Consider the following 104,032-nt stretch of genomic DNA (forward strand, 5'->3'; position numbering starts at 1 on the left):
CGGCAGCGCCGCCTCCACCAGCTCCGTCGCCGCGTCACCGTCCCGACGGCCCCGCACCACACCGCCCTCGACCGACACCTCGGACAGCAGCGTCATCTGCGGCACACCCAGCCGCTCCGCCAGCAGCGCCGGCAGCACACCCATCGTGCCGTCCGTCGACGCCATCCCACCGATCACCAGGTCGAACCCGGTCTTCTCCAGCGCCTTCGCCAGCACCGCCGACGTCCCGATCACATCCGAACCGTGGATGTCGTCGTCGTTCACGTGCACGGCCTTGTCCGCACCCATCGACAGCGCCTTGCGCAACGCGTCCTTGGCATCGTCCGGACCCACCGTCAGCACCGTCACCTCGGCACCCTCGTTCGCCTCCGCGATCCGCAGCGCCTGCTCCACGCCGTACTCGTCCAGCTCCGACAGGAGGCCGTCCACACCCTCCCGGTCCGTGGTGTGGTCGTCCGCGAAACGACGGTCACCCGTCGCGTCCGGCACGTGCTTCACACAGACGACGATCCTCAAGCTCATGAGCGGTTTCTCCTGTCACGGGTGCACGGATGCACTGGATCCATGGCCTCAGGTCAGGCCGAGGGTACTGAGTGCCAAGCCAGGCCCGGCCGTGGCCCTCGTGCCGCACGCACCACCTGGACCGGTCGGTCGGGTCGGCCGGGTTCGACCGGCGGCAGAGGCTCCACTCAGAGAATACGGCACTCAGTACCCCTCGTAAAGGCACTCAGTACCCTACCCGGTGCCGAGGCGCCCGTCGCCCTAGAACCGTAGGGCGACGGCGGCCTCTCCCGTGTAGACACTGAAGGTGAGCGACTCCTGCAGGTACAGCCGGACCGCGTCCGCGTCGTGGGAGAGGTAGCCGACCGAGACGTCCTGCCCGAGGAAGAGCTCGAAGTCCCCTCCTCGGGTGGAGAGCAGGAAGGCCCCCTCGATGGCCGGGGCCCAGACGATGTCCCCGTCCAGCAGCCGCGCCAGGTGGCTGTGGACGGGATATCCGTGGTCACTCGTCTCACTCACCGAGGTGTACGCATCGGCGCCGAGCAGCAGGGAGTACGGCCCGCCGACTCCCGCCAGGCGCAGGGCGGTGAGGGCGCGGCTGACGGCTTCGGGGTACTCCCGTACGTCGTCGGGGAGTTGGATCGGCGGGTTGCTGGAGGCGGCGCGGATGCCCTCGATGGCGGCGGCCCGGTAGCCCTCGAAGACGGCGCGGTCCTCGGCGCGGGCGAGGGTGCGGGCGGCGTCCTTGACCGGCTGCCAGTCGGAGTCGCGGGAGCCGCGTTCGACGTCGTCGACGGCCGCGCGGGTGACGGTGAAGGGGACCCGCAGTTCGACCACCGGGCGGCTCGCGCGGGCGTGGGCCTGGACGCCGTCCAGGGGTGGTTCGACGTCGGTGAGGTGGCCGGTGCCGACCGCGGCGAGGGTGGGGCCGTCGGGGCCGCTCAGGTCGACCACCCGGCGGCCGGCGATGTGGAGCTTGAAGGTCTGCCGGGCCTCCTCCTCGATCTCCTCCCAGGCGGCGGCGGAGACGGGGGCGAGTTCGCGGTGCAGGTTGTTCATGGCGCTGGTCCTGTTCAGGTGGTCGGCTTGAGGCTGCCGATTCCGAGGGAGCCGTCGGAGCGGGCGGGGGTGAGCGCGGGGGCGGCCGGCGGCGGGGAGTCCAGGAGGTCGGCGGTCGGGACGAAGAACAGGCCCCCGGTGACGGCCGTGGAGAAGTCGAGCAGCCGGTCGGTGGTGCCGGGCGGGTTGCCGAGGAACATGTTGCGCAGCATCTCCTCGGTGGTTCCGGGGTCGTGCGCGTAGCCGATGAAGTAGGTGCCGTGCTCACCTCCGCGCTCGAAGGTGCCGAACGGCATGTTGAAGCGGACGATCTTCCGCTCCGTGCCGTCCGGGCCGGTGATCACGGTGAGGGCCAGGTGCGAGTCGGCGGGTTTGGCGTCGTCGTCCATCTCGATGTCGTCGAGCTTGGTGCGGCCGACCGCGCCCTCCTGCTGCTCGACGCTCAGCGCGTTCCACTTGTCCAGGTCGTGCAGGTACTTCTGGACGATCACGTAGCTGCCGCCGGCGAAGGCCCGGTCCTCCTCCCCCACCACGGCGGCGGCCTCGGCGGCCCGGCCCTCGGGGTTCTCGGTGCCGTCGACGAAACCGAGGAGGTCCCGGTCGTCGAAGAACTTGAAGCCCTGGACGGAGTCGACCACGGTGGCCGCCCCGGCGAGGCGGGTGGTGAGCTGACCGGCGAGTTCGAAGCAGAGGTCCATCCGTTCGGCCCGCAGGTGCAGCAGCAGGTCGCCGGGCGTGGCCGGGGCGCGGTGGCGGGGGCCGGCCAGTTCCCGGAAGGGGTGCAGCCGGGCGGGCCGGGGGCCCGCGAAGAGCCGGTCCCAGAGGTCGGAGCCGATGCCGGTGACGCAGGTGAGGCCGCCCTCGGGGGCGCGGAAGCCGACCGCCCGGCGCAGTCCGGCGAGGTCGGGCAGCAGGTCGCGGACGGTGGGTTCGCCACCGGGTTCGACGGTGAGGACCAGGAAGATCGCCGCGCTGGTCAGCGGGGAGAGGACGGCCTGCGGTTCGGGCAGTGGTTCGGGCTGCATGGCGGTGCTCCTCCTCAGGAGGCCCGGGAGGCTTCCCACTCGGTGCGGTAGTCGTCGAAGATCCGCCGCAGGTGGTGGCCGATCTTCAGGTAGTCGAGGTCGTCGAGGTTGGCCAGCGAGACCCGGACCGACCACTCGGGGCCGTCGAAGCCGCCCCCGTTGAGCAGCACCACCCCGGTCTGCTCGGCGAGCCGGAACAGCGGCTCGGTGGGCTCGTAGTTCTTCTCCAGGAAGGTCGCGAAGTCCTTGCCGGCCACCCGCTCGGCCTCGGCCAGCAGGTCGAGTTCGATGTAGTAGCCGGCCCGCCCGGGGTCGTCCGCGATCCTCATCCCGGAGCCCTCCATCAGCAGGTCGAGCCGCTGGCGGACGATGCCCTGGACCTTCGCCTTGTACGCCTTGCCCTCGGGCAGCAGGGCGAACAGCGAGAACAGCGCCATCTGCACCTGCTGCGGCAGGCTGAGCCCGGCCGTGTGGTTGAGCGCGACCTGCCGGGAGTCGGCGACCAGGCGGTCGATGAAGCGGATCCGCTCCGGTTCGAGGCTGAGCGTGCCGTAGCGCTTCGCCAGCCGTTCCTTCTCCTCGGCCGGGAGCGCGGCGATCAGTTCGTCGATCACGTTGTCCCGGTCGAGGCCGATGACGCCGAGGCGGTGGCCGGTGGCGCCGTAGTGCTTGGAGTACGAGTAGACCAGCAGGGTGTTGCGCGGCAGTTCGGCGGCGAGCGAGCGGAAGCCGTCCACGAAGGTGCCGTAGACGTCGTCGGTGACGATGATCAGGTCGGGGTTGGTGGTGGCCGTGACCTCCTTGATCCGGTCGGTGGCCTCCCGGGAGAGCGCGAGCGAGGGCGGGTTGCTGGGGTTGACCAGGCAGAGCAGCTTGATCTGCGGGTCGGCCAGCTTGGCCACCTCCTCGGGCGGGTAGCGCCACTCCCGCACGCCGGTCTCGACCACCTTGCTGGCCTGGATCTCGACCACCTCGAAGGCGTAGTCCTCCAGTTCGGGGATCTCGATGTACGGGGTGAACACCGGCACCATCAGGGCGATCCGGTCGCCCTTGTGCAGCAGGCCGTTCTTCATCAGCGAGTCGAAGACGTAGCACATCGCCGCGGTGCCGCCCTCGGTGGCGAACAGCTCGGGCTGGCGCTCCGAGGGCGGGCGGCGGTCCATCAGCTCCTCCTGGAGGTAGCCGCGGACGATCTGCTCGGCGTGCACCAGCATCCGGTCGGGGACGGGGTAGTTGTCGCCGATGGTGGCGTCGGCGAGCTCGTGCAGGAAGGCGTCGCGGTCGAACCCGAAGCGGTCGACGGCGAGTTCGACGCTGCGCCGGAGCAGTTCGGTGCCGGGCAGGCCGGGGTGGCTGCGGACGAAGGAGTCGAACCGGGCCGCGATGCCGGCCTGTTCGGGCATGCCGCCGAGGTTGTCGGCGGTCCAGACCCGGCGGCTCTCGGTGAGCGCGAAGTGGCCGAGCGCGAGGTTCGCCTCCCGCGGACCGGTGCAGACCCAGTTCGGGTTGCCGCGACCGGCGTTGAGCATGTGGGCGGTGGACTTGCCCTTCTGTCCGGGCTCGCCGCGCTGGTACGCCTCGGCGAGCCGGATGAACTCGGCCTTGAGTTCGAAGGGGCTCAGCCGGGCCAGCCTGCGGATCTCCGCACGGCCGGTGGTGGGCTTCGTCATGACGGTCAACTCTCCTCGTGAAAAGGCGTTTTCAGCCGAGCAGGGCGACGATGACGGCGCCCCAGACGGTCAGCAGGACATTGCCCGCCGCGTACGGGATGGTGTAGCCGAGGGTCGGGATCTGGCTGCGGGCCGACTCGTTGATCGCGCCGATGGCGGCCGTCGTGGTCTGGGCTCCGGCCAGCACGCCCATCAGGATCGGGGTGCGCATCCGGAACACCAGCCGTCCGACCAGCAGTCCGGCGACCAGCGGCAGCACGGTCGCCACCGCCCCCCACGCCAGCAGCCCCCAACCCGCCTGCGACAGACCGCTGGTGAAGCCCGGACCGGCGTTGATGCCGACGATCGCGACGAAGGCGCAGAGTCCGAAGGTGTCCATGAACCACTGGGCTCCGGGCGGCACGTTCCCGAAGGTCGGGTACTTGCCGCGGATCCAGCCGAAGACCAGGCCCATGATCAGTGCGCCGCCGGAGGTGGAGAGGCTGATCGGCACCCCGCCCGCGGTGAGCGCGGGGATGCCGAGGCAGCCGCCGAGGAAGATGCCCAGGCCCACCCAGGTCATGTCGGTGGCGAAGCTGGTCGGCACCGGCTTGCCGAGCGAGCGCCCGGCGGGGTCGACCAACCGCTTGGGGCCGTTGAGCACCAGGGTGTCACCGCGCTCCAGCCGGGTGGAGAGCCGGTACGGGAACTCGGCGCCGGAGCGGTACAGCTTGTCGACGTACACCCCGACCATCACCGGATCCCGGCGCAACTCACCGATGGTCCGGCCCAGTTGATCCTTCTCCGAGACCACCACGTGCAGTTGTTCGGTCTGGTAGCCGAGCAGCCCGGCGTCGTCCGTCTCGGGGCCGATCCGGGCGACCGGGTCGAACTCCACCAGGTCGTGCCGCAGGGCGCTGACCGCGAGCACGTCGCCGCGCTCCACGACGGTCTGCTGGGAGTGCTCCAGGATCTCCCCGCGACGACGGACCCTGGTGACGTAGATCCGCCGGCCCTGCTGCCGCTGCTGGTCCTCGATCTCGTCGATGGTGCGGCCGACCAGGCCGTTGACGGCGGTGAAGGCGCGCAGCACCACCTCGTAGTAGCCCTCCCCGAGGTCGGGGTCGGCCTCCGGCGCGTCCAGTTCGACGGCCAGCCGGTGGCTCTCCGCGGCGAGGTCGCTGCGCAGCAGCCGGGGGGCGATGTTGGCCAGCAGGACGGCGCACAGCACGGTGCCCAGCGGGTAGGTGACGGCGTAGGCGATCGGGACGAGGTTCTGCTGCTCCTTGATCCGGTCGGCGCCCAGCCCGTGGATCTGGCCGATGGCATCCTGGGCGACGCCGATGACGGCGGACTGGGTGAGCGCGCCGCCGAGCAGCCCGGCCCCGAGGCCCGGCCCGTACCCGAGCATCCGCGCGAAGCCGTAGCAGACCCCGAGGCCGGTCAGGCAGACCACCACGGCGACGCCGACCTGGGGCAGCCCGTCGCGTCTGAGGCCGCGGAAGAACTGGGGGCCGACCTTGTAGCCGAGGGCGAAGAGGAACATGATGAAGAACACCGACTTGACCGTCCCGTTGACCGGTACGTCGGTGAGCCAGCCGGCGAACAGGCCGATGACCAGGCAGCCGGTGACGGCACCCAGACCGATCGCCCGGTAGTGGATCCGCCCGGCCAGGAAGCCGATCGCGATGGTCAGGAAGATCAGCAGTTCCGGGTACGGCGTGAAGACGTGGTCGGTGATCCAGCCCACGGGCCCTTTCCCTCCTCGCCGTTCGGCGTCGGCCGCCGCAACGGCGACGACGCGGTCAATGCCTGACGCTCCGTCATGTCAGCTCCCCAGCAGGCCGACCAGGATCGGTCCGGTGAGCGGGAGCAGGAAGTTGGAGATGGTGTAGGTGATCGTGTAGCCCAGCATCGGGATGCTGCTCTGCGCGACGTTGGTGACGGTGGTGATCGCCGGGGTGCTGCACTGCTGGCCGGCGATGGCGCCGACCAGGATCGGCGGCTCGATCTTCAGCAGTTTGCGGCCGACGACCAGCGAGAGCACCGCGGGGACGGTGACCATGAGAATGCCGGAGAGCGGCAGCAGGACCGGGTGGTCCCTGAGCAGCGCGGCCGCGTCCGGGCCGGCGGCCAGGCCGGTGACCGCGATGAACACCGAGAGCCCGAGGTCCTTGGCGGTCTGCGCGGCGACCGGCGGGTAGGCGCCGAAGGTGGGCCGCTGGGCGCGGAGCCAGCCGAAGGCCAGACCGGAGATCAGGCAGCCGCCACCGGTGCCCAGCGACAGCGCGGCGTCCCCGGCGTGCACGGTGACCAGGCCGATCAGCACGCCGACGCAGATGCCGAGGCTGAGGTAGATGTAGTCGATGGCGTCCTTGCGGATGCCGATCCCGGCCTTGGCGGCGAAGCGCTCGACGGCCGAGCGGGCGCCGGTGACGGTGACGGTGTCGCCGCGGTGCAGTTCGGTGTCGGCGACGGCGGGCAGGTGCTGGTCGACCCGCTGGACGTCGGTCAGGTAGACCCCGGAGGTCGCCGAGGACTGTTCGACGGCCAGCTCGCCCGCGGTGCGGCCGACGAAGTCCTTGCTGGTCAGGACCACGTCGCGGACCACCATCGGGCTGTCCAGCCCGGGCACCCCGGAGGTCTCCGGGCCCAGCTCGTGCCCGGTGTCGATGACGGCCTCGCGCCGGCCGACCAACAGCACCAGGTCGCCGCGGCGCAGCCGGAGGTCCTGCTCGGGGTGGAGGGTGCGACCGTCCCGGCGCACGCCCTCGACGGTGACCAGCCCGGGCCGGACCTCCTCGACCCGCGCGACGGTCGCGCCCTCGCCCTGGGAGACCAGGTAGCTGCGGCCGACCAGCGGGGGCAGCGCGGGCTGCTCGTCGGCGCCCAGCGTGCCCTTGCCGCCGCGCATCCGCTGCCACAGCTCCCGGGAGGCCTCCGGCAGCTTGATCCGCATGACCAGCGGGAAGACCTGGCTGGTCAGCAGCACGATGGAGACCAGCCCGAAGAGGTAGCAGACCGAGTAGGCGGCGGCCACGTGGTTCTGCAACTGGGCGGACTGGTCGGGGCTGACCCCGGAGAGGTTGGAGATCGCCTCCTGGGCGGTGCCGACCACGGCCGACTCGGTGGCGGCCCCGGCGAGGATGCCCGCCGCGGTGCCGACGTCGAGGTCGAAACCCTTGCCGATGCCGTACGCCATCCCGACGACCAGCACAGCCTCCAGCACGCACAGCACCGCGAAGCGCAGGCCCTTGGCGTTGAGGTTGGCGAAGAACTGCGGGCCGGCGATGTAGCCGAGCGAGAAGATGAACAGCGCGAAGGCGACGTTCTTGACGTCCGCGTGCACACTGACGTGCCGGCTGCCGATCAGCATGGCGACGATCAACGTGCCGCAGATGCCGCCGAGTTGGATCGGTCCGACGCGCAGTTTGCCGAGCAGGTAGCCGAGTGCGAGGCAGGCGAAGAGTGCCAGGACGGGGTTGTCCCGCAGCAGGCTCACGGCCGCCGCTCCCGCCGGGGGTCGGGCGGGTACGGGCGCGTCGACGGCGTGCGCGAAGCGTGACGGACCAGCACGAATCTGATCATGCCAACGATTACACCGCACAGCGGACAATCCGGCACGGCCGACGCGCAGCCGAACGGCCCTGCCGGGAGGGCCGAAGGCCCCGCCGGAGGCACGCTCCGGCGGGGCCGTTCGGGTGAGGGGCGACGGTCCGGGTCAGACCCGCAGCGCCGCCAGCTGCTCGGCGAACGGGACCACCTGTTCGGGCAGCGCGGGCCCCGCCACCGGGCCGCGGCCGCCCAGCAGGGCCGCCAACTCGCCCGCCGCCCGGTCGATCCGACCCGGCAGGCCGTCGGTGAGCGCGTCCCCGGCCGTGCCCCAGTCGTCGGTGGCCGCGTACACCGCGGTCGGCAGCACCACCGCGCGCAGGTAGCTGAACAGCGGCCGCACGGCGTGCTCCAGGGCGAGCGAGTGCCGGGGCGTGCCGCCGGTGGCGGCGATCAGCACCGGCTTGCCGGTGAGCGCGTCGTGGTCGATCACGTCGAAGAAGGACTTGAACAGGCCGCTGTAGGAGGCGGTGAAGATCGGCGTCACCGCGATCACCGCGTCCGCGTCCGTCACCGCGCCGATCGCCCCGCGCAGGGCGGCGGCCGGGAAGCCGGTGACGAAGTTGTTGGCGATGTCCACCGCGAGGTCGCGCAGCTCGATCACCGTGACCTCCGCCCCCCGCCCCTCCCCGGCGAGCCGGCGCACGGTCGCCTCGGCGAGCCGGTCGGCCAGCAGCCGCGTCGAGGACGGCTTGCTCAGCCCGGCGCTCACCACCGCCAGCTTGAACACGGTCACCGGGAGACCTCCTCCTTCTCGTCGGCCGCACGGCCGTCGCCGTCCTTCTCGTCGGCCGCGTCGCGGGCCGCGACCAGCGCGGCGTGGGTCGGCCCGTCCGGCACCCCGGCCGGACGGCCCTTGGCGAACTCGGCGCGCAGCACCGGCACGACCTCCTCGCCCAGCAGGTCCAGCTGCTCCAGCACCGTCTTCAGCGGCAGGCCGGCGTGGTCCATCAGGAACAGCTGGCGCTGGTAGTCGCCGAAGGTCTCGCGGAAGGCCAGGGTCTTCTCGACGACCTCCTGCGGGCTGCCGACGGTCAGCGGGGTCTGCTCGGTGAACTCCTCCAGCGAGGGCCCGTGCCCGTACACCGGCGCGTTGTCGAAGTACGGACGGAACTCGCGCACCGCGTCCTGGGAGTTCCTGCGCATGAACACCTGCCCGCCGAGGCCGACGACCGCCTGCTCGGGCGTGCCGTGGCCGTAGTGGGCGAAGCGCTCGCGGTAGAGCTCGATCAGCTTCTGGAAGTGCTCCTTGGGCCAGAAGATGTTGTTCGCGAAGAAGCCGTCCCCGTAGTAGGCGGCCTGCTCGGCGATCTCCGGGCTGCGGATCGAACCGTGCCAGACGAACGGCGGGACGTCGTCCAGCGGGCGCGGGGTGGAGGTGAAGGACTGCAACGGGGTACGGAAGCGGCCCTGCCAGTCGACGACCTCCTCGCGCCACAGCTGGTGCAGCAGCGCGTAGTTCTCGATCGCGAGCGGGATGCCCTGGCGGATGTCCTTGCCGAACCACGGGTAGACCGGGCCGGTGTTGCCGCGGCCCATCATGAGGTCCACCCGGCCGTCGGCCAGGTGCTGGAGCATCGCGAAGTCCTCGGCGATCTTCACCGGGTCGTTGGTGGTGATCAGCGTGGTCGAGGTGGAGAGGATGATCCGGTCCGTCTGCGCCGCGATGTAGCCGAGCATGGTCGTCGGCGAGGACGGCACGAACGGCGGGTTGTGGTGCTCGCCGGTCGCGAAGACGTCCAGGCCGACCTCCTCCGCCTTGCGCGCGATGGCCACCATCGCCTTGATCCGCTCGTGCTCGCTCGGGGTGCGGCCGGTGGTCGGGTCGGGGGTGACGTCGCCGACGGTGAAGATTCCGAACTGCATGCTGCTCACCACACTCCAGGGGGTTCCGGACTCCCCGGGGCTCCAGGTAGTCCAACTTTCAACCACCTTAGCATCCGGGCCCGGCCGGGTATTCCCGCCCGCACACCCGCATGCCCGCCCGCACAGCTGCCCGCCCGCCCGACGACCCCGCCGGCCCGGCACGCGGGCGGGTTCCCGCCGACAATGGAGAGCGGGGCCCGACAACGGGAGCGGACCCTCCGGAAAGGCGGCCGGCCGATGGCGCCGTACATCGCGGTGAGCGCGCTCAGCCACGAGGGCCTGGTGCGGGAGCACAACGAGGACAGCCTCGCGGTCGGCCCGTGGACGCTCTGCGCCACCGTCACCACCAACCCGCAGACCCTGCTGTTCCCGCTCGGCCCGCCCTGCGTGGTCGCGGTCGCCGACGGCCTGGGCGGCCACCCCGGCGGCGAGGTGGCCAGCGCCCTGGTCGCCCGCCGACTCGCGGCCGGCGGGGGCGGGCTGGACGGCGAGGAGGCGGTCCGGGCGGAGCTCCAGGAGTGCAACCGGGCGGTGTACGCGGCCGCCGCCGGGGAACCCGAGCTGGCCGCGATGGGCACGACGGTCGCCGGGCTGGTGCTGCTGCCCGGGCAGGCGGTGGCCTTCAACGTCGGCGACAGCCGGGTCTACCGGGTCACCGGGGACGGACTGCAACGGGTCAGCGTGGACGACAGCCCGCCGCTGCCGCCCGGGCAGCGCACCACGCCGGTGGTCACCCAGACCCTGGGCGGCTCGCTCGGCCTGACCTTCGTCGAACCGCACGTCCGGGTCTCCCCGCTCGCCGCGGGCGACCGCTACCTGGTGTGCAGTGACGGCCTGACCGACCCGGTGCCCGAGGAGGAGCTCGCGGCGCTGCTCGCCCGGCCGTCCGGGAGCCCCGAACGGGCCGACGGGAAGGCCGCGTTCGAGCTGTGGCGGGCGGCGGTCGAGGCGGGCGGGCCCGACAACATCACCCTGGCGCTGGTGCGGATCGGCGAGTAGCGCCGCCCGGTGGAGGGCAGTTGGCGCCCGGATGCGCCGGAGGCCGTGCTGACGGTCGGTCAGCACGGCCTCCGGGCAGATCAGTTGACCACTCCTCGGCGCTACTTGCGCAGCAGCAGGATCACCCCGGCCGTCGCCAGGCCGACCACCACCGCGACCGCGCCGTACGCCAGGCGGTGCGCCTTCAGCACCGGCAGGAAGCGGTCCACCGCGTAGCGGCCCGGGCCGGTCAGCGCGAGCGCGGCGGCGCCCGCCGTCAGCAGCAGCTCGTACTCGCTGCCCTTCGGGGCGAAGAAGCCGCCGCCCCAGGTGACGGCGATCGCGTTGACCATCGTGCCGACGATCGCGGCACCGGCGAGCGGGGTCAACAGGCCGACGGCGAGGCCGAGTCCGCCGAGGACCTCGGTGAGGCCGGCGACCACGGCCATGGCATTGCCCGCCGGGTAGCCGCTCATGGTGAAGAACTGACCGGTGCCGTCGATTCCGCCACCCCCGAACCAGCCGAACAGCTTCTGGCCGCCGTGCGCGGCCATGGTCAGGCCGAGGACGAGGCGCAGGAGCAGGAGTCCGGCGTCGTAGGCGTGCGGGGAGGTGGCCGCGGACCCGGCGTCCTCCCGGGCGGAACGGGCGGTGGAACTGGTGGCGGCGGTCGTGCTCGGGCTGCTGCTCGGCATGCGCGTCTCCATCGATCGGGGTCGGTCGTAGGGGTGTGAAGGGTGGTCCGGTCGGGCGGGTGTGGTGTCCACGCCTTTTGTTCAAATTTGAACCGGCCACTCCTCGACCGTACCGTGGAGTTCGAATTTGAACAACTGACGACCCGTGAGCGACTCGCGTGCCCCGACGACCCCGGGGCAGGGTGGAGACATGGCTCACCGCAGGCAACACCAGCGGGCCACCCGGCCCGGCACCCCGTACCCCGAGGCGCTCGCCGCCTTCACCGAGCGGGTCCGGCTGGTCACACCCGGCCAGTGGGACTCCCCCACGCCGTGCGCCGACTGGTCGGTCCGCGACCTGGTCAACCACCTCACCGGCGAGCAGCTCTGGGTCCCCGAGCTGCTGATGGGCGCCACCATCGCCGAGGTCGGCGGCCGCTTCGACGGCGACGTGCTCGGCGACGACCCGGTCACCGCCTGGACGACCGCCGCCGACGCCGCCCGGCAGGCCTGGGAGGTGCCCGGCGCCACCGAGCTCACCGTCCACCTCTCCTTCGCGGACGTCTCCGGGCAGTACTACCTGGACCAGCTCACCACCGACCTGGTCGTCCACACCTGGGACCTCGCCCAGGGCCTCGGGGCCCGCACCCGGCTCCCGGACGAACTGGTCGACTTCGCCCTCGGCGAGTTCACCGGCTACGGCGACCTCTCCGGCAGCGGGCTGTTCGACCCGCCGCTGCCCGTCCCGGCCGACGCGGCACCGCAGACCAGGATGCTGGCCCTCACCGGGCGACGGGACGGCGGCTGAGCCCGGGCTCCGGGGCTCCGGACGGAAGGACACGGAGTTCCGGGCCGCGGAGCCGGATACTGGACAGTACGGGGGGCGAGTCCCGATCCCGGACGAGAGGCGGCCGCACCATGAGCCGCAGGCCCGACATCCTCGGCGAGTTCACCGCCGACCACAAGGCGGCCGGCGAGCTGCTCGACCGCGCCGAGGCGGCACCGGCCGGCTCGGCCGAACGCACCGAGCTGGTGACCCGGCTGACCGACCTGCTCTTCACCCACTGCGCCGCCGAGGAGGAGCACCTCTTCCCGCTCGTCCAGCACGACGTGCCCGGGGGCGGGGCGCTGGTCTTCGGCAGCATCCACGACCACCTGGCGATCGGGCAGTACCTCGCCGACCTGCAGGGGCTCGACCCGGCCGACCCCGCCTTCGACACCCTGCTGCGCGGCCTCGGCGACACCCTCCGGCGGCACCTGACCGGCGAGGAGAAGGTGCTCTTCCCGGCCGCCCGCAAGGCCCTGCCGGCCGCCGCCCGCGCCGCGCTCGGCGAGCGGCTGCGGGCCGAGCGGGCGGAGCAGGAGGCGTCCGCCCGGGCGGAGTGACCGGGCCGGGGCAGAGCGCCGGAGGGGCCGACCGGGGCGCCCGGAGCCAGCCGGCTCAGACCTTCGGGCTGATCACCGCGAAGCGGGCGCCCTCACGGTCCCGCAGCCGGGCCACCCGGCCGTACGGCGAGTCGAAGGCCGGGCCGACCCCCGCGCCGCCCAGCTCCACCGCCCGGGCCAGCGCCCGGTCGGCGTCCGGGACGGCGAAGGAGACCTCCCAGTGCGGCGGCAGGCCCGCCGGGCCGCCGGTCTGCTCCTTGGCCAGCGCCGCGACGCTGTGCCCCTCCGCGCGCAGCACCACCCGGTCGTGCTCCCAGCGGACCTCGAAGCGCTCCGGATCCCGGCCGTCCCAGCGGAACACCTCGCCGTAGAACAGCGCCGCCGCGAACGGGTCCGGGGTGCGCAGCTCGATCCAGACCGGGGCGCCCGGCAGGTCCAGCTTCCGGGCGCGGCCCGGCGGGCCCTCCCAGATGCCGAACACCGCCCCGGCCGGGTCCGCCGCGAAGGCCACCCGCCCGGCGTCGAAGGCCAGCGGGCCGACCGCCAGGGTCGCGCCGCGCTCGCGCACCGCGTCGGCGGCCGCGTCGGCGCTCTCCGTCCCGAAGTAGCTCGTCCAGGCCAGCGGCACCGCCCCGAGGCCCGCCACCCCCAGCCCGGCCACCGCCTCCCCGCCGGTCACCGCGTGCACGTACGGCCCGAAGCGCTCCGGCCCCGGCTCGAACTCCCAGCCCAGCAGCGGGCCGTAGAAGCCCTTGGCACCCTCCAGGTCCCGGGCCATCAGGCTCACCCAGCACGGAACGGCCGCCACGCAGCGCACCCGGGCGGTCGTCTCCTCGCTGCCCATCGCGGACCTCCTCGCCCACCCGGCCGCCGGGCCCCTCCCGACTCCCACGGCCCACCGGCCGCCCGGGACGCCCACAGCCTAGGCCGACAGGGGGAGCCGCCCGGGGAAGACATGGCCGGGCTCAGCGCACCCAGTTCTTCAGCGGCTCGGCGTCGAGCACGATGCCGACCGGCTCGGGGAGCTCGACGGTCCTGCCGAACGGGAGGATCCGGACGCTCTCGTACCGGACTCCGTCGGGCCCGCTGTGGACGACGACCTCGGCGGAGTCCCGGTCGATCAACAGGTGGACCGGGATCCCGGCTTCGGCGTAGGCGCGGGGCTTCTCGACCCGGTCACGCCGGTCAGTGTCCGAGTCGAACGAAGTCACCTCCGCGACCATCAGCACCTGGTCGGTCGTAGCCCGGTCGCCGTGGCCGACGAAGGCGTCCGCGTCGGCCGGCGTGCCGTCCGGGCGACCGAACCCGCCCCGGCAGCCCTGCCATCCGAGCCCCTGGTCGTGCAGGTGGAGATCAGGTCGGGCCTGGATGCAGATCCGGTTGAGCCGCTGGATGATGCGGCCGTGATCGTTCGATGCTCATGTCGCGACGGTGGGGAACCGGTCCGACACTCAGGGTCGATCGCGGAACCTCTCATGTGACGCAGGTCACAGTAGGGGCGGAAATTCCGGGGACGGATTCCCCGTTTCCGAGTACGTTGGAAGAAGCGGGGAGGATTTCCCCGGTATCCTGGAGGAGCAGTCGTCATGACCACCGTCGCCGCCGAGTCGGCCCGTTCCGCGGGGAGTGTGCGTACGCCGAAGTTGCGTGCGGACGCCAGCCGGAACCGGGAGCGGATCGTGCTGGCGGCCCGGGACGCGTTCGTCGAACACGGCGCCGAGGTGCCGCTGGACGAGATCGCGAAGCGGGCGGGGGTCGGCAACGCCACGCTGTACCGGAACTTCCCGGACCGGGTGGCACTGATCCAGGAAGTGGCGCTGCTCGTCAAGAACCGGGTCCTGGCCCTCGCCGAGACGGCGACGGCCGAGGCGGACGCGGGTCTGGGCGGCGGTCCGTTCGAGGCTCTGCAGCGGTTCGTGCACGCGACCGTGGCGGAGAAGGTCGGCGGGCTCTGCGCCGTCTTCACCAGCGCCGTCGACCCGGACGACCCGGACCTGACCGAGTCGCGGGAGCGTCTGCGGTCCGCCGTGAGCGGACTGATGGAGCGCGCCCGGGCCACGGGTGAACTCCGGCCCGATGTCGACCACGGCGACCTGTTCGTCGCGATCAGCCAGCTGAGCCGCCCGCTGCCGGGCACCTCCTGCGGGCTGCTCGACGAGTTCGTCCACCGCCACCTGCAACTGTTCCTGGACGGCCTGCGCACACCGACCCGTTCGGTGCTGCCCGGCCGGGCCGCGACCTTCGAGGACTTCCGCCCCCGGGCCTGACCGACCACCTGGACCCGACACCACTGATCCCACCCCACCGCACCCCGCCCGAGCGCCGCTGACCGGCGCCGAGTCCGGACGCGTTCGCGCGCCCTTGCATCCGTACGGCAACCTGCCGTTCCCGTACGGCAGTTGACCGTTCTTGCACACCTCGCACCGTGAAATGGGTATCCCCATGTCTCAAACCGACTCCCGACCGGCGACGCAGCCCGATCCGCGGCGCTGGAAGGCGCTGATCTTCATCGGCCTCGCCCAGCTGATGGTCGTCCTCGACGCCACCATCGTGAACATCGCCCTGCCGTCCGCCCAGACGGACCTGGGCATATCCGACGGCAACCGCCAGTGGGTGATCACCGCCTACGCGCTGGCCTTCGGCGGCCTGCTGCTGTTCGGCGGCCGGATCGCGGACCTGTGGGGACGCAAGCGGACCTTCATCGTCGGCCTGACCGGCTTCGCCCTCGCCTCCGCGCTCGGCGGCGCCGCGGCCAACACCGCGATGCTGCTCGGTGCCCGCGCCCTCCAGGGCGTGTTCGGCGCCCTGCTCGCGCCGGCCGCGCTGTCGCTGCTCGCGGTGACCTTCACCGAGGCCAAGGAGCGCGCCAAGGCCTTCGGCATCTACGGTGCGATCGCCGGTGGCGGTGGCGCCATCGGTCTGATCCTCGGCGGGTTCCTGACCGAGTACATGAACTGGCGCTGGACCTTCTTCGTCAACATCCCGTTCGCCATCGTGGCGATCGTCGGCGCCGTGCTGGTGATCAGCGAGCCGGCCGGGAGCCGCAACCGCAACAAGCTGGACATCCCCGGCGTGATCCTGGTGACCACCGGCCTGGTCTCGCTGGTGTACGGCTTCACCCGCGCCGAGTCCAGCGGCTGGACCGCCACCAGCACCCTGGCGCTGTTCGCCGCGGCCGTCGTGCTGCTGGCCGCCTTCGTGGTCGTGGAGCGCGTGGTCGCCGCCCCGCTGCTGCCGCTGCGCGTGATCCTGAACCGCAACCGCGGCGGGGTCTACATGTCGCTGGGCATGGCCGTGATCGGCATGTTCGGTCTGTTCCTCTTCCTGACCTACTACCTCCAGGTCGTGCGCGGCTACAGCCCGGTGCTGACCGGTGTGGCCTTCCTGCCGATGGTGGCGGGCATGATCACCGGCTCCACCCAGATCGGCGCCCGGCTGATGACCCGGGTCCCGGCGCGCTACCTGATGGCGCCCGGCTTCCTGACCGCCTCGGTGGGCATGTTCCTGCTGACCCACATCGGCCTGGACACCTCCTACCCGGCGCTGATCCTGCCGGGCCTGGTCCTGATGGGCCTCGGCATGGGCACCGCCTTCATGCCGGCCATGAGCCTGGCCACCCACGGCGTCGAGCCGCGGGACGCGGGCGTGGCCTCGGCCATGGTCAACACCTCGCAGCAGGTCGGCGGCGCCATCGGCACCGCGCTGCTGAACACCATCGCGGCCAGCGCCACCACCAGCTGGCTGACCTCGCACGGCAAGGCCCTGGCCACCGCCGCGACCCCGGAGGCCGCCAAGGCCGTGCAGTTCCAGGGCATGGTGCACGGCTTCACCACCGCGATCTGGGTCTCCTTCGGGATCCTGGTGGCAGCGGCGGCCGTGGCCTTCACCTTCATCAACGCCGGCCGCCCCGGCACGACGGGTGCGGGTGCCGACTCCGGCGCGGCGAAGAGCGACGACGTGCCGGTGCTGGTGCACTGACCCCCGCCCGCTCCGGGTTCGCGAGGGTGCGTACGCGGCCCGTCCGGTGTCCTGAGGACACCGGACGGGCCGTCCGTCGTTTCCGGGCCCCGGCCCGCCCACCGTCTCCGGGCCCGAGCGGGCCCGACCGGTGCACGCACCCCTCGAACTGCCGGTCGCGGTGGACGAGAATGGAGTCGCCCGACCCGCGGGCGTGCGCGGCCGCACCCGCACACGGCCGTCCCGCGGCCGCCACGGCGAGCCCGTCACGATCGCCGCGCCCACCCGCCCAGGAGTACCGCGGGAGCACCGCCGGCCACCGGTCGCCGGTGATCCGCCCCGCCCGAGGGAGGAGATCATGCACGACCGAACCGACCAGCTCGCCGACAGCAGGTACCTCCTGCTGACCACCTTCGCCGACGACGGCACCCGGCTGGACTCCCAGCTCTGGGTGGTGCCGGACGGTCCGGCGCTCGGCGTCTGGACCCCGGCCCACTCCGGTGAGGCCGAACGGATCCGCCGCCATCCCCGGGTGCTGATCGGCCCCTGCGACGCCCACGGTCGCCCGACCGGCCGCCGGCTCCCGGCCCGCGCCCGGCTCTGCGACCCCGACGCGACCGCGCGCTACCGCACCTCGCTGATCAACAAGTACGGCCTCACCGCGCTGCTCGCGCTCGCCCGCAGCCGCTTCCGGGTCGGGCTGGCCGGGACGGTCGGGATCCGGATCACGCCCAACGAGCTGGAACAGCGGCTGGTCGGGCCGGAGTGGCGGCCGCCGGGCACGTACTGCGTCAACTGACGCCCCCCGGGCTCCCGAGGCCGGACGGCGGGGGGATCACCGGGCGCCGTCAGTCCCCGTCGTCCGGCGCCCGGGCCAGGTCCCCGGGCTCGCAGGCCTCCCGGCCGGTCCCCACGTGCACCACCCTGACCGCCCGTTCGGGACCGCCGGGGACGACCTGCTGCTCGTGCCCGCAGCGGGGGCAGATCAGCGGGATGCGCGGGCGGTCCGGGTCCCGGCCGGCCCGGTCGCCGTGCGGGTGCGCGGCGCTCACGACAGCGGGTGGGTCGGGACCGGGCTGACGTCCTGGATCTCGCCGTGGGCCTTGGTGAGCAGTTGCGAGGCGAGCTCGTTGAGCGCGCGGGCCCCGGCGATCTCCTCGCCGACCCGCAGCTGTTCCGGGTCGGAGGGGTGGCGGCTGCTGTAGCCGTGGGCCCGCAGCTCGCTCCCGTCGCCGAGCCGCAGCAGGGCGGCGGCGGTCGTCCGCGCACCGTCCTCGCGGAACTCCATCTCGATGTGCCAACCGACCAGCGTCTGCATGGCGGATCACCTCCATCGGTTACTCCTCCAGAGTGCGCCGCACCCAGCGTGAACACCAGGCCAGCCGGTCCGGGCCGAGTTGAACGCGTTCAACTCGGCCGCGTAGAGTCGGCGGCGAGCGTTCATTTGAACGCGTTCAACATCGTCTGCGACGGTGCGTGGAAGGGGGTGCCCGGATGGATCGGGGCACGACGGAACTGGTGAACCTGCTGGTCCTGCTCGGCATGGGCGCCGTCCTGCCGCTCGGCCTGGCCCTGCTCGACGAACCCGGGCTCGCCCGGCTCCGCCGGGTCTGGCCGCTCGCCGCCGTCCCCGGCGCGCTCTCGCTCTGGCTGCCGCGCGGCGGCCTCGCCACCGGCGCCGCCGTCTGCTACGCCCTCGGCACCCTCGCCCTGGCCCTGCACGCGCCCCGGCGACTGGCCCGGACCCGCTCGCTCGCCCCCGCCGAGACCGCCGTGCTCACCGCCCTCGCCGCCCCCTCGGTCGCCGGTGTCGCGCTGGTCGCCGAACGCTCCGGCTACCCGCTGTTCGGCTTCGAGCCGCACATCCTGGCGCTGACCGTCCCGCACTTCCACTACGCCGGATTCACCGCCGCCCTGGTCGCCGGACTGCTCTGCCGCGCCGCCCCCGACTCCCGGGCCGCCCGCTGCGCCGCACTCAGCGTCCCGGCCGGCACCCTGCTGGTGCTCGCCGGGTACTTCCTCGGCAACTGGTGGCAGTTCGCCGGAGCCGTCGTGCTCAGCACCGGGATGTGGCTGGTCGGCCTGATCAGCCGGCGCGACCTGCACCCCCGCGCGGCCGACCGGACCACCGCCCGACTGCTCACCGTCTCCTCGGCCGTCCTCGTGCTCACCATGCTGCTCGCCCTGTGGTGGGCGCTCGGCCGGGCCGCCGGACTCCCCCACCCCACCCTGGCCTGGATGGCCGCCACCCACGGCCTCGGCAACGCCCTCGGCTTCGCCCTCTGCGCGCTGCTCGCCTGGCGCCGGATCACCACCCCGGAGGTCTCCCGATGAACGACTACAGCTACCCCGAGCTGGGCGCCAGCCGCACCGGCGACCTGCCCGCCGGCTACCGCCACCTGCGCCACCGCACGCCGATCGGCCACGGCCGCGCCGCCCTCGACGTCGCCGGAGCCGCCCTGCTCGGCTGGCGGATGCACCGGCTGGCCGGCGTCCGGGTCGAGGCGGCGGCCGAGCGGGCCGCCCCGGGGCTCGCCGTGCACTGCGCCCTCGGCCTCGGCCCGCTGCGGGCGGGCGCCCCCAACCGGGTGCTCGCCGTCGTCGACGGTCCGGACCGGTACGGCTTCACCTACGGGACCAGGCACGGCCACCTCGGCCGCGGCGAGGAGACCTTCCTGGTCGAACTGGCCCCGGACGGAACGGTCTGGTTCGGCGTCACCGCGTTCAGCCGACCGGTCGCCTGGTGGGCCCGGGCCGCCGGGCCGCTGTTCCCGCTCCTCCAGCGCGCCTTCGCCCGGCGCTGCGGGCGGGTGCTGGCCTCGGTCGCGGCGGACGCGGCGTGATCCCCGGTCGGGTGCCGGCCTCGGTCGCGGCGGACGCGGCGTGACCCCCGGACGGGCGTGATCCGCCGGACCGGCGAAATCCGCTGGTCCGGCGGACCGGCCGTCCGGCATCCTCAGCGGATGAGGCCGAGACACCCCGCCCCGGAGCCGGGCGCCCCCGCCGAGCCCCTCGCGCACCGGCCCACGGGCCGGTGCGGACCGTACGGACTCCCGCTGCCGGACGGGCAGTTGTCGGACGGGCGGCTGCCGCTCGCTCCGACGCCCGCGCCGTGACCAGCTTCCTCACCCACCGGGCCCGGGTGCACGACGCCGACCTCCCGCCGCACCGCCGCCTCGGCGCGCTGCGCACCTGCCTGACCGAGTTCGCCCCGTACGGCCTGCGGGCGACCTACCACCACCTCACCGTCAGCGCCCGGATGCCCCGACACCTGGCGGCCGACCCGGACTCGCTGGTGCGGGCGGTGGAGGAACTGCACGAGGCGCGGCAGTTGTGGCTATCCCGGCTCGAGCGGTACCGGGCGCAGCGGCGGGCCGAGAAGCGGGCCGGGCGCCGGGAGGTGACCGGGCCCGCGTGGTGGGACCGGCCCCGCGCAGCGGACCAGGTCTGGTTCAACGACCCGTTCCTGCACCCGCGGTCGAGCCTGCCCGACTACGTCCGGCGGCAGAACGCGCTGCTGGACGGGGCCGCGCCGACGGGCTGCCCGGCCTGCGGGGAGGAGGGCCCGGTGGTGTGGGTGCCGACCGGCACCGGCCGGGCCGGGCTGTGCCGTGGCTGCGCGCGGGTGCTGGTGCCCTGCCCCTGCGTACGGCGGCACCACTACGGGCCGGAGCGGGGGCCGAACTGGCGCGGGATCTGGCGGCGGGCGCACCTGACCGACGCCGGGGAGCCCAGCCCCCACTGGCCAGTCCTGCTGGGGACGGCCCGGGTCGAGCGACTGGTCGGCTACGACTCACCGCTCGCGCTGCCCCGCTGAGTCGGGCCCCACTGGGTCGGGCGCGCTGGGTCGGGCCCGCTGGGTCAGGCCCGCTGGGTCAGGCCCGGTGGGCGGGCACGGCGACCAGCAGGGCGCCGGTGTTCTGCACCCGTACCTCGAAGTGGTCGATGTCGCCGGGCTGGAGGGCCGCGCCACCGGCCGTGTGAAGCGTCCCGCCGTCGTCCGGCTCGCCGTAGCCCTGGACCGGGACGCTCCAGGTGGTGACCGTCTGGCGCTGGCCGGTGTGCGAGACGGCGACCAGTCGGCAGGTCAGCGGGCCCTGGACGCCGGAGAGGTTCAGGCTGATCCGGCTGCCCCAGGTCCTGGGGTCTATGCCGACGGTGGCCTTGGCACCGGTGGTCGGGTCGGTGGCGCTGTACTGCTCGGCGACGGCGACCACCGCGGGGGTGGAGTCGGCCGCGATCACGGCGGCCGTGACGGCCGGTCCCGCCGCGACCATCGCGGTCGCGGCCAGGGCGAGCGCCAGCCGGCGCAACCGGCCCCGCCGGCGGCCGGCCGTGACCTCGGCGACCAGCCGGCCCAGCAGCCGTCGGTCCGGTTCCGGCGCGGGCGCGGCCGGGTCCAGGCCGGCGGCCCTGGCGGCGGCCGCGTGGTCCGCCAACAGCGTTTTGATGAAACCGAGTTGACCCACCTGCTCGGTGCACTGCGGGCAGTCCGCCAGATGCCGCTCGAAGGCGGTGTGCTCGGCGGGCTCCAGGACCCCGAGGACGTACGCACCGGCGTCCGTGTGCTCCGGGCCGCAGGGCGGACCGGAGACGGGGGCGGGCCGGTCGGTCACGATGTCACTCCCCGTTCCTCCAGTGCGATCCTGAGCGAGCGCAGTGCGTAGAACACCCGCGACCGGACGGTTCCGGCCGGGATGCCGAGTTCGGCGGCCGCCTCCTTCGCGGTGCGGCCCCTGAGGAAGGTCTCGACGAGGACCTCGCGATGGGCGGGCGAGAGGTCGGCGAACGCGTCGGCGACGGTCATCGACCGCAGCGCCCGCTCGATCTCGTCCTCGGCGGGCAGTTGCTCCAGCACCGCCGCGTCCACCTCCTGCGGCCGGGCGCGGGCGCTGCGGTGGTCGTCGATCACGATCCGGCGGGCGACGGTGACCAGCCAGGGCCGCAAGGAGCCGGCCCGGGAGTCCAGCCGGTGGATGTTGCGCCAGGCCCGGACCAGGGTCTCCTGGACGACGTCCTCGGCGCGCTGACGGTCCCCGGCCACCAGATGGAGCACGAAGCCGAACAGCGGACCGGCGTGCTCGCGGTACAGGGCCCGCATCAGTTCCTCGTCCGCGGCCCCCGTGCCGTGTGCGGCCGTGCCGCCGACGGGGTGCTCCTCGGTCACCATCTCATCGTTGCGCACCCCGGCCTCCCCGGCCTCTCCGGCGGGGGCGGCGGCCGGCAGCGGTGCGCGGCCGCCGCCCTGCCCGGGCGGCCGGGGGGCGGCGCGGCTACGGTGGCAGTAGGACTCCGGGGACCGTACCCGTCGCCGGTCCGTCGCACGGCGCCGACCGGGGCGCCCGGCCCGCCGGAGGTGGCGGGCGCGGCGGCCTGGCACGTGCGGGGTGTGCTGCGCATGTGCGCCTCCCGTGTCGGCGAGCGGACGGGACATCCTTCTGTACGGACGGTGGCGGCCCTGTGCTCAACCGGGGGAGGGCCCGGAATACCCCGCCGGGCATCACCGTTGTCGGGGGCGCAGGCCCCGTACCGCCACCTTCGGAAGGGAAGGATCCGCGAGATGAGCAACACGGTCGAGCTGACCAAGGAGAACTTCGACGACATCGTCCCGGGCCCGGAGGGCAAGGACTTCGTCTTCATCGACTTCTGGGCCGGGTGGTGCGGGCCGTGCCGCCAGTTCGCCCCGGTGTACGAGAAGGCCGCGGAGCGCCACCCGGACCTGGTCTTCGCCAAGGTCGACACCGAGGCCCAGCAGGAGCTGGCCTCCGCGTTCGGCATCCAGTCGATCCCGACGCTGGCCATCATCCGCGAGGGCGTGCTCGTCTTCTCCCAGGCCGGCGCACTGCCGGAGCCTGTGTTCGAGGACCTCATCGGCCAGGCCCGCAACCTGGACATGGCCGAGGTCAAGCGCAAGGTGGCGGAGGAGCAGGCGGCCGAGGGCCGCGCCTGAGCGGTGCGGCCGTGGGGCCCGGGGAACGCTCCCCGGGCCCCGTGGCGTGTCCGGGCCGCGACCGTCCGGCCCGGACCGTGCCCGTCAGGCCGGGTCCGCGCCCCAGTCGGCGAGCCGGGCCGCCAGCGCCCGGACCTCCGCCCGGAGTTCGGCGGGCTCGCGGACGGTGAACGGCCACCCCAGGCCGGCCAGCAGCACCGCGACGCCGTCCAGGTTCTGCGCCCGGGCCCGCAACAGCACCCGGTCCGCGGCGAGTTCGGTGAGCGTGCCGACGGCGGGCGACAGCCGGCGCCGGGCCTCCGCGAGGCCGACCCCCAGCTCCACCACCACCCGGTGCCGCCAGGGCGCCTCGGCCAGCGACTCCACCACCCGCTGCACCGGGTCGAAGTCCTCGGGCGGCTCGAAGCCGGTCTCCCCCGCGACGACCTGCTCGATCCGGTCCAGCCGGAAGGTGCGCGGCTCGCCGCTGCGGTGGTCGAGGCCGGTGGTGTACCAGCGGCCGGAGTGGAAGACCAGGCCGTACGGGTCGAAGTCGCGCTCGCTCGGCCTGTTCTCGCGGTCCCGGTAGGCGAGCCGCACCCGGCGCCGCCGGCGGGCCGCCCCGGCCAGGGTGAACAGCGCGCCGGCCGCCGGACCGGGGCCGACCACCGGGGTGGCGGAGAGGCCGAGGGTCTGTTCGACGGCCGTGATCCGCTCCCGCAGCGGCGGCGGGAGCACCCGCTGGATCTTGGCGAGCGCCGTCCCGGCGGCCTGCTCCCCCACCGACAGGCCCGAACTGCGCCCGGCCAGCAGGCCGAGCACCACCGAGGCGGCCTCCTCGGGGTTGAGCATCAGCGGCGGCAGCCGGTAACCGGGCAGCAGGCGGTAGCCGCCGTAACGGCCCCGCTCGGCCCGCACCGGGATGCCGAGTTCGACCAGGCGGGCGGTGTAGCGGCGGACGGTGCGCTCGTCCACGTCCAGCCGGGCGGCCAGTTCGGCGCCGGTCAGACCGGGGCGGTCCTGGAGCAGCTCCAGCAGGGCGAGCACACGGCTGACCGGGTGATCCATCGATGCGCTCCTTCCGGGCCGACCCGCCGGGACATCCGCCGGGACATCCGGGCGGGTTCCGTCCGGATTCGATCCTAGAGTCGCCGGTGACGGGGCCCGGCAGGAGGCGCCCGTACGGAAGGAGCGTTCCCTCATGAGCACGTTCGTACTGGTCCCCGGGTTCTGGCTGGGTGCCTGGGCCTGGGACGAGGTGGCCGCGCCGCTGCGCGCGGCCGGGCACGGGGTCCATCCGGTGAGCCTGCCGGGGCTCGCCGAACGGGCCGGCGAGCAGGGCGACTTCGGGCTGGAGGAGCAGATCGCCGACCTGGCCGGCCGGCTGGTCCGGGAGGACCTGTGGGACGTGGTGCTGGTCGCGCACAGCGGCGCCTGCGCCCCGGTGGGCGGGGTCGCCGACCGGCTGCCGGAACGGATCCGGCGGGTCGTCCATCTGGACAGCGGCCCGATGGCCGACGGCACCTCGGTGTCCGACCTCTGGCCGCCCGACTTCCGGGCCGAGGCCGACGCCACCGCGGTCGACGGCCGCCTCCCGGCCCCCTCCTGGGAGTACCTGGCCGCCCACGGCTCCAGCACCGAGGGCCTGGACGGGGCGGCGCTGGAGCGGATCGGCGCCCGGCTCACCCCGCAGCCGGTCGGGTCCTACCGCGACCGGCTGCGGCTGACCGGCGCCGGGGCCGCGCTGCCGCAGGCCCTGGTCTCCTGCTCCCTCCCGCTCGAGCAGGTCCGGGCGATGATCGCCGCCGGACACCCGTGGTTCGCCGGAATGGCCGGGCCGGGCTGGGAGTTGCGCGAACTCCCCACCGGGCACTGGCCGATGTTCTCCCGCCCGGCCGACACCGCCGCGGTCCTGGCGGAGCTCGCGGCAATCTGACCCGGTCCGCGTGTTCGCCCGCGCGCGGGCCCGTCCACCCCGCAGGATGTCGCAGGACGGAGCCCGCGCCGCACGCCGTCCGAGCGTCGCCGGCGCGGGCGCAGCACGCGGGAGCACGGAGGACGGGACATGACCAGCAGCACCCCCGAGGAGTACGACGTCATCGTCCTGGGCGCCGGCCCGACCGGTGAGAACGTCGCCGACCGGACCGTCGCCGCCGGGCTGCGCACGGTGATCGTGGAGGCCGAACTGGTCGGCGGCGAGTGCTCGTACTGGGCCTGCATGCCGAGCAAGGCGCTGCTGCGCCCGGCCGCCGCGCTCACCGACGCCCGCACGGTGGCCGGCGCCCGCGAGGCGGTCGGCGGGGCGCGGCTGGACGCGGCGGCCGTGCTGGCCCGGCGCGACTCCTTCGCCTCGGACTGGAAGGACGACGGCCAGGTGCAGTGGCTGCGGGACTCCGGCATCGAGCTGGTCCGCGGCCACGGCCGGCTGGCCGGCGTGCGGACCGTCACGGTGGAGGCGGAGGACGGCAGCGAGCGGGTGCTCACCGCCCGGCACGCCGTCGCGGTGTGCACCGGCAGCCGGCCGGTGCTGCCCGCCGACGTGCCCGGGCTGGCGGAGGCGCACCCGTGGACCAACCGGGAGGCGACCTCCGCGAAGACCGTCCCGGGGCGCCTCGCGGTGGTCGGCGGCGGGGTGGTCGGGGTGGAGATGGCCACCGCCTGGCGGGCGCTCGGCTCCGAGGTGGTGCTGCTGGTGCGCGGCGACGCGCTGCTGCCGCGGCTGGAGCCCTTCGCGGGCGAGCTGGTCGCGGAGGCGCTGCGGGAGGCCGGCGTCGACCTGCGCTTCGGGACCGAGGTGACGGCGGTGGAACGGACCGGGGGCGCCGGACCGGTGGCGCTCACGCTCGGCGACGGCGGGCGGCTGACCGTCGACGAGGTGCTCTACGCGACCGGCCGCGCCCCGCGCACCGCCGACATCGGGCTGGAGCAGGTCGGGCTGCGGCCGGGCGGCTGGTTGGACGTGGACGACAGCTGCACGGTGCGGGGCGTGGACGGCGAGTGGCTGTACGCCGCCGGGGACGTCAACCACCGGGCGCTGCTCACCCACCAGGGCAAGTACCAGGCCCGGATCACCGGTGCGGTGATCGCCGCCCGCGCCCAGGGACGCGCGCTGGACACCTCGCGCTGGGGCGCGCACTCCGCGTCCGCCGACCTGGCCGGCGCGCCGCAGGTGGTGTTCACGCAGCCGGAGGTCGCGGCGGTCGGCGTGACCCTGGCCGAGGCCGAGCGGCTCGGGCTGCGGGTCGCTCACGTCGACCACGAGATCGGCAACGTCGCCGGGGCCTCGCTCTACGCCGACGGCTACCGGGGCCGGGCCCGGGTGGTGTTCGACCTGGACCGGGAGGTGATCGTCGGCGCCTGCCTGGTCGGCCCGGCCGTCGCCGAGCTGCTGCACTCGGCGACCGTCGCCGTGGTCGGCGAGGTGCCGATCGACCGGCTCTGGCACGCCGTCCCCGCCTACCCGACGATCAGCGAGGTGTGGCTGCGGCTGCTGGAGGGCTGCCGGGGGTAGCGCCCGCCCGACCCGCCGCGCGGCGTGGCGTGGCGTGGAGCGGCGCCGCGCGGCCCCGGCGCCGCGCGGCCCCGGCGCGGCACGGTCCCGGCGCGGCGGGATGTGGCCGTCGGCGGACGGCGGGACACTGGCGGTGGGGCCCGCCCGGCGCGCCCCGAGGGGGCCGTCCCGGGGGGCCGTACCCGTAGGTGGTGTGAGGCATGACCGAGGTGCTGTTGGCCGTCGGAACCGAGAAGGGCCTCTTTCTCGGCCGCAGCCGCGACCGGCTGGACTGGGAGTTCAGCGGGCCGCACTTCCCGATGAACGCGATCTACTCCGTGTCGATCGACCGCCGCGCGGACCGGACCAGACTCCTGGTCGGCGCCGACAGCAGCCACTGGGGCCCCTCGGTGTGGCGCTCCGACGACCTCGGCGCCACCTGGTCCGAGCCGGCCCGGCCGGCGATCCGCTTCCCCGAGTCCACCGGTGCCTCGCTCACCCGGGTCTGGCAGCTCCAGCCCGCCGGGCCGGAGGCCCCCGGCGTGGTGTACGCGGGCACCGAACCCGCCGCGCTGTTCCGCTCCACCGACGGCGGCGAGACCTTCGCCCTGGTCGAGTCGCTCTGGAACCACCCCCAGCGGACCGAGTGGGGCGCCGGCTACGGCGGCCAGGGACTGCACACCATCCTCACCGACCCGCGCGACCCGCAGCGGCTGCTGGTCGCCGTCTCCAGCGGCGGCGTCTACCGCAGCAAGGACGGCGGGGACACCTGGGCGCCCGCCAACACCGGCCTGCGCGCCGAGTTCTTCCCGGAGGAGCGGCAGTACCCCGAGTTCGGCCAGTGCGTCCACAAGATCGCCCCGGACCCGGTCCACCCCGACCGGCTCTACCTGCAGAACCACGGCGGCGTCTACCGCAGCGACGACTGGGGCGGAACCTGGCGCTCCATCGTGGACGGGCTGCCCGCCGAGTTCGGCTTCGCGGTCGCCGCCCACCCGCGCCGGGGCGACACCGCCTACCTCTTCCCGCTCGGCGGCTCCGACGACCGGATCCCGCCCGGCCGCCGCTGCCGGGTCTTCCGCACCACGGACGCCGGCACCAGCTGGCAGCAACTGGCGGACGGCCTGCCGGGCGAGGACCACTACGGCATCGTGCTGCGCGACGCCCTGCGCACCGACGACGCCGAGCCCGCCGGGATCTACTTCGGCAACCGGACCGGCGACGTCTACGGCAGCCACGACGAGGGCGAGACCTGGTCGCTGCTGGTCTCCCACCTGCCGGACGTGCTCTGCGTCCGTGCGGCGGTGGTGGGTTGACCGTCCGCCACCGGGTGCTCGCCGTCGGCCCGACCTCAGGAACGCGCTGGTCGAAAACCCGTTGCGCGGACCCCTCGCGATGGTGAGCATGGGCCGCCGACGAACGATCTCGTGAATCTCGTGAATGAGGTGGGGCCATGACGGACGCGGACCGGGTGATCAGGCGGAACGGCGACGGCATACCGGTGCTGGGCTACCTGGAGGGCGAGCGGGAGGGGCGGCCCTGGGCCGACCTGCTGGAGGTCCTGGACGACTCGCTGGACGCAGCGCGCGCGGCGGAGCTCGTCCGCGCCGAACTGCCCGGCTGGGTGGTCTCCGGCACCCCCGAGCTCGGGCAGCAGTTGCTGGAGCGGGGCGCACGGAAACTGCGGCACGCCCACACCTTCCGGCGCGACCTGCGCGCCGACCCCCCGCCCGCCGACTGGGCCGGGGCACCGCTGCGCGAGGGCCTGCGGGCGGTGCCCTGCGACCGCGCGCCGGAGGACCTGCTGGAGCCCTGGCGGGCCGCCTTCGACCCGGCCCACGTGGACCACTTCGCCGGTGACGACGCCCAGGCCCTGGCCGAGCGGATCGGCCCGCTGCTGGCCGGGCAGGCCATCGGCCCGGTGCTGCCCTCCAGCCTGCTCGCCGTGGACGCCGAGGACCGGGTGGTCGGCGCCGCCGTGCTGACCGACCGCGACGGCCTGCCGTGGGTCGCCGAGGTCTTCCGCCACCCGCAGCGCGGCTACCGCGGCCTCGGCGCCGACCTGCTGCGCCGGGCGGTCGCGGACGCCGCCGACCGCGGGCTGGCCGACGTGCACCTGGTGGTCTCCGAGGGCAACCCGGCCCGCCGGGTCTACGAGGCCCTGGGCTTCCTGCTGACGGAGACCTCGCTGACCGTGGTCGTGCCGGACGCGGCCTGAGGCTCCCGGGGCCGCCAGGCGCTGAGTCCCGAGCCCTGAGTCCCGAGCCCTGAGCCCTGAGTCCTGAACCCCGAGCCGTGGGTGGCAGGGGTCAGGGCGCCCGGGCTCAGGGCCTGGCCAGCTCCAGCACCGCGATGCCGCCGAGGACGGTGGCTGCGGCAGTCAGCCGCAGCCGGCCGAGGCGTTCCCGGAACACCACGGTGGCGATCAGGGCGGCGATCACGATGCTGGTCTCGCGCAGCGCCGCGATCGTCGCGAGGTCGCCCCGGGACTGCGCCCAGACCACCAGGCCGTACGCCGTCAGCGACAGCACTCCGCCGAGGACGCCGACCGGCAGCACCGCTCGCACCCCGGTGAGCAGGGTGCGGCCGCGCCGGGCCCAGGCCACCGCCACCAGGGCCGGCCCCTGGAGCAGGAACAGCCAGGCCACGTAGCCGCCGACGGTGCCGGCGTGCCGGACGCCGCTGCCGTCCAGCACGGTGTACCCGGCGATCATCACGCCCGTCCCGGCGGCGGCGGCGAGAGCGGGCAGCTGCGCCCGCCCGGGTATGCCCTGGGCGAAGGCCAACCCGATCAGGCCGCAGGAGATCACCACCACGCCCACCAGTTCGCCAGCACCCGGGTGCTGGCCGAGCAGCACGACCGACAGCAGCGCCACCAGCAGCGGCGCCGAGCCGCGGGCGATCGGGTACATCTGCCCGAAGTCGCCCAGCTGGTAGGCCCGCAGCAGCAGGACCGTGGAGAGCGTCTGGACCACCGTGGAGGCCAGCAGGTAGGGCCAGGCCGCGGCGGCCGGCAGCGGGTTGACCACGACCAGCACCAGGGCGCAGGCGGTGTACGTCAGGTTGATCAGCGCGAAGCCGACCATCTTGTCCGGGATCCGGTGTGCCAGCCCGTTCCACACCGCGTGCAGCACGGCGGCCGCGAGCACGACCAGCGGCACGGCCGACCCGACTTCTGACATGGCGAAGCTCCCCTCCTGTCGGCCCGCCGGATTTCCGGCGGACTCGGAACCGGATTCCACGCTACCCTGGATCCATGGAAGAACGTTCCGAATTTTTCACGCCCCTGGAATCCCGGCTGGCCGCGCAGATCCGGTCCCGGCTCGGCGAGCTGCGCGGCACCGAGGCGAGGGTCGCCCAGGTGGTGCTGGACCGCGGCACGGACCTGGTGCACCTGAGCGTCAGCGACGTCGCGGCGCTGGCCGGAACGGCCCCCTCCTCGGTCGTCCGGGCCTGCCAGCGGCTCGGCTTCCGCGGCTTCCAGGAGCTGAAGATCGCCGCCGCCCGGCACGCCCCCGCCGCCCCGGTCCCGGCCGGGTCCACCGACGACCCGGCCGCCCGGGCGCTCGCCGACACCGTGCGCGCCGCCCGGGTGGCCCTGGACGGGATCACCGCCACGCTCGGGCCGGACGACCTGCGCGCGGCCGCCGAACTGCTGGACGGCGCCCCCCGGGTGCTCCTGGTCGGCACCGGGCTGTCCGGCGCGGTGGCGCTCGACCTCGCCTACCGGCTGCGCGCCCTCGGCCTCCCGGTGGACTCCCCGGCCGACGCGATGACCGCCCAGCTGGCGGCCGCCGGCCTCCCGCGGGGCGCGGTCTGCGTGGCCGTCAGCCACACCGGCGCCACCCGCAGCGTGGTGGACACCGCCCGGGCCGCCCGGACGGCCGGCGCCGAGGTGCTGGCGCTCACCAGCTACGCCCGCTCGCCGCTCACCGAGACGGCGACCTGCGTCCTGGTCGCCGGCGGTCAGGACCTGGTCTTCGGCCTGGAGACCACGGCCAGCCGGCTCGCCCACCTGACCGCCGTGGACGCGCTCGCCCAGACCCTGCTGACGCTGCGCGGGCCGCGCGCGGAGCAGTCCCTCCGGCTCGCGGCGGACATCTGCGCGGACTACGCGTACTGACCGGGCCCGCTCATTCGGGCCTAGGTGCCCGGTCGGTGGGCGCCCTCGACCCGGGCGCCGCGCACCACGACCATGGTCAGGCCGACCGCGACCAGCAGCTCCGCCCAGAAGAACGCCGCGTAGTCCAGCAGCGAGCCGATCGGCGGGGTGCCGGGTGCGGCGTTGCGCATCCCGACGAGGGCGAACAGGGTGGCCGCCATCCAGCTCAGGGCGGGCCAGACGATCCCGCGCCGCTGCCGGACGATCAGCCAGGCCGCCACCAGGACGGACAGGGCCAGCGCCCACATCGCCGCCATCATGAACCAGGCCAGGATGAAGGTGCTGCGGGAGCGGCTGATCCCCTCGTCGACGGCGATGCCGAGGCCGTCGGTCTCCTGTGCGCCCGGGGTGAAGGCGAAGAACGGGTCGGCCTCCTGGATGTCGATCACCACCGGGGTCGGCCTGCCGTCGGCCGTGGCCCGGAACCCGATCCGGGCGCGGTAGGCGTCGAAGGGGTAGTCGGTGACCCGGCCCTCGAACAGGCTGAACGACATCGGGCTGGAGGGGATCGGCTGGCCGGCCGGGTACTTGAGGACGGTCTGTTCCAGCGAGGTGGTCTCCAGCACCACGTCCTGCGCCGGGATCTGCTGGATGCCGGACGCCCCCAGGGCGCCGTGGGGCTGGACCAGGATCTTGGCGGCGACCGTCTCGGCGGCCGCGTCGACCCGCTGGAGCACGACCTGGACCTCCAGGAAGTCCGCCCCGGAGGCCGTACCCACCTTCTGGTCGTGACTGCGGCTGGAGCGCTCGTCGGAGTAGAGCACCAGCCCGGCCGCCACGAACAGCACGATCGCCACCAGCACGGCGTACGCCCGCCAGGGCCGGACCTTCGGCCGGGTGGCGCTCGCGGCGCGCACCCGGGCGTGGATGCGGACCCGCGGCCGGGTGGTCGGGCGCAGGGGCCGGGTGGCCCGGCGGTGCGGCGGCGTGCTCATCGACCTGCTCCCAGCGGTCGGCGGCGGCGGCACCCGCTGCCGCCCGTCCCGCCAGCGTCGGCACGCTACCACCCCCGCCGTCGCCGGGGCGGGCCGGTCGGGCGTACCGCAGGACGCGGGAAACGAGCTGGTCGGAGCCGCTGTGTAGGCTCATCCGTCATGGCGAGGGTGACACGGGACGATGTGGCGCGGGTGGCGGGGACGTCCACGGCGGTCGTGAGCTATGTGATCAACAACGGGCCGCGGCCGGTGGCGCCGGCCACCCGGGCCCGGGTGCTCGCGGCGGTGGAGGAGCTCGGCTACCGGCCCAACCGGGTCGCCCAGGCGATGGCCCGGCGGCGGACCGACCTGCTCGGGATGGTCGTGCCGGACGCCCGGCAGCCCTTCTTCGCCGGGCTGGCGCACGCCGTCGAACAGGCCGCCGCGGAGCACGGCCGGCTGCTGCTGATCGGCAACTCCGACTACGCCGACGAGCGCGAGGCGCACTACATCCGGGCCTTCCTCGGGATGCAGGTGGACGGCCTGATCCTGGTCACCCAGGACCCGGCCGCCCCCGGGCTGACCGGCTTCGACTCGGCCGACGGCACCCCGGTCGTGCTGCTGCACCACCGTTCGGAGAGCGTCGGCGGGGTGGCCGTGGTGGCGGACGACGAGGGCGGCGCCCGCGAGGTGGTGCGCCACCTGCTCGGGCACGGCCACGCCGAGGTGCACTGCTTCGGCGGCACCCTGGCGCTCAGCCCGCTCGACCCGGTCAGCGGGCGCACGGCCGGCTGGGCCGCGGCGCTGGCCGAGGCCGGGCTGGCCACCGCGGGGCGGCTCGTCCCGGCCCCCTTCGACCGGGTCCGGGCGCACGCCGAGGCGCTCGCCCTGCTGGGCCGGCCGGACCGGCCGTCCGCCGTGTTCTGCGCGACGGACGACCAGGCGATCGGCCTGCTGCGGGCCGCCGACGACCTGGGCATCCGGGTGCCGGAGGACCTCGCGGTGGCCGGTTTCGACGACATCGCCGAGGCGGTGATCGCCGGACCGGCGCTGACCACCGTCACCACCGCGCAGGACGAGATGGCCCGGGCCGCGCTGGAGCTGGTGCTCGGCGGACCGGAGCACCGCTCCGCCGGGGCCCGGACCTTCCCGGCCCGGCTGGTGGTGCGGCGCTCCTGCGGCTGCCCGGCCGACCGTCCGGGCCGACCGCCCGGGGCCGACGGTCAGTTCAGCTGGAAGCCGGCCTCGACCGGGTAGTGGTCGCTGGGCGCCTTGGTGTCCGACTGCCCCGGCGTCCAGCCCGCCTGCGGGTCGAAGTCGATCTTCACGGTGGACATCGAGGTCGGCACCGGGCGGCCGGGGGCGTTGAGGTAGCCGATGTAGTCGAGGTCGTCCCGGTAGTCGGCCGGGAAGGTCTCGACGCCGGACATGTACTGGCACCAGGCGGAGACCGGGCAGTCCATGGTGGTGCGGGCCTGGTTCGGGTCGGTGGCCGGGGTGCCGAGGACGCCGTTCACCGCGTTCCGGGCGTTGGTGTAGTCGCCGCGGCCCTGGCCGTGGACGTACTCGACGTTGAGGTCCCCGCCGATCAGCACCGGCGCGCTGCTGCCGACGATGCCGTCGACCCAGGCGCGGATCTCGGCGAGCTGGCCGAGCCGGGTGGACTGGGTGGTGTCGGTGGAGGTGCCCGACTCGTCGGCCTGGAGGTGGGTGCCGACGACCCAGGCGGGGGTGCCGTTCTTGGTGACCTCGACCAGCGCCGCGCCCTTGTTGGCGTGGTAGTCCCAGGTGCCGTAGGTGGAGTTGCTGAAGACGTGGGCGTACTGGGCGCTGATCGGGTACTTGGAGAGGATCATCGTGCCGCCGTTGATGACGAACCACGAGTTGGAGCAGTTGCCGCTGACGCCCGTCCAGCCGCCGCCGGAGCAGACGCCGCCGACCACCGGCGTGCGGTACGGGTAGAGGTCGGCGAGCTTGCTGTTGATGTCGGCGGTCGAGCTGTTGTTGAACTGCTCGTCCAGGACGACCACATCGGCGTTGTGCTGACGGACGATCTGCTCGATCACCGGGGTGCGGGTGGAGGCCCGCTCGTTCTGGGTGCTGTCGACGATGGCGGTGCCGAGGTCGACGTTGAACGCGAACACGGACAGCGTGGTGGTGCTCGCCGTGACCCCGGCGGAGGCGCTCGGGGCGGTGCCGCCGAGCAGGAGTGCGGCGGCGGCCGCCGAGGTGAGGGCGGTGGCCGTGCGACGCGAGAGCATGGGCGTTCTCCTGGGTCCGTCGATCCGGTGGGGCCCGGGCCGGTCGGGGTGACCGACCGCCGGGGATTGGCGGAGGAACGCTAGCTACCGCTCGGTACGTCGGGACGAACGCCAGGCGATCAGTTCCGATCGCTCCTGTGGCGGTGAGGTGTCTGTACAGGTCAGGACGTCTGGCTGACAAGATGTCTGTACACCCTTGCACCCCGGGCGAAGGGGCGGGTGACCTCGCGTCAGCCCTCCGACAGTTCGTCCGCGAGCAGGTCCATCAGCAGGTTGTCGTGCCAACTGCCGTCCGGGCCGCGCTCGTACCGGCGCATCGTGCCGACCGGACGGAAACCGACCTTGGTGTAGCAGCGGATCGCGGCGGCGTTGTCCGCGGCCGGGTCGATCACCAGGCGGTGGTAGTGGTGGTCGTGCACCAGGTGCCGGGCCATGGTGCGCACGGCGTCCGTCCCCAGGCCCAGGCCGTGCACCGAGGGATCCAGGTAGACGTCCATCCCGGCGTGCCGGTACTCGTCGTCGTTCTCGGCGTACCACTGCACGGCGCCGATCACCCGGCCGCCCAGTTCGATCGCGAAGGTCTCGGTGTCGGGCTCCTCCAAGTCCCGCGCGACCTCGTCGACCAGGTCGTCCCCGCCCCGCCAGCGCGCGAACACCTCGGGCGTGCTGCGGATCGCCACCAGCGCCGGGATGTCGTCCGCGGTCGCCGGGCGGAGGGTGACCAGGGTGCCGTGCAGAATCGTCCCCATATGGGGCATGTTGGCACGGAAAACCGGCCCGGGCGAGCGGTTTTCCCCGGCCCGTGGCCCGCCCCGGCGGTCCTGGGCGACTTCCCGGCGGTACCGGGCGACCCCTGACCCCCGGCCCCCGACCCCCCGGGGGGTCCTAGGCGGGCTGCTCGGCCTGGTCGCCGAGCGGGCCCAGCCAGACGGCGGTGACGGCGCTGACGTAGCGGGCGCCGCAGTGGTCGTCGGGGACGACCAGCTGCGGGCCGGCGGCGTCCAGCGGGGTGCCGTCCATGCTGGTGGCCAGCAGGATCCGGCGGCCGCCGAAGTCCGGGTCGATCTCGGCCCAGGAGACCACCGCCCGGTGGCCGTCGGCGCCGACCACGTTGAGCAGGAAGCGCAGGCGCTGCTTGCGGCCGGAGAAGTCGATCCGGGGGCGGGCGGCGAGCAGGACGTCCAGCAGGGCCGGGCCCTCGTAGCCGTGGTGCTGCTCGCCCTCGGTGAGGCAGTCGAAGCTGACCTCGACCCGGTGCGCGGGGAGGGCACGCAGCTGTTCGACGGTCAGCTCGGCCGGCTCGTCGAGGTGGCCGAGCAGCCGGACGGTGGGTGTCGCCGGGGTCGCACCGGATCTCGCCGGGGTCATGGCGCGCTCCTTCCTCCCGGGCCGCGCCACTGCGACCCGGGAGGAGGACTACCCGAAGGGGAGCCCGGGCATTCGCAGCTGCGACTCCGAATGCCCGTATTCACCCGCACCTGCCAAGGCATGGACGCTCCTCACCTGGCATCTGCGGGCAGGTCACGGGGAGCGCCGGAGGAGAAGGCTCGGCACGCCCCGCACAGCGAGTGAAGCAGCCGGGCAATCGGGCGGACCACTGGTTCCGGGCACCGTCCACGGGGCCCTCCGCTGGATGATCCGACAAGAAGATTCACGGTCGCCTCCTTGGCATTTACGATGCCCCTACGCCGATAGCCCTCTCACCTGCGAGAGGAATACAGGCGACGCACCAAGGCGACACCCGGGCGAGAGCGAGCAAGAGATGATCGTCGGCGACCTGCTGCACCTCGACGACCTGTCCATCCGGCTGGCCTGGGGCACCCCGGAACTGCTCGACCGCCCGGTCACCGGCGTCAGCTCCACCGACCTCCAGGACCCGGCCCGCTACCTCCAGCCCGGCGAGCTCGTGCTCACCGGCCTGGTCTGGTGGCGACCCGCCGACGCCTCCGGTGCGCTGCGCTTCGCCACCGCGCTGCGCAGCGCGGGCGTCGCCGCCCTACTGGCCGGCGAGGGCACCCACGGCAGCATCCCGGACGGTCTGGCCGAGGCCTGCCGCACCCACGGCATCCCGCTGCTGGCGGTGCCCGCCGGGGTGAGCTTCCGGGCCGTCACCGACCGGGTCTACCTGCGGCTCTGGGGCGGCCTGCGGGCCGGGGCGCAGGACACCGCGGCGCTCCCGGAGACCGTCCGGAGCGAGCTGCTCGACCTGGTCCGCACCGAGGCCGGGCCGGGCGAGGTCCTGGCCCGCGCGGTCGGCCGGCTCGGGCTGCCGGACTGTTCGATCAGCACCGCCGGCGGTCGCCCGGTCGCCCTCTCCCGGGCCGGGACGGCGGCCGGACCCGGCGGCGGCGCACCGGCGGCGGGAGCCGGCGGAGGCGGGTCGGCGGCGGGAGCCGGTGGGTCGGCGGCCGGACGCGGCGGGTCCGCGCCACCGGCCGGACGCGGCGGGCCCGGGCTGCCGGTCGGCCCCCAGGACGGCTCCCCGTTCGACGGCTGGCGGCTGCGCGCCCATCCGCACACCCCGGCGGCCGAGCCGGCCCTCCAGGGCCTGGCCGAGCTGCTCGCCCCGCTCGCCGCCCGGGCCCGGGCCGCGGCCGCGGCCCGGCGGCGGGCCGCCGGACGGCTGCTGGACGCGCTGGCCGACGACGGCGGGCTCGCCGAGCCGCTCACCGGCTGCGGGCTGGGCGGCGCGGCGGCGCTGGTGGCGGTCACCGCCCGGATCGAACCCGGCCGGACCGGCGACGAGGTGCCCGCCGACTGGGCCGCCCACGCGCTGGCCGAGGCACTGCACCCGCTGGACGTGCCGTACGCGGCCGGCACCGACCGCTCCGGGCGCAGCGCCGCCCTGGTCGCCGCGCCCGTCGAGCGGATCACCGAGCGGCTGCGCCGGGCCCGGCCCGCCCTCCAGGCCCGGCTGACCGGGCGGCGCACCCTGCGGATCGGCGTCGGCCCGGCCGCCCCGGCGGCCGGCGGGGCGCTGCGGGCCGCGCTGGTGCAGGCCCGGTACGTGCTGGCGGGAGCCGCCGGACCGGTCGGCAGCGCGGCCGAACTGGACTCCTTGGAAGGGCTGTTGAGCGGTATCCCGGCCGAGGTGACGGCCGCGTTCCACACCCGGCTGCTGGCCCCGCTGACCGCCCACGACGAGGAGAACAGCGTCTCGCTGCTGGGCACCCTGGCGGTGTTCCTGGACCACGACGGCTCCTGGGCGCGGACGGCGGAGTCGCTGCACATCCACGTCAACACGGTGCACTACCGGATCCGCCGGATCGAGGAGCTGACCGGCCGCAACCTGGCCCGGCTGCGGGACCGGCTCGACCTGCGGGCGGCGCTGCTGTGCGCGCCGGGGTCGGCCGCTCAGGCCCCGTCGGACTGAAGCACCCGGCGGATGTACGCCGTGTAGAACGGCTCGCAGCCGATCAGGACCGGCTCCCCGCCGTCCCGGCACTCGATCACGTCCCAGTGCCTCCGGACCGCCGCCGGGTCACCCGGGCGCCGCTTCCGCACCGCGACCGGCTCCAGGCCGCCGACCGGCAGGGGCCGGGCCCGTACGTCGGCCTCCCGGTCCGGCGAGACCGCGAGCGCCGTGAGCGAGAGGTGCAGGAACGCCGCCCCCGGGCGGCAGTAGGGGCGGTCGCCGAGGACGCAGCCCTCGGAGACCAGGACCCGCCCCGCTCTGAAGAGCCGTGCGGGCGACCGCGTCGACTCCGTCGGCGTCGGCCCCATCGCCGCCGTCAGCACGCCGAGAATCTCCCCCAGCATCGCCGCCTCCCCCTCCACCGCTTCCGTGTTCGAGCCATTCGATCACGGGCCGGCGGACCCGTGGGACCCCTCCGGAGAGGCGGTGGAAAAAATTTCCGCGGTGGATGTCGCGGTGGATGTCGATCCGGGGCCGCCCCGATCGACGCAGGGGTGAGCGGCCGGGGAGAGGCCCCGCCCGCACGACCGAGGAGTCACCATGCCGCGTTTCATGACGCTGATCCGGATCGACGAGAACGCCCGGGAGGGCTGGGAGCCCGACCCCGGGTTCGAGCAGCGGATGGGGGCGCTGTTCGAGGAGATCACCAAGGCGGGGGTGATGCTGGAGACCGCCGGGCTGACCCCGACCGCCCAGGGCACCCGGGTGAGCTGGGCCGACGGGAAGATCGGCTACACCGACGGGCCGTTCACCGAGACCAAGGAGGTCGTCGGCGGCTACGCCGTCCTGCAGTGCAAGGACAAGGGCGAGGCCCTGGAGTGGACCCGGCGCTTCCTGCAGACCCACCCCGCGCAGTGGTCGGTCGAGGCGGAGGTCCGGCAGATCGACGAGATGCCGCAGCCCACGCCGTAACGGCGGCAGCGCTCCTCGACGGCCGTGGCGCTCGTTGCCTCCCGCTCCGCCGCCTGCTCTGATGGGTGGCCGTGACGGAGAGGGATGCCACGGCCGCCGTGGAAGCGGTGTTCCGGATCGAGTCCGCGCGGATCATCGCCGCGACCGCGCGGATCGTCCGGGACCTCGGACTGGCCGAGGAACTGGCGCAGGACGCACTGGTGGCCGCGCTGGAGCAGTGGCCGCGCGAGGGCGTTCCGGACAACCCGGGCGCCTGGTTGACGGCCACCGCCAAACGGCGGGCGATCGACCTGGTGCGCCGCCGGGAGGTGTACGCCCGCAAGCTCGCCGAGGTGGGGCGGTCGCTGACGGACGCGCCGGAGGCGACGGCGGCGGTGGAGCCGACCGGGCCGGACGACATCGACGACGACCTGCTGCGGCTGGTCTTCACCGCCTGCCACCCGGTGCTGTCGGCACAGGCCCGGATCGCGCTCACGCTGCGCCTGCTCGGCGGGCTGACCACCGCCGAGATCGCCCGGGCCTTCCTCGCGCCGGAGCCGACCGTGGCGCAGCGGATCGTCCGGGCGAAGCGGACGCTGGCCCGGGCCGGGGTGGCGTTCGAGGTGCCGTACGGCGAGGACCGGGCGCAGCGGCTGTCCTCGGTGCTGGAGGTCGTCTACCTGATCTTCAACGAGGGGTACTCGGCCACCGCCGGGGACGACCTGCTGCGCCCGCAGCTGTGCGAGGACGCGCTGCGGCTGGCCCGGGTGCTGGCCGCGCTGGTGCCCGCCGAGCCGGAGGTGCACGGGCTGGCCGCGCTGCTGGAGTTCCAGGCCTCCCGGACGGCCGCCCGGACCGGGCCGGACGGGCGGCCGGTCCTGCTGGCCGACCAGAACCGGGCCCGCTGGGACGGGCTGCTGATCCGGCGCGGCTTCGAGGCGTTCCGGCGGGCGGGCGGCGGGCCGTACTCGGTGCAGGCCGCGATCGCCGCCTGCCACGCCCGGGCGCGGCGCTACGAGGACACCGACTGGGCGACGATCGCCGCGCTGTACGGGCGGCTGCTGGTCCTGACGCCCTCGCCGGTGGTGGCGCTGAACCGGGCGGTGGCCGTCTCGATGGACCGGGGCCCGGCCGCCGCGCTGGAGTTGGTGGACGCGCTGGCGGCGGAGCCGGCCCTGCGGGACTACCACCTGCTGCCGAGCGTGCGGGGCGACCTGTTGGCCCGGCTGGGGCGGACGGCGCAGGCACGGGCGGAGTTCGAGCGGGCGGCGGAGCTGACCCGCAACGAGCGGGAGCGGGAGCTGCTGCGGGAGCGGGCGGCCGGGCTGGACGGGTAGCCGGGTGGCCGGGTGGGTGGGTTTCCGCGGGTGGGTGGGCAGCCGTGGGTGGGCGGCCGCGGCGGGCGGGCCGGCGGGTGGCTACGGGGTCTCGTCCTGGCGCAGCCGGGCGCTGACCGTGCCGAGGCTCTCGGCGAGCACGGCCAGCTGTTCGCGGGTGAGCACGTCGATCAGCAGTTCGCGCACCAGGGCGACGTGCCCGGGGGCGGCCTGGCGGATCATCTCCCGCCCCTGGTCGGTGAGTTCGGCGATGACGCCGCGGACGTCGCTGGGGCAGGAGCGGCGGCCGACCAGGCCCATCCGCTCCAGCTGGGTGACCTGGTAGGTGAGTCCGCTCTTGGAGGTGACCAGCTTGTCGGCGAGTTCGGTCATCCGCAGCGAGTCGCCCGGGGCCGCGGAGAGGTGCACCAGGATCTCGTACTGCTGGTGGGAGAGGCCGGAGTCGTCCTTGAGCTGGCGCTCCAGCCGCCGGTTGAGCAGGTTGCTCGCGACGACGAAACCCCGCCAGGCGGCCATCTCGTCCTGGTCGAGCCAGCGGGGTTCGTTCAGTGAGGACATGGGGTGAAGCCTACTCCTGTTGTTCAAATTCGAACGAAGGTGTACCGTCCGGAGCATAGAGGTTCAAATTTGAACTACCTGTACGGCCCCGCAACCCGACCCCCCGAGGAGGACGCCATGAGCACCGCGGCCCCCGAGCGTATGCCCGCCCTGTACCTCTCGCACGGCGCGCCGCCGCTCGCCGACGACCCGGTCTGGCCGGGCGAGCTGGCCGCGTGGTCCGCCGACCTGCCGCGCCCCAGGGCCGTCCTGATGGTCTCCGCCCACTGGGAGGAGGCCCCGCTGGCCGTCGGCGCCGTGACCACCGTCCCGCTGGTCTACGACTTCTGGGGCTTCCCCGAGCACTACTACACCGTCCGGTACGACGCCCCCGGCGCGCCGGAACTGGCCGAGCGCGTGCGCAAGCTGCTGCGCGCCCCCGGCACGCCCGTCCAGGACATCCCCGACCGCGGGCTCGACCACGGCGCCTACGTGCCGCTGGTGGAGATGTTCCCGGAGGCCGACATCCCGGTGCTGCAGATCTCCATGCCCACCCTGGACCCACAGCGGCTGATGGAGATCGGCCGCCGGCTCGCCCCGCTGCGCGACGAGGGCGTGCTGATCATCGGCAGCGGCTTCTTCACCCACAACCTGCGGGCGCTCAGCGGCGAGGGCCGGATCAGCTCGGTGATGGCCGAGTTCGACGACTGGGGCAAGCGCGCCCTGGACGCCCACGACCTGGACGCGCTGCTCGACTTCGAGCGCAAGGCCCCGGCCGGTCGCCTCGCCCACCCGCGCACCGAGCACTTCGCCCCGCTGTTCGTCGCCCTCGGCGCCGGCGAGGCCGACCTCGGCAGCCAGCGCAGCGTGATCGACGGGTTCTGGATGGGGCTGGCGAAGCGCTCGATCCAGCTGGGCTGAACGGGTGAGCGCCCGCGCGACGGTCACAGGGCGCAGCAGGTGAAGCGCTCGCCGATGTGCTCGGGCTGCTCGACCTCGTCCAGCAGGGCGACCGCGCAGTCCGGCACCGAGATCCAGCTGCGCCCCGCGGCGTCGACGAGCAGCTGCTCCAGGCCGGTCCGGTAGCGGCCGGTCCGCTCCCCCGGGACGATCTCGGCGGCCGGGCTGAGCACCGTCCAGCTCAGGTCGGAGACGGTCCGGTAGTAGTCCAGCGCGGCGCCGTGGGCGTGCATGATCTGCAGGATCGGCTCCGGCAGGCCCGGGGCGTCCCAGACCCGTACGCCCGGCGCGGTCTCCAGGCTGCCCGCGCCGCCGACCGCGACCAGCCGGGGCGCGGCGTCGGCGAGCGTGCGCAGGCCCGCCACCAGGGCGCGGGCGGCGGGCTCGATCAGGGCCAGGTGGCCCGGGCCGTCGCCGCCGCCCACGGCACTCACCAGGACGGCCCGGCCGGCCGCCACGCGGGCCACGTCGGCCGGGTCCAGCACGTCGCCGCGGACCACCGCGGCGGCCGCGCCCCGGTAGCGGTCCGGGTCGCGGACCACGGCGGTGACCTCGTGCCCGCGGGCCACCGCCTCGGTGACGACGGCGCTGCCGATGGTGCCATTGGCGCCGATCACGGCGATTCCGGCCATGGGGTACCTACCTGTCCGTTCGGTGGTGGTGTGCGCTGGTCCGACGCCTCGTCAGACATCGCCGGCCATCGGCGATTATCGGCCAACCGATCACCCCGGGGGCGCTACGACAGCCCGGCGGAGGCCACGATTCCGCCACGCGGCCGGACTCGACCGAGCGGTCGGTAAAGACTTCGGATGGCACCAGGCCAATACGTCGACCATTGTCGAACTTCGCCGACCGACCGGCCGGTCGACCCCTGCCCGCCCGATCCGGCGCGGCGCCTCCCGGAAGCACCGCGCGGCCCTTCGGGCTTTCGGCCAACCCCGCCGGAAGGCCTGGTCCGCACCCCCGGGACGGCGCACGATCGTCGGCGACGGGTGCGACACCACAACACTCCCGTCACCCCTGTGAATTGTGCGACTGAGGAGACTTGACATGCAGAAGAAGTGGGCACTTCGCGCGGCCACCCTCACCCTCGGCGCCGGCGCCGCGCTCGGCCTGGCGGTCGGTACGGCCAACGCCGCCTCGCAGATCAACCCCAACGACACCGGTTCGGCCGTCAGCTGCCTCCAGCAGGGCCTGGACTACGTGGACGGCGCCGGCCTCAACGTCGACGGCGTGTACGGCCAGGCCACCCTCGGGGCGGTGCAGCACTTCCAGTCCGAGCACAGCCTGGAGGCCGACGGCCAGGTCGGCCCGCTCACCGGTGGCGCCCTGAAGAACGCCGTCCAGCAGGACTACAGCGCCAACGTGCACGCCGGCCAGAGCGACGTCGCGCACACCCTGGCCGCCTGGATGAACAACTGCAACTCGCAGATCGAGGGCTGAGCACCACCCCTCCGGCGGTGAGCGGTCGGTGAACGGGCGGTGAGCAGCTGACGAAGGGTGGTTCCGCATCGTGCGCACGGTGCGGAACCACCCTTTCGGCGTCAGTCCCTGCCGCCGTCAAGCCCTGTCGGCCCTCAGGAGGCGCCGGTGGCGATCCGCTCGGCCTGGCTGCGCTCGACGCACAGTTCGTTGCCCTCCGGATCGGCCAGGGTGACCCAACCGGTGCCGTCCGGGCGGCGGCGGTCCGCCAGCACCGTGGCGCCCAGGGCGAGCAGGCGCTCCACCTCCTCGTCACGGCTGCGGTCCTGCGGCTGGATGTCGAGGTGGACCCGGTTCTTCACCGACTTGGCGTCCGGCACCTTGATGAAGAGCAGGTCGGCACCGGCGGACCTCACCGCGGCCTCCGGGTCGCCCGGGTTGTCGTCCTCGCCCACCGTGCCGTCCAGCACCTTCGCCCAGAACGCGGCGAGGGCGAACGGGTCGTCGCAGTCGATCGTCACGTGTCGCACCAGAGAAGCCATGCGCTCACTCTGACCGGTGCCGTTCGATCGTGTCCAGTCTTTTCCGGGAGTGCAGGTGACCGTCCAGGGGGTACGGCGGGAAGGCCGGGAGGATCCTCGCGAACGGGTAGCCGCTCTTCTCCGCGACCCGGCAGGAGTGGTCTCCCCCGCTGGTTCGTCGCGATCTCCACGGACGACGGGCGGGTTCCCGCGGTTGCGGCTTGACCCTGACGCTGGCGGCAGGGTCGGAAGGTGGACCCATGAACGAGCAGAACGCAGTGACGGAGCGGGTCGTGGTGGTCACCGGGGCCGGGACGGGGATCGGGCGGGAGACGGCGTGGGCCTTCGCCGCCGAGGGCGCGCGGGTGGTGGCGATCGGGCGGCGACCCGGGCCGCTGGCGGAGACGGCGGCCGCGCACCCGGGGCTGATCGAGCCGCTGGTCGCCGACATCACCGGGCCGGACGCCCCGGAACGGATCGTCGGAACGGTCCTGGAGCGGTACGGGCGGCTCGACGTCCTGGTCAACAACGCCGGCGTCGTGCACAGCGACCAGCACCTCGGCAGTTTCCACCGGGCCGGCATCGAGGCACTGCTGTCCACCAACCTGGTCGCCCCGGTGCTGCTCGGACAGGCCGCGGTGCCGGCCCTGACCGAGAGCCGGGGCGTGGTGGTCAACGTCAGTACGGCCGTCGGGCAGCGCGGCTGGCCCACCAACTCGGTGTACGCGGCGGGCAAGGCCGCGCTGGAGACGATCACCCGCAGTTGGGCGGTGGAACTCGCCCCGCACGGCATCCGGGTGGTGGCGGTGGCGCCCGGCGCGATCGACACCCCGATCGGCGAGCACTCCGGCTTCAGCCCCGAACAGTCCGCGGCGCTGCTTGCCTGGCAACTGGCGCAGACCCCGCTGGGCCGGATCGGCCGGCCTGCCGAGGTGGCCTGGGCGATCACCCAACTCGCGGCACCGCAGGCCTCGTTCGTGACCGGCGTAGTCTTGTCGGTGGACGGGGGCGCGCTGGTCGCCTGAGCGACGGACGGGACGGGCAGCGGTGCGGATCGGGGAACTGGCACGGCGGACGGGCAGCACCGCCCGGGCGCTGCGGCACTACGAACAGGGCGGGCTGATCACGTCCGAGCGGGCGGCCAACGGCTACCGGGAGTACGCGGATCCGGCGGTCGTACGGGTGCGCAACATCCGCGCCCTGGTGGCCGCCGGGCTCACCCTGGAGGACATCCGGCCGCTGCTCGGCTGCCTGGACGGGGACGTGCTCTCCCGGCGGCCGTCGGAAGGGGTGCTGGAGATCCTCCGGGAGCGGCTGGCGGTGCTGGAACGCCGGATCGCCGCCCAGACCGAGACCCGGGACCGACTGGCGGCCACCCTGGCGGCGTCCGAGCGGATCCGCGCGTCCGAGCGGGTTCCGGTGCCGGAGCGGGTTCGTGGGCCGCGACGGGTTCCGGTGCCGGAGCGGGTTCCCGCGGACGGGTGACACCCCCGATCGGGGGTGTGCAGGGAGTCGGGCGGAGAGGACAGTGGGCGCATGCAGATTCCACTCTCCGTGCTGGACTTCCTCGACCGGGCCGAGTTGGTCTACGGCGACCGGGTCGGCATCGTCGACGAACCGGATCAGCCGGCCGAATCCTGGGGCGAGCCGCGCTACCGGCGGATCGCCGAACTCGCCCGGGCGCAGGCCGCCGGGCTGGACCGGCTCGGCGTCGGCCCGGGCGAGCGGGTCGCGATCGTCTCGCACAACTCGGCCCGGCTGCTCACCTCCTTCTTCGGGGTGAGCGGGTACGGCCGGGTGCTGGTGCCGGTGAACTTCCGGCTGCGGGCCGAGGAGGTCGCGTACATCGTCGAGCAGAGCGGTGCGTCCGTCCTGCTGGTCGACCCGGAGCTCGCCGACGCGCTGCACGGGGTGGTGGCCAAGCACAAGTTCGTGCTCGGCGCGGACAGCGACGCCCTGCTGTACGACTTCGCCACCCCGCCCCGCCGGTACGCGGTCTCCGAGAACGACACCGCCACCATCAACTACACCAGCGGAACCACCGCCCGCCCCAAGGGCGTTCAGCTCACCCACCGCAACCTGTGGCTGAACGCGACGCTGATGGGCCTGCACTACGGCGCGAGCGACCGGGACGTCTACCTGCACACCCTGCCGATGTTCCACGCCAACGGCTGGGGCCTGCCGTTCGCGCTCACCGGCCTCGGCGCCCGGCACATCGTGCTGCGCAAGGTGGACGGTGCGGAGATCCTGCGCCGGGTCGAGCGGCACGGGGTGACCTTCCTGTCCGGCGCGCCCGCCGTGGTGCAGATGGTCCTGGACGCGGCCGCCGACTGGGACGGCCCGGTGCCCGGCCGGGACCGGGTGCGGATGATCGTGGCCGGCGCGCCGCCGCCCACCTCGGTCGTGCAGCAGGTCGAGGAGCTGCTGGGCTGGGAGTTCATGCAGCTCTACGGCCTGACCGAGACCGCCCCGATCGTCACGGTCAACCGCTCGCGCGCCGAGTGGGACGCCCTGCCGGCCGCCGAGCGGGCCGAGAAGCTGGTGCAGGCCGGTGCCCCGGCACTCGGCACCCAGCTGCGGGTCGACGCGTCCGGTGAGGTGCTGGTGCGCTCCAACACCGTGCTGGACGGCTACTGGCAGCAGCCGCGGGAGACCGCCGAGGCGCTACGGGACGAGTGGTTCCACACCGGCGACGGCGGCACCCTCACCGACGGCCAACTGTCCATCTCCGACCGGAAGAAGGACGTCATCATCAGCGGCGGGGAGAACGTCTCCTCGATCGAGGTGGAGGACTGCCTGTACGGCCACCCGGCGGTGGCCGAGGTGGCCGTGATCGGGGTGCCGCACGAGAAGTGGGGCGAGACGGTCAAGGCGCTGGTGGTCCTCCGGGAGGGCCAGGCGCCGCCCACCGAGGCGGAGTTGATCGCGCACTGCAAGCAGCGGCTGGCCGGCTACAAGTCGCCCACCTCGGTGGAGTTCCGGGACGAGCTGCCGCGCACGGCCACCGGGAAGCTGCAGAAGTTCCGGCTGCGCGAGCCGTACTGGAGCGGCCGGGACCGGCAGGTCAACTGACCAGTCCCGCCTCGCGTGCGGTGAGGGCGAGTTCGGTGCGGTTGCGGACGCCGAGCTTGTGCATCGCGGACTTGAGGTAGCCCGTCACGGTGTTGCAGGTCAGGCCCAGGTGGGCGGCGATCTCCGGGTTGGTCCGGCCGGTCGCCGCCCAGCGCAGCACCTCGTGCTCGCGCGGGGTCAGCGGGGCCGACGGGGTCGCCCGGGTCAGCGGTCGGGCCGGTCCCGGCGCCTCCCGGTCCGGCCGCTCCTCCCGGCTCCAGGCGGCGGCCCCGGCGAGCGCCCGGGCGGCGGCCGCGGCCAGCCGGCCGACGGCGGAGATCCGGACGTCGCCGAACGGCACCACGGCGCGCAGCGAGGCGTAGACCACGCCGTGCACGGTGTCGCCGTCCACCAGGGGGACGGTGAGCATCGCGTACAGGTCGTCGGCGGCCACGGCCGCGTCGTAGTGGTGCGAAATGGTCGTCGCCGCACGGTAGTCGGGCACCCAGCTGGGCGCGCGCTCGGCCAGTGCCCGGCCGCCGAGGCCCAGTCCGGCCGGGACGGCGAGGTCGTGCAGCAGGTCGGCCCGGGTGCCCGCCCAGTGGCGCAGCACCATGCCGTCGTCCCCGGCGCGGGCGCCCGGCAGCGGCTCGGGCACGCCGACCAGGCCGACGTCCGCGCCGCACTCGGCCACCACCCGGCGGGCGAGGTCGCCGAGCACCGCGTCCCGCACCAGTTCGGCGGCGCGGGCGGCGAGTTCGGGGCCGTCCGCGGATGGCACGGCTGCGTCGACGCCGGCGTGGTCGGTGGCACGGTCGGCGGTGGCGGTGGCAGTGTGGACGGATCGCGCGGCGGCATCGGCCGGGTGCGCAGCGGTGAGGGTGTCCGCGGCCCTGGTCATCGCGGAATTGTCACACGCGGTGGGGCCGCTGGCGAGACCTGACATGCGGGTTTCGCGGAGTCCGGGACGGCGGCGGCGTGCGGGGCGTAGGGTGCGGCCGCGGGCTACCGGCGGGTAGCACCTGTCGTGATCCGAGGGGAAGCCGATGACCGAGCCGAACACCCCCAGCTCTTCGGGTTCTCCGGGCTCCCCGGCTTCCCCCGGCTCCCCGGCCTCTTCGGCCTCTTCGGCCTCTTCGGCCTCTTCGGCTTCTTCGGGCGATGTCCTGTACGGCCTGCTGGCCGACCTGCGGGCCGAGAGCGCCGTCCTGGACGCGCTGGTGGCCGGGCTGCCGCCCGGGGGCTGGGCCACGCCCACCCCGGCCGAGGGCTGGACGGTCGCGCACCAGATCGCCCACCTGGCCTGGACCGACGACTGGACGACGCTGGCCGCCCGCGACCCCGGGGGCTTCACCGCCTCGCTCGGCGGCACCTTCACCGAGTTGCTGTCCACCGGGGCCGACCCGGTCGAGGAGGGCGCCCGGGAGGGCGCCGCCGCCGCACCCGCCGACCTGCTCGCCCGCTGGCGGTCCGGCCGGGAGGCGACGCTGGCCGCCCTCACCGCCGCCCCCGCCGACGTGCGGCTGCCCTGGTTCGGCCCGCCGATGAAGCCCGCCTCGATGGCGACCGCCCGGCTGATGGAGACCTGGGCGCACGGCCAGGACGTCGCGGACGCGCTCGGCGCGACCCGGGAGCCCACCGCCCGGCTGCGGCACATCGCCCACCTGGGCCTGCGCACCCTCGGCTTCGCCTTCGCCGCACACGGCCGGCCCGCCGCTGACTCCCCGGTCCGGCTCGAACTGACCGCCCCCGACGGCGAGTCCTGGCTCTTCGGCCCGGCCGACGCGACGGACGTGGTGACCGGCCCGGCGCTGGACTTCTGCCTGCTGGTGACCCAGCGCCGCCACCGCGACGACCTGGCCCTCACCGCCACCGGCCCGGTCGCCACCGCCTGGCTGCCGATCGCCCAGGTCTTCGCCGGTCCCCCCGGCAAGGGCCGCGCCCCGGCCACCGGCGCCTGAGCAGCCCGGCCCGGGTGTCTGCATAGACTGCCAGTCGGCCGAAATGCACAGACCCGGAGGAGTCACCATGAGCTTCTACGAGCGGCACCGCGAGTTCGTCGAAGAGGTGGTGCGCACGGCCCCCGACGGTGTCCGGGTCGAATGGTCCGGCGACACACTGGTGATGCAGGCGGCTCCGTCCAGCATTCACCAGCTGAACCTCGGGCTCGTCCAGCGGCAGTTCGAGCGCCATGCCCCGGACGGCTACATGCTCAGCGGCAACAGCGCGCTGACCACTCCCGACGTGACCAAGGAGCGCACCCCGGATCTCACGTATCTTCCGATCCCCTCCCTGGCCCGGGGCGGCAACACCGTTCCCGCCGAGGAGGCGCTCGTCGCGGTCGAGGTGGTCCCGCCGTCCGATGCGGGGAACGACTGGGTGGACAAGCTCCGCGACTACGCGGTGATGCACGTACCGCTCTACCTGATCGTCGATCCTCGGGAGGGTACGGTCACGCTGTTCTCCGAGCCGAACCACGACCGCTACCACGTGCGGCACGACCGGAAGTTCGGGGACGGCATGCGCGTTCCCGAACCGTTCGGGTTCGAGCTGGACCTGAGCGGGCTGGTGCGCTACCCCGGCTGAACGGCCCCGGGGGCGGGGGGCCGGAATCCTCGGGGAGAATGGTGGGCATGAACGACCTGCTCAGCCGACTGCCCGCCGTTTCCGTCCTGCGCGACCGCTGCCGCGCCCTGGCCATGCTGGACGCGATCCTCAGTCCCGACGACTGGGAGTCGCGCTACCACTCCTTCGACGCCCACTGGGACGAGGGCGAGGAGCTGGCCTCGATGCGCAACGGCCAGGGCGACGACTGGTGCGTGGTCTTCTCCCCCGTCGGCGCCTACGGGCGCGCCTTCGACCACGAGGCGCCCAACGCACCGGAGTTGCTCACGGCCGTGCCCGAGGAGTTCCGCCGCTTCGCCGAGGAGCCCGCGCTCGGGGACGAGGACGGGCCGACCGTCACCCGTTGCTTCTGGCGCGGGCGGGACGACGAGGCCTGGCGGGGCGTGGCCGCCGAGCGCGGGGCGGAGGACCTGTTCGAGCTGCTCGCCGACGGTTCGGCCGAGGCCTACCTCGCCTGGGCCGAGGACTACTTCGAGCCGGAGCAGGAACTGGACCCCGCGGCGATCCGGCACGTCCTGGCGCTGCGCCCGCTCACCCCGGACGTGGTGGCGGCGCTCAACGCGGAGACGGACCTGGACGAACTGGCCGAGGACCTCGCGGAGATCGACTACCCGGTCGGCTGAGCACCCCGGGGGCTCCCGGGCTCAGAGGCCGATCCGGAGCGGGGTGAGCCGGGTGGCGATCAGGTTGGTGGCGCCCCGGTCGCGTTCGATGCGGCCGTGCACCAGCAGGCCGGCCCGGTCCAGGGCGGTCCGGCGCTGGGACTCCCAGACCGGGCGGTTGCAGATCACGTTGATCAGGCCGGTCTCGTCCTCCAGGCTGAGGAAGAGCACCCCGCCGGCCGTCGGCGGCCGCTGCCGGTGGGTGACCAGGCCGCCGACCACCACCGCCGTTCCCGGTGGCACGTCCGGGAGTTGGGCGGCGCTGAGCGCGCCGCCGCGCTCCAGGTGGGCGCGCAGGTGCTGGAGCGGGTGGCTGGTGGCGGAGGTGCCGGTGGCCCACAGGTCGGCGATGGTCTCCTCCACCGGGCTCAGGCCGGGCAGCTCCGGCGCCTCGGTGCCCGGGGTGGTTCCGGGCAGCAGTTCGGCCGAGATTCCGGCGAACGCCCCCGCCGACCACAGCGCCTGACGTCGCGTCAGTCCGAAGCAGTCGAAGGCTCCGGCCGTCGCCAGCGCCTCCAGCGCGGGCGCGGCCAGGCCGGTGCGGCGGGCGAAGTCCTCCAGGTCGGCGTACGGCTGCCCGGCCGCGATCGCCTCGGCCTGTGGGCCGCCGATGCCGCGTACCGTCTCCAGGCCGAGCCGGATGGCGGGTTGCGGACGGCCCGCGGTCAGCGGCGGCACCGGCGTCGGCCCCCGGTAGGGCTCCAGGGTGGGGCGCGGCCCGCTGGCGTTGACGTCCACCCCGCGCACCCGGACGCCGTGCCGCCGCACGTCGGCGACCAGGCTGAGCGGCGAGTAGAAGCCCATCGGCTGGTTGGCCAGCAGGGCGCAGGTGAAGGCCGCCGGGAAGTGGTGCTTGAGCCAGGCGCTGGCGTACACCAGGTAGGCGAAGCTGATCGCGTGGCTCTCCGGGAAGCCGTAGTTGGAGAAGGCCTCGATCTTGCCGTAGACGTCCTCGGCGACCTCGGACGGGATGCCGCGTTCGGCCATCCCGGTGAGCAGCCGCTCGCGCAGCCGGGCGACCCGCTCGTGCGAGCGCTTGGCGCCCATCGCCTGGCGCAGCCGGTCGGCCTCGGACGGGGTGAACCCGGCACAGTCGATGGCGAGTTGCATCATCTGCTCCTGGAACAGCGGCACCCCGAGGGTCTTGCCGAGGGCGTTCTCCATCAGCGGGTGCGGGCAGCCGGGCGGCTCCGCCCCGGCACGGCGGCGCAGGTACGGGTGGACGGAGCCGCCCTGGATCGGGCCGGGGCGGATCAGCGCGACCTCGACCACCAGGTCGTAGAAGTGGTCCGGCTTGAGCCGGGGCAGGGTGGCCATCTGCGCCCGGGACTCGACCTGGAACACCCCGACGGTGTCGGCGCGACGCAGCATCGCGTACACGCCCTGGTCGTCGTCCGGAATGCTCGCCAGGTCGTAGTGCAGGCCGTGGTGCCGGGCGATCAGGTCGCAGGCGTCGTGCAGCGCGGCGAGCATGCCGAGGCCGAGCAGGTCGATCTTCACCAGCCCGGCACCGGCGGTGGACTCCTTGTCCCACTGCAGCACGGAGCGTCCGGGCATCCGGGCCCACTCGGTCGGGCAGATCTCCCCGATCGGCTCCCGGGTGAGCACCATGCCGCCCGAGTGGATGCCCAAGTGGCGTGGCAGGCCGTGCAGTTGACCGGCGAGCGAGAGCACGTCGGCGGGGATGACGGCGTCCGCGCCGGGGGCGGAGCGGAAGTCGGTCTGCCGGCTGAAGGCGTCCACCTGTCCCTGCGGGTAGCCGAGCACCCGGGCGGCGTCGCGGATCGCCAGCCGGGGCCGGTAGGTGATCACATTGGCGACCTGGGCGGCGTGCTCGCGCCCGTAGCGGCGGTAGACGTACTGGATGACCTCCTCGCGGCGGCGGTTCTCGATGTCCAGGTCGATGTCGGGCGGGCCGTCCCGGGCCGTGGAGAGGAAGCGCTCGAACAGCAGCCGGTAGTGGATCGGGTCGACGGCGGTGATCCCGAGGGCGTAGCAGACCGCCGAGTTGGCTGCCGAGCCGCGGCCCTGGCACCAGATGTCCTGGGTGCGGCAGAAGTCCACGATGTCGTGCACGATCAGGAAGTAGCCGGCCAGGTCGAGGTCCTCGATCACGTCCAGCTCCTTGGCGAGCTGGCGGCGGGCGGCGGCGTTGCCCGCACCGAAGCGGGCCGGGCCGCCGGCCGCGACCAGGGCGCGCAGGTGGCTGGTCTCGGTCTCACCCTCGGGCACGGGGAAGCCCGGCAGTTCCGGATCCAGCCGGGCGAAGTCGAAGGCGCAGTCCCGGCCGAGTTCGGCGGTGGCCCGCTGCACGCCGGGGAAGCGGGCCAGCCGGCCGGCCATCTCGCGGCCCGAGCGCAGGTGCGCGGTGCCGGCCGCCCTGGTCCAACCGGCCGCCTCCTGGAGGGTGCGGCGCTCGTGCAGGGCGGCCAGGCTCTGCGCGAGCCGGCCCTGGGCGGGGCCGGCGTGGTGGGCGTTGGTGGAGGCGACGGTCGGCGCCCCGAGTCCGGCGGCGAGCGCGGCGAGGGCGTCGTTGCGGCGGTCGTCACCGGGCAGCCACTGGTCGATCAGCTCGACGTACACGTTCTCCCGGCCGAACGCCTCGATGAGGGTGCGGAGTTGGCGCCCGGCGGCGTCGGCTGCGCCGGTTCCGGCCGTGCCGGCCGTGCCGCCCGCGAGGGCGGCCGGGACCCGGCCCAGGCGGCAGCCGGTGAGCACCGCCCAGTGGCCGTCGTGCGCGTCGGCCAGCGTCGCGAGGTCGTACGCCGGGCGGCCCTTGGCGCCGCCGGCCAGTTGGGCGGCGGCGATCGCGGCGGAGAGCCGGCGGTAGCCGGCCGGGTCGCGGGCGAGGACCAGCAGGTGTTCCTCCGTCGTGCCGTCGCGGATGGTCAGTTCGGCGCCGAACGCGGTGGCCACGCCCGTCCCGCGGGCCGCCTCGGCGAGCCGGACCGCGCCGTAGAGGCCGTCGTGGTCGGTGACCGCCAGGGTCTCCACGCCCAGCCGGGCCGCCTCGGCGACCAGGTCCTCGGGGTCGCTGGCGCCGTCCAGGAAGCTGAAGGCGGAGTGGACGTGCAGTTCGGCCCAGGGTTCGGCGGCTTCGTCCCTCGCCGCTGGGGGCTCTCCGGCGGGGGACCGCTGGGTGGGGGACTTCTCGGTCGAGGACTTCTCGGTGGGGGACTTCTCGGTGGGGCGGCGCAGCGGGACGACCGTGCGGTCCGGCGCGGCGCCGGTCAGCCGGCGGTGCAGCTCGCTCCAGGGGAGGGTGGGGTGGCTGGTGAAGCCCATCGGGGGTGCCTTCGTCGTTCTCGTGCTGCTGTTCCTGCCCCCCTGGGCCCGGACTGGGCCCGGACCGCCGGTCGCGGACCGCCGGTCAGTCGTAGCTGGGCCCGGACTGCCGGTCGCGGATCGCCGGTCGCGGATCGCCGGTCGCGGATCGCCGGTCGCGGATCGCCGGTCGCGGATCGTCGGTCGCGGACCGCCGGTCAGTCGTAGCCGGCCTCCAGGTACCACGCACCCCCCTCCACGGTGAGCAGCAGCGCCCGGCCGCCGTCCACCACCACCTGGAACCGCGCCCGGCGGCGGGCCTGCGCCTGGTCCCACCAGTACTCGACGGCCGGCCAGGGGCCGGTCCAGCCCGCCACCCGCTCCTCCCGGCCCCCGACCACGACCAGGGCCGGCCGGGCCGACACCCCCGCCCGGCCGTCCACCGTGACCGGCCGCCCGGCGCCGTCCAGCACCCGCACCGGTGCCGGCTCGCGCAGCACCACGGCCGGCCAGAGGTCCGCCGACTGCTCCGCCAGCCGTCCCGGCCAGGGCGCGTCCGCCGGGGCCGCCGCCTCGTACGGCTCGCCCCACGGCACCCGCACCTGCTGCTCCCCCGGGCCGCGCCCGCCGGCCGGCTCGATCCGGCGCAGCCCGGCGTGCCCGAGCACCGACTGCACCCGGGCCACCGCGCGCTCCACCCGGTCGTCCGCGACCGCCTGGCCCCACAGGGCGAGCTGGTGGCCCTGGTCCGGGGCGAGGCCGTCGGGGGCCAGCCGGAGCAGGGCGAAGCCCTCGCGGCTGTCCGCGAAGGTGCCCGCGCCCTGCCAGGCCTGGAGCTGCCAGCGGACCCGCTCGGCCAGCGCCGTCGCGGACAGCCGGCCCTCGTGCCGCCACAGCCGCGAAGCCGTCCGACCGTCCGCGCAGGCCACCTCGACGGCCACCCGGCGGCAGGTCAGCCCGGCCCCGGCCAGCCGCCGGTGCAGCTGTTCGGCCAGCGTGCGGGCGACGAACACCAGCGGTTCGGCCAGCGGCTCCGGCGGGTCGAAGCGCTGCTCGACGGCGAGGTCCGGCTCCTCGTCGCGCGGCACCAGCGGGCGCGGCTGGAGTCCGCGGGCCAGCCGGTGCGCGACCGTCCCGGCCGGGCCGAAGCGGTCCGCGACCGCCTCCGGCGGCAGTGCGGCGAAGGCCCCGACGGTGGGCAGGCCGAGCCGCCCGAGCAGTTCGGCCAGCGCCTCGTCGCCCAACGTGCCGACCGGGTACGGGGCGAGGAACTCCGCCGTGCGCCCGGCGGGCACCAGCACTCCGGCGCGGGCGGCGAGCACGGCGGCGAACAGGCCGTCGGCGACGCCGATCAGGGCGTGGGGTGCCGTGGGGTTGTCGGGTGCGGTGGGTGTGGTGGGTGCGGTTGGTTCGGTGGGCCGTGGTTCGGTGGGGACCGCCACCGCGCCGGGGACGGCGTCCGGGACGGGCGGCCGCCCCAGGGCGTCCGCCACCGCCGCAGCGACCAGGGCCGCCAACGCCTCCTCGCCGCCGAAGTAGCGGCCCGGGCCCTTCACCGGGATCGCGCACAGGCCCGGGCGGATCACCTCCACCCGGGGCGTGAACGCCTCCACCGCCGCGACCACCGGCTCGAAGCGGCGGGTCTCCGCCTCCGGGTCGCGGTCGCGCAGCTCCAGCTCCGGGCAGAGCCGCTGGGCCAGCTTGAGCCGCTGCCCCTGCCGCACCCCGGCTGCCCGGGCGCCCGCCGAGCAGGCGAGGATCCGCCCGCCCTCGGTGACCGCCACCGGGTCGTCGCCGGTGACGGCCACCACCGGCCAGTCCGGGCACCAGACCACCAGCACCCGGGGGGTCCTGTCGTCGCCGGGCATCTCAGACCACCGCCGCCACGAGTGGTTCCGTCGATGCCGGTCCTTCCAACGGTCCCAGCTCTTCCAGCAGTACCGGCTCTTCCAGCAGTCCCAGTCCTTCCAGCGGTCCCGTTGCCACCGCGGTCGCCACCGGTTCGACCGGCCCCGCCGCGGGCTGCGGCCGCTCCCGGACCGCGCGTACCGCACCGTGCTCGTCCGGCAGCCAGAGCCGGGCCGCCCGGCCGCGCGCCGCCGCACCACGCCCCTCGGCCACCACCTCCACCTGCCGCCCGGCGAGCTGCCCGTGACCGTCCCCCAGCCCGAACCAGCGCCCGGAGCGCACTCCCAGGCGCAGCACCGCCCCCGGCCACGGCCCGGCCACCAGCAGGACGCAGCCGCTGCGCCGCAGCACGGCGGCCAGCCGGGTGGCCAGCTTCGGCGGCACCGGTCCGTCCGGGCGCAGCATGATCAGTTCGACCGCGCCGGCCAGTACGGACACCACCTCGGGCCAGTGCTGCCCCGGGTCGTCCGCGACCAGCAGGCGGCGCAGGTCCAGCCCGTACCCCTCGGCGGCGGCCAGCCCCAGGTCCGGCAGCCCGACCGCCGCGGCCCAGCCGCCGCCGCTCTCCCGGACCCCGGCGGCCAGTGCCAGCAGCAGGCCGGCGTCGCCGCCCGCCACCGAGACCGCCGTGCCCCGGCGCAGTCCGCCGTCCGGCAGCACCTCCCGCAGCGCGGGCACCACCGGCACCAGTCCGCGCCCGCTCGCCGGCTGCCCGTCCTCGGTCGCGGCAGCCGGGAGCACCACCGGTCGCAGCGCGGGGCGTCCGGGCTGCTCGGCGGTGGATTCGAAAACAGATTCGAAAACGGGCACAGCCCCAGGATCGAACATCCGTTCGTAAAGATTCAAGTCCGCCCCATCGCCCCCACCCGTCACTCTCCGTGGCGAATGCCCCGAACGCGCGACGCGGCTCGGCCGACCGGACTACCGACAAGCGTTTTTTCCTTGACAAATTTTTTTGTCGGTCGGAAGCTGGAAGGGTGCTGGACGTCGCCGTGATCGAAGAACCCGCCGCGGCCGAGGCCTCCCTGGACCCGATCCGGTCCCGGATCCTCGCCGCCCTCGCCGAGCCCGGCTCGGCCGCCATGCTGGCCGCCCGCCTCGGGCTGCCCCGACAGAAGGTCAACTACCACCTGAAGGAACTCGAACGGCACGGACTCGTCGAACTCGCCGAGGAACGGCGCAAGGGCAACGTGACCGAACGGGTCTACCGCGCCACCGCCGCCTCCTACGTGATCTCGCCCAGCGTCCTGGCCGCCGTGAGCCCCGACCCCTCCCGCTCCCCCGACCAGCTCTCCGCCCGCTGGCTGCTGGCCCTCGGATCCCGGCTGGTCCAGGAGGTCGGCGCCCTGCTGACCGGCGCCGCCCGGGCCGAGCGCCGGGTCGCGACCTTCGGCATCGACGCCCAGGTGCGGTTCGCCTCCGCGGCCGACCGGACGGCCTTCGCCGAGGAACTGGCCCGCAGCGTGGCCACCCTGGTCAGCCGCTACCACGACGAGTCCACCCCCGGGGGGCGCAGCCACCGGGTGGTCGTCGGGCTGCACCAGATCCCCTCGGGGGCGCGGCCCGACACCGGAGCCGTGCCCGGAGCGGCGCCCAGGACCGAACCCCTGCCTGATCAGGAGAACCGGACATGACCCACCCGTTCGAGATCGAACTGGCGACGACCCTCCCCGCGAGCCCGGAACAGGTCTGGGAGGCGATCGCCACCGGACCGGGCATCGACTCCTGGTTCATGGGACGCAACGAGCTCGACCCGCGCGAGGGCGGAACCCTCGTCATGGAGACCGGGGGCCACCGCGAGCAGGCCCTCGTCACCGCCTACGAGCCCGGCAAGCGCCTGGCCACCCGCACGACCACCGCCGAGGACGGCCGGTTCATGGCCTTCGAGTACCTGGTCGAGGGCCGGGACGGCGGCAGCACCGTGCTCCGCGTCGTCCACAGCGGACTCCTCGGTGACGACTGGCAGGACGAGTACGACGCGCTGCGCCGCGGCTGGCCGTTCCACCTGCACACCCTCCGCGAGTACCTCACCCACTTCCCGGGACGCACCGGCACCCCGGTCTTCGCCGTCGCCCCGGTGCCCGGGCGGCCCGGTCCGGAACTGCGGGCCGCCCTCGCCCGCGCCCTGTCGCTGCCGCTCCCGGTCACCGTGGGTGCCCGGGCCCACGCCGAGCCGGCCGGGCTCCCGGCACTGGACGGCGAGGTGGTCTGGGCGGACGACGAGCGCTTCGAGGTCCGCACCGCCGACGGCCTCCACACCTTCCACCAGGGCGGCGCAGTGGTGCTGATGTTCCATCACCTCTTCGGCGCGGCACCGGCCGACGCCGAAGCGGCCTGGCAGCGTTGGCTGACCGCGCTCCTCGCCTGACGCCCCGCCCCTTCCCCCTCACCGCGCCTCCCCGTACCTCCCCGCCCCGCCTCCACTTCACCGACAGCACGGACCCACGAAAGAGGAACCACCCATGCGCACCCTGATCAGCACCGCCTTCATCTCGCTCGACGGCGTCGTCGAGGCCCCCGGCGGCGAACCCGGCTACCGGAACTCCGGCTGGACCTTCAAGGACGTCGAGTTCCTCCCCGAGGCCTACGAGATCAAGGGACGGGAACAGGAGGAGGCCACCGCCATGCTGCTGGGCCGGGTCAGCTACCAGGCCTTCAGCCCGGTGTGGCCGGACATGCCCGAGTTCGCCCACTACAAGACGCTGCCGAAGTACGTCGTCTCCACCACCCTCACCGAGGACGACCTGGTCCCGGACTGGGGCGAGACCACCATCCTGCGCTCGATCGACCAGGTCGCCGCCCTGAAGGGGACCGAGGGCGGCCCGATCATCCTCCACGGCAGCGCCGCCCTGAACCACGGCCTCTCGGACGCCGGCCTGATCGACCGCTACCACCTGCTCGTCTACCCCCTGCTGCTCGGCGCCGGCAAGCGGCTGTTCAGCGCCACCGACAAGGACGCCCAGAAGCTGGCGCTGGTCGAGCACGAGGTCTACCGCAACGGCCTGCAGAAGCAGGTCTTCGACGTCGTCCGCTGACGGGCCCGACCGCCGCTCCGCTCCCCGGAGTTGGGTATGTCCGGGCAGTCGTTCCGCTCCCCGGCGCACGGGCCTGTCGCGACCCGCCGGGGGTACGGATACTGGGCGCATGGGACTCATCGTCTTCGTCACCCTGCCCGGACTGGTCGTGCTGCTCACCGCGCTCGCACTGGTCGACCAGTTGCTGCTGCGCGCAGGGCGGGCCGGGCTGCTGCCCTGGCGGACCCCGGCACGCCAGGGCCAGATCTCCGCCACCGGGTTCGAGCAACTGCACGCCACCTTCTCGGCCGGCAAGCAGCACGAACTCAAGGAGCGGCAGTCCTCGCTCATGCAGCGGGACGACGACGAGAACGGCGCACCGCGCAACCCCACCGGGGTGGACCTCGACCGGGGAACGGCGGTGATCCGGCGCTCCTGAGAGCGGCGCCCGGGGCGTCGGCGGCCGGCAAAACCGGTGGACAGGTCCGTGCGGGTCAACACACTGTTCCCATGACGGCGAACGACGACAAGAACGACCTGCGGATCTACGTCCAGGACGCCCGCGACGCCCTGCTGTGGAAGCTGGACGGCCTCTCCGAGTACGACCTCTGCCGGCCGCTCACCCCCACCGGCACCAACCTGTTGGGCCTGGTCAAGCACGTCACCGGGGCCGAGGCGCTGTACCTGGGCGAGACCTTCGGACGGCCCTTCCCCGAACCGACCCCGCTGTGGTTCATCGGCACCGACGAACCGAACGGCGACCTGTGGGCCCGTGCGGACGAGAGCACCGAGGAGATCCTCGGGCGCTACCGCCGGGTCTGGGCCCACTCGGACGCCACCGTCGAGGCCCTGCCGCTGGACGCGATCGGCGAACTCCCCTTCGGCGACCGCCCGAAGCAGACCCTGCACCGGGTGCTCGTCCACGTGATCGCCGAGACCCACCGGCACGCCGGCCACGCCGACCTGGTCCGCGAACTCATCGACGGCGCCACCGGACAGCGCTCCGACGGGGCCAACACGGCCCCCGGCGACGCGCGTTGGTGGCGGACCCACCACGACCGGGTGGAACAGGCCGCCCGACGGGCCGGCGGGCTCGTCTGACGTGGGTGCGACGGGCGCGGAGCAGGGGGTCCGGATCGCCGCCCGGTGCGGGCGGTGCGGCGGCACCGCCACCCGGAGCATCGGCCAGTTCCTGGATGAGGGAGGGGCGTTGTGCTGGGACGCCGAGTTCCACTGCCCCTCCTGCCACCTGAACCAGTGCGAGCACGAAGGCCGGGAGGCGATGCCGGAGGACGAACGCGCGGCACTCCTGGCCGCCCACGGCCCGGCCCGGCTTCGGCTCCCGGGGCCGCTCGGCGATCCGGTGGCCGCGCTACGGGTGTTGCGGGTACGGCCGGACGGGACCGGGGTTCCCCTCCGGCTGGCGCGCGAAAGGCTGGACGAGCTGCGGGAGTTCGGGCTGAGCGGAACCGCCGTCGAGATGGCGTGGTGGCGGGTCCGGCTGGCCGAGCGGGGCATCACGGCGGTGGTCGAGCAGGGTTTCGGGCGGGCGTACCGGTACGCGGGGCCGCCGGAGCTGCGGGAGCGGGCGGTGGAGCTCGGGGCTCCCGGCGGACAACTGGTCTGGAACCGGGCGGAGTTCGCCCACTGGGTGGACGGGCGGACGGCGGCGGAGCTCGCGGAGCCGTTCACCTTCACGGTCGGCCTGGGCGGGTCACTGCGGCTCGCTCCGCGCCGCAGCGAGCACGTCGTGTGTGCGGGTGCGGAGCCGGTACTGAGCGCCGGGGAGATCGGGTTCCGGCGGTCGTGCGGGGGCGGGGGCAGGGGCAGGGGCGAGGGCGGAGGAACAGGCGGGGGCTGGGAGGTCGGGACGGTCAGCAACCTCTCCACCGGATACTGCCCGGACGTCGAGTCCTGGCCCGCCGTGGCCGCCGCCCTCGACCGGCTCGCGCTCCCGTACCCCGGCGGCTTCACCCACCCGGTGGTGTTCCGCCGCTGCCCGGACTGCGGGCGCTGCGGCATCGTCCGGGAGGGGCACTACGTCTGTGTGTTCTGCGACGCGGACCTGCCGGAACGGTGGAACGTGGACCAAGTCCTGGAGGTACTGCCGTCGTAGGGCCGGGTGTGGGGGCGCGAGCGGCGACCGGGGAAAGCGGTGGCGCTGTCGGGTCGGCCCGCTAGGGTCTGGTGGGTCGAGGGGGCGGAACCGTGAGAGGCGGGGCACGTGGGGTGTGTGCGGGTGGCCGGGGTGCCGAGCGGGTTGGCGCATGAGGGGAGCCGGGAGTTCCTGCTGCGGGAGGGGCTGCCGACGGTAGGGGCCTTCCTCGACTTCGGGGCGCTCGACGGCGGGACCCTGAGGGCCTTCCCGGCCGCCGACGCCGAACGGCTCTACGTCCTCGGGGAGACCGACTACTGCACCCCCTTCGCCGCCGTCGGCAACCTGGTGCTGCTGGACGGCACCACCGGCGAGGTGTTCCTGGGCAACGGCGGCCCCCGACGGGACCCGCTGGCCACCGACCTCGGCTCGCTGGCCGCGCTGGTGCGGGAGGTCGACGCGGTGGGCGAGGCGGCCCGGCGCCCGGAGGCGCTGGACGGGCGGCGCGGGCCCGCGGTGGTGGCCGAGGTGCTGGCCGGGGCCGACCGTCGGCTGCGGGAGATCGACCCCGGCCTGTTCCGGCCCGGCGCCACGCCCGCGCACTGGGGGACGGCGCTGCTGGTGCGGGCCCTGGGCTGGGGCGCGCTGCCCGGCGGCCCGGGCGGGCCCGCGTACGAGGTCGGCGCGGAGCTGGTCGCCGAGCTCGCGGCACTGACGGACGAGGACGGCGGCGGGGGCCTGGTGCACCGGTTCCGGCCGGAGGGACTGCCCGCCGCCCTGGTGCACGAACCGACCCGGCGGCTGCTCACCGAGGTCGGACTGCCGCTCGGCGGGGCGATGTTCGGGGTGTGCGAGGAGCCGCTGGTCACCATGGCGGAGGCGTACCCGGAGTACTTCGACGGCGAGGAGGAGCGCCCGTACCAGGGCGACTTCCTCGCCCTCGGGGACTGGCCCACCGACCTCACCATCGCCCTGGACGGCGCCACCGGGCGGCTCGAACTGCCGGACTGGTACGACGACGGCCAGCCCGAGGCCTACCTGAACCGCGACCTGACAGCCCTCCTCTACGCGCTGTGGACGTACGAGCGGCTGCGCGCCGAGTGGGAGCGCTGGGAGCACGGCCGGGGCCGGGACACCTGGGCGGTGTTCGATCCGCAGTCGCTGCTGAGCACCGTGGTGGACCGGCTGGTCGAGGGCGTCGACCCGGAGGCCTTCGCCTCGCCGGGGCGCTCCTGGCGGCTGCTCGCGGAGGACGGACACCTCGGCGGTCTGCTCGGGTGAGCCGCGTCCGGCCGGGGCCCTGATCGACGCCCGACCCGAGCCCTGATCAACGCCCGACCCGAGCCCTGATCAACGCCCGACCCGAGCCCTGATCAACGCCCGACCCGAGCCCTGATCAACGCCCGACCCGAGCCTTGAACGACGCCCGACCGGGGCCGCCGCGCCGGTACGCTGCCCCGGTGACGAACATCCGTACGGCGGCCGGGCGAAGACGGGCGATGCTCCTCGGCATCAGCGCCGCCCTCTCGCTCGCCTCGGCGGGCGCGCTGTACGCCCTGCTGTACGTACGGTCGCTGGACTACGGGGAGCGTTGCGAGCGCGGCGTGGTGTCGGGCGGCGGGCGACTGCTGGAGACCGGGGCGTCCTGGCTGCCGCCGGACGCCTGGTGCCGGTTCGAGGACCGGAGCCTGTCCACCACCCCGTTCTGGGCGCTGCTGCTGTTCTACGCGCTGCTGACGGTGGTGGTCTGGTCGGTCAGCACGCTGGCGCACACCCTCCGTCCGCGTCCGAACCCGGGGCTGGACTGGCAGCCGGGCCACGGCGCCGGACCGGGGCGGTAGCCGGGGCAGCGGCCAGGGCGGTGGCCTGGGCAGCACCCGAGGTGGCACCCGGGGTGACCGGTGCGCCCGTCGGCACCGCTGCGCGGCGGCTCCGCAGCGGGGAGAGGTGGACCGGCAGGAACGCCGTGGCGAGGACCGCCCCGCCGAGCCAGAGCGCGGCCCGCACGCCGAGGAGTTCGCCGAGCAGTCCGGAGAGCGCGGAGCCGACCGCGAGTGCGCCGGTCAGCAGGAAGCGGAAGGTCGCGTTCATCCGGCCGAGCAGCGGGTCCGGGGTCATCCGCTGGCGCAGGCTCACTCCGAGCACGTTGTCCATGCCGGTCTTGAAGGAGAGCAGCAGCCAGCCCGCCCCGGCCGGCAGCAGCCACGGTCCGCCGGCGATCAGCGGCACCAGCAGTCCGGCGGGCGCCGTGCACAGGCCCGCCAGGGCGAGGGTGCGACCGTCGCCGAGCCGGGCGGAGAGCGGGCGGGCGCAGCGCGAACCGAGCAGGATACCGACGCCGCCGACCGCCCAGAACAGGCCCAACGCCGCAGCGGGGAGGTGCAGTTCCCGCACGAACAGCACCGGGAGCAGGGTGTTGACCAGTTGCGAACCGAGGTTGTTGAGAGCGGCGGTGGCCGCCAGTGCGCGTAGCCGCGGGTTGCCGAGGACGTGCCGCAGGCCCTCGGCGATCCGGGGGCCGAGGCCGGGCCCGGCGATCGGGGCGGAGACCGGGGCGGAGACCGGGGCGGAGACCGGGGCGGAGACCGGGGCGGAGACCGGGACGGGTACGGGAACAGGGACGGGCGTGGGGAGCGGCTTCGCCGTGGGGGTGGCGGGGGCGGGGCGCAGCGCGGTCAGTCGCAGGGCCGAGCCGAGGTGGCTGAGCGCGGTCGCGACGATCGCTGACGGTGCGCCGAGCAGTTGGACCAGCATTCCGCCGGCACCGCGTCCGGCGACGTTGCCGACCGCCATCAGGCCGACCACCGCGGCGTTCGCGTCCACCAGGTGCTCACGACCGACCAGCCCCGGCAGCACGCTCTGCGAACCGACGTCGAAGAAGACCGTGGCGGCACCGGTGAGCAGCGCGACCGCGTACAGCTGCCCGAGGGTGAGCCCGCCGAGCCACCAGGCGAGCGGGACGGAGGCGTAGAGCAGCGCCTTCGCCAGGTCGGCGACGATCAGGACGCGGCGGTGGCGCATCCGGTCGACCCAGGCGCCGGCGGGCAGGCCGATGAGCAGGAAGGCGAGGGTACTCAGGGTGGCGAGCAGACCCGCCTGCCCCGGACCCGCGTCGAGCGCGGAGACGGCGACCAACGGGACGGCGACGTAGCCGACGTTGGTGCCGAGTTGGGTGAGCGCGGTGGCGGCGAAGAGGGTGCGGAAGTCGGGGATCCGCCAGAGGGAGTCGGGGCGCATGGTCCGTTTCGGTGGGTCATCGAACGGTGGGCGGTGGAGCGCTGAGCGGTGGGGCGGTGGATGGTGGGGCGCGGTGGGTGCCTGATGACGGTCGCGCGACCTGATCAGGTAGCACAAGCGAAAAGTTCTTCATGACCTTTAAGCTGCGCTGCATGAATGCCACGCTCGACGTCCGCCGGATGCAGGTGCTGCGTGCCGTGGTCGACCACGGTTCGGTGAGCGCTGCCGCCGGTGCCCTCGGCTACACCCCGTCCGCCGTCAGCCAGCAGGTCGCGACACTGGAGCGGGAGACCGGGACCGCCCTGCTGGAACGGATCGGGCGCGGGGTGCGGCCGACCGCCGCCGGGCTGCTGCTGGCCGGCCACGCGGCCGCCATCGACCGGCAGGTGGCGGAGGCCGGTGCGGCACTGGCCGACCTGCGGGCCGGGCGCAGCGGCAGCCTCACCGTCCGCTACTTCGCCACGGCCGGCGCCGCCCTGGTCGCCCCGGCCGTGGCGCTCTTCCGCCGGGAGTACCCCGGCGTGCGGCTCGACCTCGGCCTGACCGACCCGGTGGACCCGCTCGGCGAGGTGCAGGACGGCCGGGCCGACCTCGCGGTGGTGTTCCGGTCCGAGCAGGCGGCCCCGACCGGCCTGCGCCTGGCACACCTGTACGACGATCCCTACCGTGCCGTGCTGCCCCGGGGACACCGACTGGCCGCACGGCGCGCCCTGGACCTGGCCGAGCTGGCGGACGAGCCCTGGGTCGGCGCCGAACCGCCCGGCCCCTGCCGGAGCATCGTCCACGACGCCTGCGACGCGGCCGGGTTCCGTCCGGCGATCGCGGTGGACGGCGCCGACTACCTGACCGCGCAGGGTTTCGTCGCGGCGGGACTGGGGGTGTCGCTGCTGCCGGAGCTCGGCCTGGCCCAGCGGCACCCGGGCGTCACGGTGCGCCGGGTGCGCGCGCCGGAGCCGGTCCGGACCCTGTACGCCGCGGTGCGGGAGGGCGCGTGGGGGCAGCCGGTGCTCGCGGCGCTGGTGGGAGCGCTCCGGTCGGCGACGGGGGCGGTGGGGGATCGACGTCCTGACGATGCGTGACCCGGATGCGGCGGGCGGGGAACGCCCACCTGGCTTTCGGGGTGGTCGAGCCCGTAGCGCTGGTCGGGCCGGTATCAGTGGTCGGGCTGGTAGCAGTGGTCGGGCCGGTCGGGCCGGTCGGGCCGGTCGGGCTTGAAGCTGCCGCAACGGCAGCTTCTACCGTCGTGTTCGGGGCCGGAGGAACCGGCCCCGGTCGAGCGAAGGTGCCCGTCGACGGACACCCCGAAGAGAGGGAGACCGCCATGGCCTGGCCGATCGCCGAGGTCGCCCGGATGTCGGGCGTGACCGCCCGGACCCTGCGGCACTACGACGAGATCGGCCTGCTGCCTCCGGCGTGGATCGGCTCCAACGGCCACCGCTACTACGAGGAGCGGCAGTTGCTGCAACTGCAGCAGGTCCTCGTGCTACGGGCGCTGGGGGTGGGGCTGGCCGAGATCTCCCGGATCGTCGGGGACCAGGTGGACGAACTGGAGTCCCTACGGGGCCACCACCGCCGGCTGGTCGCCGAACGCGACCGGCTCGACGGCCTGGCCGCCACCGTCTCGCGCACGATCGCCGACCTGGAACGCTCCCGGAAGGACGGCACACCCATGACCAGCATCAACCGGCCCGAGAACCTCTTCGAGGGCATCCAGCCCGCCGATGTCGACCTCAGCCTGCGCGACTTCCCCGGGCAGGCCGAGGCCGCCCGGCGGGTCACCGCCGCGATGACCCCGGCCGAGGTCGAGGCCGGCCAGCGCGAGCGGACGGCCCGGATGGTCCGCCTGGCAGAGCTGATGGCGGCCGGCCACCCGGCCGACGCCGAGCCCGTGCAGCACATGATCGACGAGGAGCACCGGCTGCTCGACGGACTCCGGGCCGTCCCGACGGAGGAGTACCTCGCCATCGCGCGCTCGTGCACGGAGAACGCGCAGTGGAGCGCCGCGTACGAGGCCATCACCCCCGGACTGGCCGCCTACCAGCGTGCCGCCATGGAGGCGTACGCGGCGACCCGGCTCTCCTGAAGTCCCGGCCTGCATCTGAGGCAGGGCCTGTTCCCGGCTCGTCCCGGCCGGTTGGGCCGGGAGCAGCACGTCGCCCTGCGCGGTCAGGTCGTCCAGCAGGTTGAAGCACTGGAACACCATGCCGATCCGGGCCCGCCGGCACTCGGCCGGCGCCTCACCGGCCCGCGCCTCCGGGCCGAGCCCGGCCAGGGCGGGAGACGCTGTGCCGGATCGGTCGTACCTCTTGCCGACGCCACGGATCCTGATGATCGGCGCGTTCACGGGCCCTCCACGGTTCGCGGTCCGGGACCGGGAGAGGCCCGGTCCGACTGACGGAATATCACGCTACGAAGCCGCCGCCGGGGCCGGACAGCCGTCTGGACGGCATCCCTGAGGTGTATCCAGATACACCCCGAACTGGGTGTTCAGGCCTAGAGCATCGAGCTTTCGCCCGGGGCAGACTGACTCAGCGAAAGATCGGAACCGGGGCCCGTCGGGCGTCGGGGCCAGGCTTCGGGCCCCGGGCGGGGTTCAGGACGTGAGGGGGCACGACATGAGGGCGGGAGCGATCGACAGGGCTGCCCGGCGGGTGGGCCGGGCCTGCGTGGACGGCGTACGCGCCTGGTACGTGGTGACGTTGGCCGTGACGGGGCTGATCTCGTTGCTGGCCGGGCCGGTGCTGGTGGGCGCCGCGTTGTTCGGCCCCGACGAGTCCCGGCCGGGCGGGCTGGGCGGGCCACTGGTCCTGCTGGTCCCGTTGGGCCCGGTCGCCCTCTGGGCGTTGTGCTGGGGCACCGGCGGCGGTGGCCGGGCGGTCGGGGCCGTGCTGTTCGCCCCGGGCGCGCTCGCGGTGACGGCGACGCACCTGTACGGCGGCGCCGCGCCCGGGAACCGGTCCGTCTCGCTCTGGTTGACCCCCTCGCTGCTGGTCCTCGGCCTGTTCGGCGCCCGGTGGATCGCGACCGAGACCCGGCGGGTCGTCGGCCGGTGGAGCGGGCGGCCGGTCCCGGTGCCGTACCGCCGGCCGGCCGCGACGACCGGTACGGCCGGGGCAATCGGTACGGCCGGGCCCTGGCAGCGGTTGCGGTCCGGCGGCTGGCTGACCGACCCGGCGACCTGGCGGGACCTCGCCTGGGCTCTCCTCACCGGCCTCGCCGTCCTGTTCACGGCCGCGATCGTGCTGCTGGCCCCGATCGCCATGGAGGTCTTCGGCCGGAACGGACTGCTCTTCCCGCCGGTCATCGTCTACGGCATGGGCGTCTGGGTGGCCCCGTTCGCGATCCTGTGGGCCGCCCCGCCCGTCCTGCGGATGCACGAGAAGGCCGCCCGGTCCCTGCTCGGCCCCTCCCGGCGGGCCGAACTCGCCCGCCAGGTCAGCCACTTGGCCCGCACCCGGGCGGACACCATCGACTCCGGGGCAGCCGAGCTGCGCCGGATCGAGCGGGACCTCCACGACGGGGCGCAGGCCCGGCTGGTGGCCCTGGGCATGCTGCTGACCGTGGCCGAGCAGGTGAAGAACGACCCGGACGCGCTCGGGCCGCTGCTGGCCGAGGCCAGGACCTCCTCGGTGAAGGCCCTGAGCGAGCTGCGGGACTTGGTCCGGGGCATCCACCCTCCGGTGCTGGCCGACCGCGGCCTCGCCGACGCCGTACAGGCCACGGCGCTGGACCTACCGCTGCCGGTCACCTTCACCGGCGGCCTGCCCGGCCGGGCGCCGGCACCGGTGGAGTCGGCCGCCTACTTCGCGGTGAGCGAGCTCCTGGCCAACGCGGTGAAGCACGCCGAGGCCTCGCGCCTTTGGATCGAGATAGGGCACAGTGACGGGCTGCTGCGGATATCGGTCACCGATGACGGGCGCGGAGGCGCCGACTCGTCCCGGGGCACCGGCCTCAGCGGAACCGAACGCCGATTGGCCGCCTTCGACGGGGTGCTCGCGATCAGCAGTCCGTCCGGTGGTCCGACCATCGTGAACCTGGAGATCCCGTGCGCGTTGTCATCGCCGAAGACCTCTTCCTCCTCCGGGACGGGCTGACCCGGCTGCTGGAGGCCAACGGCATGAAGGTCACCGCGGCGGTCGAGAACGGTGAACAGCTGCTCGCCGCGGTGGCCGCCGACCGACCCGACATCGCGGTGGTCGACGTCCGGCTGCCACCGAGCTTCACCGACGAGGGGCTGCGCGCGGCACTGGCGGCCCGGCAGGCCCACCCGGGCCTGCCGGTGCTGGTGCTGTCGCAGTTCGTGGAACAGCTCTACGCCCGCGAGCTGCTGGCCGGCAGCTCCGGCGGGATCGGCTACCTGCTCAAGGACCGCGTACTGGACGGCGCCCAGTTCCTCGACGCCGTCCGGCGGGTCGCCCAGGGCGGTACGGCGATGGACCCGGAGGTGATCACCCGGCTGCTCACCCACAACTCCTCGGCCGGCCCGGTCTCCACCCTCTCCCCGCGCGAGCGGCAGGTGCTGGGGCTGATGGCCGAGGGCCGCTCGAACGCGGCGATCGCCCAGCAGATGGTGATCACCGAACGGGCGGTCGCCAAGCACACCGCCTCGATCTTCGTCCGGCTCGACCTCCAGCCCTCGGACGACGACAACCGCCGCGTCCTGGCCGTCCTGGCCTACCTCAACAACTCCTGACCACCCTCGACCGACCAGAGGGGGAGCCGCCCGCCACAGCACCGTCCGAAGCAGCCCTTCGTCCGCACGGGCGCGGCCGCGAGGCCTCCCCGCTTGACAGGCCTCGAACAAGTGAGGGATGTCACTCCACCGCAAGAGGCTCGCCTACCGCCGAACGGGTCATTTAGGCTGATGAGGTGCTCATCCTTGTTCGCCGCCGCCACGTGGACCTGCTCCGCGTGACGACCATGTCCTGTCGACGCTCCGGCTGAACCTCGCGCCACCCACCCTCACGGCGGCCCCGAGCGGCCGCCATCACCTCCCGGCTACCGGAGCACCCGCCGCACCAGGCGAGGCTCCCGCCGTCCCCGGTCGACCACCGGGACCAGCCGGGACGAGACCAGCGGATGTCACCCATGTCGCAGCAGCACACCCCCGTACCCGGAACCGGCTCCGTCCCGGAGGCGTTCCCCGAGGCCCTCCCGGTGATCGACCTCTCGCTCGCCGACGGCAGCCCCGAGGACCGCCGCCGCCTGCACGACGAGCTGCGCGCCGCGGCCACCGGCGTCGGCTTCTTCCAGCTCGTCGGCCACGGCATCACCCCGGAGGAGACGGCTGCGCTCACCGCAGCCATGCGCGCCTTCTTCGCCCTCCCCGAGGCCGACCGGCTCTCCGTGAGCAACCTCAACTCCCCGCACTACCGCGGCTACACCCGCACCGGCGACGAGCGCACCGGCGGCAGCCAGGACTGGCGCGACCAGCTGGACATCGGCGCCGAGTTGCCCCCGCACACCCCCGGCAGCGGCGAGCCGCCGTACTGGTGGCTGGAGGGCCCCAACCAGTGGCCGGCCGCGCTCCCCGAGCTGCGCACCGCCGCACTCGGCTGGATCGACCACCTCGGCACGATCGCCCGCCGCCTGCTGCACGAGCTCCTCGCCGCGATCGGCGCCCGCCCGGACTTCTACGACGAGGCCTTCGCCGGCCACCCCCACCTGCGGCTCAAGCTGGTCCGCTACCCCGGGACGGCTCCGGACGGGGCCGGTCAGGGCGTCGGCGCCCACAAGGACTACGGCTTCATCACCCTGCTCCTCCAGGACACCGTCGGCGGTCTCCAGGTCGAGCGCCCGGACGGCACCTTCCTGGACGTCCCGCCGCTCGACGGCGCCTTCGTGGTCAACCTCGGCGAGCTGCTGGAGGTGGCCACCGACGGCTACCTCAAGGCCACCAGCCACCGCGTGGTCAGCCCGGCCGGGGCCCGCGAGCGCTACTCCGTCCCGTTCTTCTACAACCCGCGCCTGGACGCCCACGTCGAGCCGCTCGACTTCCCGCTCGCCCACCACGCCCCCGGCGCCACCGAGGACCCGGCCAACCCGCTCTTCGCCGACTTCGGCTTCAACGAGTGGAAGGGCTACACCCGAGCCCATCCCGAGGTCACCCGCCGCCACCACGCCGCCCTCGCCTAGACCACCGCCCGGCGACGGGCGGCAGCAGGCAGCGGACGGTCATGGGTCGGCGGCCGGACCGGCACGCTCCCGCACACCGTCGGGGCGCGTGCCGGTCCGGCCGTTCCGACCCGCCCTGCCCCACCCCGCCCCGCCGTCATCGTGCGGCGGCCACGGTGCCGTAGGAGCAGGCGTCGTAGGCACCGGCATCGCACGAGGCCGCGAAGGCTGCGGCGTCGGTCTCGCCGCCGAAGTGGTGGATCACGTGTTCGCGGACGTGCTGCTGCTGGGCGCGGGTGAAGGCCGCGCAGGCGTCGTGGATGACGTGCGCGGTGTAGCCGCGGTCGTGGGCCTCGCGCAGGGTGGACTCCACGCACACATGGGTGGCGAAGCCCGCCAGGTACAGGTCGGTGACGCCGAGTCGGCGCAGGATCAGGTCGAGGTCGGAGGAGCCGGCGAAGGCGCTGGCGCCCGCGCGGCCGCGCACGACCGCCTCACCCGGAGCGGGCCGGAACGGCTCGGCGAACTCGGCACCGGCACTGCCGAGGAGCCAGGTGCCGGCCCCGGGGATCACCGCACGCAGGCCGAGCCGCGCCGGGGTCCAGCTCGCCAGCTCCGGTGCGCCCGGGGTGAGGACGAGCGGCACGTGCACGACCGGAACGCCGTGCGCACGGGCGGCGGTGAGGGCGGTGGCCGCGCCGTGCACGGCGGTGTCGAGCAGGCCGCGGTCCTCGACGAGGTGGTTGAGGCGGCCGTGGTCGGGGTCGAGCCACTCGCGCTGGAACTCGATGAGGACGAGGGCGGCGTTCGAGCGTGCGGACATGACCGTCATGGTCGGGGCTCCTTGCCGGGAAAATCTCCAACTGATGAGTTGGAGATTAGCGCGAGCGGCCCCCATTTCCAACCCGTCAGTTGGAAATGGAGGCGAAAGCGGACTTGACGACGGTCGGGCCCGACGACGCTAGGGCCCGACGACGCTCGGGCCGGACGACGCTCGGGCCGGACGACAGTCGGCCGGCTCAGCCCACGAGCCTGCGCACCATGTCCACGACGGCGGCACGCCGGGCGGCCGGATCCCCGCCGGCCCCACCACCGGCCCCACCACCGGCCGCGCCACCGGCCGCGCCACCGACCGGACCGCCGACCGGACCGCCGAGGATCATCCGGGCGAGCTGCGGAGCGGCGAACTGCCAGCCCGCCAGCGCCACCACCGCGTACAACAGCTCCCCGGGCGCGAGCGGCGCCCCGCCCCGCACGGAGTCCGCCGAGTCCGTCGCTCCCCCGCGCGCGAGGGAGACCGCGGTGAGCTTCTCGGCGTAGTGGGCGGCCCTCCGCTCCTCACCCGCGACCGGAGCGGCGGGATCGCCGTAGAGCGCCTCCCACTGGAGCAGGCGCAGCAGGTGCGGATGGTCGAGGTGGTAGTCGAACACCCGGCCCGCGTACTCCGGGAGGTCCACCGGGCGCCCGTCCGTCTCCTCCAGCGGCACGGCGGCGGCGAGTTGTTCCAGCTCGCGCTGGACCACGGCGTCGAACAACTGCCGCTTGCCGCCGAAGTAGGGGTAGATCCGCTCCTTGTTGACCCCGGCCGCGGCCGCGACGCGGTCGATCCGGGCCCCCTCGGGCCCGTGCGCGGCGAACTCGTCCACGGCGGCGTCGAGCAGCAGCCTCTTGGTCTTCGCGGTATCCCATGCCATGCGTCCAGCATACGAAGCGCCCAACCCACCAGTTGGAATCGGACCGTCCGGCCGTCCGGGCGCACCGCCGCCCCGCCCCACCCGATGGACCTGATCGCGGAGCACTGTCACACTGCTGCTGTCACAGCAGGAGTGTGCCAGCGCAGGAGGCAGTGGATGGGGGAGCACGGCGCCGGAGTGGGCGAGGTGCGGCTGACGGTGGACGAGTTGGCGGCCCGGGCCGGGGTGACGGTGCGGACGGTGCGGTTCTACGGGACCAAGGGACTGCTGCCGCCACCGGAGTTGGGGCCGCGCCGGGTGGGCCTGTACGGGGCCGCGCACCTGGACCGGCTGGGGCTGATCGAGGAGTTGCAGCGGCAGGGGCTGACGCTGGCCGCGATCGAGCGCTACCTGGCCCGACTGCCGGAGGACAGCACGCCGCTGGGCCTGGCGATCCACCGGGCGCTGGTGGCGTCCTGGACGCCGGAGGCGGCCGAGGAGGTGGGCCGGGCGCAACTGGAGCGGCGGGCCGGTCGGGGGCTGTCCGAGGAGCAGCTGCAACGCCTCGTCGCCATGGGGGCGTTGGAGCGGACGGCCGATCCGGAGGTGTTCCGGGCGGACCCGGGCCTGCTGCCGTTGGGCGTGCGGATCCTGGACGTGCCGATCCCGCTGGAGACGCTGCTGGCCGCCCGCGCCGTGGTGCTGGAGCACAGCCGGGCGACGGCACGGGAGTTGCAGCGGCTGTTCCGCGAGACGGTGTGGAAGCCGTACCGGGAGAGCGAGCCGGACCCTACGGAGCTGGCCCGGATGAAGGAACTGACCGACCACATCCAGCCGATGGTGGCGCAGGCCCTGGTCACCGCCTTCCAGCGCTCCCTGCGCGAGGAGTTGGGCGAGGAGCTGGGAGCCCGGGAGGAACCGGGCCCCGACGAGGGGACCGCCCGAGGAACCGCCTGAGGGACCGCCGAGGGCCCCGGTGAGGCTCGGGGCGGGGCCGCGAGGAGCACGGCCCCGCCCCGGTCCCCCGGCCGGGGTCAGTCGGTGAAGGTCCGCCCCTCCGCCGCGATCCGCTCCAGCAGCGCCGGCGGCGCGAACCGCTCGCCGTACACGGCGGCGAGTTCGCGGGCGCGGGCCGCGAAGCCGGCCGGGCCGCCCCGGTACCCGTTGATGTACTGGAACACCCCGCCCGTCCAGGCCGGGAAGCCGATGCCGAGGATCGAGCCCACGTTGGCGTCCGCGACCGAGGTCAGCACCCCCTCCTCCAGGCAGCGCACCGAGTCGAGCGCCTCGCTGAACAGCATCCGCTCCTTGAGGTCCTCGAACGGGACCTCCGAGGGGGCGAGCGAGGGGTCGCCCGCAGAGGAGGCGGAGCCGGAGGAGGCGGGGTCGGAGGAGGAGGCGGAGCCGGAGAAGTGCTCCAGCAGACCCGGCCAGAGCCGCCCGCGCCTGCCGTCCTCCCCGTACTCGTAGAAGCCCGCGCCACCGCTGCGGCCGGGGCGGCCGAACTCGTCGACCATCCGGTCCACCACCGCGTCCGCGGGGTGCGGCGTCCAGGTGCCGCCGGCGGCCTCGACCGCGCGCCGGTACTCGTCGCGGATCTTGCGGGGCAGGGTGAGGGTGAGCTCGTCCATCAGGGAGAGCACCTTGGCGGGGTAGCCGGCCTGGGCGGCGGCCTGCTCGACCGAGGCCGGGTGGACGCCCTCGCCGACCATGGCGACGCCCTCGTTGAGGAACTGGCCGATCACCCGTGAGGTGAAGAAGCCGCGCGAGTCGTTGACCACGATCGGCGTCCGGTCGATCTGCCGGACCAGGTCGAAGGCGCGGGCGAGCGCCTCGTCGCCGGTCTGCGGGCCGCGGATGATCTCGACCAGGCGCATCTTGTCGACCGGCGAGAAGAAGTGCAGCCCGATGAAGTCGCCGGTCCGCTGGACCCCTTCGGCGAGCACGCCGATCGGCAGGGTGGAGGTGTTGGAGCAGAGCAGCGCGTCGGGGGCGACCACGCCCTCGATCTCCTGGAACACCTTGTGCTTGAGCTCGGTGTTCTCGAAGACCGCCTCGATCACCGCGTCGCAGCCGGCCAGGTCGGCCGTCTCGCCGGTGGGGGTGATCCGGGCGAGCAGGGCGTCGCGCTGGGCCTCGGTGGAGCGGCCGCGGGCGATGGCCTTGTTCAACAGCCCGGCGGAGTAGGCCTTCCCGCGTTCGGCGGCCTCGGTGCTGACGTCCTTGAGGACGACCTCGATCCCGGCCTTGGCGCAGGTGTAGGCGATGCCGGCGCCCATCATCCCGGCGCCGAGCACCGCGACCCGGCGGACCGTCCGCCTCTCGACGTCCTTGGGGCGTCCGGCACCGGAGTTGACGGCCTGCATGTCGAAGAACAGCGCCTGGATCATGTTCTTGCTGGTCTGCCCGCAGGCCAGCTCGGTGAAGTAGCGGGCCTCGATCACCATCGCGGTGTCGACGTCGACCTGGCTGCTCTCCACCGCCGCGGCCAGCACGTTGCGCGGGGCCGGGTACGGCGCGCCGTTCAGCTGCTTGCGCAGGTTGGCCGGGAAGGCGGGCAGGTTGGCGGCGAAGGCCGGGGTGGCGGGGGTGCCGCCGGGGATCTTGTACCCCTGGACGTCCCAGGGCTGGGCGGCGGTCGGGTTGGCCTCGATCCAGGCCCGCGCCCGGGCGGTCAACTCCTCCGGGGTTTCGACCAGTTCGTGCACCAGTCCGTGTTCCAGGGCCTGCGCCGGGCGGTACTGCCGGCCCTGGAACAGGAACTTCAGCAGGGCGTCGGTGATGCCGAACAGCCGCACGGTGCGGACCACGCCGCCACCGCCCGGCAGCAGGCCGAGGGTCACCTCGGGGAAGCCGATCCGGCTGGCCGGGGTGGAGAGCGCGATCCGGTGGTGGCAGGCGAGGGCGAGCTCCAGCCCGCCGCCGAGCGCGCTGCCGTTGACGGCGGCGACGACCGGCTTGCCGAGGGTCTCCAGGGTGCGCAGCGCGCGCTTGATCCGCAGGGACTTCTCGAAGACGGCCTCGGCGTCCTCGGGGCGGGCGGCGGAGAGCATCCGCAGGTCGCCGCCGGCGAAGAAGGTCTTCTTGCCGGAGGTGATCACCACGCCGCGCAGCGCGTCGGCGGCGGCCAGGCCGGCCAGCCGCTCGACCACGGCCTCGAAGTCGGCCGTGAAGGCCTCGTTCATGGTGTTGACGGACTGGGTGGGGTCGTCGAGGAGGAGGGTGACCACGCCGTCCTGGTCCTGCTCCCAGCGGATGGTGGTGGTGTCGCTCATGAGTTCAAGGTCTCCAGGTCTACCGGTCTGCGGGGGGCGGGGTGGTCAGACGCGCTCGACGATGGTGGCGACGCCCATGCCGCCGCCGACGCACAGGGTGATCAGGCCGTAGCGCAGGTCGCGCCGCTCCAGCTCGTCGACGACGGTGCCGAGCAGCATCGCGCCGGTGGCGCCGAGCGGGTGGCCGAGGGCGATCGCGCCGCCGTTGACGTTCACCTGGTCGTGCCGGAAGCCGAGTTCGCCGATGAAGCGCAGGGCGACCGCCGCGAAGGCCTCGTTGATCTCGACCAGGTCGATGTCGGCGGCGGTGAGTCCGGCCTTGGCGAGCGCCTTGCGGGTGGCCGGGGCCGGGCCGGTGAGCATGATGGTCGGCTCGGAGCCGGAGACGGCGGCGGAGACGATCCGGGCCCGCGGGCGCAGCCCGTACCGCTCGCCGACCTCGCGGTTGCCGATCGCGACCAGCGCGGCGCCGTCCACGATGCCGGAGGAGTTGCCCGCGTGGTGGACGTGGTCGATGGCCTCCACCCAGTGGTACTTCTGCAGGGCGACGGCGTCGAAGCCGCCGGCCTCGCCGATCGCGGCGAAGGAGGGCTTGAGGCCGGCCAGGGTCTCGACCGTGGTGCCGGGGCGGATGAACTCGTCGCGCTCCAGCACGACCAGGCCGTTGCGGTCGCGCACCGGGACCACCGAGCGGTCGAACAGGCCGTCGGCCTGGGCCTTGGCGGCCCGGGCCTGGGACTCGGCGGCGAAGGCGTCCACGTCGGTGCGGGAGAAGCCGCCGAGGGTGGCGATCAGGTCGGCACCGATGCCCTGCGGGGCGAAGTTCGTCTCGTAGGAGGTCATCGGGTCGGCGAACCAGGCGCCGCCGTCGGAGGCCATCTTGACCCGGGACATCGACTCGACGCCGCCGGCCAGGACGAGGTCCTCCCAGCCCGAACGGACCTTGGCGGCGGCCAGGTTGACGGCCTCCAGGCCGGAGGCGCAGAAGCGGTTCTCCTGGACGCCGGCCACGGTGTCGGGCAGGCCGGCCGCGATGGCGGCGATCCGGGCGATGTCGGAGCCCTGGTCGCCGACCGGGCTGACCACGCCGAGCACGATGTCGTCGATCGCGGCCGGGTCCAACTCGGGGTAGCGGCGGCGCACTTCGTGGATCAGGCCGACGACCAGGTCGATCGGCTTGGTGCCGTGCAGCGAGCCGGTGGCCTTGCCGCGGCCGCGCGGGGTGCGGATCGCGTCGTAGACGTACGCTTCGGTGGTCACGATGGGACTGCCTTTCGGGGCGGGGGGCTTGGCGACTCTGCCGCTTCGACGGCCGTGCCGTTCCGGCGGCACCGTTGCTGCTGCGGCTCTGCGGCTCGGTGATTCTGCTGTTCGGCGGCCCTGCTGCTCGGCGGCTCTGCGGCTCGGTGATTCTGCTGTTCGGCGATTCTGCTGTTCGGCGGCCCGGCTGGGCGACCGCGCTGCTGCCCGGCGGAGGGCTCAGCCCAGGATGGAGCGGCCGACGATCTCCTTCATGATCTCGGTGGTGCCGCCGTAGATCGTCTGGATGCGGCCGTCGGTGAACGCCCGGGCGACCGGGAATTCGCTCATGTACCCGTAGCCGCCGTGCAGTTGGAGGCACCGGTCGGCGGTGCGCTTCTGCAGTTCGGTGGCCCACCACTTGGCCATCGAGGCATCGGCCGGGGTGAGCGCGTAGCGGTTGTGCTCGGTGATGCAGCGGTCCACGAAGGTCCGGGTGATCGCGCACTCGGTGGCGAGCTCGGCGATCTCGAAGCGGACGTGCTGGAGCTTGGCCAGCGGGCGGCCGAAGGCCTCGCGCTGCTTGACGTAGTCGGTGGTGATCTCGACCAGGTACTCGGCACCGGCGATCGCCGCGGCGGCGATGGTCAGCCGCTCCTGGGCGAGGTTCTGCATCAGGTGGACGAAACCGCCGTTGAGCTCGCCGAGCAGGTTCTCCTTCGGGACCTTCACGTCTTCGAAGAACAACTCGGCGGTGTCCTGGGCCTTCTGGCCGATCTTGTCCAGGTTGCGGCCGCGCTCGAAGCCGGGCGTGCCGCGCTCGACCACCAGCAGGCTCAGCCCGTGGGCGCCGCCCTCCGGGGTGGTCCGGGCGACCACGACGACCAGGTCCGCCAGGATGCCGTTGGAGATGAAGGTCTTGGCGCCGTTGAGCAGGAAGTGGTCGCCCCGGTCGACCGCCTGGGTGCGGATGCCCTGGAGGTCCGAGCCGGTGCCGGGCTCGGTCATCGCGATCGCCGTGATCAGCTCGCCGCTGCAGAAGCCGGGCAGCCAGCGGCGCTTCTGCTCCTCGGTGGCGAGCAAGGTGAGGTAGGGGCCGATGATGTCGTTGTGCAGCCCGATCGCCAGCCCGGAGGCACCGGCCCGGGCGAACTCCTCCGCCAGTACGGCGGCGTAGCGGAAGTCCGGGACGCCACCGCCGCCGTACTCCTCGGGCACGGCGGGGCCGAGCAGGCCCTGCCGGCCGGCCGCCAGCCAGGCCGAGCGGTCGACGACGCCGGCCTTCTCCCAGCGGTCGTAGTGCGGCAGCACCTCCTTGGCCAGGAAGGCCTTCACGGTGGCCCGGAAGTCCTCGTGCTGCTCGGTGAAGATCTCGCGCTGCAACGCTACTCTCCTTGATCTGCTGCGGAGTCGGGGGATTCGGCGGCACCGCCCGCGGGGCGGAGCGAGGGCACGCCCCAGTCCCGGGCCACCTCGGCGGTGTCCGCGCCCGGGCGGGCCGGCGGACGGCGCAGGGCGCCGGGGGTGGCGGAGAACCGCGGGGCGGGGGCGGGCTGGGTCACCCCGTCCGCCTCGACGTACGTCCCGCGCGCCGACAGGTGGGCGTCGCCCGCGGCCTGACGCATCGTCAACACCGGTTCCACGCAGGCGTCCGAACCGGCGAAGACGGCCTCCCACGCCTCCCTCGTCCGGGTGGCGAAGCGGGCCGCGATCAGGGCGCGCAGTTCGGGCCAGCGGGCCAGGTCGTACTGACCGGGCGCGTCCGTGCCGAGTTCCAGCAGGCGGGCGAACTCGTCGTAGAACCGGGGCTCCAGGGCGCCCACCGCGAGGTGCCCGCCGTCGGCGGCACGGTAGACCGCGTAGAACGGCGCCCCGCCGTCCAGCAGGTTGACGCCCCGGCGGTCCTGCCAGTGGCCGGCCGCGAGCAGCCCCCACAGCATGCTGCCGAGGTGCGCCGCACCGTCCACGATCGCGGCGTCGACCACCTGACCGGCGCCGGTGGTACGGGCGTGGTGCAGCCCGGCGAGCAGACCGACGACCAGGTAGAGCGAACCGCCCGCGTAGTCGCCGAGCAGGTTCGCCGGGATCCCCGGCGGGGCGTCGGCCCCGCCCGGCGAGGCGACCAGCCCGAGCACCCCGGCCACCGCCGCGTACCCGAGGTCGTGCCCGGCGGTGGCGGCCCGCGGCCCCTGCTGCCCCCAGCCGGTCATCCGCCCGTAGACCAGCGCCGGGTTGCGCGCCAGGCAGGCCGCGGGCCCGACGCCGAGCCGCTCCGCGACACCCGGGCGGTAGCCCTCGATCAGCAGGTCGGCCCGCTCGACCAGGTCGAGCACCCGGCCGGGCCCCCCGGGGGACTTGAGGTCGATCAGCACCGACCGCTTGTTCCGGTTGGTGAGGTCGTACGCCGGGTCCGTCCCGAGCGGCGAGGGCTCCGGGCGGTCCACCCGCACCACGTCCGCCCCGAGATCACCGAGCAGCATCGCGGCGAACGGCCCCGGCCCGATCCCAGCGAGCTCCACCACCCGCACACCCGTCAACGGCCCCGAGCCGGCCGCACCGGCCGCCGGACCGCTCGTGTCACGCACTGGCCTGTCACGCACTGGCCGCAGAACCCTTCGGGCTTTGACAGTAAAGCTGTAACACTCGCGATGATAGGGAAGCGACCCGCCGGTAACAAGACCTCGCGCCCGGGCCGGTACCGCCGGGTCGCCGCCCGGGTCACCACCCGCGTCGCCCTGCGGACGTCGATCACTCCCCGCGAGAACACCCGCACCGAGGGTGCGTCGGTGTACTGACGGTGGGTGCCTGTACGGTCGTCATGTCGCGAAGGGCGGACGAACCCTTCGCCCGGACGGGGAGGATCGATCACCCATGGGCAGCCCGTACTTCACCACCGGACCGGTCGCCCCGGCGACGGACCCGACGCCGGGCGCGAGCGCCGACACGGGCACCGGCGCGGGCGCGAACGCGAACCGGAAGCCGCCCTACGCCGCCCCGGCAGCGGCCGGCGACGGCGGCCCGGTGCCACCGTTCCCGCTGCTCCCCCCGGGCCGGCCCACCACCCGGCTGGACACGCCGTACGAGCTCACCGCCTCCGCCGGGGCGGCCCGGCAGATCGCCGCCGACCTCGACAGCGCCAACACCAAGGCGGGGCCCGGCGCGCACAGCCTCACCGAGTACGCGAGCACCGCGGCCACCAAGGTCCGCGGCTTCTCCTTCGGCGACGCCCTCACCGGCAGCACCGAGCGGTGGCTGCAGCAGTGCAAGGCGCTGCACGGCAAGGTCGACGCCGCCGCCACCGGCCTCGACCGGACCCGCGCGTACTACCACGGCAACGAGATCACCACCGTCGCCGATCTCCGCGCGGCCCGCTAGTCGGTCCGTCAGCACAGAGGGGGAACGGGCACATGGTGTCCTTCAAGGAACTGCACGAAGCCGACTTCTCCGGCGTCTCCGACGCCGCCGAGGCCTGGGCCGGAGTCGCCAAGGCCCTCACCGCCCTGGACGGCCGGGTCACCAAGGACCTCACCAGCACCGCCCAGCGGGCCGGTTGGAAGGGCGACGCCGCCGACGAGGCCACCAAGGCGATGCAGGGCATCGACGGCGACTTCCGACAGGCCTCGGCCGTCGCCACCGCCCTCGCCGGGATCATGAGGACCGCCGCCGAGGACTTCGCCGCCGCCCGCCGCGACCTCGACGCGGCGCTGCACGACGCCCAGGCGCAGGACCTCACCGTGTCCGCGGACGGCACCGTGAGCTGGAGCCTGCCGAAGGGCGCGAGGAACGACCCCGACCACGACCTCCTGGCCCGGGACCTGGACGCCAGGGCCAAGGCCGTCTCGGCCCGGCTGACCAAGGCCGTCGAGAAGGCCTCCCTGGCCGACCAGCGCGCCACCCTCGACCTCCGGGCCGACATCGGCACCAGCACCACCGCCTTCAACCCCGCCCCGGGCGGCGGCGGCCCGGTCGCCGACGCCAAGCGGGCCACCGACCTGCTGTCCAAGGGCGGCAGCCTCACCGACGACCAGCTCCAGCAGCTCCGGACCCTGCTGGCCGCCGACGCGGAGAACAAGGACTTCGCCACCGCCCTGCTCAACGGCCTGAACCACGGCGGCAGGACCGGCCCGGAGGCCCTCCTGGCGTACGGCAAGGCCTACGCCGACCTCGCCCACGGCCATCACAACGCCAAGGGCTACCAGGACGTCTACGGCAACCTGTCGGTCGTTCTCGCCACCGCCACCCGCGACGGCGGCATGGACCAGGCCTGGGAGGACGGCCTCCTCACGGCCGCCCGCCACCCGGGCGGCTCGGCGGCGGGGTGGAACGACAACTACCCGGCGCTGACGGCGCTGATGGGAGCGGGCGGCAGGTACGACAGGGCCTTCCTGGTGAAGGTCGGCGACGACCTGGTCGACTACGAGCGCACCAGCAAGGCCAAGGGCGGCGACCTGTGGGGTCCGAACTGGTCGCTCGAGGAGGGGGATCCCCTGGGCCCCCTGATGAAGCAGATGAGGACCGACCCGGTGGCGGCCGGGGAGTTCCTCGACCCGGGTCGCACCAAGAACCTCGGCTACCTGCTCAAGGACCGTACGTGGCCGGACCGGGACCTGGAGGGCAGCCTGTCCCCGGACGAACTGCGCAACAGCTCCCACGGACTGTTCGCCCAGACGCTGGAGGCCGCGGCCACCGGCCGCGAACCCGGCAGCCCGCAACCGCCGGTGCGACCGCACGACGCGTCGATGACACGGATCATGGACTCCGCCCTCTCGACGCTCGGCGGCGACAAGGCGGGCCATCAGAACGACCTGTCCCCCGCCCTTCGTCGGCCGATGGCCGACATGATCAGCGACTACGTGGCGGACACCCACGACATCCTCGGCAAGGACCTCCCCGGCCCCTCCGAGCCCGGCGGGCTGAACACCACCCGGGAGCAGCTCCTCCGGGTGATCCGCGGCACCGCCGAGGACCCGGAGTCGTACTCCCTGATCCACCTGGCCGAGACCCAGGAGGTGGCCCGACGGATGGCCGAGTACGGGCCCGAGGCGTTCAGGGACGTCAACGGCCGTCCGGACCCCCGGTTCGAGAGCTTCGTGAACGAGGCCGGCAAGGCCCTCGGCGCACTCGACGCCGTCCAGGCGGACACCATCACGGACCACAAGTCCGATGAGCAGTTCAAGGTCAACTGGAAGGCCAAGATGGACTACCACTACGTCGGCACCCTCGCGAACATGCTGCCGGGCAAGGACTGGCTGCCGGTCGGGGACATCGCCCAGCGCTACGTCGACGTCGCCACGTCCGAATGGGCCAACAAGGTCAACGCGGCGCTCGACACCAAGGCGCAGGGCGACCTCAGCAGCCTCTACACCACCGGGCAGTCGCAGGTGCAGGTCATGCTCAAGAGGCAGGCCGACGACTTCGGCCTGCCGGCTCGTGACCCCCTGCTCGCCCAGCTGACCGACTCGGTCAACGTCCACTACTACACATCGATCACCCAGGCCCACAACGCCGCCTTCGGGAAGGGGTGACCCCGTGACGACGGACCGGCACGGGAGGGTCGACGGGACGGACGGCGGGACCGACCCGGCACTCGACCGGCGTGGGTTCACCACCTGGCCACTGAGGTTGCGGGCGGCGGTCGCGGTGACGGTGGCGGCCGCCGTCGCGGCCGGGGCGGGGGCGTTCCTCGCGGACAACCTGAGCAACACGTTCGGGCCGGACAGCGTGTGCGAGGGGGCGGTGAGTGCCGACGCGCTGACCGGTGCGCTCGGATCGGGCAAGGCCGCCGGGCGGGAGTACGGCGACGGGCACCTGCCCGCCGGCACCGCCTTCTGCCGGGCGACGGTGAGTCGTGGGATCTTCGGGAACGACCGGTCGGTCACGGTGGAACTCCGCAGGACGACCGATCTCTCCCTCCTCGCGGACGACCCCACCGCCCGGTTGTTCGCCGCCTCGGCCAATAGCGGTGCGGCCGGCGCGGCCTCCGACCACCGGGCGTGGGCATTGCTCCCCGAGGGTTGCGACAACAGCACTCAGGTCGTGGTCAGTTCGGATGGCGACGAGGGGCCCGGCGCCCGGGAGCTCGCGGGGCTCTCGGTGGCGGTGGCCAACCGGATCGCGACACAGCGGTCCTGTGGAACGGCACCGCTGCCGGCACCGCACGACCTGTCGGCGCCCGGGGCGGAACACGCCCTCGACCGCAACGCGGTGTGCGGCCTACCGGGCTTCACCCTCCCCGATGCGCCGGGCTCCCCCGCTCTCCGGGAGGCCGCGACCACGGCCACCGACCCGCTGTGGACCTGTCGCGTCGACACGGCCGCGAGCCCCCGGTCCTCGGTCGCCTTCACCATCGGCACCGAGCCCCGGCTCCTGGCCGCCGACGCCCCGACGAACGATCCGGGGCTCGGCCGGGCCCGCTGGGTGCAGCGGGACGAGATGATGACGACCTGCCAGGGCAGGCCCGTCCACTTCCGACTGAGCTGGAAGGGCCCGCAGAAGCTGATACCCGACAGCGACGAGATCTGGAAGCAGTTCCTCACCGCCGGGGGCAGGGCGATCGGGTGCGAGCCCATCCTCTAGGAATAAAGGTGCGGACGGATGTCGGTGCCATGGCCTATCGTGCGCGCTGGCCATGATGGACGACAGCCCGGGGGAACCGCCGTGACCAGCACCGACCGTACGATCGTCGCCGTCTCCGAGCGGCTGGTGCTGACCCGGCCGCAGGAGGGGGACGCCGAGGCGGTGTTCGCGATCCACGGGGATCCGGAGACCAACCGGTACAACCCGTACGGGCCGCAGCGGGACCTCGGGCAGGCGCGGGAGCAGTTGGCCGGGTTCGTGGCGGACTGGCCGCGGGACGGGGTGGGGTACTGCATGGTGGCGACCCGGGCGGAGCCGGAGGTGCTCATCGGGGTCGCCGGGCTGTTCCTGCACGCGCTGGACGGCGAGCCGGTGTTCAACCTCTACTACCGGTTCCGGCCGGTGGCCTGGGGCAAGGGGTACGCGGCGGAGGCGTGCCGGGCGGCGATGGCGGAGGCGCTGCCGCGCTTCCCCGGGATCCCGGTGACGGCGCTGATCCGGGCGGACAACCTGCCCTCGCGCCGGCTGGCCGAGCGGCTCGGGCTGGTGGCCGATCCGGACGGGCGGGTGGACCACGAGGACCGGCTGATCCACCGGATGGCCTGCGGCCCGGAATCCCCCGCCGGGGGGAGCCGGATCGCCCCCCGGGTGGAGGCCGCGGAGCCGGGCGCGGCGGCACCGTAGGGGTATGAGGCACAGGAGCGACCCGGCGGGGTCCGTCACCGCTGACGTAGAGTCCCCCGGGTGAGCACGGGGGACGGCCGGGTTCGGCGGGCGGGCGAGGCGTTGGTCGGGCGGCGGGCCCGGCTGCGCTGGGTGCACCTGGTGCTGGGCGGCGCGCTGCTGATGCCCTACTACCTGTTGTCGCTGGTGGGGCTCGGAGCGCTCAACCCGGACCAGGGGCACCTGCGCCAACTGCTGCTGCAGATCCTGGCGTTGTTCACCTCGCTGCCGATGGCCGCGATCACCGCACTGGTGCCGACCGTCCGGGGGCTGGCGGGTGCCGCCGCCCGGGCGCTGTGCGCGGTGGAGCGGCCCGGGGAACTGGCCGCCGGGCCGGCCCGGTCCTGGGCGGCCCGGCGGCGGACCGCGCTCTGGTTCGTGCTGCACCTGTCCTCCGGCGGGGTGGTCGCCGGGATGACGCTGGCCGGGGTGCCGTTCGCGCTGGTGCTGCTGTTGTCCTTCATCGGCACCGAGGACCTCGCGCGGCTCTGGACGGACCGCTTCCCCGCCTGGATGCCGGTCGGACCGGTGCTGGGCCTGGCCCTGCTGCTGCTGATCGTCGGGACCAATGCCGGCTGCGGCGCGCTGTTGGCCCGCTGGGCGCCCGTCCTGCTCGGGCCGACCCCGGAGGAGCGGCTGGCCGCCGCCGAGCGGCGGGCCACCGTGCTGGCCCAACGCAACCGGCTGGCCCGGGAGTTGCACGACTCGGTGGGGCACGCGCTCAGCGCGGTCGGCATCCAGGCCTCGGCGGCCGCCCGGGTGCTGCACACCGACCCGGACTTCGCCGCCGAGGCGCTGCGCGCGATCGAGGAGACCGCGCGCGGGGCCGTCGCCGAACTGGACACCGTGCTCGGGCTGTTGCGCGAGGAGCACGAGGAGCACGAGGAGCGGGAGGAGCGGGAGGAGCGGGAGGCACACGAAGCGCGCGAGGGTTCCGGCGGCCGACCGGCCGCCGGGCCCACGCTGGCCGGGCTGGACGACCTGCTGCGCCAACTCGCCCGCACCGGTGTGACGGTGCACGCCGAGCTGGCGCCCGGCCTGGGCGCGCTGCCCGCCGCAGTCTCCCGCGAGGCGTACCGGATCGTGCAGGAGGGCCTGACCAATGTGCTGCGGCACGCCGGGCCCGCACCGGCCGGGCTGCGGGTCGGGCTGGCCGCGGGCCGGCTGGAGATCGAACTGACCAACCCGCTGGGCCCGGTGGCCCGCCCGAGCCGCCCCGGCGGCGGGCGCGGGCTGCACGGGATCGGCGAGCGGGCGGCGGCGCTGCGCGGTGGGAGCGCCGTGGGGCCGAGCGAGGACGGGACGACGTGGCGGCTGGCGGTCTGGCTGCCGGTCGGTGCGGGACAGCGGGGCACGGGATGACGGCGTACGGGATGACGGAGTTCGGAGTGACGGAGCGCGGAGTGACGGCGGACGGCGGGATGAGGGGGAGCAGCGGATGAGCACGGCGGCCGGGGGCATCCGGGTGGTGATCGCGGACGACGAACGGCTGGTCCGGATGGGCCTGCGGGTGGTGATCGACGCCGAACCGGACCTCACCGTGGTCGGCGAGGCCGCCGACGGCGCCGAGGTCGTCCCGCTGGTGCGTCAACTGCGCCCGGACGTGGTGCTGATGGACGTCCGGATGCCCGGCATCGACGGGATCCGGGCCACCGAGCAGTTGGTCGGCGGGATGGCCGAGCCGCCGCGGATCCTGGTGGTCACCACCTTCGAGCACGACGACCACGTGTACGACGCGCTGCGCGCGGGCGCGGCCGGGTTCCTGCTGAAGCGGGCCCGGGCGGAGGAGATGGTCCAGGCGGTGCGGCTGGTCGCGCGCGGGGACTCACTGCTGTTCCCGGCCGCCGTGCGGGACCTGGCGCTGCGGCACGGCGCGGACGGCCGGCGGGCGGCCGGCGCGGAGCGCGGTCCGATCGGGCGGCTGACCGAGCGGGAGGGGCAGGTGCTGCGGCTGATGGCCACCGGGCTCAACAACGGCGAGATCGCCCGGCAGCTGGTGGTGAGCCAGGAGACGGTGAAGACGCACGTCGGCAGCGTGCTGGCCAAGCTGGGCGCCCGGGACCGCACCCAGGCGGTGATCGCGGCGTACGAGTCGGGGTTCGTGCTGCCGGGCTGACGACGGCGGGGCCGCCGGGAACGGAGTCGAAGACCGGGTGCTTCGTACACAAGTTCCCTGTCGGCGGGGTCAGGAAGTAGAGTGCGACCTTCCCCCCGACCGACCGATACCTCCCCGTATCGCCCGAACCGAACTGGTGGCCGCATGACCGTCCGGACCCGTCCCGCGCTCTGGTGGCGCATGGGCATCGTGCTCTCGGCGGGCCTCGGCCTGTCCCTCGGGACCGCCTCGCTGGTGTACTTCACCGTGCAGAGCAACGTCATCGTGCTCGGCTACTTCATCGGCGCGGTCTACTGGATGCTCAAGCGCGACACCGTGGACGCGCCCGCGCCCCGGCTGCGCGGCGCCGCCACGCTGTACATCCTGATCACCGGGCTGGTCTCGCACATCCTGCTGCAGCACGGCGCCAGCCCGCTGCCCGGGCTGGTCAGCGGGCCGGACCGGCTGGCGAACTGGTCGTCGTTCTTCCTGCACTACGTCACGCCGGTGATGGTGCTGGTGGACTGGCTGGTGCTGAAGCCGCGCAACGCGGCGGCCTGGAAGGACATACCGCTCTGGCTGGCCTTCCCGCTCGGCTACGCGGCGATCGTGCTGGCCCGCAACGCCCTCTTCGACGACTTCCCGACTCCCTACCCGTACTTCTTCTTCGACCCGACCGAGCAGGGCTACGGCTACGTCTGGGGTCAGATCGCCCAGCTGACCGTCGAGTTCGTGGTCCTCGGCGTCCTCGTGGTCGGGCTGGACCGGCTGGGGACGAAGGTCGCGGCGAAGCTCTCCCGCGCCTGGGCCCGCGCCTAGACCCTCACCCGGGCCCGGCGCGGCCGGCCTCAGATCCGCCAGGAGCGGATCCGGTCGGCCGCCGCGTAGACGTCCGCCCGGGCCCCGGCGATGTCCCGGGCCAGTTCGACCAACGCCCCGTACGGCGGGTCGACCCCCTCACCGGCCGCGTGCATGTACGCGGCCGTCGTCATGCAGGCGTACAGGTTGTTGCGCACCGGGAGCGGGCGCAGCAGCACGATGGTGTGCATCAGGGTGGCCGCGCACCAGGCCGGGTCGGCGTCGTGGCCGAGCTGGGCGGTGTTCACCCGGTGCCGGGCCACGGCGGCCTGCAACGCCGAGTAGTCGCGCACGCTGAGGTCCTCCGGCGAGGCCTGCTCCTGCACGTCGAGCAGCCAGCGCAGGTCGACGCGCAGCAGGGTCACGTCCACGCCGCCGGCCGGGCCGCTCCCCCGCGTCGCACGCACCACACGCGCCGCACGCACCTCACGCGGCGGGTGCGTCCTCGGGGAAGGCGGCGTCGAACTCCGCCCGGTGGTCCTTCCAGAACGCCACCGCGTGGTCCACGAAGACCCGCCGTTGCTGTTCCCGCACGCTGAGGTCGTGGACGTACGCCTTCACGCTCTTGCCGTCCGCGGCGGCGGCCTCGCGGATCGCGGCGAGTTCGTGCTCCGTGTACTCGATGTTGAGCGCAGGCATGTCGCCGATGGTACTGCAGTGCACGGGAGTTGGGACCGCGGCCGACGGATTTCCAGCAACCCGCAAAACGGTTTGCTGTCGATACCTCCGGGGGCGCATCCGCCCGGCCGGGGGGATGCGCCCGCAGGAGGGCACGGGCGCGGCGCGCCGGATGACGACCGGCGGGCCCGGGCGACCGTAGCGTCGGTGGCGCGGCGGCGGAGCGGTTCCGCGGGGGAGGCCGTCGATCGGCGGAGGCCGGGATGACGCACAGGGGTATCGGCAGGACGACGGCCGTCACGGTGGTGGCGGCGGCGCTGGCGACGACGGTCGCCGTGGCGGTGCCGGGCACGGCCTCGGCCCAGGGTACGACCGGCGCGGACGGGGACAACGCCGCGGCGGCGCGGCACGGCGACCGGCTGGACGGCGTCTGGCGGCTGGACGGCTACGGCACCGTGGTCGCCGTCTCCGGGGGCCGGCTGACCACCTACGACGTGACCACCCACAGCTGCGTGCCCGGCTGGTTCGCCGCCGCCCAGGACGGTGCGCCCCGGGCGGACGGCACCGTCCGCTACGTCATGGGCACCAACGGCGTCACCCTCACCCCGCAGGGCCGCAACCGGCTGGTCGACCGCGAGGAGGGCGGGGTCGGCACCAAGGACCTGTACCGGCTGCCCGCACTGCCGGCGCTGTGCACCACCCCGGCGCCGAACGACCCGCTCGCGGTCTTCGACCGGTTCTGGGAGACCTTCGAGGAGAACTACCCCTTCTTCGCGGCCAAGGGCATCGACTGGCACGCCGTCCGGGACGAGAACCGGGGGCAGATCACCCCGACGACGACCACCGACGCCTTGCAGGACCTCTTCGTCGACATGCTCCGCCCGCTCGGCGACGCCCACACCGGGCTGGCCCGGGTCGTCGACGGGAAGCCGTCGCCGGTGTTCGGCGGGCGGCGGCCCGGCACGACGGTGCGCACCAAGGAGCTGACCGACCGGGCCGGACAGGCCGTCGCCGCCCAGCTCACCGGCCCGGAGCAGCTCTTCGCGGGCGGCAAGCTCGGCGTCGGCCGGCTCCCCGACGGCGTCGGCTACCTGCGGGTGGGCAGCTTCGACAGCTACACCGACGGCGACTACCGCAGCCAGGTCGCCGAACTGGACCGGGCCCTCGACACCCTGCTCGCCGACCCGGACCGGCTCAGCGGCCTGGTGATCGACGTCCGGCTGAACGGCGGCGGCTCGGACGCGCTCGGTGTGCACATCGCCGACCGGCTCACCGACCGCCCGTACCTCGCGTACCGGAAGGTGGCCCGGGACGACCCGGCCGACCCGACGAAGTTCACCCGGCCCTCGCCCGTCCTGGTGCGGCCCTCGGAGGGCGAGCACTACACCGGGCCGATCGCGCTGCTCACCTCCTCGATCTCGGCCAGCGCGGCGGAGACCTTCACCCAGGCCCTGATGGGCCGCTCCCCGCGGGTGACCCGGATCGGCGAGAACACCCAGGGCGTCTTCTCCGACGTGCTGATCAGGCCCATCTCACCGGACTTCGCCCTGGTCCTGCCGAACGAGGAGTACCTCACCCGGGACGGGAGCACCTTCGACGGCCCGGGCATCGCGCCGGACCTGCCGACCCCGGTGTACAGCGCCGACGAGCTGGCCGCGCTCAAGGACTCCGCCCTGAGCACGGCCCGCCGGGTGCTCGCCGAGGAGGCCGGGGAAACCGGGAAGGCCGGGGAAACCGGGAAGGCCGGAAAGGCCGCGGCGACCGGACAGGCCGGGGCGGCGGACCGGCGGTAGCCGCTACATCGGATCCACCGCCCTCAGCCCGCCGTCCAGCTCCAGCCACCTGGTCAGGCCCAGGCCGCGCAGGAACGGCAGGTCGTGGCTGACCACGATCAGCGCGCCCTGGTAGCCGGCCAGCGCCTGGGTGAGCTGGCGGACGCTGGCGAGGTCCAGGTTGTTGGTCGGCTCGTCGAGCAGCAGCAGCTGCGGCGGCGGGTCGGCCAGCAGCAGGGCCGCCAGCGTGGCCCGGAACCGCTCGCCGCCGGACAGCGTGCCGGCCGGCTGCTCGGCCCGGGCACCGCGGAACAGGAAGCGGGCGAGCCGGGCCCGGACCGCGTTGTCCCCGACGCCGGGGGCGAACCGCTTGACGTTCTCCACCACCGTCAGGGCGTCGTCCAGCAGGTCGAGCCGCTGCGGCAGGTGGCGCACCGCCTCCGGTGTGGTGATCTGCCCCTCCAGCGGGGCGAGTTCGCCCGCGATGGTGCGCAGCAGCGTGCTCTTGCCGGAGCCGTTGCGCCCGACCAGGGCGATCCGCTCGGGACCGCGCAGGTCGAGGTCGACGGTGGCGCCGAAGGGCAGCCGGACCTTCTGCAGGGTGAGCACGGTGCGCCCGGCCGGCACCGCGGTGCGCGGCAGGTCGACCCGGATCTCGGCGTCGTCGCGCACCGCCTCCTCCGCAGCGGTGAGCCGTGCTCTGGCCTCCTCCAGGCGCTCGGCGTGCATGCCGGTGAGCCGGCCCGCCGTCTCCTGGCCCTTGCGTTTGAGCATCCCCGCGAAGATGTGCGGGTCGTTGCGGGTGACCGAGCGCTTCTTGCCGTAGCTGGCGCTGCGGTCCAGCCTGGTCCGGGCGTCGACCAAGTCCCGTTTCTGGCGCTGGACGTCGGCCTCGGCGTTGCGCAGCAGCCGCTCGGCCGTCTCCTGCTGGGCGGCGAGCGTCCGCTCGTAGGCGGCGAAGTTGCCGCCGTACCAGGTGACGCCGCCGTCCCGCAGGTCGGCGATCTGGTCGACGTGCTGGAGCAGTTCGCGGTCGTGGCTGACGATCACCATGGCGCCCTGCCAGCCGGCCACCGTCTCGTAGAGCCGCTCGCGGGCGGCCCGGTCGAGGTTGTTGGTGGGCTCGTCGAGCAGCAGGACGTCGGGGCGGCGCAGCAGCAGCGCGGCCAGCCGCAGCAAGACCGCCTCGCCGCCGGAGAGTTCGCCGGTGGTGCGGTCGAGGCCGAGGCGGTGCAGACCGAGCCGGTCGAGGGTCGCGCGGGCGCGCTCCTCGGCGTCCCAGTCGTCGCCGACGGCGTCGAAGTGCCGCTGGTCGGTGTCGCCCGACTCGATGGCGTGCAGGGCCTCGCGGGCGGCCCGGATGCCGAGCGCCTCGTCGACCCGCAGGGCGGTGTCGAGCGTGAGGCCCTGGGGCAGGTAGCCGAGTTCGCCCTCGACCCGGACGGTGCCGCCGGTGGGGGTGAGCTCGCCGGCGATCAGTCGCAGCAGGGTGGACTTGCCGGCCCCGTTGAGGCCGATGAGTCCGGTGCGGCCGGGGCCGACGGCGAGGTGGAAGCCGTCCAGGACGGTCTTGCCGTCCGGCCACTCGAACGCGAGGTCGGTGCAGAGGACGGCGGTGGTGGGTTGTGCCATGCAAGGCCTCCCGGGTGGTTGCTGAAGGGGTGATGAGCAACACGGGGAGACACCGCGGGTGCGGAACCGGTACGGCCGAAGGACAGGACGGCGGCGCGGGAAGGCGCCACGGGGCCGTGACTGAGGTCGCACACTCGCACACCACGCGGCAGCTGGAGCAGCAGGGCCTGCGTGGCGGGGGCGGTGTCCCGGGACCTCAGTAGAGCAACGGCCTTCTCCTTGTCTGGCTGATGACACCATCCACGCTAGGGACCCCGCCGAACGGCCGCAACCGGTTTTCGGACCCGCCCGCGACCCCGCCCGCGACCCCGCCCGAGACCCCGCCCGAGACCCCGCCCGAGACCCCGGGCAGGCCCCCGCCCGAGACCCCACCCAACCCCCCGCCCACGACCCCCGACGGAGGCCCGGTGCCGATCCGGTGCCGATCCCGTGACGGCCCCGCCCCGGCCGGGTCCGCACGCGGGGAACCCCCTCGTCCGCATGGCAGACTCCTCCCCTGCCGTGCCTGCGGCCCCAGCGGCCGTACCCGAGGAACGGGCCGCACGGCAGTCGTCACACAGGGGGAACTGAACGCATGTCACCGATATCCCGGCCGAGCCGTGCCGTCCTGGGCGCGTCCGTCGCCGCGCTGACCATGGTGGTCGCCACCGGCTGCGGCCCGGACAACAGCGACCCGGCCGGCGCCCAGACCGCCGCGCCGTCCGTCGCGGCGAGTGCCTCCGGCAAGCCGGGCGCGGCTCCGGTCAAGCTGCCGACGGTCGAGGAGCTGAAGACCTGGAAGCTCGACGACTGGGACAAGTGGGCCAAGGCCAACGTGGTCACCCCGGCCGTCAAGGGCTACTGGACCCTGCAGAAGCTGCTGAACGCCAAGCCGAAGCCGCTGCCGCAGCCGCCGACCCCGGCGCCCGCCCAGCCCACCGGCGCCCAGCCCAGCACCCAGCCGACCGGCGCCGCCCCCGCCCAGCCGACCGGCGCCCAGCCGCCGGCCGGGCCGGACCAGCCGCCCGCGGCCGTCCAGGCGAAGCCCGTGGCACACCCGTTCCCGAAGACCATGCACGTCAACGGCAAGATCTTCTTCAAGGACGGCAACCAGGACTACGTGTGCTCCGGCACCGTCGTCTCCGACCCGGCCAACCCGGGCAGGAGCAACCTGGTGTGGACCGCCAGCCACTGCCTGCACGGCGGCAAGGGCAACTCCTACTACACCGACATCACCTTCGCCCCGGCCTTCAACAGCAACGGCGTGCTGAGCGGCGGCAACAAGCAGAAGTCCAAGCTGGAGGACGCCGAGCCGTACGGCGAGTGGGGCGCGACCTCCGGCATGGTCTCCCCGCAGTGGACGGCCGAGGCCGACCCGGAGCGCGGCGGCCCGTGGAGCCAGTACGACTTCGGCATCGTCAAGGTCGCCAACCCGGACCCGAACGGCAAGTCGCTGGAGGAGACCGTCGGCGGCTCGGTGCCGCTCTGGTTTGACGCCCCCCGCGACCAGCTCACCGCCGTCGCCAACTACGGCTTCCCGGAGGCCAAGCCCTTCGACGGCGTCGAGCTGGAGCACTGCGACGGCGGCAAGCCCGCCGCGAAGCCCGGCGACCCGAGCCGCCCGGCGATGCTGATGATCGGCTGCACCATGACCGGCGGCAGCAGCGGCGGCGGCTGGTACGCCACCAAGGACGGCAAGCCGGCCCTGGTCAGCGACACCTCGATCGGCAACGGCGCCAACACCTACGAGGCGGGCCCCTACCTGGAGGACGTCGCGGCGCACATGTTCGACTACTTCTCCAAGAAGGCCAAGTGACCGCCGGGTAGTCCCGTCGACGGGGCCGTGACCGCCGGGTGCGGTCGCGGCCCCCGCGGCTTTTTCCGGTGCCGCCCCGGCTCCTCCTACAATCGGCACCATCATGAGCGCCACACTCGTAGTCAAGGACCTCAGCGCCGGCCACGGCGAACGCACCCTCTTCTCCGGCCTGGACCTGGTCGTCGCCCCGGGCGACGTGATCGGCCTGGTCGGGGTGAACGGCGCCGGCAAGTCGACCCTGCTGCGGCTGCTGGCCGGGCTGGACACCCCCGAGGGAGGTTCGCTGCGGCTCAGCCCGGCGAGCGCCAACGTCGGCCACCTCCCGCAGGAGCCGGAGCGGCGCGAGGGCGAGTCGGTGCGCGACTTCCTGGCCCGGCGCACCGGCGTGGCGGCCGCCCAGGCGGCGCTGGACGAGGCCACCGAGGGCCTGGTCGAGGGCCGCCCGGGCGCCGACGACGCGTACGCGGCGAGCCTGGACCGCTGGCTGGACCTCGGCGGTGCCGACCTGGAGGAGCGGGCCGAGGAGGTGGCCGACTCGCTCGGCCTGAAGGTCTCCCTCGACCTGCCGATGACGGCGCTGTCCGGCGGCCAGGCCGCCCGGGCCGGCCTCGCCTCGCTGCTGCTCTCCCGCTACGACGTGTTCCTGCTGGACGAGCCCACCAACGACCTCGACCTGGACGGCCTGGAGCGGCTGGAGGCCTTCGTCAAGGGCCTGCGCACCGGCACCGTGCTGATCAGCCACGACCGCGAGTTCCTGGCCCGCACCGTCACCAAGGTGCTGGAGCTGGACCTGCACCAGCAGCAGGTCCACCTGTACGGCGGCGGCTACGAGGCCTACCTGGAGGAGCGGGCGGTGGCCCGCCGGCACGCCCGCGAGGAGTACGAGGAGTACGCCGACACCAAGGCCTCGCTGGAGTCCCGGGCGCAGATGCAGCGCAACTGGATGGAGCACGGCGTCCGCAACGCCCGCCGCAAGGGCGGCGACAACGACAAGAACGCCAAGGCGAAGCGCACCGAGTCCACCGAGAAGCAGGCCTCCAAGGCCCGGCAGACCCAGCGGATGATCGAGCGGCTGGACGTGGTCGAGGAGCCCCGCAAGGAGTGGGAGCTGCGGATGGAGATCGCCGCCGCGCCGCGCTCCGGCTCGGTGGTGGCCACCCTGCGCGGGGCGGTCGCCCGGCGCGGCGACTTCGCCTTCGGCCCGGTGGACCTGCAGATCGACTGGGCCGACCGGGTCGCCATCACCGGTGCCAACGGCGCGGGCAAGTCCACGCTGCTGGCCGCGCTGCTCGGCCGGCTCGAACTGGACGGCGGCAGTGCCGTGTTGGGCTCCGGCGTGGTGGTCGGCGAGGTGGACCAGGCGCGCGGGCTGTTCCTGGGCGGCGAGCCGCTGGCGGACGCCTTCGCGGCCGCCGTGCCGGAGCTCACCGAGGAGGAGGTGCGCACCCTGCTGGCCAAGTTCGGCCTCAAGGCGGTGCACGTGCGGCGCCCGGCCGGCACCCTCTCCCCCGGTGAGCGCACCCGGGCCGCGCTGGCCCTGCTCCAGGCGCGCGGGGTCAACCTGCTGGTGCTGGACGAGCCCACCAACCACCTGGACCTGCCCGCGATCGAGCAGTTGGAGTCCGCGCTCGGCTCGTACACCGGCACCCTGCTGCTGGTGACCCACGACCGGCGGATGCTGGACACCGTGGCGGTGAACCGCCGGATCGAGGTCCGGGACGGCCGGGTGCACGAGCAGTAGCCCCGAGCGCCCCGCCCCGTCACGGCCGCCCCGGGAATTGGTCTCGACCTCTTCCCGGGGCGGCCGTCATGTGCTGTGCTGTCGGCCATGGTTGACACGATGGACAGCCCCACGGCGGGGACACCCCACCCGACCGTCCCGCTCGCCCCGATGACGGTGCCGGCCCACCAGGCCGAGGCCCGCAGCAAGGCCTTCCACGACGTGATGGCGCAGCGCCGGACCGTCCGCGACTACAGCACCGAACCGATCCCGGACGGGGTGGTCGAGTGGGCGGTGCGCACCGCGAGCACCGCGCCCAGCGGCGCCCACGTGCAGCCGTGGCGGTTCGTGGTGATCACCGACCCGGAGCGCAAACGGCTGCTGCGGGAGGCCGCCGAGGCCGAGGAGCGCGAGTTCTACGGCCACCGGGCGTCCGAGGAGTGGCTGACCGCGCTGGCGCCGATCGGCACCGACTGGCACAAGCCGTTCCTGGAGGACGCGCCGGCCGTGATCGTGGTCTTCGAGGTGCACAAGGGCCCCCACTCGCCGCGCCCGTACTACACCAAGGAGTCGGTGGGGATCGCGGTCGGGCTGCTGCTGGCCTCGCTGCACCAGGCCGGGCTGGCCACCCTGACCCACACGCCGAGCCCGATGCGGTTCCTGAACGAGGTGTGCGGCCGCCCGGCGGAGGAGCGCGCCGCCTACGTGATCCCGGTCGGCTACCCGGCCGAGGGGGCGCGCGTGCCGGACCTGCGGCGCAAGGAGCTCGACGAGGTGATGATCCGGCTCTGACGCGCCGGGCGCAGCGGCCGCACCCGCCGGACGGAGGGGCCCCGGATGCGCCTCCGTCCGGATGTGGCAGGTCCGGGCCAAGGACATAATCGCCGCCATGAGCCCCGCACAGTCGCAGTCCTGCGAGCCGGCCCGGGCGGCGCCGGAGGTGACCGCCGGGCGGCCGCCCGAGGTGCTGCGGCTGCCCGGCGGCCTCTGCCTGCACCGCCGCCGCAGCACCCACGCGCCGGCCCTGCACCGGGCCGTGCGCGCCAACCTGGAGCACCTGCGCCCCTGGCTGGAGTGGGCGGCCGAGGCCCCGACCCGGGCCCGGACCGCCGAGCTGACCCGGGCCGGCACCGCGGCCTGGGAGGCCGGGACGGACTTCATGTACCTGGCCGAGCTGGACGCGGCCCCCGGCCGGGTGGTCGCGGCCCTCGGGCTGCACGCGCGGATCGGCCCGGGCGCGCTGGAGATCGGCTACTGGGTCGCGGCCCGGTACGTCGGCCGGGGCATCGCCACCGCGACCGCCGGGGCGCTGACCGGGGCCGCGCTGGCGCTGCCCGGGATCGCCCGGGTGGAGATCCGCTGCGACCGGGCCAACGCCGCCAGCGCGGCCGTCCCGCGCAAGCTCGGCTACCGGCTGGACCGGGTCGCCGAGGCCGCCGTCCGGGCTCCGGGCGAGACCGGACGGCAGCTGGTGTGGGTGATGGAGCGCGGGGCGCCGCGCCGGTAGCGCCCGCCCCGGCCCGGTGACGCCGGGGCCGCCCCGCCGTCAGTAGCGCCCGCCCTCCGCGGCCGGCAGCGCGTCCAGCTCGGCCAGGTCGGCCGCCGAGAGCTCGACCGCCGCCGCGCCCGCGTTGTCCACCAGGTAGCGCGGCGTCTTGGTGCCGGGGATCGGGAAGACGTACCGGCCCTGGGCCAGCACCCAGGCGAGGGCGACCTGCGCGGGCGTGGCGCCGATCCGCTCGGCGATCCCCCGGACCCTCCCGACCAGCTCCAGGTTGGCCTTCAGCGCGTCCTGCTGGAAGCGCGGCAGCCGGCGGCGGAAGTCGTCCTCGGGCAGGTCGTCGAACGAGGCGATGCTGCCGGTCAGGAAGCCGCGGCCGAGCGGCGAGTACGGCAGGAAGGCGATGCCCTGCTCCTCGGTGTACGGCAGCACCCCGGCCAGCGCGTCCCGGGTCCACAGCGACAGCTCGGACTGCACCGAGGCCACCGGGTGGACGGCCTGGGCCCGCCTGATCTCGTCGACGGTCACCTCGGAGAGCCCGATCCGGCGGACCTTGCCGGCCCGGACGGTCTCGGCCAGCGCGCCCCAGGTCTCCTCGATCGGCACGGCGGGGTCGACCCGGTGCAGCTGGTAGAGGTCGACGTGGTCGGTGCCGAGCCGGCGCAGGCTGTCGTCGATCGAGCGGCGCACGTGCTCCGGGCTGCCGTCGCGGGCCGCGCCCGGACCGCTGCCGCCCGGGACGATGCCGACCTTGGTGGCCAGGAAGGCGCGCTCCCGGTGGGGCCCGGCCAGCGCGGCGCCGACCACCTCCTCGTTGGTGTACGGGCCGTACATGTCGGCGGTGTCGATCAGGGTGACACCGAGGTCGAGGGCCTGGCGGATCACGCCGACGGACTTCTCGTCGTCCCGGTTCCGCACGTCGTAGGCGAAGGTCATCCCCATGCAGCCGAGGCCGATGACGCCGACCTCCGGGCCGTTGCTGCCGAACGGGGCGTTGCGCATGACGGTGCTCCTGTCTGGTTTCCGGCTGGTCCCACGAGCGGGCGGTCCCACGATCGGGTGGGCCCATGATCGGGTGGGCTCAGCGGCCGGCCTCGTGGCCGACCGGCTCGTGGGGTCGATCAGTCCTGATGAACGATCAAGTGCGCCGGGAAGTTGCCGGAACCGGCGCCGTCCCCTGGCCGCCGGAGCCAGTCGCCGAAGCCGCCGTCGAGCACCAGCCGCGCGAGCCGCGCGTAGCCGCCCGCGCCCGGGTGGGCGCCGTCCGCCGCCTCGGCCTCGGCCGTCCAGACCGGGTCGGCGGCCAGCGCGCCGGTGACGTCGACGAACGGGACCCGGAACCGGGCGCAGACGCCGGCCAGTTCGGGGGCGAGCGCGGTCAGCCGGGCCAGGTGCGCCGCTCCCCCGGCGACCACCGGCGGCGGGCCGACCACCAGGGCGGCGACCCCGCGCGCCCGGGCGCCGGTGAGCAGGGCGGTGAGGTTGGCCAGGGTGTCCGCGGGCCGGACCCGCGGCCCGCCGTCCTCCTCCATCGCGTCGTTGGCGCCGAAGGAGAGCACCAGCCGGTGGTCGGCGCCGGGCCGGGTGCGGGCCTCGACCTCGGTCCAGCAGCGCTGCCGCACCTGGGCCGAGGTGTCGCGGCGGACCCCGAGGTTGAAGCCGGTGGCGTCCTGGGCGGCGGCCTGGAGCGCCCGGCCGACCCAGCCGCGGAACTCCGGGTCGCCGAGGCCCTGGACGAAGGAGTCGCCGAGGAAGAGGATCCGCGGGCCACCGAAGGGGTCACCCGGCTCCGTTCGTATGGTCATCGGGCCAGGTTAGGGGTGGATACGGGGCGCGCGCCCGCACTTTCACCACCGGGCTCCGGAACCCGGGCATCGACCCCCAGGGTTCGCGGTCGGACGGTCCGCCGGGCCCCGAGGGCCGGACCCCCGGTCGACCCGTCGGGCAAACCGGCGCGAAGGGGCGCGCCACCGCACTCCCGCACCACCGGGCGCCGCCCGTCCGGTCTTGGCAGGGCTCACCACGGCGGTCGACGCTCGGTCCGCAACCGATCATCTCGGCCGATCATGCAGCCGATCATCTCGGCTGATCGTTGCGGCCGGGCGCTCCGGCCGGGCGTCCCGGCCGAGCGTTCCGATCGGCCGTCAAGGAACGTCATCAAGGAACTTGGGGAAGACATGTCGCTCTCGCGCACCCGCGCCGCCGCCCTCGCCCTCGTCGTCGCCACCACCACCGCGCTGGCCACCGCCTCGCTGGTCGCCCCGGCCCAGGCGGTCGGCGGGCAGCGGGCGGTCAGCCGCTTCGACGACGGCAGCTTCGAGTCGCCCAAGGCCCCGGCGAACGGCTTCACCGACCTGGTCGCCGGCCAGACCATCGGCCCGTGGCGGATCACCGCCGGCAGCGTCGACCTGATCGGCGCGGGCTTCTGGCAGGCCGCCGAGGGCGACCAGTCCATCGACCTCAACGGCAGCGACTCCGGCACCATCGCCCAGACCTTCGCCACCACCCCCGGCACCACCTACTCGGTGACCTACGCGCTGGCCGGCAACCCGGGCGGCGGGCCCGCCGTGCGCACCGGGAGGGCGCTCATCGACGGGCAGGACTTCCAGGACTTCTCCTTCGACGTCACCGGCAGGACCGCCGCCGCGATGGGCTACGTGGGGCGGCAGTTCAGCTTCGTCGCGTACAACTCCTCGACCACGCTGACCTTCCAGAGCACCGTCGGGGGCGCCTACGGACCGGTGCTGGACGACGTCCGGGTCAAGGAGTGCAAGCCCTGCTGCAACTGACCGCCGGTCGGCGCCGGAAGGCCGCGGGCTCACTCCGGAAGGCCGCAGGCCCACTCCGGAGAGCCCCGGACCGACTCCGGGAGGCGCTCGGAGCGCCGTCCTTAAACCGACCCTAAAACCTGCCCTCGGAAGGCCCCCGGAAGCCGGGAAGTGCTTGACGTGCACAGCTGGTCTAGTCCAGTTTGATCCTCAGCACCGCGCTCCTCCCCCGCACCGGACCGGCCCCCATGCTGCCGCCCGCCCCGCGTCTCCCCCCTTCGCGGCGCGGGCGGCCCCACGTCCCGAGAGGCGACCCCCATGCCCAGCGCGCCCCAGCACGCCCCCACCCACCGCCGCCCGGCCTCCACCCGGACCAAGCTGCTGAGCCTGGCCGCCGCCACCGTGCTCGCGGCCGGCGGCATCGCCACCCTCGCCGGGAACGCCGGCGCCGCCGACGCGAACCTGCTCGCCAACGGCGGCTTCGAGAGCGGCGCGCTCGACCCCTGGAGCTGTTCCGCCGGAACCGGAAGCGTCGTCAACTCCGGTGCCCACAGCGGCACCTACGCCCTCAAGGGCGCGGCGAGCGCGAGCGACACCGCGCAGTGCGGCCAGACCGTGAGCGTCCAGCCCAACACCACGTACACCCTCAGCGCCTGGGTGCAGGGCCAGTACGTCTACCTCGGCGCCACCGGCAGCGGCGTGACCGACCCCGCCGTGTGGACCCCGGGCGGCGCCAACTGGCAGCAGCTGTCGGCGACTTTCACCACCGGCCCGAGCACCACCAGCGTCAACGTCTACCTGCACGGCTGGTACGGGCAGGGCGCCTACCTGGCCGACGACGTCAGCCTCTACGGCCCCGGCGGCGGACCGACCACCCCGCCCTCCGGCACCCCGACCTCCACCCCGACCGGCGGCCCGACCACCCCGCCCCCGAACGTCGCCCTGCCGGTCGCCCCGTACATCGACATGGGCGCCTGGCCCACCCCGTCGATGCCCGACATGGCCAAGGCCGGCGGCGTCAAGGGCTACAGCATGGGCTTCGTCACCGGCGTCGGCTGCAAGGCCAGCTGGTTCAACGCCTACGACCCGCGCACCGGTTGGGCCAAGGACCAGGTCGACGCGCTGCGCGCGGCGGGCGGGGACGTCAAGCTCTCCTTCGGCGGTGCGGCCGGCACCGAACTCGCGGCCGCCTGCCCGGACGTGAACTCGCTGTTCAACGAGTACGACGCGGTGGTCAACGCCTACAACCTGCGCTACGTCGACTACGACATCGAGGGCGCGGCGGTCGCCGACACCGCCTCCAACGACCGCCGTTCCGCCGCGCTCGCCAAGCTCCAGCAGGCCCACCCGGGCCTCAAGGTCTCGCTCACCCTGCCCGTCCTGCCCGAGGGCCTGACCAGCGACGGCGTCGCCATCGTCAAGTCCGCCCGGGACGCCGGCGTGAACCTCGACCTGGTCAACGTCATGGCGATGGACTACTACCGCACCGGCAGCGACTACGGCAACGCCGCCGTCCAGGCCGCGCAGGCCACCTTCGGCCAGCTCAAGGCGCTCTACCCGGCGAAGACCGACGCCCAGCTGTGGGCCATGGTCGGGGTCACCCCGATGATCGGCGAGAACGACGACCACCAGATCTACAACCAGGCCGCCGCCCAGCAGTTGACGACCTTCGCCCAGCAGAACCACCTCGGCCTGCTCGCCTTCTGGGACGCCACCCGGGACGCCAACGCCTGCACCGGTTCGCTGGCCAAGTGCACCAACATCACGCAGCAGCCGTACGAGTTCGCGAAGATCTTCAGCAAGTACGCGGGCTGACCCGACGAGCACTCAGGGGTGCCGGCCGGCCGGGGGGCCGCCGGCACCTCGGCGTCCGGACCCCGTGTGCGCCCCGCGCGTGAACCGACGCCCGTGCCCGTGTCCGGAAAGCGCGTGTGGTGCGAACCGTTCGGACGGGAACCATCTAGCATGCGGTAGCGCCGTCCACACGGACGGTGACCACCCCCGCTGAGATGGGAGTCCCCCGTGCGCCACCGCCTGCTCCGCGCCGCCCTCGCCTGCTCCGCCGCCCTCGGCCTGGCCGTCGCCACCGCGCCCGCCGCCCACGCGATGCCGACCGCCGCGCGATGCCCCAAGGGGCACCTCTGTCTGTGGGAGGGGCCGCACATGACCGGGCGTCTGATCTTCAACGAGGACGCCCACGTCACCAAGGAGGGCTTCAACCTGCGCGAGGTGGACGACGTCGAGCCGCCGATCTTCCCCCGCTCGGCCGTCGACCCGCTGCCGGACGACTTCGGCTGCATCATCCGGCTGAACGACCAGCCCAACTTCGCCGGCTCCGAGCAGGAGCTCGACAACTTCGGCCCGCACGAGCTGGACGGCCGCCGGGTCGCCTCGATCACCCCCGACTGCGGCTGACGCCCCGCCGCTCCCCCGGCGGAAATTGACATCTCATCGTCCCGGGCCGTCCATTACTGTCCCTCCCACCTGAACGACACGAGGGGGCGGACATGACGGTCCGGGACGACCACCATCAGCTGATCACCGACACGACGACCAGCGAAGCCGCGTGCGCGGCGGGCCTCACCCCCGCGGAACTCGGCGCCTTCAGCCTCACCCTGGGCCGACTGCGCAGCCTCCCCGCCCAGGACCGCACCCGGCTGCACGCCGAGCGGCAGCTGAGCTCCTTCGTGATGGAGAGTCGCAAGCGCCGCCGCCAGGAGGCCAGGGAGGCCGTCCGGCAGGCCGACGCCGACCTGCTCGCCGCCACCGCGACCGGCGCCCCGGGCCGCCGCGAGGACACCCCGCTCACCCCGGCCACCGGCGGGCCGGTCGGGGAGCTGCTCGTCCCGCGCAGGTGCTACGTCTGCAAACAGGCCTACCGGCGGGTCGACGGCTTCTACCACTCGCTCTGCCCGGACTGCGCGGTCGACAACACCGCCCGCCGCGCCCTCTCCACCGACCTGCGCGGACGCCGGGCCCTGCTCACCGGCGGGCGGGTGAAGATCGGCTTCCAGCTGGCGCTGATGCTGCTGCGGGACGGCGCCGAGCTGATCGTCACCAGCCGCTTCCCGCAGGACACCGTGCGCCGCTTCCGCGCCGCCGAGGGCAGCGCGGCGTGGTTCGAGCGGCTGACCGTGGTCGGCATCGACCTCCGCGACCCGCGCCAGGTCCTCGGCCTCACCGAGCGGTTGCGCGCCGACGGACGGCCGCTGGACATCCTGGTCAACAACGCCGCCCAGACCCTGCGCCGCCCGCCGGAGTCGTACGCCCTGCTGGCGGCCGGGGAGTCCACCGCCCTGCCGGGCGCCGACCGCCGGGCGATCACCCACGCGCCCGGGTTCCGGCCGCTCGGCGATGTCGCCCGACTACCGTCGGGGGCCGGGGCGCTGCTGGACCTCACCGACGAGGCCGGCCTGCTGCCCGACCTCGCGCCCGCCAACTCCTGGTCCGCCACGCTCGGTTCGCTGGACCCGGCGGAACTGCTGGAGACCCAGCTGGTCAACTCGCTGGCCCCGGCGCTGCTCTGCGACCGGCTGCTGCCACTGCTGCTCGCCTCCCCCCACCCCGCCCGCTACATCGTCAACGTCACCGCGGTGGAGGGCCGGTTCGCCGTCCGCAACAAGACGGCGCGCCACCCGCACACCAACATGGCCAAGGCCGCGCTCAACATGCTCACCCGCACCAGCGCGGCCGAACTCGCCCCGCAGGGCGTGCACATGTGCGCCGTGGACACCGGCTGGATCACCGACGAGAACCCGGCGCCCACCAAGGCCCGGATCGCCGCCCGGGGGTTCCGCACCCCGCTGGACATCGTGGACGGCGCGGCCCGGGTGTACGACCCGATCGTGCGCGGGGAGGCGGGGCACCCGGTGTCGGGGGTGTTCCTCAAGGACTACCGGGTGGCGGAGTGGTGACGGGGGCGGCCCCTCAGGTGTCGTAGCAGCCGTCCCAGGGGGCGTGGAAGCCGAGGCAGTCCGGGTACAGCTCGAAGCGGACCGGCTCCTCCTCCGCCTCGTCCCCGCCCAGGTCGTCCTCCTCGACGCCCTCCCGCACCAGGCCGAACAGTTCGCCGTCGACGTGCACGGCGAACGGGGCGATCGCGATGTCCCCGTACTCCCGGCCGGGCAGGACGTCGAGCCACTCCGTCAGCAGGTGCTTCGCCTCCGCCACCTCCCCGGTGGACCGGATCCGCGAGTCGAGGTGTCGGCCGTCGGCGTCGAAGCGGTGCAGCACCGCGTAGTTCCGGCCGTACGGGCGGACCACCGAGGCGAAGAACCGGCCGCCCTGCCAGCGGCCGATGGTGTCGGTACGGTAGCCGGGCTCGTGCCGGATCGGGATCAGTTCGGGAACGTCCATGGCCCGAACGGTACGGGCGACCAGTGACAACGGCCCGGCCCGGAGTGCTCCCGGGCCGGGCCGCCGCCGTGCGGGCGAAGGTGCTCAGCGGCCGGTCGGCAGGTTCGCACCGCCGGTGCAGTCGAGCACCACGCCGGTGACGAAGGTGTTGGCGGCGAACATCTGGATCGCCCGGGCGACGTCCTCGGGGCGGCCGACCCGGCCGACCGGGGTGGTGGCGGCGAGGCCGTCGAACAGGGCGGTGCGCTGCTCGGCCGGGACGCGGTCCCACCACGGGGTGTCGACGACGCCCGGGGAGACGGCGTTGATCCGCAGCGGGGCGAGTTCGACGGCCAGCGGCGGGACCATCGCCTCCAGGGCGCCGTTGATGGCGGCGAGTCCGGCGGTCCCGGGGAAGGCGGCGCGGGCCGAGGCGGCGGTGATCAGGGTGACCGAGCCGTCCTCGCGCAGGTGCGGCAGGGCCGCCTGGAGGACGCGCACCTGGGGCCAGAACTTGGCGTCGAAGCCGTGGGCGAGCTCGGCCAGGTCGAGCCGGGCGAACGGGCCGCTGCCGGCGGAGCCGCTGACCGCGATCACCAGGTGGTCGACGGTGCCGGCCCCGGCGAAGAAGGCGGCGAGGGCGGCCGGGTCGGTCGCGTCCAGTTGCACACCGTCGGCCTTGCCGCCGATCCGGGCGACGGCGGCGTCCAGCTTCCCGCGGTCGCGGCCGGTGATCACGACCTCGGCACCGTCCGCCGCGAAGGCGGTGGCGGTGGCCTCGCCGATGCCCGAGCTGCCGCCCATCACGACGACGCGGTGTCCGGCGAAGAGGTTCGATGCAGTGCTCATGGTGGTGCCCTTCCGACGGTGACGAGCGGGTGCGCGCTGGGAGGTGCTGGTCCGGACCGGCGCGGGAGCTTGTCGAGACCAGCAGTTCCGGTAATGATGATTGTCGAGACTGTTAGTCTTGTCAATCGGGGGCAGCGAGAAAGGGAGCCACGTTGAGCGACACCGAGGACCACCGGCCCGGCGATCCGCAGACCGACCCGACCACCCGCCCGCACACCGGCCGCCGCCGCAACGAGGCCGCCCACCGCGCGATCCTGGACGCGGCCCTGCAACTGCTCGCCGCCTCCGACGGCACGCCCGTCACCATCGACGCCATCGCCCGCACGGCCGGCGTCGGCAAGCAGACCGTCTACCGCTGGTGGCCCTCCAAGGGCGCGGTCCTGCTGGACGCCCTCACCGACCGCGCCGACCAGGACGTCCCGGACCGCCCGGACACCGGCGCCCTGCGCACCGACCTGCGCGCCTTCATCGCGGCCACCTTCGACGCCGCCCAGCGCAGCACCACCGCGTCCGCGCTGCGCGCCGTCGCCCGCGAGGCCGCCCGCGACCCCCACCTGGCCGACCTGATGCGGACCTTCACCGCCACCCGGCGCACCGCACTGCACGAACTCCTCGCCCGGGGCCGCGAGCGCGGCGAACTGGCGGGCGACACCGACCTGGAGCTGATCGTGGACCAGGTCTACGGGGTGCTCTGGTACCGCTTCCTACTCGGCCACGGCCCGCTGGACGCGACCGTCGCCGAACGGCTGGCGGACACCCTGGTCGCCGGGAATGCCGGGAACATCGGGAACGGCGGGAACATCGGGAACGCCGGGAACGGCCGGCAGTCGGACGACGGCCCGACGCGCGGCTGAACCCGCATCGCGGAGCGCGCAGGACGTCGGACGGGCCGACTTCCTGCGCGCTCCCCGCGATGCACGCGAGGTCGAGGACGACGAGGGATGCGAACCGCTCAGGCGGTCCGGGCCGTACGACGGCGGTAGTAGGCGATCCCGAGGGCGATCGTGATCGGCCCCCAGAGCATCGCCGGGCCGACGCACACCCGGGCCAGCGCCTCCCACCAGCCGTTGCTGAACCCCACCTCGTTCAACAGGCCCAGCCAGGCCAGCGGTTGGAGACCGAACAGGCCGAACAGCACCAGCCCGCCCAGCAGCGTCGCGACCAGCGGGACGACCGGCGCCACCCGGCGGCCGCGCAGCAGCGGCACCCAGCGCGGGTACACCTCGCCCCAGCCGCTGACCAGTCCGAGCGTGAGGATCGTCAGCGCCTCGGTGACCACGCTGAGGCCGAACACGTACGGGGCGGCCCACCAGGGCATGGGCGGGCGGTGCGGCTCCACCGTGCCCATCGCGAAGCCGAACGCGAACGGCAACCGCCACAGACAGTGCGGCAGCACGATGAACGGGAGGGCCTTGGCCAGGCGCAATGCCCAAGGGCGAGAGGGGAGTTCGGTGTCACCGACCGGGATGCTCTGCAACATGCCTCCACCCTCGCGGACACCGCCCCGGCCCCACGTCGCCCGGACGGCCGGACCCCCTCCCCCACGGGAGCCAGTCGGCACTCGTCACCCGGGAGGAGGGGGTCAGGCCGTCCGCGCGACCGTCAAGGACGCCGGCGGGAACACGATCGGCAGCGCGTACACCACCTGCGACCGCAACGACCGGACCGCCGAGACCCACACCGCGTTCTGCACCGGCCTCGTCCGGATCACCAACGGCGCCGGCAACGCCAGCGGTGAGATCTCCTTCAGCGCCGTCCTGCCCCTCGACGACCAGGCCACCGTGCCCGAGGCGGGCGCCTTCACCGGGGTGGCCAACGGTGGCACCAAGGCCTTCGACGGGATCACCGGCGAGACCCGGTTCCTGCTCCGCAGCGCGAACAGCTACGACCTGAACTTCGGCTGACCGAAGGGCCCTCGGCCCACCGGGCGGTCAAGGGGTCAGCCGACGCCGGACGGTACCACCGGCAGCCGACGGCCCGTGCCGACGGGACCGCCGCGGGGGGGCGGCGGGGGGCCCCCGCGCAAGCCGGCGGGGGCGCGGCGGGGGGGGGGGGCCGGCCCCCCCCCCGGGGCGGGGGGGGGGGCC

General features: G+C 74.1%; 103 protein-coding genes and 1 pseudogene. 60 read left to right on the forward strand and 44 right to left on the reverse strand.

The window, feature by feature from the left end:
- The 8 genes from AB0O91_RS25970 to AB0O91_RS26005 all read right to left on the reverse strand — a co-directional run.
- The coding region (locus AB0O91_RS25970) for an electron transfer flavoprotein subunit beta/FixA family protein (protein WP_363437434.1) at window positions 1-522 on the reverse strand (522 nt) is incomplete at its 3' end.
- A 240-nt stretch (window positions 523-762) separates the two neighbouring features.
- A complete protein-coding gene (locus AB0O91_RS25975) occupies window positions 763-1,560 on the reverse strand; it encodes a family 1 encapsulin nanocompartment shell protein (protein WP_363437437.1) in 798 nt (265 codons plus the stop codon).
- Window positions 1,561-1,574: 14 nt separating this feature from the next.
- Window positions 1,575-2,585 (reverse strand): Dyp-type peroxidase, encoded by a 1,011-nt coding sequence (locus AB0O91_RS25980; RefSeq protein WP_363437440.1) that lies wholly within the window; start codon window positions 2,583-2,585, stop codon window positions 1,575-1,577.
- Between the two features lie 14 nt (window positions 2,586-2,599).
- Window positions 2,600-4,255 (reverse strand): bifunctional aspartate transaminase/aspartate 4-decarboxylase, encoded by a 1,656-nt coding sequence (locus AB0O91_RS25985; protein ID WP_363437443.1) that lies wholly within the window; start codon window positions 4,253-4,255, stop codon window positions 2,600-2,602.
- A gap of 31 nt (window positions 4,256-4,286) precedes the next feature.
- Entirely contained in the window at window positions 4,287-5,984 is a 1,698-nt protein-coding gene (gene aspT, locus AB0O91_RS25990; RefSeq protein ID WP_363437446.1) for an aspartate-alanine antiporter, read from the reverse strand.
- A gap of 78 nt (window positions 5,985-6,062) precedes the next feature.
- On the reverse strand, window positions 6,063-7,736 hold the full coding sequence (gene aspT / locus AB0O91_RS25995) for an aspartate-alanine antiporter (protein WP_363437449.1): 1,674 nt from the start codon (window positions 7,734-7,736) through the stop codon (window positions 6,063-6,065).
- A gap of 219 nt (window positions 7,737-7,955) precedes the next feature.
- Complete coding sequence (locus AB0O91_RS26000) at window positions 7,956-8,582, reverse strand: FMN reductase (RefSeq protein ID WP_363437452.1); 627 nt, start codon at window positions 8,580-8,582, stop codon at window positions 7,956-7,958.
- The gene (locus AB0O91_RS26005) at window positions 8,579-9,712 is read right to left on the reverse strand and encodes an LLM class flavin-dependent oxidoreductase (RefSeq protein ID WP_363437455.1); all 1,134 of its coding nucleotides are present in this window, start codon (window positions 9,710-9,712) and stop codon (window positions 8,579-8,581) included. The genes AB0O91_RS26000 and AB0O91_RS26005 overlap by 4 nt, the downstream gene beginning before the upstream one ends.
- Before the next feature lie 237 nt (window positions 9,713-9,949).
- On the opposite strand from AB0O91_RS26005, the gene AB0O91_RS26010 reads away from it, so the two are divergent.
- The gene (locus tag AB0O91_RS26010; RefSeq protein ID WP_363437458.1) at window positions 9,950-10,711 is read left to right on the forward strand and encodes a protein phosphatase 2C domain-containing protein; all 762 of its coding nucleotides are present in this window, start codon (window positions 9,950-9,952) and stop codon (window positions 10,709-10,711) included.
- Between the two features lie 101 nt (window positions 10,712-10,812).
- Here AB0O91_RS26010 and AB0O91_RS26015 read toward each other — a convergent pair whose 3' ends face one another.
- Complete coding sequence (locus AB0O91_RS26015; RefSeq protein WP_363437461.1) at window positions 10,813-11,385, reverse strand: DoxX family membrane protein; 573 nt, start codon at window positions 11,383-11,385, stop codon at window positions 10,813-10,815.
- 190 nt (window positions 11,386-11,575) lie between these two features.
- Between AB0O91_RS26015 and AB0O91_RS26020 the strand changes: the two genes are divergently transcribed.
- Both AB0O91_RS26020 and AB0O91_RS26025 read left to right on the forward strand, forming a co-directional pair.
- Window positions 11,576-12,172 (forward strand): TIGR03086 family metal-binding protein, encoded by a 597-nt coding sequence (locus AB0O91_RS26020; protein ID WP_363437464.1) that lies wholly within the window; start codon window positions 11,576-11,578, stop codon window positions 12,170-12,172.
- Between the two features lie 110 nt (window positions 12,173-12,282).
- Window positions 12,283-12,750: a hemerythrin domain-containing protein gene (locus AB0O91_RS26025; protein WP_363437467.1), complete on the forward strand. Its 468-nt coding sequence runs from the start codon at window positions 12,283-12,285 to the stop codon at window positions 12,748-12,750.
- Window positions 12,751-12,805: 55 nt separating this feature from the next.
- On the opposite strand, the gene AB0O91_RS26030 is transcribed toward AB0O91_RS26025, so the two are convergent.
- Both AB0O91_RS26030 and AB0O91_RS26035 read right to left on the reverse strand, forming a co-directional pair.
- Window positions 12,806-13,594 (reverse strand): VOC family protein, encoded by a 789-nt coding sequence (locus tag AB0O91_RS26030; RefSeq protein ID WP_363437470.1) that lies wholly within the window; start codon window positions 13,592-13,594, stop codon window positions 12,806-12,808.
- A 121-nt stretch (window positions 13,595-13,715) separates the two neighbouring features.
- Window positions 13,716-14,159: pseudogene (locus tag AB0O91_RS26035) on the reverse strand (Uma2 family endonuclease); the annotation flags it as partial.
- A 177-nt stretch (window positions 14,160-14,336) separates the two neighbouring features.
- Here AB0O91_RS26035 and AB0O91_RS26040 point away from each other — a divergent pair.
- The 3 genes from AB0O91_RS26040 (at window position 14,337) to AB0O91_RS26050 (ending at window position 17,506) form a co-directional block, all read left to right on the forward strand.
- Window positions 14,337-15,017 carry a TetR/AcrR family transcriptional regulator gene (locus AB0O91_RS26040; protein WP_363437473.1) on the forward strand — a complete coding sequence of 227 codons (681 nt, stop codon included), beginning with the start codon at window positions 14,337-14,339 and terminating at the stop codon, window positions 15,015-15,017.
- A gap of 175 nt (window positions 15,018-15,192) precedes the next feature.
- Entirely contained in the window at window positions 15,193-16,728 is a 1,536-nt protein-coding gene (locus AB0O91_RS26045; RefSeq protein WP_363437475.1) for an MFS transporter, read from the forward strand.
- Window positions 16,729-17,065: 337 nt separating this feature from the next.
- On the forward strand, window positions 17,066-17,506 hold the full coding sequence (locus AB0O91_RS26050; RefSeq protein WP_363437477.1) for a PPOX class F420-dependent oxidoreductase: 441 nt from the start codon (window positions 17,066-17,068) through the stop codon (window positions 17,504-17,506).
- Window positions 17,507-17,555: 49 nt separating this feature from the next.
- Here AB0O91_RS26050 and AB0O91_RS26055 read toward each other — a convergent pair whose 3' ends face one another.
- Both AB0O91_RS26055 and AB0O91_RS26060 read right to left on the reverse strand, forming a co-directional pair.
- Complete coding sequence (locus tag AB0O91_RS26055; protein WP_363437480.1) at window positions 17,556-17,759, reverse strand: hypothetical protein; 204 nt, start codon at window positions 17,757-17,759, stop codon at window positions 17,556-17,558.
- Entirely contained in the window at window positions 17,756-18,025 is a 270-nt protein-coding gene (locus AB0O91_RS26060) for a DUF1876 domain-containing protein (RefSeq protein WP_363437483.1), read from the reverse strand. Before AB0O91_RS26060 ends, AB0O91_RS26055 begins: the two co-directional genes overlap by 4 nt.
- Before the next feature lie 176 nt (window positions 18,026-18,201).
- Here AB0O91_RS26060 and AB0O91_RS26065 point away from each other — a divergent pair, with 176 nt between their 5' ends.
- The 3 genes from AB0O91_RS26065 to AB0O91_RS26075 all read left to right on the forward strand — a co-directional run bounded on the left by AB0O91_RS26065 (window position 18,202) and on the right by AB0O91_RS26075 (window position 20,524).
- The gene (locus tag AB0O91_RS26065; protein ID WP_363437486.1) at window positions 18,202-19,041 is read left to right on the forward strand and encodes a YndJ family protein; all 840 of its coding nucleotides are present in this window, start codon (window positions 18,202-18,204) and stop codon (window positions 19,039-19,041) included.
- Window positions 19,038-19,550 carry a DUF1990 domain-containing protein gene (locus AB0O91_RS26070; protein WP_363437489.1) on the forward strand — a complete coding sequence of 171 codons (513 nt, stop codon included), beginning with the start codon at window positions 19,038-19,040 and terminating at the stop codon, window positions 19,548-19,550. Before AB0O91_RS26065 ends, AB0O91_RS26070 begins: the two co-directional genes overlap by 4 nt.
- A gap of 269 nt (window positions 19,551-19,819) precedes the next feature.
- Window positions 19,820-20,524 (forward strand): hypothetical protein, encoded by a 705-nt coding sequence (locus AB0O91_RS26075; RefSeq protein WP_363437492.1) that lies wholly within the window; start codon window positions 19,820-19,822, stop codon window positions 20,522-20,524.
- A gap of 58 nt (window positions 20,525-20,582) precedes the next feature.
- On the opposite strand, the gene AB0O91_RS26080 is transcribed toward AB0O91_RS26075, so the two are convergent.
- Together AB0O91_RS26080 and AB0O91_RS26085 are read right to left on the reverse strand one after the other, a co-directional pair.
- Entirely contained in the window at window positions 20,583-21,323 is a 741-nt protein-coding gene (locus tag AB0O91_RS26080) for a zf-HC2 domain-containing protein (RefSeq protein WP_363437495.1), read from the reverse strand.
- Window positions 21,320-21,877, reverse strand: coding sequence for a sigma-70 family RNA polymerase sigma factor (locus tag AB0O91_RS26085; protein ID WP_363437706.1), 558 nt, complete (start codon window positions 21,875-21,877; stop codon window positions 21,320-21,322). The genes AB0O91_RS26080 and AB0O91_RS26085 overlap by 4 nt, the downstream gene beginning before the upstream one ends.
- 228 nt (window positions 21,878-22,105) lie before the next feature.
- On the opposite strand from AB0O91_RS26085, the gene AB0O91_RS26090 reads away from it, so the two are divergent.
- Window positions 22,106-22,657, forward strand: coding sequence for a thioredoxin domain-containing protein (locus AB0O91_RS26090; protein ID WP_363437498.1), 552 nt, complete (start codon window positions 22,106-22,108; stop codon window positions 22,655-22,657).
- 84 nt (window positions 22,658-22,741) lie between these two features.
- Here the strand turns inward: AB0O91_RS26090 and AB0O91_RS26095 are convergent, their stop codons facing one another.
- Window positions 22,742-23,704 (reverse strand): YafY family protein, encoded by a 963-nt coding sequence (locus tag AB0O91_RS26095; protein WP_363437501.1) that lies wholly within the window; start codon window positions 23,702-23,704, stop codon window positions 22,742-22,744.
- Between the two features lie 133 nt (window positions 23,705-23,837).
- Between AB0O91_RS26095 and AB0O91_RS26100 the strand changes: the two genes are divergently transcribed.
- The 4 genes from AB0O91_RS26100 to AB0O91_RS26115 all read left to right on the forward strand — a co-directional run bounded on the left by AB0O91_RS26100 (window position 23,838) and on the right by AB0O91_RS26115 (window position 28,344).
- Window positions 23,838-24,572, forward strand: coding sequence for an alpha/beta fold hydrolase (locus AB0O91_RS26100; RefSeq protein ID WP_363437504.1), 735 nt, complete (start codon window positions 23,838-23,840; stop codon window positions 24,570-24,572).
- A gap of 129 nt (window positions 24,573-24,701) precedes the next feature.
- Complete coding sequence (locus AB0O91_RS26105; RefSeq protein ID WP_363437507.1) at window positions 24,702-26,147, forward strand: NAD(P)/FAD-dependent oxidoreductase; 1,446 nt, start codon at window positions 24,702-24,704, stop codon at window positions 26,145-26,147.
- Window positions 26,148-26,347: 200 nt separating this feature from the next.
- A complete protein-coding gene (locus AB0O91_RS26110; RefSeq protein WP_363437510.1) occupies window positions 26,348-27,442 on the forward strand; it encodes an exo-alpha-sialidase in 1,095 nt (364 codons plus the stop codon).
- Between the two features lie 137 nt (window positions 27,443-27,579).
- Entirely contained in the window at window positions 27,580-28,344 is a 765-nt protein-coding gene (locus AB0O91_RS26115) for a GNAT family N-acetyltransferase (RefSeq protein WP_363437512.1), read from the forward strand.
- Between the two features lie 106 nt (window positions 28,345-28,450).
- Here the strand turns inward: AB0O91_RS26115 and AB0O91_RS26120 are convergent, their stop codons facing one another.
- The gene (locus tag AB0O91_RS26120; protein ID WP_363437514.1) at window positions 28,451-29,308 is read right to left on the reverse strand and encodes a DMT family transporter; all 858 of its coding nucleotides are present in this window, start codon (window positions 29,306-29,308) and stop codon (window positions 28,451-28,453) included.
- A 74-nt stretch (window positions 29,309-29,382) separates the two neighbouring features.
- Between AB0O91_RS26120 and AB0O91_RS26125 the strand changes: the two genes are divergently transcribed.
- Entirely contained in the window at window positions 29,383-30,249 is an 867-nt protein-coding gene (locus AB0O91_RS26125; protein ID WP_363437517.1) for a MurR/RpiR family transcriptional regulator, read from the forward strand.
- A gap of 20 nt (window positions 30,250-30,269) precedes the next feature.
- Here AB0O91_RS26125 and AB0O91_RS26130 read toward each other — a convergent pair whose 3' ends face one another.
- Window positions 30,270-31,223: a DUF4436 family protein gene (locus tag AB0O91_RS26130; protein ID WP_363437519.1), complete on the reverse strand. Its 954-nt coding sequence runs from the start codon at window positions 31,221-31,223 to the stop codon at window positions 30,270-30,272.
- Between the two features lie 159 nt (window positions 31,224-31,382).
- Here AB0O91_RS26130 and AB0O91_RS26135 point away from each other — a divergent pair, with 159 nt between their 5' ends.
- Window positions 31,383-32,459, forward strand: coding sequence for a LacI family DNA-binding transcriptional regulator (locus tag AB0O91_RS26135; protein WP_363437522.1), 1,077 nt, complete (start codon window positions 31,383-31,385; stop codon window positions 32,457-32,459).
- Here the strand turns inward: AB0O91_RS26135 and AB0O91_RS26140 are convergent.
- From AB0O91_RS26140 to AB0O91_RS26150, 3 genes are all read right to left on the reverse strand, one after another.
- Window positions 32,426-33,463, reverse strand: coding sequence for an endonuclease/exonuclease/phosphatase family protein (locus AB0O91_RS26140; protein WP_363437524.1), 1,038 nt, complete (start codon window positions 33,461-33,463; stop codon window positions 32,426-32,428). The two genes, AB0O91_RS26135 and AB0O91_RS26140, sit on opposite strands and share 34 nt — an antisense overlap.
- Window positions 33,464-33,693: 230 nt before the next feature.
- On the reverse strand, window positions 33,694-34,212 hold the full coding sequence (locus AB0O91_RS26145) for a GNAT family protein (protein WP_363437526.1): 519 nt from the start codon (window positions 34,210-34,212) through the stop codon (window positions 33,694-33,696).
- 136 nt (window positions 34,213-34,348) lie between these two features.
- A complete protein-coding gene (locus AB0O91_RS26150) occupies window positions 34,349-34,831 on the reverse strand; it encodes a molybdopterin-dependent oxidoreductase (protein ID WP_363437529.1) in 483 nt (160 codons plus the stop codon).
- 394 nt (window positions 34,832-35,225) lie between these two features.
- Between AB0O91_RS26150 and AB0O91_RS26155 the strand changes: the two genes are divergently transcribed.
- Window positions 35,226-36,836 carry a PucR family transcriptional regulator gene (locus AB0O91_RS26155; protein ID WP_363437531.1) on the forward strand — a complete coding sequence of 537 codons (1,611 nt, stop codon included), beginning with the start codon at window positions 35,226-35,228 and terminating at the stop codon, window positions 36,834-36,836.
- Here the strand turns inward: AB0O91_RS26155 and AB0O91_RS26160 are convergent.
- Window positions 36,818-37,222: a hypothetical protein gene (locus tag AB0O91_RS26160; RefSeq protein WP_363437534.1), complete on the reverse strand. Its 405-nt coding sequence runs from the start codon at window positions 37,220-37,222 to the stop codon at window positions 36,818-36,820. The genes AB0O91_RS26155 and AB0O91_RS26160 overlap by 19 nt on opposite strands.
- A gap of 196 nt (window positions 37,223-37,418) precedes the next feature.
- Here AB0O91_RS26160 and AB0O91_RS26165 point away from each other — a divergent pair, with 196 nt between their 5' ends.
- Both AB0O91_RS26165 and AB0O91_RS26170 read left to right on the forward strand, forming a co-directional pair.
- On the forward strand, window positions 37,419-37,790 hold the full coding sequence (locus AB0O91_RS26165; RefSeq protein ID WP_363437536.1) for a YciI family protein: 372 nt from the start codon (window positions 37,419-37,421) through the stop codon (window positions 37,788-37,790).
- Between the two features lie 65 nt (window positions 37,791-37,855).
- Complete coding sequence (locus AB0O91_RS26170; protein WP_363437539.1) at window positions 37,856-39,106, forward strand: DUF6596 domain-containing protein; 1,251 nt, start codon at window positions 37,856-37,858, stop codon at window positions 39,104-39,106.
- A gap of 81 nt (window positions 39,107-39,187) precedes the next feature.
- On the opposite strand, the gene AB0O91_RS26175 is transcribed toward AB0O91_RS26170, so the two are convergent.
- Window positions 39,188-39,655, reverse strand: coding sequence for a MarR family transcriptional regulator (locus AB0O91_RS26175; RefSeq protein ID WP_363437709.1), 468 nt, complete (start codon window positions 39,653-39,655; stop codon window positions 39,188-39,190).
- A gap of 126 nt (window positions 39,656-39,781) precedes the next feature.
- Between AB0O91_RS26175 and AB0O91_RS26180 the strand changes: the two genes are divergently transcribed.
- On the forward strand, window positions 39,782-40,564 hold the full coding sequence (locus AB0O91_RS26180; RefSeq protein ID WP_363437541.1) for a class III extradiol ring-cleavage dioxygenase: 783 nt from the start codon (window positions 39,782-39,784) through the stop codon (window positions 40,562-40,564).
- A gap of 23 nt (window positions 40,565-40,587) precedes the next feature.
- Here the strand turns inward: AB0O91_RS26180 and AB0O91_RS26185 are convergent, their stop codons facing one another.
- On the reverse strand, window positions 40,588-41,235 hold the full coding sequence (locus AB0O91_RS26185) for an NAD(P)H-binding protein (RefSeq protein WP_363437543.1): 648 nt from the start codon (window positions 41,233-41,235) through the stop codon (window positions 40,588-40,590).
- Window positions 41,236-41,653: 418 nt separating this feature from the next.
- Here AB0O91_RS26185 and AB0O91_RS26190 point away from each other — a divergent pair, with 418 nt between their 5' ends.
- The gene (locus AB0O91_RS26190) at window positions 41,654-42,046 is read left to right on the forward strand and encodes a peptidoglycan-binding domain-containing protein (protein WP_363437545.1); all 393 of its coding nucleotides are present in this window, start codon (window positions 41,654-41,656) and stop codon (window positions 42,044-42,046) included.
- A 134-nt stretch (window positions 42,047-42,180) separates the two neighbouring features.
- Here the strand turns inward: AB0O91_RS26190 and AB0O91_RS26195 are convergent, their stop codons facing one another.
- Window positions 42,181-42,567, reverse strand: coding sequence for a VOC family protein (locus AB0O91_RS26195; RefSeq protein ID WP_363437548.1), 387 nt, complete (start codon window positions 42,565-42,567; stop codon window positions 42,181-42,183).
- 239 nt (window positions 42,568-42,806) lie between these two features.
- Between AB0O91_RS26195 and AB0O91_RS26200 the strand changes: the two genes are divergently transcribed.
- The 3 genes from AB0O91_RS26200 to AB0O91_RS26210 are packed head-to-tail and all read left to right on the forward strand — an operon-like array spanning window position 42,807 to window position 45,618.
- Window positions 42,807-43,571, forward strand: a complete 765-nt coding sequence (locus tag AB0O91_RS26200) for an SDR family oxidoreductase (RefSeq protein ID WP_363437551.1) — start codon at window positions 42,807-42,809, stop codon at window positions 43,569-43,571.
- Window positions 43,572-43,593: 22 nt separating this feature from the next.
- The gene (locus tag AB0O91_RS26205) at window positions 43,594-44,031 is read left to right on the forward strand and encodes a MerR family transcriptional regulator (RefSeq protein WP_363437552.1); all 438 of its coding nucleotides are present in this window, start codon (window positions 43,594-43,596) and stop codon (window positions 44,029-44,031) included.
- 51 nt (window positions 44,032-44,082) lie between these two features.
- Window positions 44,083-45,618, forward strand: coding sequence for an AMP-binding protein (locus AB0O91_RS26210; RefSeq protein ID WP_363437555.1), 1,536 nt, complete (start codon window positions 44,083-44,085; stop codon window positions 45,616-45,618).
- Here AB0O91_RS26210 and AB0O91_RS26215 read toward each other — a convergent pair.
- Entirely contained in the window at window positions 45,611-46,498 is an 888-nt protein-coding gene (locus tag AB0O91_RS26215; protein ID WP_363437558.1) for a LuxR C-terminal-related transcriptional regulator, read from the reverse strand. The genes AB0O91_RS26210 and AB0O91_RS26215 overlap by 8 nt on opposite strands.
- A gap of 145 nt (window positions 46,499-46,643) precedes the next feature.
- On the opposite strand from AB0O91_RS26215, the gene AB0O91_RS26220 reads away from it, so the two are divergent.
- From AB0O91_RS26220 to AB0O91_RS26230, 3 genes are all read left to right on the forward strand, one after another.
- Window positions 46,644-47,558 carry a TIGR03084 family metal-binding protein gene (locus AB0O91_RS26220; RefSeq protein WP_363437560.1) on the forward strand — a complete coding sequence of 305 codons (915 nt, stop codon included), beginning with the start codon at window positions 46,644-46,646 and terminating at the stop codon, window positions 47,556-47,558.
- A 67-nt stretch (window positions 47,559-47,625) separates the two neighbouring features.
- Window positions 47,626-48,183, forward strand: coding sequence for a Uma2 family endonuclease (locus AB0O91_RS26225; protein WP_363437563.1), 558 nt, complete (start codon window positions 47,626-47,628; stop codon window positions 48,181-48,183).
- Window positions 48,184-48,230: 47 nt separating this feature from the next.
- On the forward strand, window positions 48,231-48,845 hold the full coding sequence (locus AB0O91_RS26230) for a hypothetical protein (protein ID WP_363437565.1): 615 nt from the start codon (window positions 48,231-48,233) through the stop codon (window positions 48,843-48,845).
- 21 nt (window positions 48,846-48,866) lie between these two features.
- On the opposite strand, the gene AB0O91_RS26235 is transcribed toward AB0O91_RS26230, so the two are convergent.
- From AB0O91_RS26235 to AB0O91_RS26245, 3 genes are all read right to left on the reverse strand, one after another.
- A complete protein-coding gene (locus AB0O91_RS26235; RefSeq protein WP_363437568.1) occupies window positions 48,867-52,169 on the reverse strand; it encodes an error-prone DNA polymerase in 3,303 nt (1,100 codons plus the stop codon).
- 197 nt (window positions 52,170-52,366) lie between these two features.
- Entirely contained in the window at window positions 52,367-54,016 is a 1,650-nt protein-coding gene (locus tag AB0O91_RS26240) for a DNA polymerase Y family protein (protein ID WP_363437571.1), read from the reverse strand.
- Between the two features lies 1 nt (window position 54,017).
- On the reverse strand, window positions 54,018-54,866 hold the full coding sequence (locus tag AB0O91_RS26245) for a hypothetical protein (RefSeq protein ID WP_363437573.1): 849 nt from the start codon (window positions 54,864-54,866) through the stop codon (window positions 54,018-54,020).
- 167 nt (window positions 54,867-55,033) lie between these two features.
- Here AB0O91_RS26245 and AB0O91_RS26250 point away from each other — a divergent pair, with 167 nt between their 5' ends.
- The 8 genes from AB0O91_RS26250 (at window position 55,034) to AB0O91_RS26285 (ending at window position 61,006) form a co-directional block, all read left to right on the forward strand.
- Window positions 55,034-55,690, forward strand: coding sequence for a helix-turn-helix domain-containing protein (locus tag AB0O91_RS26250; RefSeq protein ID WP_363437576.1), 657 nt, complete (start codon window positions 55,034-55,036; stop codon window positions 55,688-55,690).
- On the forward strand, window positions 55,687-56,424 hold the full coding sequence (locus AB0O91_RS26255) for an SRPBCC domain-containing protein (protein ID WP_363437579.1): 738 nt from the start codon (window positions 55,687-55,689) through the stop codon (window positions 56,422-56,424). The genes AB0O91_RS26250 and AB0O91_RS26255 overlap by 4 nt, the downstream gene beginning before the upstream one ends.
- Window positions 56,425-56,518: 94 nt before the next feature.
- Window positions 56,519-57,091 carry a dihydrofolate reductase family protein gene (locus AB0O91_RS26260; RefSeq protein WP_363437582.1) on the forward strand — a complete coding sequence of 191 codons (573 nt, stop codon included), beginning with the start codon at window positions 56,519-56,521 and terminating at the stop codon, window positions 57,089-57,091.
- Window positions 57,092-57,200: 109 nt separating this feature from the next.
- Entirely contained in the window at window positions 57,201-57,509 is a 309-nt protein-coding gene (locus tag AB0O91_RS26265) for a DUF6191 domain-containing protein (protein ID WP_363437585.1), read from the forward strand.
- 71 nt (window positions 57,510-57,580) lie between these two features.
- Entirely contained in the window at window positions 57,581-58,171 is a 591-nt protein-coding gene (locus AB0O91_RS26270; protein WP_363437588.1) for a DinB family protein, read from the forward strand.
- Between the two features lie 109 nt (window positions 58,172-58,280).
- Entirely contained in the window at window positions 58,281-59,186 is a 906-nt protein-coding gene (locus AB0O91_RS26275) for a hypothetical protein (protein WP_363437591.1), read from the forward strand.
- A 144-nt stretch (window positions 59,187-59,330) separates the two neighbouring features.
- A complete protein-coding gene (locus AB0O91_RS26280) occupies window positions 59,331-60,446 on the forward strand; it encodes an SUKH-4 family immunity protein (protein ID WP_363437594.1) in 1,116 nt (371 codons plus the stop codon).
- Window positions 60,447-60,625: 179 nt separating this feature from the next.
- Window positions 60,626-61,006 (forward strand): hypothetical protein, encoded by a 381-nt coding sequence (locus AB0O91_RS26285; protein WP_363437597.1) that lies wholly within the window; start codon window positions 60,626-60,628, stop codon window positions 61,004-61,006.
- Here the strand turns inward: AB0O91_RS26285 and AB0O91_RS26290 are convergent.
- Window positions 60,921-62,402 carry an MFS transporter gene (locus AB0O91_RS26290; protein ID WP_363437600.1) on the reverse strand — a complete coding sequence of 494 codons (1,482 nt, stop codon included), beginning with the start codon at window positions 62,400-62,402 and terminating at the stop codon, window positions 60,921-60,923. The two genes, AB0O91_RS26285 and AB0O91_RS26290, sit on opposite strands and share 86 nt — an antisense overlap.
- Before the next feature lie 179 nt (window positions 62,403-62,581).
- On the opposite strand from AB0O91_RS26290, the gene AB0O91_RS26295 reads away from it, so the two are divergent.
- The 5 genes from AB0O91_RS26295 (at window position 62,582) to AB0O91_RS26315 (ending at window position 68,537) form a co-directional block, all read left to right on the forward strand.
- Window positions 62,582-63,481: a LysR family transcriptional regulator gene (locus AB0O91_RS26295; RefSeq protein ID WP_363437711.1), complete on the forward strand. Its 900-nt coding sequence runs from the start codon at window positions 62,582-62,584 to the stop codon at window positions 63,479-63,481.
- Window positions 63,482-63,723: 242 nt separating this feature from the next.
- A complete protein-coding gene (locus AB0O91_RS26300; RefSeq protein ID WP_363437602.1) occupies window positions 63,724-64,485 on the forward strand; it encodes a MerR family transcriptional regulator in 762 nt (253 codons plus the stop codon).
- Window positions 64,486-65,017: 532 nt separating this feature from the next.
- A complete protein-coding gene (locus tag AB0O91_RS26305; RefSeq protein WP_363437605.1) occupies window positions 65,018-66,496 on the forward strand; it encodes a histidine kinase in 1,479 nt (492 codons plus the stop codon).
- Window positions 66,448-67,095, forward strand: a complete 648-nt coding sequence (locus AB0O91_RS26310) for a response regulator transcription factor (protein WP_363437608.1) — start codon at window positions 66,448-66,450, stop codon at window positions 67,093-67,095. The genes AB0O91_RS26305 and AB0O91_RS26310 overlap by 49 nt, the downstream gene beginning before the upstream one ends.
- Before the next feature lie 395 nt (window positions 67,096-67,490).
- Window positions 67,491-68,537, forward strand: coding sequence for a 2-oxoglutarate and iron-dependent oxygenase domain-containing protein (locus AB0O91_RS26315; RefSeq protein ID WP_363437611.1), 1,047 nt, complete (start codon window positions 67,491-67,493; stop codon window positions 68,535-68,537).
- 136 nt (window positions 68,538-68,673) lie between these two features.
- On the opposite strand, the gene AB0O91_RS26320 is transcribed toward AB0O91_RS26315, so the two are convergent.
- Complete coding sequence (locus AB0O91_RS26320; protein WP_363437613.1) at window positions 68,674-69,339, reverse strand: cysteine hydrolase; 666 nt, start codon at window positions 69,337-69,339, stop codon at window positions 68,674-68,676.
- Window positions 69,340-69,535: 196 nt separating this feature from the next.
- The gene (locus AB0O91_RS26325) at window positions 69,536-70,210 is read right to left on the reverse strand and encodes a TetR family transcriptional regulator (RefSeq protein ID WP_363437616.1); all 675 of its coding nucleotides are present in this window, start codon (window positions 70,208-70,210) and stop codon (window positions 69,536-69,538) included.
- 156 nt (window positions 70,211-70,366) lie between these two features.
- Here AB0O91_RS26325 and AB0O91_RS26330 point away from each other — a divergent pair, with 156 nt between their 5' ends.
- Complete coding sequence (locus AB0O91_RS26330) at window positions 70,367-71,146, forward strand: MerR family transcriptional regulator (RefSeq protein ID WP_363437619.1); 780 nt, start codon at window positions 70,367-70,369, stop codon at window positions 71,144-71,146.
- Window positions 71,147-71,223: 77 nt separating this feature from the next.
- On the opposite strand, the gene AB0O91_RS26335 is transcribed toward AB0O91_RS26330, so the two are convergent.
- From AB0O91_RS26335 to AB0O91_RS26350, 4 genes are all read right to left on the reverse strand, one after another.
- Window positions 71,224-73,464 (reverse strand): 3-hydroxyacyl-CoA dehydrogenase NAD-binding domain-containing protein, encoded by a 2,241-nt coding sequence (locus AB0O91_RS26335; protein ID WP_363437622.1) that lies wholly within the window; start codon window positions 73,462-73,464, stop codon window positions 71,224-71,226.
- Between the two features lie 45 nt (window positions 73,465-73,509).
- A complete protein-coding gene (locus AB0O91_RS26340) occupies window positions 73,510-74,724 on the reverse strand; it encodes an acetyl-CoA C-acetyltransferase (RefSeq protein WP_363437625.1) in 1,215 nt (404 codons plus the stop codon).
- 219 nt (window positions 74,725-74,943) lie between these two features.
- Window positions 74,944-76,086, reverse strand: coding sequence for an acyl-CoA dehydrogenase family protein (locus tag AB0O91_RS26345; protein ID WP_363437628.1), 1,143 nt, complete (start codon window positions 76,084-76,086; stop codon window positions 74,944-74,946).
- Between the two features lie 2 nt (window positions 76,087-76,088).
- Window positions 76,089-77,231, reverse strand: a complete 1,143-nt coding sequence (locus AB0O91_RS26350; protein ID WP_363437713.1) for a CaiB/BaiF CoA-transferase family protein — start codon at window positions 77,229-77,231, stop codon at window positions 76,089-76,091.
- Window positions 77,232-77,351: 120 nt separating this feature from the next.
- On the opposite strand from AB0O91_RS26350, the gene AB0O91_RS26355 reads away from it, so the two are divergent.
- The 8 genes from AB0O91_RS26355 (at window position 77,352) to AB0O91_RS26390 (ending at window position 84,916) form a co-directional block, all read left to right on the forward strand.
- Window positions 77,352-77,498, forward strand: a complete 147-nt coding sequence (locus AB0O91_RS26355; RefSeq protein ID WP_363437631.1) for a hypothetical protein — start codon at window positions 77,352-77,354, stop codon at window positions 77,496-77,498.
- Window positions 77,499-77,574: 76 nt separating this feature from the next.
- Complete coding sequence (locus AB0O91_RS26360; protein WP_363437633.1) at window positions 77,575-78,078, forward strand: hypothetical protein; 504 nt, start codon at window positions 77,575-77,577, stop codon at window positions 78,076-78,078.
- A 32-nt stretch (window positions 78,079-78,110) separates the two neighbouring features.
- Window positions 78,111-80,228 carry a hypothetical protein gene (locus tag AB0O91_RS26365; protein ID WP_363437636.1) on the forward strand — a complete coding sequence of 706 codons (2,118 nt, stop codon included), beginning with the start codon at window positions 78,111-78,113 and terminating at the stop codon, window positions 80,226-80,228.
- Window positions 80,229-80,232: 4 nt separating this feature from the next.
- Window positions 80,233-81,279, forward strand: a complete 1,047-nt coding sequence (locus AB0O91_RS26370; RefSeq protein ID WP_363437639.1) for a hypothetical protein — start codon at window positions 80,233-80,235, stop codon at window positions 81,277-81,279.
- Between the two features lie 81 nt (window positions 81,280-81,360).
- Window positions 81,361-81,963, forward strand: a complete 603-nt coding sequence (locus tag AB0O91_RS26375) for a GNAT family N-acetyltransferase (RefSeq protein WP_363437642.1) — start codon at window positions 81,361-81,363, stop codon at window positions 81,961-81,963.
- A gap of 60 nt (window positions 81,964-82,023) precedes the next feature.
- Entirely contained in the window at window positions 82,024-83,364 is a 1,341-nt protein-coding gene (locus AB0O91_RS26380) for a histidine kinase (RefSeq protein WP_363437645.1), read from the forward strand.
- Between the two features lie 76 nt (window positions 83,365-83,440).
- Complete coding sequence (locus AB0O91_RS26385; RefSeq protein ID WP_363437648.1) at window positions 83,441-84,118, forward strand: response regulator transcription factor; 678 nt, start codon at window positions 83,441-83,443, stop codon at window positions 84,116-84,118.
- Window positions 84,119-84,262: 144 nt separating this feature from the next.
- A complete protein-coding gene (locus AB0O91_RS26390) occupies window positions 84,263-84,916 on the forward strand; it encodes a Pr6Pr family membrane protein (RefSeq protein WP_363437650.1) in 654 nt (217 codons plus the stop codon).
- A gap of 29 nt (window positions 84,917-84,945) precedes the next feature.
- Here AB0O91_RS26390 and AB0O91_RS26395 read toward each other — a convergent pair whose 3' ends face one another.
- A complete protein-coding gene (locus tag AB0O91_RS26395; RefSeq protein ID WP_363437653.1) occupies window positions 84,946-85,365 on the reverse strand; it encodes a toxin Doc in 420 nt (139 codons plus the stop codon).
- A gap of 16 nt (window positions 85,366-85,381) precedes the next feature.
- A complete protein-coding gene (locus AB0O91_RS26400; RefSeq protein WP_363437656.1) occupies window positions 85,382-85,594 on the reverse strand; it encodes a hypothetical protein in 213 nt (70 codons plus the stop codon).
- A 242-nt stretch (window positions 85,595-85,836) separates the two neighbouring features.
- Between AB0O91_RS26400 and AB0O91_RS26405 the strand changes: the two genes are divergently transcribed.
- On the forward strand, window positions 85,837-87,366 hold the full coding sequence (locus AB0O91_RS26405) for a S41 family peptidase (protein WP_363437659.1): 1,530 nt from the start codon (window positions 85,837-85,839) through the stop codon (window positions 87,364-87,366).
- 3 nt (window positions 87,367-87,369) lie between these two features.
- Here AB0O91_RS26405 and AB0O91_RS26410 read toward each other — a convergent pair whose 3' ends face one another.
- The gene (locus AB0O91_RS26410; protein WP_363437662.1) at window positions 87,370-88,977 is read right to left on the reverse strand and encodes an ABC-F family ATP-binding cassette domain-containing protein; all 1,608 of its coding nucleotides are present in this window, start codon (window positions 88,975-88,977) and stop codon (window positions 87,370-87,372) included.
- A gap of 574 nt (window positions 88,978-89,551) precedes the next feature.
- Here AB0O91_RS26410 and AB0O91_RS26415 point away from each other — a divergent pair.
- From AB0O91_RS26415 to AB0O91_RS26430, 4 genes are all read left to right on the forward strand, one after another.
- A complete protein-coding gene (locus AB0O91_RS26415; protein ID WP_363437665.1) occupies window positions 89,552-90,772 on the forward strand; it encodes a hypothetical protein in 1,221 nt (406 codons plus the stop codon).
- A gap of 103 nt (window positions 90,773-90,875) precedes the next feature.
- Window positions 90,876-92,513, forward strand: coding sequence for an ABC-F family ATP-binding cassette domain-containing protein (locus AB0O91_RS26420; RefSeq protein ID WP_363437668.1), 1,638 nt, complete (start codon window positions 90,876-90,878; stop codon window positions 92,511-92,513).
- Between the two features lie 99 nt (window positions 92,514-92,612).
- Complete coding sequence (locus tag AB0O91_RS26425; protein ID WP_363437671.1) at window positions 92,613-93,284, forward strand: nitroreductase family protein; 672 nt, start codon at window positions 92,613-92,615, stop codon at window positions 93,282-93,284.
- Between the two features lie 97 nt (window positions 93,285-93,381).
- The gene (locus AB0O91_RS26430; RefSeq protein ID WP_363437674.1) at window positions 93,382-93,999 is read left to right on the forward strand and encodes a GNAT family protein; all 618 of its coding nucleotides are present in this window, start codon (window positions 93,382-93,384) and stop codon (window positions 93,997-93,999) included.
- 39 nt (window positions 94,000-94,038) lie between these two features.
- Here the strand turns inward: AB0O91_RS26430 and AB0O91_RS26435 are convergent, their stop codons facing one another.
- Together AB0O91_RS26435 and AB0O91_RS26440 are read right to left on the reverse strand one after the other, a co-directional pair.
- Entirely contained in the window at window positions 94,039-94,995 is a 957-nt protein-coding gene (locus AB0O91_RS26435; protein ID WP_363437677.1) for an aldo/keto reductase, read from the reverse strand.
- Between the two features lie 119 nt (window positions 94,996-95,114).
- A complete protein-coding gene (locus tag AB0O91_RS26440; protein WP_363437680.1) occupies window positions 95,115-95,798 on the reverse strand; it encodes a GDSL-type esterase/lipase family protein in 684 nt (227 codons plus the stop codon).
- Window positions 95,799-96,170: 372 nt separating this feature from the next.
- Between AB0O91_RS26440 and AB0O91_RS26445 the strand changes: the two genes are divergently transcribed.
- The 4 genes from AB0O91_RS26445 to AB0O91_RS26460 all read left to right on the forward strand — a co-directional run bounded on the left by AB0O91_RS26445 (window position 96,171) and on the right by AB0O91_RS26460 (window position 100,675).
- The gene (locus AB0O91_RS26445; protein WP_363437683.1) at window positions 96,171-96,782 is read left to right on the forward strand and encodes a choice-of-anchor C family protein; all 612 of its coding nucleotides are present in this window, start codon (window positions 96,171-96,173) and stop codon (window positions 96,780-96,782) included.
- Between the two features lie 297 nt (window positions 96,783-97,079).
- On the forward strand, window positions 97,080-98,576 hold the full coding sequence (locus AB0O91_RS26450) for a carbohydrate binding domain-containing protein (RefSeq protein ID WP_363437686.1): 1,497 nt from the start codon (window positions 97,080-97,082) through the stop codon (window positions 98,574-98,576).
- Between the two features lie 207 nt (window positions 98,577-98,783).
- The gene (locus tag AB0O91_RS26455) at window positions 98,784-99,176 is read left to right on the forward strand and encodes a peptidase inhibitor family I36 protein (RefSeq protein ID WP_363437689.1); all 393 of its coding nucleotides are present in this window, start codon (window positions 98,784-98,786) and stop codon (window positions 99,174-99,176) included.
- Window positions 99,177-99,268: 92 nt separating this feature from the next.
- Window positions 99,269-100,675 (forward strand): SDR family oxidoreductase, encoded by a 1,407-nt coding sequence (locus AB0O91_RS26460; RefSeq protein WP_363437692.1) that lies wholly within the window; start codon window positions 99,269-99,271, stop codon window positions 100,673-100,675.
- Window positions 100,676-100,688: 13 nt separating this feature from the next.
- On the opposite strand, the gene AB0O91_RS26465 is transcribed toward AB0O91_RS26460, so the two are convergent.
- Window positions 100,689-101,117 carry a hypothetical protein gene (locus tag AB0O91_RS26465; protein WP_363437694.1) on the reverse strand — a complete coding sequence of 143 codons (429 nt, stop codon included), beginning with the start codon at window positions 101,115-101,117 and terminating at the stop codon, window positions 100,689-100,691.
- Window positions 101,118-101,201: 84 nt separating this feature from the next.
- A complete protein-coding gene (locus AB0O91_RS26470) occupies window positions 101,202-101,945 on the reverse strand; it encodes an SDR family oxidoreductase (RefSeq protein WP_363437697.1) in 744 nt (247 codons plus the stop codon).
- 152 nt (window positions 101,946-102,097) lie between these two features.
- Between AB0O91_RS26470 and AB0O91_RS26475 the strand changes: the two genes are divergently transcribed.
- Window positions 102,098-102,799: a TetR/AcrR family transcriptional regulator C-terminal ligand-binding domain-containing protein gene (locus AB0O91_RS26475; RefSeq protein ID WP_363437699.1), complete on the forward strand. Its 702-nt coding sequence runs from the start codon at window positions 102,098-102,100 to the stop codon at window positions 102,797-102,799.
- Window positions 102,800-102,897: 98 nt separating this feature from the next.
- Here AB0O91_RS26475 and AB0O91_RS26480 read toward each other — a convergent pair whose 3' ends face one another.
- Window positions 102,898-103,425 carry a hypothetical protein gene (locus tag AB0O91_RS26480; protein WP_363437702.1) on the reverse strand — a complete coding sequence of 176 codons (528 nt, stop codon included), beginning with the start codon at window positions 103,423-103,425 and terminating at the stop codon, window positions 102,898-102,900.
- On the opposite strand from AB0O91_RS26480, the gene AB0O91_RS26485 reads away from it, so the two are divergent.
- On the forward strand, window positions 103,424-103,849 hold the full coding sequence (locus AB0O91_RS26485; protein WP_363437704.1) for a hypothetical protein: 426 nt from the start codon (window positions 103,424-103,426) through the stop codon (window positions 103,847-103,849). The two genes, AB0O91_RS26480 and AB0O91_RS26485, sit on opposite strands and share 2 nt — an antisense overlap.
- The last annotated feature ends 183 nt before the right edge of the window (window positions 103,850-104,032 follow it).

The organism is Kitasatospora sp. NPDC089797 (genome assembly GCF_040684795.1).
GTDB lineage: Bacteria > Actinomycetota > Actinomycetes > Streptomycetales > Streptomycetaceae > Kitasatospora.

Excerpts from the sequence above, each read along its gene's own strand:
- AB0O91_RS25975 (WP_363437437.1), bottom strand. The coding sequence starts at position 1,560 with ATGAACAACCTGCACCGCGAACTCGCCCCCGTCTCCGCCGCCGCCTGG.
- AB0O91_RS25980 (WP_363437440.1), bottom strand. The coding sequence starts at position 2,585 with ATGCAGCCCGAACCACTGCCCGAACCGCAGGCCGTCCTCTCCCCGCTG.
- AB0O91_RS25985 (WP_363437443.1), bottom strand. The coding sequence starts at position 4,255 with ATGACGAAGCCCACCACCGGCCGTGCGGAGATCCGCAGGCTGGCCCGG.
- AB0O91_RS26005 (WP_363437455.1), bottom strand. The coding sequence starts at position 9,712 with ATGCAGTTCGGAATCTTCACCGTCGGCGACGTCACCCCCGACCCGACC.
- AB0O91_RS26010 (WP_363437458.1), top strand. The coding sequence starts at position 9,950 with ATGGCGCCGTACATCGCGGTGAGCGCGCTCAGCCACGAGGGCCTGGTG.
- AB0O91_RS26015 (WP_363437461.1), bottom strand. The coding sequence starts at position 11,385 with ATGCCGAGCAGCAGCCCGAGCACGACCGCCGCCACCAGTTCCACCGCC.
- AB0O91_RS26020 (WP_363437464.1), top strand. The coding sequence starts at position 11,576 with ATGGCTCACCGCAGGCAACACCAGCGGGCCACCCGGCCCGGCACCCCG.
- AB0O91_RS26025 (WP_363437467.1), top strand. The coding sequence starts at position 12,283 with ATGAGCCGCAGGCCCGACATCCTCGGCGAGTTCACCGCCGACCACAAG.
- AB0O91_RS26030 (WP_363437470.1), bottom strand. The coding sequence starts at position 13,594 with ATGGGCAGCGAGGAGACGACCGCCCGGGTGCGCTGCGTGGCGGCCGTT.
- AB0O91_RS26040 (WP_363437473.1), top strand. The coding sequence starts at position 14,337 with ATGACCACCGTCGCCGCCGAGTCGGCCCGTTCCGCGGGGAGTGTGCGT.
- AB0O91_RS26045 (WP_363437475.1), top strand. The coding sequence starts at position 15,193 with ATGTCTCAAACCGACTCCCGACCGGCGACGCAGCCCGATCCGCGGCGC.
- AB0O91_RS26050 (WP_363437477.1), top strand. The coding sequence starts at position 17,066 with ATGCACGACCGAACCGACCAGCTCGCCGACAGCAGGTACCTCCTGCTG.
- AB0O91_RS26060 (WP_363437483.1), bottom strand. The coding sequence starts at position 18,025 with ATGCAGACGCTGGTCGGTTGGCACATCGAGATGGAGTTCCGCGAGGAC.
- AB0O91_RS26065 (WP_363437486.1), top strand. The coding sequence starts at position 18,202 with ATGGATCGGGGCACGACGGAACTGGTGAACCTGCTGGTCCTGCTCGGC.
- AB0O91_RS26070 (WP_363437489.1), top strand. The coding sequence starts at position 19,038 with ATGAACGACTACAGCTACCCCGAGCTGGGCGCCAGCCGCACCGGCGAC.
- AB0O91_RS26085 (WP_363437706.1), bottom strand. The coding sequence starts at position 21,877 with ATGGTGACCGAGGAGCACCCCGTCGGCGGCACGGCCGCACACGGCACG.
- AB0O91_RS26090 (WP_363437498.1), top strand. The coding sequence starts at position 22,106 with ATGTGCGCCTCCCGTGTCGGCGAGCGGACGGGACATCCTTCTGTACGG.
- AB0O91_RS26095 (WP_363437501.1), bottom strand. The coding sequence starts at position 23,704 with ATGGATCACCCGGTCAGCCGTGTGCTCGCCCTGCTGGAGCTGCTCCAG.
- AB0O91_RS26100 (WP_363437504.1), top strand. The coding sequence starts at position 23,838 with ATGAGCACGTTCGTACTGGTCCCCGGGTTCTGGCTGGGTGCCTGGGCC.
- AB0O91_RS26105 (WP_363437507.1), top strand. The coding sequence starts at position 24,702 with ATGACCAGCAGCACCCCCGAGGAGTACGACGTCATCGTCCTGGGCGCC.
- AB0O91_RS26110 (WP_363437510.1), top strand. The coding sequence starts at position 26,348 with ATGACCGAGGTGCTGTTGGCCGTCGGAACCGAGAAGGGCCTCTTTCTC.
- AB0O91_RS26115 (WP_363437512.1), top strand. The coding sequence starts at position 27,580 with ATGACGGACGCGGACCGGGTGATCAGGCGGAACGGCGACGGCATACCG.
- AB0O91_RS26120 (WP_363437514.1), bottom strand. The coding sequence starts at position 29,308 with ATGTCAGAAGTCGGGTCGGCCGTGCCGCTGGTCGTGCTCGCGGCCGCC.
- AB0O91_RS26125 (WP_363437517.1), top strand. The coding sequence starts at position 29,383 with ATGGAAGAACGTTCCGAATTTTTCACGCCCCTGGAATCCCGGCTGGCC.
- AB0O91_RS26130 (WP_363437519.1), bottom strand. The coding sequence starts at position 31,223 with ATGAGCACGCCGCCGCACCGCCGGGCCACCCGGCCCCTGCGCCCGACC.
- AB0O91_RS26135 (WP_363437522.1), top strand. The coding sequence starts at position 31,383 with ATGGCGAGGGTGACACGGGACGATGTGGCGCGGGTGGCGGGGACGTCC.
- AB0O91_RS26140 (WP_363437524.1), bottom strand. The coding sequence starts at position 33,463 with ATGCTCTCGCGTCGCACGGCCACCGCCCTCACCTCGGCGGCCGCCGCC.
- AB0O91_RS26145 (WP_363437526.1), bottom strand. The coding sequence starts at position 34,212 with ATGGGGACGATTCTGCACGGCACCCTGGTCACCCTCCGCCCGGCGACC.
- AB0O91_RS26150 (WP_363437529.1), bottom strand. The coding sequence starts at position 34,831 with ATGACCCCGGCGAGATCCGGTGCGACCCCGGCGACACCCACCGTCCGG.
- AB0O91_RS26155 (WP_363437531.1), top strand. The coding sequence starts at position 35,226 with ATGATCGTCGGCGACCTGCTGCACCTCGACGACCTGTCCATCCGGCTG.
- AB0O91_RS26160 (WP_363437534.1), bottom strand. The coding sequence starts at position 37,222 with ATGCTGGGGGAGATTCTCGGCGTGCTGACGGCGGCGATGGGGCCGACG.
- AB0O91_RS26165 (WP_363437536.1), top strand. The coding sequence starts at position 37,419 with ATGCCGCGTTTCATGACGCTGATCCGGATCGACGAGAACGCCCGGGAG.
- AB0O91_RS26180 (WP_363437541.1), top strand. The coding sequence starts at position 39,782 with ATGAGCACCGCGGCCCCCGAGCGTATGCCCGCCCTGTACCTCTCGCAC.
- AB0O91_RS26185 (WP_363437543.1), bottom strand. The coding sequence starts at position 41,235 with ATGGCCGGAATCGCCGTGATCGGCGCCAATGGCACCATCGGCAGCGCC.
- AB0O91_RS26190 (WP_363437545.1), top strand. The coding sequence starts at position 41,654 with ATGCAGAAGAAGTGGGCACTTCGCGCGGCCACCCTCACCCTCGGCGCC.
- AB0O91_RS26195 (WP_363437548.1), bottom strand. The coding sequence starts at position 42,567 with ATGGCTTCTCTGGTGCGACACGTGACGATCGACTGCGACGACCCGTTC.
- AB0O91_RS26200 (WP_363437551.1), top strand. The coding sequence starts at position 42,807 with ATGAACGAGCAGAACGCAGTGACGGAGCGGGTCGTGGTGGTCACCGGG.
- AB0O91_RS26210 (WP_363437555.1), top strand. The coding sequence starts at position 44,083 with ATGCAGATTCCACTCTCCGTGCTGGACTTCCTCGACCGGGCCGAGTTG.
- AB0O91_RS26215 (WP_363437558.1), bottom strand. The coding sequence starts at position 46,498 with ATGACCAGGGCCGCGGACACCCTCACCGCTGCGCACCCGGCCGATGCC.
- AB0O91_RS26220 (WP_363437560.1), top strand. The coding sequence starts at position 46,644 with ATGACCGAGCCGAACACCCCCAGCTCTTCGGGTTCTCCGGGCTCCCCG.
- AB0O91_RS26225 (WP_363437563.1), top strand. The coding sequence starts at position 47,626 with ATGAGCTTCTACGAGCGGCACCGCGAGTTCGTCGAAGAGGTGGTGCGC.
- AB0O91_RS26230 (WP_363437565.1), top strand. The coding sequence starts at position 48,231 with ATGAACGACCTGCTCAGCCGACTGCCCGCCGTTTCCGTCCTGCGCGAC.
- AB0O91_RS26235 (WP_363437568.1), bottom strand. The coding sequence starts at position 52,169 with ATGGGCTTCACCAGCCACCCCACCCTCCCCTGGAGCGAGCTGCACCGC.
- AB0O91_RS26240 (WP_363437571.1), bottom strand. The coding sequence starts at position 54,016 with ATGCCCGGCGACGACAGGACCCCCCGGGTGCTGGTGGTCTGGTGCCCG.
- AB0O91_RS26255 (WP_363437579.1), top strand. The coding sequence starts at position 55,687 with ATGACCCACCCGTTCGAGATCGAACTGGCGACGACCCTCCCCGCGAGC.
- AB0O91_RS26260 (WP_363437582.1), top strand. The coding sequence starts at position 56,519 with ATGCGCACCCTGATCAGCACCGCCTTCATCTCGCTCGACGGCGTCGTC.
- AB0O91_RS26265 (WP_363437585.1), top strand. The coding sequence starts at position 57,201 with ATGGGACTCATCGTCTTCGTCACCCTGCCCGGACTGGTCGTGCTGCTC.
- AB0O91_RS26270 (WP_363437588.1), top strand. The coding sequence starts at position 57,581 with ATGACGGCGAACGACGACAAGAACGACCTGCGGATCTACGTCCAGGAC.
- AB0O91_RS26290 (WP_363437600.1), bottom strand. The coding sequence starts at position 62,402 with ATGCGCCCCGACTCCCTCTGGCGGATCCCCGACTTCCGCACCCTCTTC.
- AB0O91_RS26295 (WP_363437711.1), top strand. The coding sequence starts at position 62,582 with ATGCAGGTGCTGCGTGCCGTGGTCGACCACGGTTCGGTGAGCGCTGCC.
- AB0O91_RS26300 (WP_363437602.1), top strand. The coding sequence starts at position 63,724 with ATGGCCTGGCCGATCGCCGAGGTCGCCCGGATGTCGGGCGTGACCGCC.
- AB0O91_RS26305 (WP_363437605.1), top strand. The coding sequence starts at position 65,018 with ATGAGGGCGGGAGCGATCGACAGGGCTGCCCGGCGGGTGGGCCGGGCC.
- AB0O91_RS26315 (WP_363437611.1), top strand. The coding sequence starts at position 67,491 with ATGTCGCAGCAGCACACCCCCGTACCCGGAACCGGCTCCGTCCCGGAG.
- AB0O91_RS26320 (WP_363437613.1), bottom strand. The coding sequence starts at position 69,339 with ATGTCCGCACGCTCGAACGCCGCCCTCGTCCTCATCGAGTTCCAGCGC.
- AB0O91_RS26325 (WP_363437616.1), bottom strand. The coding sequence starts at position 70,210 with ATGGCATGGGATACCGCGAAGACCAAGAGGCTGCTGCTCGACGCCGCC.
- AB0O91_RS26330 (WP_363437619.1), top strand. The coding sequence starts at position 70,367 with ATGGGGGAGCACGGCGCCGGAGTGGGCGAGGTGCGGCTGACGGTGGAC.
- AB0O91_RS26335 (WP_363437622.1), bottom strand. The coding sequence starts at position 73,464 with ATGAGCGACACCACCACCATCCGCTGGGAGCAGGACCAGGACGGCGTG.
- AB0O91_RS26355 (WP_363437631.1), top strand. The coding sequence starts at position 77,352 with ATGATAGGGAAGCGACCCGCCGGTAACAAGACCTCGCGCCCGGGCCGG.
- AB0O91_RS26360 (WP_363437633.1), top strand. The coding sequence starts at position 77,575 with ATGGGCAGCCCGTACTTCACCACCGGACCGGTCGCCCCGGCGACGGAC.
- AB0O91_RS26365 (WP_363437636.1), top strand. The coding sequence starts at position 78,111 with ATGGTGTCCTTCAAGGAACTGCACGAAGCCGACTTCTCCGGCGTCTCC.
- AB0O91_RS26385 (WP_363437648.1), top strand. The coding sequence starts at position 83,441 with ATGAGCACGGCGGCCGGGGGCATCCGGGTGGTGATCGCGGACGACGAA.
- AB0O91_RS26390 (WP_363437650.1), top strand. The coding sequence starts at position 84,263 with ATGACCGTCCGGACCCGTCCCGCGCTCTGGTGGCGCATGGGCATCGTG.
- AB0O91_RS26400 (WP_363437656.1), bottom strand. The coding sequence starts at position 85,594 with ATGCCTGCGCTCAACATCGAGTACACGGAGCACGAACTCGCCGCGATC.
- AB0O91_RS26405 (WP_363437659.1), top strand. The coding sequence starts at position 85,837 with ATGACGCACAGGGGTATCGGCAGGACGACGGCCGTCACGGTGGTGGCG.
- AB0O91_RS26410 (WP_363437662.1), bottom strand. The coding sequence starts at position 88,977 with ATGGCACAACCCACCACCGCCGTCCTCTGCACCGACCTCGCGTTCGAG.
- AB0O91_RS26415 (WP_363437665.1), top strand. The coding sequence starts at position 89,552 with ATGTCACCGATATCCCGGCCGAGCCGTGCCGTCCTGGGCGCGTCCGTC.
- AB0O91_RS26420 (WP_363437668.1), top strand. The coding sequence starts at position 90,876 with ATGAGCGCCACACTCGTAGTCAAGGACCTCAGCGCCGGCCACGGCGAA.
- AB0O91_RS26425 (WP_363437671.1), top strand. The coding sequence starts at position 92,613 with ATGGACAGCCCCACGGCGGGGACACCCCACCCGACCGTCCCGCTCGCC.
- AB0O91_RS26430 (WP_363437674.1), top strand. The coding sequence starts at position 93,382 with ATGAGCCCCGCACAGTCGCAGTCCTGCGAGCCGGCCCGGGCGGCGCCG.
- AB0O91_RS26435 (WP_363437677.1), bottom strand. The coding sequence starts at position 94,995 with ATGCGCAACGCCCCGTTCGGCAGCAACGGCCCGGAGGTCGGCGTCATC.
- AB0O91_RS26440 (WP_363437680.1), bottom strand. The coding sequence starts at position 95,798 with ATGACCATACGAACGGAGCCGGGTGACCCCTTCGGTGGCCCGCGGATC.
- AB0O91_RS26445 (WP_363437683.1), top strand. The coding sequence starts at position 96,171 with ATGTCGCTCTCGCGCACCCGCGCCGCCGCCCTCGCCCTCGTCGTCGCC.
- AB0O91_RS26450 (WP_363437686.1), top strand. The coding sequence starts at position 97,080 with ATGCCCAGCGCGCCCCAGCACGCCCCCACCCACCGCCGCCCGGCCTCC.
- AB0O91_RS26460 (WP_363437692.1), top strand. The coding sequence starts at position 99,269 with ATGACGGTCCGGGACGACCACCATCAGCTGATCACCGACACGACGACC.
- AB0O91_RS26465 (WP_363437694.1), bottom strand. The coding sequence starts at position 101,117 with ATGGACGTTCCCGAACTGATCCCGATCCGGCACGAGCCCGGCTACCGT.
- AB0O91_RS26470 (WP_363437697.1), bottom strand. The coding sequence starts at position 101,945 with ATGAGCACTGCATCGAACCTCTTCGCCGGACACCGCGTCGTCGTGATG.
- AB0O91_RS26485 (WP_363437704.1), top strand. The coding sequence starts at position 103,424 with ATGCCTCCACCCTCGCGGACACCGCCCCGGCCCCACGTCGCCCGGACG.
- AB0O91_RS26480 (WP_363437702.1), bottom strand. The coding sequence starts at position 103,425 with ATGTTGCAGAGCATCCCGGTCGGTGACACCGAACTCCCCTCTCGCCCT.